Origin of the sequence: uncultured Kocuria sp. (genome assembly GCF_947500125.1) — a bacterium.
In the GTDB taxonomy this organism is placed as follows: domain Bacteria; phylum Actinomycetota; class Actinomycetes; order Actinomycetales; family Micrococcaceae; genus Kocuria.
Genome location: NZ_CANMRA010000006.1, coordinates 1 through 113,581 on the forward strand (window position 1 = coordinate 1; position 113,581 = coordinate 113,581).

A 113,581-nucleotide genomic window follows, 5' to 3' on the forward strand; every position below is an offset into this window, starting at 1 on the left:
ATCATCGCCGGCTGGTCCGCCTACACGAGGCAGCTGGACTTCACCGCGTTCCGCGCGATCGCCGACGAGGTCGGGGCCTACCTCATGGTGGACATGGCCCACTTCGCCGGCCTGGTCGCCGCCGGGCTGCACCCCAATCCGGTGCCGCACGCGCACGTGGTCACCTCCACGACCCACAAGACCCTCGGCGGGCCCCGCGGCGGCGTCATCCTGTGCCGGCAGGAGCTGGCGAAGAAGATCAACTCCGCCGTCTTCCCGGGCCAGCAGGGCGGTCCGCTCGAGCACGTGGTCGCGGCCAAGGCCGTGGCCTTCAAGCACGCGGCCGGCGAGGAGTTCGCCGACCGGCAGCGCCGGACCCTCGAGGGCGCCCGGATCCTGGCCCGGCGGCTGCTCTCCCCCGATGTCATGGCCGCCGGGATCAGCCTGGTCAGCGGCGGCACCGACGTGCACCTGGTGCTCGTGGACCTGCGGCACTCCCAGCTCGACGGCCGGCAGGCCGAGGACCGCCTGCACCGCGTGGGCATCACGGTCAACCGCAACGCCGTCCCCTTCGATCCGCGTCCGCCCATGGTCTCCTCCGGTCTGCGCATCGGCACCCCGGCCCTCGCCACCCGCGGCTTCGGCGCCGCCGAGTTCACGGAGGTGGCGGACGTCATCGCCACGGCCCTGACCCTCGAGCTCACCGAGGAGCTCGCCGAGCAGTTGCGCGACCGGGTGACCGCCCTGGCCGAACGCTTCCCGCTCTACCCGAACCTCTCCGCCCCCGTCCTGAACGGAGCCCTCTGATGGCCGACCTGCTGCCGGAGCACCCGGACTTCCTGTGGCGCAACCCGGACCCGAAGTCCTCCTACGACGCCGTGATCGTCGGCGGCGGCGGTCACGGGCTCGCGACCGCCTATTACCTGGCCAAGAACCACGGCATGACCAACATCGCCGTGCTGGAGCGGGGCTGGCTGGCCGGTGGGAACATGGCCCGGAACACCACGATCATCCGCTCCAACTACCTGTGGGACGAGTCCGCGGCGATGTACGAGCACTCCCTGAAGCTCTGGGAGATCCTGCCCGAGGAGCTGGAGTACGACTTCCTCTTCTCCCAGCGCGGGGTGATGAACCTGGCGCACACCCTGGGCGACGTCCGGGAGTCCGTGCGCCGGGTCAACGCGAACAAGCTCAACGGCATCGACGCGGAGTGGATCAGCCCGGAGCAGGTCAAGGAGCTGTGCCCGATCATCAACATCGGGGACGACATCCGCTACCCGGTGATGGGGGCGACCTACCAGCCGCGCGCCGGCATCGCCAAGCACGACCACGTGGCGTGGGCCTTCGCCCGCAAGTGCGACGAGATGGGCGTGGACATCATCCAGAACTGCGAGGTCAACGGCTTCGTCATGGACGGCGACCGGGTGGTGGGCGTGGAGACCTCCCGCGGGAGGATCAACGCCGGCAAGGTCGGCCTCTGCGGGGCCGGGCACAGCTCCGTCCTGGCGGAGCTCGCCGGGTTCCGGCTGCCGATCCAGTCCCACCCGCTGCAGGCCCTGGTCTCGGAGCTGCACGAGCCCGTGCACCCGACCGTGGTGATGTCCAACCACGTGCACGTCTACGTCTCCCAGGCCCACAAGGGCGAGCTGGTCATGGGCGCCGGCGTGGACGCCTACAACGGCTACGGCCAGCGGGGCGCCTTCCACGTCATCGAGGACCAGATGGCGGCCGCGGTGGAGCTCTTTCCGATCTTCGCCCGCGCCCACGTCCTGCGCACCTGGGGCGGGATCGTGGACGTCACCCTGGACGCCTCGCCGATCGTCTCCAAGACGCCCGTGGACCAGATGTACGTCAACTGCGGCTGGGGCACCGGCGGCTTCAAGGGAACTCCCGGAGCCGGCTACGCCTTCGCCCACACCATCGCCAACGACGAACCCCACCCCCTCAACGAGCCCTTCGCCCTGGAGCGCTTCGAGACCGGGGTCCTCATCGACGAGCACGGCGCCGCCGCCGTGGCCCACTAGGAGGCCGGAACACCATGCTGCTGATCGAGTGCCCCCACTGCGGGCCGCGCGACGAGACCGAGTACCAGTACGGCGGGGAGGCCCACGTGGCCTATCCCGAGGACCCCTCCCAGCTCTCCGACAAGGAGTGGGCGGAGTACCTCTTCTACCGCAACAACCCCAAGGGCCTGATCGCGGAGCGGTGGGCCCACGCCGTCGGCTGCCGCCGCTGGTTCAACGTCGTCCGCGACACAGTGACCTATGAGATCAAGGCCGTCTACAGGATCGGCGAGCCCAAGCCCGAGATCGGAGGCGTCAAGTGAGCGCTCAGTCCCACCGCCTGCCGGCGCAGCAGAGCGCGACCGGCAGCATCGACCGCACCTCGACGGTGCGCTTCACCGTGGACGGAGAGGAGTTCACCGGGTACGCCGGTGACACCCTGGCCTCGGCCCTGCTGGCCGCGGGACGCATCCGCTGCGGCGACTCGATGTACCTGGACCGTCCGCGCGGGATCATGTCCGCCGGCGTGGAGGAGCCCAACGCGCTGGTCAAGGTCGCCGCGCGCACCGAGGCCGACGTGGCCGAGTCCATGCTCCCGGCCACCACGGTGGAGCTGACCGACGGGCTGGAGGCGTCTTACCTGCGCGGGCTCGGGCAGCTCGACCCGGCCAAGGACGATGCCGTCTACGACCACAAGCACGTGCACACCGACGTCCTCGTCGTCGGCGCCGGGCCCGCGGGCCTCGCCGCGGCCCGGGAGGCCGCGAAGTCGGGGGCCCGGGTCATCCTCGTGGACGAGCAGCCGGAGGCCGGAGGATCCCTGCTGTCCGGCCGCGACGAGACCGTCGACGGCATGCCCGCCCGTGACTGGGTGGCCGAGAGCCTCGCCACCCTCCGGGAGGCCCCCGAGACCACGGTCCTGCACCGCACCACTGCCTTCGGCAACTACGACAGCAACTACGTCGTCGCCGTCCAGCGGCGCACCGACCACCTGGGCACCGCCCCCGGCGCCGGGGTCTCGCGGGAGCGGATCTGGCACGTGCGGGCGGACCAGGTGGTGCTCGCCACCGGCGCGCACGAGCGGCCGATCGTGTTCACCGACAACGATCGCCCCGGCGTCATGCTCGCCGGAGCGGTGCGCACCTACCTCAACCGCTACGCCGTGGCCGCCGGCACGCGGGTCGTGGCGGCCACCACCAACGACTCCGTCTATGCCGTGGTGGCCGACCTGGTCGCCGCCGGCGTGGACGTCGCGGGCGTGGTCGACGCGCGCCCCGAGCTCACCGCTGCGGCCGAGCGCACTGCCGCCCGCACGGGAGTGCAGGTGTGGACCGGCAGCGCCGTGGTGGAGACCGCCGGCGACGGCGCGGACGGGCGCGTCAGCGCCGTCACGCTCAGCGGGATCGACGAGGACGGCCGGCTGACCGGTCCCACCACGACCGTGGACGCCGACCTGCTGGCGGTCTCCGGCGGATGGACCCCGGTGGTGCACCTGCACAGCCAGCGGCAGGGAAAGCTGACCTGGAACGACGAACTCGCCGCCTTCGTCCCCGCCCTGCCGGTGCGCGACCAGCAGACCGCCGGGTCCGTCAACGGCGTGCTGGACTTGGCCGGATGCCTCGGCCAGGGCGCCCGCGCCGGCGCCGAGGCGGCCTGCCGCGCCGGGTTCGACACCTCGGCCCAGGAGCCGGCCGCCGCTGCGGAGGCCTTCGCCCCGGTCCGGCCGCTGTGGCTGGTTCCCGGGCCCGACGGGGAGCCGTCGGACTGGAGCCGCCACTTCGTGGACTTCCAGCGCGACCAGACGGTCGCCGAGGTGCTGCGCTCGACCGGCGCCGGCATGCGGTCGGTGGAGCACGTCAAGCGCTACACCTCCATCTCCACCGCCAATGACCAGGGCAAGACCTCCGGGGTCAACGCCATCGGGGTCATCGCGGCCGCGCTGAACAGCACCGATGTCGGCGGCATCGGCACCACCACCTACCGCGCCCCGTACACCCCGGTGGCCTTCACGGCTCTGGCGGGGCGGCGGCGGGGCGAGCTCTTCGACCCGGCGCGGCTGACGTCGGTCCACCCCTGGCACGTGGCGCACGGGGCCCTCTTCGAGGACGTCGGGCAGTGGAAGCGGCCCTGGTACTACCCCCAGGCCGGGGAGGACATGGACGCGGCCGTGCTGCGCGAGTGCGCGGCCGTCCGCGAATCGGTGGGGTTCATGGACGCCACCACGCTGGGCAAGATCGAGATCCGGGGCAAGGACGCCGGGGAGTTCCTCAACCGCGTCTACACCAACGCCTTCAAGAAGCTCAAGCCCGGCATGGGCCGCTACGGGGTCATATGCACCCCGGACGGGATGGTCTTCGACGACGGCGTGACCCTGCGCCTGGACGAGGACCGGTACTTCATGACCACCACCACCGGTGGTGCCGCCAAGGTCCTGGAGTGGCTCGAGGAGTGGTCCCAGACCGAGTGGCCGGAGCTCGACGTCACCTTCACCTCGGTGACGGAGCAGTACACCACCGTCGCCGTCGTCGGCCCGAAGTCCCGGGCCGTCATCGCGAAGCTCGCCCCGGAGCTGGACGTGTCCAACGAGGCGTTCCCGTTCATGGCCTTCCGCGAGACCGTCCTGGCCTCCGGGGTGCCCGCACGGATCTGCCGGATCTCGTTCTCCGGAGAGCTGGCGTTCGAGATCAACGTCTCCTCCTGGTACGGGCTCTCCGTCTGGGAGTCCGTCGCGGAGGCCGGTGCCGAGTTCGGCATCACCCCGTACGGCACCGAGACCATGCACGTGCTGCGCGCGGAGAAGGCCTTCCCGATCGTGGGCCAGGACACCGACGGCACGGTCACCCCGCAGGACCTGGGGATGGAGTGGGTGGTGTCCAAGACCAAGGACTTCATCGGCAAGCGCTCCTACGACCGCCCGTCCGCCACCAGCCCGGACCGCAAGCAGCTGGTCGCGGTCCTGCCGGTGGACCGGACGTTCCGGCTCCCGGAGGGCGCCCAGCTGGTCGACCACGGCACCCCCATCACCCCGGAGCAGGGGCCGGTGCCGATGGTCGGGCACGTCACCTCCAGCTACCGCAGCGCCGCCCTGGACCGGACGTTCGGGCTCGCCCTGGTCGAGAACGGCCGCCACCGCATCGGTGAGACGCTCCAGGCCCCGCTCGACGGGCAGCTCGTGGACGTCGTCATCGCAGAACCCGTGCTCTACGACCCCGAAGGGAACCGCCGTGATGGCTGAGCAGCTCCTGACCGACACCACCGCCCTGCGCCGCAGCCCCCTCGCCCACCTCGCGCAGCAGATGCACGAGCAGACCGTGACGGGTGAGCGGGGCGTGGCCCTGCGCGAGATCCCGTTCCTGACCATGGTCGGGATCCGGGTGGCGCCCGGCACTCCGGCCGCCGATGCGGTCGCCGCCGCGGCCGGGATGCCCCTGCCGACCGGCCACGGCCGGGTCACCGGCACCGCCGGGGCCACGGCGATCCTGTGGATCGGGCCCGACGAGTTCCTGCTCGTCGGCCCCGAGGGCGTGGGGCCCGCGGAGATCGGCCCTGCGGGGAGCGACCTCCGGGCGGCGGGCAGCGACGACGCCGGCACCGCCGCCGGACTGGCCCGGGCCCTGGGCACCGAGCCCGGACAGGCCGTGGACCTGTCCGCCAACCGCACCACGCTCGAGCTGTCCGGCCCCTCGGCCCGCGCCGTGCTCGAGAAGAGCTGCCACCTGGACCTGCACCCGCGGGCCTTCGCGGTCGGCACCGCTGTGGCCACGACCCTGGGCCCGGTGCAGGTGCTGCTGTGGCGCACGGAGGAGCTGACGTGGCGGATCATGCCGCGGGCCTCCTTCGCCGAGTACACCGCCCGGTGGCTGCTGGACGGCATGACGGAGTTCGCCTCTCCCGAGGTGCCCTGATGGCGCTGTCCGCCCTGGACCTGTTCTCCGTCGGCATCGGCCCCTCCTCGTCCCACACGGTGGGCCCCATGCGGGCCGCCCGGCTGTTCGCGGACGGGCTGGCCGGGGCCGGTCTCCTCGAGGGAGTCGCCAGGGTCCGGGCCGAGCTGTTCGGCTCGCTCGGCGCCACCGGTCACGGGCACGGCTCGGACAAGGCCGTGATCCTGGGGCTGCAGGGCGAGGACCCGGAGACCGTGGACACCGACACGGCGGACGACCAGGTGCGGACGAGCACGGAGCGCGGGCAGCTGTGCCTGGCGGGGGTCCGGCCGATCCCCTTCGACCGCGCCGAGGACGTCGTCATGCACCGGCGCAGGTCGCTGCCCGCGCACCCCAACGGCATGACGTTCGCAGCCTTCGGGGCGGACGGCGAGCTGGTGCGGGAGCGGACCTACTACTCGGTGGGCGGCGGGTTCGTGGTGGACGGGGACGTGTCCGGGGCGGACCGCATCGTCCAGGACACCACGGAGGTGCCGTACCCGTTCACCACCGGCCGGCAGCTCCTGGAGCACTGCCGGCGGGAGGGGACCTCGATCGCCGGGATCATGCTCGCCAACGAACTGTCCTGGCGCAGCGAGGAGCAGCTCCGCTCAAGCCTGCTGCGCCTCTGGGCCGTCATGCAGGAGTGCGTGGAGAACGGGTGCACGCGCACGGAGGCCCGGCTGCCCGGCGGGCTGAAGGTCCGCCGCCGGGCGCCGGCCCTGCGGGCGCGGCTGCGCGAGGCCGAGGTGGCCGCCGACGCGTGTGCTGTCCGGCCGGCGTCCGATCCGCTGCAGGCCATGGAGTGGATCAACCTCTACGCCCTGGCGGTCAACGAGGAGAACGCCTCCGGCGGGCGGATCGTCACCGCCCCGACCAACGGGGCGGCGGGCATCATCCCCGCCGTGCTGCACTACTACGACCGGTTCGTCGCCGGGGCGGACGAGGACGGCGTGGTGGAGTTCCTGCTGACGGCGGCGGCCGTCGGCATCCTCATCAAGGAGAACGCCTCCATCTCCGGCGCGGAGATGGGCTGCCAGGGCGAGGTGGGCTCGGCCTGCTCCATGGCCGCCGCAGGCCTGTGCGCGGTCCTGGGCGGCACCCCGGAGCAGGTCGAGAACGCCGCCGAGGTGGGCATGGAGCACAACCTCGGGCTGACCTGCGACCCCGTGGGCGGGCTCGTGCAGATCCCGTGCATCGAGCGCAACGCGATCGCCTCGGTCAAGGCCATCAACGCCGCACGCCTGGCCCTCCAGGGCGACGGCGAGCACACGGTCTCGCTCGACCAGGTCATCAAGACCATGCGCGAGACCGGCAACGACATGAAGATCAAGTACAAGGAGACCTCCCGTGGTGGACTGGCCGTCAACGTCATCGAATGCTGAGCAGCGCCTGCAGCCGCAGGCCGTCACGACCGCACCGCCCACGACGGAGCTGGTGCTGACCCTCGACTGCCCGGAGAGACCGGGGATCGTGCACGCCGTCAGCGGTGTGCTCCTGGAGCACGGGTGCAACATCGTGGAGCTCACCCAGTTCGACGACCGGCGGCTGGGCCACTTCTTCATGCGCGTGCACGTCGCCTCGGCCACGGAGGATGGCCTCGACCCCGAGGCCCTCCGGGCGGACCTGGCCCCGGTGGCCGAGCGGTTCGACATGCGCTGGGAGCTCAGCGAGCACGGGGCGAAGCGGAGGGTGCTGGTGATGGTCTCCAAGTTCGGCCACTGCCTCAACGACCTGCTCTTCCGCGCTCGGACCGGGGACCTGCCCGTGGACATCGTCGCGGTGGTCTCCAACCACCGCGACCACCAGCGCCTCGTCGAGTGGCACGGCATCCCGTTCTTCCACGTGCCCGTCACCCGGGACACCAAGCCCGATGCCGAGGCCCGGCTGCTGGAGCTCGTGGACCGCTTCGAGGTGGACCTCGTGGTCCTGGCCCGCTACATGCAGGTGCTCAGCGACTCGCTGGCCACCCGGATGGAGGGACGGGTGATCAACATCCACCACTCGTTCCTGCCGTCCTTCAAGGGCGCCAAACCGTACCACCAGGCCTACGAGCGCGGGGTGAAGACCGTGGGCGCCACGGCGCACTACGTCAACGCCGAGCTGGACGAAGGCCCGATCATCGCGCAGCAGCTCGTGGACGTGGACCACACCTACGGCCCGGAGGACCTCGTGGCCGCGGGGCGGGACACCGAGTGCAAGGCCCTGTCCAACGCGGTGAAGTGGCACTGCGAGGGGCGGGTCATCCTGCACGGCAACCGGACGGTCGTCCTGCGCTGAGCCGCGCCCGCGGGCAGAGCCGCGGCCGGGGCGGTGTGCGCCCCGGCCGCGACGGCAGGAGCCTCAGCCGCGGAGGCGCTCCATGCCGGGGTCCACGAGCGGCTCGGCACTGACCGTGGCCGGGACGCGCACGCCGAAGTACTCGATCTCGACGCCGTCTCCCTCGGAGAGCTCCGGGGGGAGCCAGGCGTAGGCGACCGGGCGGCCCACGGTGTGGCCGAAGACGGCGCTGGTGACGTAGCCGGCGGCGGCGCCGTCCACGTACACGGGCTCCTTGCCCATGACCACGGAGCGCCCGTCGTCGACCGTCAGGCAGCGCAGCCGGCGCCGGAGGTGGCCGTCGGAGGTCACGGCCGCCGACCCCACGAACTCGCCCTTGTCCTTCTTCACGGCGAAGTCCAGTCCCGCCTCCAGCGGGGTGTGCTCGGTGGTCATGTCGGTGCCCCAGGACCGGTAGCCCTTCTCCACGCGCAGGCTGTTGAACGCCGCGCGCCCCGCGGGGACGATGCCGAACTCCCGGCCCGCCTCGTGCAGCAGGTCCCACAGCCGCAGTCCCTGGTCGGCGGTGGTGTACAGCTCCCAGCCGAGCTCGCCCACGTAGGAGAGGCGCATCGCGGTGACCCGCAGGCCGCCCACCCGGATCTGCTGGGTGCGGAAGTACTTCAGGCCGTCGTCGGACAGGTCGTCGCGGGAGACCTTCGCCATGACCTCCCGGGCCTTCGGTCCCCACAGCCCGATGCAGCACGTCTCGGCGGTGGTGTCCCGGACCAGGACCCAGGCGGCCGGGTCCGCGGCGGTCTGCCGGGCAGCCTCGGCGGACATGTACGCCACGTCCACGCTGCTGTTGACGCCGGCCTGGAACAGGTTCTCGCCGAGCCGGGCCACGGTGATGTCGCTGCGGATCCCGGCCTTCCCGTCCAGCAGGAGGCAGTACGTCACGGCGCCCGGCCTGCGCAGGACGTTGCCGGTGCTGAGCCGCTGCAGCAGGGCGCCGGCCCCCGGTCCCTCGACCGTCACGCGCTGGAGCGGGGTCATGTCGTACATCGCCACGGCGGTGCGGGTCCTCCAGGCCTCGACCGCCGCTAGCGGCGAGTGGAACCGGGCCGCCCACGGCTCCCGCTCCGGCTCACGCCACTCCTCGGGCAGCTGCTCGAGGAGCGCGGCGTTGGACTCGTACCAGTGCGGACGCTCCCAGCCGCGGCTCTCCAGGAAGAACGCGCCGAGCTCCACCTGCCGGGGGTGGAACGGGCTCACCCGCAGGTTGCGCGGGGACTCCCGGGGCTGGAGGGGGTGGATGACGTCGTAGATCTCCACGAAGTTCTGCCGGCCCGTCTCCTCGACGTACTCCGGCGAGAGCTGCACGTCCTCGAACCTGGTGGCCTCGCAGCCGTGCAGGTCCGTCTCGGAGTGGCCCTCCACCAGCAGCTCGGCCACGGACTTCGCCACGCCCGAGGAGTGGGTGACCCACACCGCCTCCGCCACCCAGAAGCCGGCGAGGTCCGGGGACTCGCCGATGAGCGGACCCCCGTCCGGGGTGAAGGAGAAGATCCCGTTGAAGCCCTCGGCCACCTGGCTGCCGCGCAGGCCGGGGAGGAAGCGCCGGCTCTCGGCCCACTGCTCGGTGAAGTCCTCGGGCGTGAAGTCCAGGCGGGAGGGCATCCGGTCGGGCGCGATGTCCCGGGGCGCGTAGTGCGGCAGGTCGTCGAGGTCCACCGGGATCGGGCGGTGGGCGTAGGAGCCGATGCCGATCCGGTCGCCCCACTCCCGGTAGTAGAGGTCCGCGTCCTGGTGCCGGAGGATCGGCAGGCTCGCGCCGTTCGGGGCGTCGTGCTTGCCCACGAGCTCCGGGACCGCGGAGGTGAAGACGTACTGGTGGGCCAGCGGCTGGAGGGGGCAGGGCATCCCGGCCATCTCGCCGATCGCCGGTCCCCAGAATCCGGCGCAGGAGACGACGACGTCGGCCGGCACGGTCCCGTCGGAGGTGGTCACGCCGGTCACGCGGCCGTTCGACCGCTCGATGCCAGTGACGGCCGTCTCCGCGCAGTAGGTCACGCCGGCGCGGGAGGTGCGGTCGATGAGCACCTGCACCGCCCGGGCCGCCAGGGCGAGGCCGTCCGTGGGCACGTGGTAGCCGCCCAGCACCATCTCGGGGTTGACCAGCGGGTGCTGCTGCAGCACCTCCTCCGGGGTGAGCAGCCGGCCCTCGAGGCCCCAGGACGCCGCGTAGCCCACCTTGCGCCGGAGCTCCTCCAACCGCTCCGGGGTCGTGGCCACCTCGAGACCCCCGACCTGGTTGAAGCAGCCCAGGGACACGAGCTTCTCCACCGTGTACTGCGCGAAGCGGGTCAGCGTCCGTGACGGGTTCGTCTGGTAGACGAGTCCGGGCGCGTGCGACGTCGAGCCTCCGGGGAGGGGCAGGGGGCCCTGCTCGAGGACGGTGACGTCCGTCCAGCCCCGCTGGACGAGCTCGTCGGCGAGGTTCGTGCCGACGATGCCGGCGCCGATGATGACGACGCGAGGGGTGGGGCTCATGGGGCGGTTCTCCTGACCTGCGGATGTCGTGCGGGGTGCGGCCGGGGTTCAGCCCGACCGGGACTCGTGGCCGTGGGCGGTGAGCCCGGGCGGCAGGTTCGGCGCCTCGGTCGACTCCCGGACCATGATGTCGCCGTCCACGACGACCACCTCGTGGACCCGGACCGGCAGCTTGGCCGGCGGCGCGTCCACCGCTCCGGTGCGCAGGTCGAACCTGGACGCGTGCAGCGGGCACTCGACCTCGCAGCCCTCCACCCAGCCGTCGGCGAGCGAGGCGTCCTGGTGGGTGCAGGTGTCGTCGACGGCGAACAGCTCACCCTCCTCCGTGCGGAACACGGCAATGGGCGGGGCGGTGTCGAGGCGCAGGGCGTCACCGGGTGCGAGGTCCTTGAGAGGACAGGCCTTGTGCATCGGAACGGATCCTTTCCTGCGGAGGGCGGGCCTGCTGTGCCGAGCGGGATCACCCCGCCCGAACCGGCTCACGATGAGCAACACGCGTTGCATCGTGCAACATCCTGGGGACGCGCGCCGGGCACTGTCAAGGGACGGGCCGCGCGGAGGCCGGGGTCCGGCTCACGGTTCGACGCAAAGTAAATTCCGCGGATCGAATAGCGCACACCTCTTGACGGACCCCCGGACACGCCCCACGCTTGCTCTCACATTGCGAACCGCGTTGCACCAGATGCGGAAGTGATCGGGCGGCGGGAGGTCCCCGCCGTCGCTCCGGATCGCCCGGAACCAGCCCCCCGAAAGGGGTCCTCCATGGAGTCCCTCGTCATCGTCGGAGCGTCCCTCGCCGGCCTCTCCGCCGCCCGGGCCGCCCGAGATCTCGGCTTCGACGGTCGTCTCGTGATCATCGGGGACGAACCCCGGCGACCATACGATCGCCCGCCGCTGTCCAAGGACTACCTCGCCGGCCGGCTCGAGCTCGCCGACCTGGCGCTGGAGGCGGACACCGACGCCCTGGACGCGGAGTGGGTGCTCGGGGCACGGGCCGTCTCCTTCGACGCCGCCACCCGCACCGTCCGGCTCGAGGACGGGCGCCGGGTGCACGCCGACGGTCTCGTCGTGGCCACCGGGGCCTCGCCCCGGTCGCTGCCGCAGATCGCGGGTCTGGACAACGTGGTGAGCCTGCGCACCGTCGCCGACGCGCAGAGGCTGCGGGCCCTGCTGGCCCGCGGGCGACGACTGGTCGTCGTCGGCGCCGGGTTCATCGGCGCCGAGGTCGCCTCCACGGCCCACGCCCTCGGGCTGCAGGTGACGGTGCTGGAGAAGTCCCCGACCCCGCTGTGCGCACCGCTGGGCGCCCAGCTGGGCGCTGCGGTGGCGGCGCTGCACGAGCGGGCCGGGGTCGAGCTGATCTGCGGTGCCGACATCGAGGAGTTCGAGGTCACGGGCGCGGCGGTGACCGGGGTGCGGTTGGCCGGCGGGCGGGCGCTGCCCACCGACGTCGTGGTCGTGGGGATCGGTGCGCAGCCCAACACCGACTGGCTCGAGGGCTCCGGAGTGGAGCTGGGCAACGGAGTGCTCTGCGACGCCGCCGGGCGCACCAGCGTGCCCGGAGTCGTCGCCGTCGGCGACTGTGCCGCGTGGCAGCTGCCGGGCACCGGCCGGCACCACCGCGTGGAGCACTGGACCGGTGCGGCCGAGCGGCCGGCAGTGGCCGTGGGCGCGCTGCTGGGCGCCGACCCGGCCACCCTGCCGGCGGTCAAGCCGCCGTACTTCTGGTCCGACCAGTACGGCACCCGGCTGCAGTTCACCGGCGACGCCTCCCGCGGCGACCGCGTCGTCTACGAGCAGGGCGGTCCCGACGAGGACACCCTGCTGGCCGTCTACTACTCCGGGGAGGAGCCGGTCGCCGTGCTCGCCTGGAACCAGACGAGGCTCTTCTGCCGCTGGCGCAAGACCCTCGAGAAGCTCGCCGCCGCCGCGGCGCAGCCGGCCACCGTCTGAGCCGCCGGCGCCCTCTTCCCACCACCGTGCCCTCCGCACCGCCCGACCGAGGAGTTCGAGTTGTCGATCAACGTTGTTCCGGAGAGTCTGATCTCCACCCTGCCCGGCTCCAGCTATGTCGACGAGGCCGTGTTCCGCGCCGAGCAGGAGCGCGTCTTCGAGCAGATGTGGTTCTGCGCGGTGCGCGCCGGCGACCTCGACCGGCCCGGCGCCTTCCGCACGGTGCAGATCGGCCGGGAGAGCATCATCGTCACCCGCAACCGCAAGCACGGCATCCGGGCGTTCTACAACGTCTGCCGGCACCGCGGCGTGAAGCTGTGCATGGAGCACACCGGTCAGGCCGGCCGTTCCTTCCAGTGCCCCTACCACGCCTGGACCTACGACTTCGACGGCAAGCTCATCGCCGCCCCCAACCTGACGAAGATGCCCGACATCGACCGCCAGGAGTACGGCCTGGTGACCGTGCCGGTGCGCGAGCACCTCGGCTACGTGTGGGTGTGCCTGGCCGACGAGCCGCCGTCCTTCGAGGAGGACGTCATGGGCGCCATCGAGGAGCGCCTCGGGGACGCCCGGGCCATCGAGGGCTACGACGTCGCCCACCTCTCCCTCGGTCACCGGATCACCTACGACGTGAAGGCCAACTGGAAGCTCATCATCGAGAACTTCATGGAGTGCTACCACTGCGCCACGATCCACCCCGAGCTCACCGAGGTGCTGCCCGAGTTCGCCGACGGCCTGGCGGCCCAGTACTACGTGGGTCACGGCGCGGAGTTCGGCGCGGAGGTCGCGGGCTTCACCGTGGACGGCTCCGCGGGGCTCGACAGGATCCCGGGCGTGGCCGAGGACCGGGACCGGCGCTACTACGCCATCACCATCAAGCCCACGGTGTTCGTCAATCTCGTGCCCGACCACGTCATCGTCCACCGGATGTTCCCCCTGGCCGCGGACCGCACCGTCGTGGAGTGCGACTGGCTCTACCTGCCCTCGGTCGTGGAGTCCGGCAAGGACGTCTCCGCCTCGGTGGAGCTCTTCCACCGGGTGAACCAGCAGGACTTCGACGCCTGCGAGCGCTGCCAGCCCGCCATGGGCTCCAGGGTCTACGCCGCAGGCGGTGTCCTGGTGCCCAGCGAGCACCACATCGGCGCCTTCCACGACTGGGTCACCGCCCGGGTCGGCGACGTCATGGCCGGCCGGGAAGGTCCGCAGGGACACCGGGCCGCCCGATGAGCAGCGACGGCCGCCACGGCCCCCTCCTCGGCGCGGAGCCGGGCCGGGGACGACGGTGACGGATGACTACCATGGGGTCATGTCCCCACACGGCCCGAGACCCCTGATCACTCCCGACGCCGCCAAGGACCAGACCGGCTCCGAGGGGGTGCCCCCGGGCGGTGTCCAATCGGTCGACCGGGCGATCACGGTGCTCGAGGTCCTCGCCCGGACCGGTGGTTCGACGGTGACCGAGGTGGCCGCAGAGCTGGGGGTGCACAAGTCCACCGCCTCGCGGCTGCTCGGCGCCCTGGAGACCCGGGGCCTGGTGCACCATCCGAGCGACGGCAGCCGGTACCAGCTCGGTTTCGGCATCCTGCGTCTGGCGCACGCGATCCCCGGCCGGTTGAGCGTGGTGGCCGAGGCGCGCGACGAGGTCCGGGGCCTGGCACGGACCCACTCCGAGACGGTCAACCTGGCGGTCCTCCGGGAGGGCCACGCCGTCAACGTGGACCAGGAGATGGGGCCCTCCTCGGTCGCGACCCACGACTGGATCGGCAGCCTGACCCCGCTGCACGCCACGTCGAGCGGAAAGGTGCTGCTGGCCGGGCTTCCGTCCGACGAGAGAGCCCGGATCCTCCGCGCGCAGGGCCTGCCGGCGCTCACCGCGCGCACGATCACGTCGAGAGCGCAGCTGGAGCGCCAGCTGATCGATGTGGCGGCCCGGGACTACGCCACCGTGTGCGAGGAGTTCGAGATCGGGCTGAACTCCGTGGCCACGCCCGTGCGCGACCACCTCGGCACGGTCATCGCCGCCATCAGCGTCTCGGGGCCGGCCTTCAGGTTCACGGAGCGGCACATGGCCGACCTCGTCGAGGACCTCAAGGAGGCAGGCCTGCGGGTCAGCCGTCGCATGGGGTACGCCCCCCTCGACGCTGTCGAGTAAGTCGTACCGCGCCGCGTCACCCTGGCTCCGAGTAGTCTGCGTCACGTACATTGACGAGCGTTGGTTAACACCGATTAACCGAGCTGGGAGAACGCCCGTGGAACTGCCGAACGCCGACCTGTCCTACGACGCCGGGGAGACCGAGCCGCCGCTGCTGCGGCAGACGATTCCCCAGAACCTCGCGGAGACCGTCGCGCGCTTCCCCGAGCAGGAGGCGCTGGTGGACGTGAGCGCCGGCCGGCGCTGGACCTACGCGCAGTTCCACCACGACGTCCGCGCCCTGGCCACCGGGCTGCACCGCTTCGGCGTGCGGACCGGGGACCGGGTCGGGATCTGGGGGCCGAACACGTGGCAGTGGACGCTCGTGCAGTACGCCACCGCCGAGTTGGGGGCGATCCTCGTCAACATCAACCCGGCCTACCGCTCCCACGAGCTGGCCTACGTGCTGCGGCAGTCCGGGGTCAGCACCGTGGTGGCGCACCCCCGGTTCAGGAGCTCGGACTACCCGGCGATGCTGGACGAGGTGCACGACGAGTGCCCCGACCTGCGCCGGGTCGTGGTCATGGGCACCGCCGGGTGGGACGAGCTGGCCTCCGCCGGGGTCGACGAGGCCCTGCTGTCCGGGGTCGCCGCCGGACTGGACCCCGAGGACCCGATCAACATCCAGTACACCTCCGGCACCACGGGCTTCCCCAAGGGTGCGACGCTGAGCCACCGCAACATCCTCAACAACGGGTACTTCATCGGTGAGCTGCTGGGCTACACCGAGGCCGACCGGGTGTGCGTCCCGGTGCCCCTGTACCACTGCTTCGGGATGGTCATCGGCAACCTCGCGTGCACCACCCACGGCTCCTGCGCGGTGCTCCCCGCGCCGGCGTTCACCCCGGAGTCGGCGCTGCGCGCGGTCGAGCAGGAGTCCTGCTCGAGCCTCTACGGCGTGCCCACGATGTTCATCGCCGAGCTCGGCCTGGAGACCCTCGACGCGTTCGACCTCTCGAGTCTGCGCACCGGCGTCATGGCGGGCTCCACCTGCCCGGCCCCGACGATGCGCGCGGTGATCGAGCGGATGAACATGCGGGAGGTGAGCATCTGCTACGGCATGACGGAGACCTCGCCCGTGTCCACCCAGACCCGGCGGGACGACTCCTTCGAGCGCCGCACCTCCACGGTGGGGCGGGTGGGGCCGCACCTGGAGGTCAAGGTCATCGACCCCCTGACCGGTGAGACCGTCCCGCACGGGACCGCCGGGGAGTTCTGCACCCGCGGCTACAGCGTGATGAAGGGCTACTGGAACGAGCCGGAGAAGACCGCGGAGGTCATCGACCACGACGGGTGGATGCACACCGGGGACCTCGGCGCCATGGACGAGGACGGGTACGTGCAGGTGACGGGTCGGATCAAGGACATGGTCATCCGCGGCGGGGAGAACATCTACCCGCGCGAGGTCGAGGAGTTCCTCCTCACCCACCCGGACGTCGTCGACGCCCAGGTCATCGGCGTGCCGGACCCCGTGTACGGCGAGGAGGTCATGGCGTGGCTGCGGCTGCGCGACGACGCCGAGCCCCTCACCGCGGAGTCGCTGCGGGCGTTCTGCGACGGCCGGATCGCCCGCTACAAGATCCCGCGCTACGTCCACGTGGCCGACGAGTTCCCCATGACCGTCACGGGCAAGGTCCGCAAGGTGGAGATGCGGGAGGAGTCCGTGCGGATGCTGGACCTCCGGGCCTGACCCCACCCCGGCCGTCGCACCCTCCCACGCGCCCCTCCCCTCCCCGCACCCGCGCCCTCCTCCGGGCCGCCCACCCTCTCCCGCGAACTCACCGGTCTCCCCCGAGCTGCCGGCATGTGTGCCGCGGTCTCGGGGAAAACTGGTGAGTTCGGACTCTTCGTGAGCTCCGGGGTCTCAGCGAGTTCGGGGCCTCAGGCGCGGAAGGAGGCGATCATCGCCTCGACCTGCCGGTGCTGCTCCGACCGGGCGTACTCCCGGGCGGCCTCGAGCGTGGGGAAGTCGTGGACCGAGCTGAAGATCACCGTCCGGTAGGTGATGCCGTTGGGGGCGACCACCCCGGTCTCGACCAGTCCCAGGCCGTACAGGACGTGCGGCAGCATCGCGGTGGGCACGGGTTCGTCCGCGTCGGTCAGCGAGGTCACGGGCCGCACGGCGTCCGGCCAGCCGTACGCGTTGCGCAGTTCGGGCGCGGACGTCAGGTCCATGGCCACGGAGCGCACCAGGAACTCCCCGCTGCTGGACAGCGGTACACCTCCCGGGACGTCCCCGAGGTGGGCCACCGGCGGCATCGAGCAGTCGGGGCCGCACTCGGCGCCCCAGGCGATGAGGACCGAGAGGTGGCCGACGGGGGCGCCGTCCGCCCCCAGCACCGTCACCGTGCCGCCGACGTCCGAGAACTCCCCGTCCACCCGCCACGTCGCGGGCAGCTCGAAGGCGAAGGCCGCGTCGGCGGCCGTGCCCGAGTACGTCACGAGCTCCGCAGGGGCCCCGGTCGGACTCGCTGTCGGACTCGCTGTCGGACTCGCGGTCGGCGTGCCGGTCGGGGCCCCCGTCGGACCGGCCGTCGGGCTCTCGGCGGGACCGGAGGTCGGGCTCTCGGCGGTCGGCGACGGGCTCTCCGTGGCCGGTTCCGTGGCTGGTTCCGTGGCTGGTTCCGTGGCCGTCGGGGACTCCGCCGTCGTGGCGGCCGGGGACGCGGCGGGACTCGTGCCCTCCCCGGCGGGGTCCTCGCCGGACGGGGTGCCGCAGGAGGCCAGGAACAGCAGGGCCGCGGCGGCCGCACCCAGGGCCCGGGTGGCTCGCGGTGTGGTCGGTGACATGTGCGTGGACCCCCGATCGCGGAGCACCAGCGCCGCGGGCGTCCGCCCGGCCCGGCCCCGAGGACTGCAATCTACGCCGACCGGTTCGCACCCGGCAACGGTGGAGGGCGGGCGGCGGAGGATCGTTGTGGAACTGCACACCGCTGGGCGCTGTCGGAGAGCCTGGGTACGCTCGGAGCACGGCCCCGTTCCGGAGCCGCACCGGGGACAGGAGTGGTGTCATGGAGCTGAACGGCGCGAAGATCCTCGTGGTGGGGGCGACCGGTGTCCTCGGACAGCGGCTGTGCGAACGGCTGAGCGAGCGCACCACCGACATCGTGGTGACCGGCCGCTCCGCCTCGGGCGCCGAGGAGCTGCGGCGCCGGCTCGGTCTGCGCGCGGCCCACGCCCTGGACCTCGTGGACCACGACGAGACCGCGGCGGTCGTGCACCGGGCGGCCGAGGAGCTCGGCGGGCTCGACGCCGTGGTGATCGCCACCGGGGTCGCCGCGTTCGGCCCGGCGGCCGACGAGGACGAGGCCGTCGTGGAGGAGCTGTTCGAGGTCAACGCCCTCGGGCCCATGGCGGTGATCCGGGCGGCCCTGCCCCACGTCGCGGACGGTGGCGCGATCGCGGTCCTCACCGGTGTGGTCGCGGAGCTGCCGCTGGCCGGGATGGCCGGCTACGCCGCCAGCAAGGCCGCCATGGCCTCGTGGCTGGGGTCGCTGCGGCGGGAGCTGCGCCGTCGTCGGATCGCCGTGATGGACGCCCGGCTGCCGCACATGGACACCGGGCTCGTGGACCGGGCCCTGACCGGCCTGCCGCCCCGCCTGCCGCCGGGGCACAACGTGGACGACGTCATCGCCGCGGTCGAGCGCGGCCTCGAGCGCGGGGTCCACGAGCTCCGGATCGACTGAGCCCGCTGAGCCGCACACGCGGGTCTCTCGACCGCGGCGCAGGACTCACCCGGGCATGCGGATGACGGGCTTGACCACGTCGCCGGACTTGCTGTCGGTGAGGGCCTGCTCGATCTCGTCGAGCTCGTAGAAGCGCACCAGCTCGTCGAAGGGGAACCGCCCCTGCCGGTGGAGGTCGATCAGGGCGGGGATGAACTTCCCGCTGCGGCTGCCGCCGCCCAGCACCCCGACGATCCGCTTGCCCCACAGGGCGTGCATGTGGTCGAGGCTGAAGCGCGCCTGGGCGGGTGCGCCGCCGATGAGCACGAGCGTCCCCAGCATGCCCACGCAGTCCGCGGCCTGCTCCACGACGGGGACCACCCCGGTGCACTCGAAGGCGTAGTCGGCGGAGCCGCCCGTGATCCGGGCGACCTCCGCGACCACGTCCGTGTCCCGGGAGTTGATGACGTGGGTGGCCCCGTAGCGGGTGGCCAGCTCGAGCCGGGAGTCGTGCAGGTCCACGGCGACGACCGTGGTGGCTGCGGTGCAGCGGGCGGCCATGATCGCGGCCAGCCCCACGGCCCCGACCCCGAAGACCACCAAGGACGAGCCCGGCTCCGGGCGGGCCTCGTTGAGCACCGCTCCCGCGCCGGTGCCCAGCCCGCAGGCCAGGGGTCCGAGCAGCTCGAGCGGCACGTCGTCGGGAGCCTTCACGAGGGCGTCGGCGAGGACGATCGAGTGGGTCGCGAAGGAGGACTGGCCGAAGAAGTGGCCGGAGATTTCCGAGCCGTTCGCCCGGGTGTAAGCCGTGGTCCCGGCACCCTCGCCCCGGAAGCGGCGGCCCGAGACGAGGGCCTCCCCGGTCCGGGCGCAGTACCGCGGCTGCCCGTCCAGGCAGTTGCGGCAGGCGCCGCACGAGGGCCAGCCGATGACGACCCGGTCGCCGGGCGCGACGCCCGTGACGCCCTCGCCGATCCGCTCCACGATCCCCGCACCCTCGTGGCCCAGGATCCCCGGAAGCGGCAGCGGCATGTCGCCCGCACGGGTGATGGCGTCGGTGTGACAGACCCCGGTCGCGACGATGCGGACCAGGGCCTCCCCACGGCCCGGCTCGGCGAGCTCGACGTCCTCCAGCTCGAACGGGGCACCGATCCCCTCGACAACGGCGGCGCGGATTCTCATGGCGTCCTCCTCGACACTCGCGGGGCGGTGACGCGGCTCACGCGCCCTCCCCTCCGCAGTCTAGGGCGGGCGCGGCCTCGGGCGACGTCAGATCCGTCCGGGCAGGATGAAGTGCCAGTACAGGAACGGCAGCACGTAGCGCTTGAGCAGCCACATGTCCCGGCGTTCGTGCGTGGTGTCGATGAAGGGGATGCTCGGGGCCGGCTGCATGGAGTAGTCGAACTCGGCCAGCAGCATCTTGTTCCGCGCCGTGACCAGTGGGCAGGACCCGTAGCCGTCGTAGCGTGCCGTGCCCGGCCGGCCGTCCATGACCGCCAGCAGGTTCTCGACCAGCACCGGGGCCTGCTTGCGGATCGCGGCCCCGGTCTTGGAGTTCGGCGTCGAGCCCGCGTCGCCGAGCGCGAAGACGTCGGGGTAGCGGGTGTGCTGCAGGGTGTGCTTGTCCACCTCGACGTATCCGCCGGGATTCTCCGGGTCGGCCAGGGACGTCGCCTTGAGCCAGTCCGGGGCCGACTGCGGCGGAGCGGTGTGCAGCATGTCGTAGTGCAGCGTCTCCTGCGTCCCGGCCGCGTGGTCGGTGATGACCACCTCCTGGGCGACAGGGTCCACCTCGGTCATCTCGCTGCTCTTGCGGACCTCGATCCCGTACCGGGCGACGACCCGCTCCAGCTCCTCGGCGAAGACCTGCACCCCGAACATGCCCGGGGTCGGCAGCACCAGCACCACGCGGATGTCGCCCAGCACGCCCTGCTGCCGCCAGTGGTCGGCGGCGAGGTAGGCGATCTTCTGCGGAGCCCCGGCGCACTTGATCGGCCCGGAGGGCATGGTGAACACGGCGGTGCCCGAGCGCATCCCCCGGATCAGCTCCCACGTCTTCGGCGCCAGGTCGTAGCGGTAGTTGCTGGAGGCCGCCGGGGACTCGACCGCCTCGGCCATGCCGGGGACCTTCTGCCAGTCCAGCTGGATCCCGGGGCTGACGACGAGGTAGTCGTAGCCGATCCGCGCCCCGGAAGCCGTGGTGACCAGATGCGCCTCCGGGTCGATGTCGGCGGCCGCGTCACGGATCCAGGCCACGCCCTGGGGCATGACCGAGGACTGTTCCCGCACCGACTCCTTCTGCGGGGCCCGCCCGCCACCGACCAGGCTCCACAGGGGCTGGTAGTAGTGCTTGTCGCTGGGCTCGAGCACGCCGATGTCGCCCTGGCCGGCGCGGCGCAGTCGAGCGGCCACGCTCAGCCCGGCGTTGCCGCCGCCGATGATCAGGATCTTGTGGTGGATGCCCATGGTGGTGGTGCCTTTCTTCGCGGTACGTACGGATGGTGGACGATCTGGGGCGGTCAGGTGCCTGCGGCCGGCCTCGGCGCGCCCTCCGGACGGGAGATGCGCTCGGTCAGCGGTGGCCCAGGTCTCTCATCTGTTCGGGGGTGAGCCGGCCCCCGTTGGCCGCGGCCGCCTCGAACGCCGGCAGGTGGCTCTCCTGGGAGGCGCTGCGCAGGTTGCTGAAGACGCGGGTCAGGGCCTGGTCCCCGCCGACCTCGTCCAGCAGCCTGTCGTAGAGCGCGACGTTGTCGACCTCCCAGGCCGCCCACGCGGTGGCAGCCGCCTCGAGGTCGGCGGGGGCGGGGATCGTCCCGGCGTAAGGGTTCGGCGGGACGGTGACACCGCGCCGTTCCAGCTGACGGGTCAGGGCATCGATGTGCCGCTCCTCGGCGGCCTGGATGCTGACGTACGGCTCGACCGGTCCGAACTCGGCGATGACCGCCTGGTACTGCGCCGAGGCGGCGTACTCGCCCTCCGGAGACATCAGGGCCTCCCACGCCGCCGCGGCCAGGGGGTCGGCCGGAGCCGGCGGCGTCGACACCGACGGGACGGCCCCGGCAGCGCCGGGTGCGGGGGCCGTCCCGGGCTGCGGCGCCGGGCTCGCCGTCGCGGAGGGCATGGCCGAGGGCGTCGCCGTGACCGTGGCCGAGGGCGTCGTGGAGGCGGTGCCGTCCCCGGTCGTCACGGGAGACGGCGGGGCGCAGGCGCTGACGGCGATCGCGAGGACCGCCGCAGCGGCCGGGACGATCAGTTTCTTGCGCATGATCAGTTCTCCATCGTGTGAGCAGCAGCTCGGCGGGGTCGCTCGGACCGCCGGCCTGCGGTGATGTCGAACACAATATACCCCGGGGGGTATTTGTGATCAAGGGCACGACGACGCCGGGGGCCTCCGTGAGGCAGACCGGCGGCCCTCCCCTCGCCCTCGGTGTGCCCCCGGTTCCCGGCCGAGCCTCCTCGTGCCCGGGCAGCACACCCATGGCCACGGCCTCGGCGGGGAGCGGCGCCCCGGGGCGTGGGCCTCCCCGCGGTCCCGCGCGACGCTCCGGGGCCGGCTCCCCGCCCCGGAGCGCCGCGCGGCACCGGTCCGTCACAGGCTCAGCCGCGGCCAGCCCTTCGTGTCCCGCAGGAGCTGCCGGTCGTGGGTGGTCAGCACCACGGCCGCGGCCGTCGCGGCGAGGGCCTCCGTGAGCTCGTCCACGAGGGTGATCGAGAGGTGGTTGGTCGGCTCGTCCAGCAGCAGCACGTGCGGTCGGGACGCCAGCACCACGGCGAGCTCGAGGCGCCGCCGCTGCCCGGCGGAGAGCTCGGCCAGGGGCCGCCCACGGTCCCGCGCCGTCAGCAGGCCCAGTGCCGCCAACGGCACCACGTCGTGCTCGGCCAGCCGGCCCGCGAGGACCAGCCGGACGAGCTCCTGCTCGTAGACCGTCTGGGCGGGGCGCGCACCGTGGCGGGCCCCGTCCTGCGGGAGGTGGCCGATCCGCACCCCGGGCGCGGAGGTGCGCCGCCCCGTGCCGGGGGCCGACGCACCGGCGAGCACCTGCAGCAGGGTGGACTTGCCCGCCCCGTTGGGGCCTCCGACCACCAGCCGGTCCCCGGACTCCAGCAGCACGTCGACAGGCCGGAGCAGCCGGCCCTGCACCGTGACACCCTCGGCGCGCACCAGCTCGACGCCGGGCAGCACCGGCAGCTCCGGCACCGCCAGCACCAGCGGAGGCTCGGGGACGTCCACGCGGTGCCGATCGAGGTCCTCCTGCCGGCGGTGCACCGACCGGACGAGCCCCGGCGCGCGGGTGGCCCGGGTGTGCTTTCCAGTGCCCTTCTCCGGCCGCCATCCGTCGACCAGGCGGGAGCGTGCGCGCTCGAGGTCGCCGGCGAGCCGGGCGTGCTCGGCCTGCTGCTCCCGGTGGTCGTGGATCCACCGGGAGCGCTCGGCGGTCCGGCCGGCGCGCCAGCCCGCCACCCCGCCGCCGTACCACCGCGGGCGGCCGTCCCGGCTGGGATCCAGGTCCAGGACGGTGTCGACGACCTGGCCCAGCAGCCGCCGGTCGTGGCTGACCAGGACCACGCCGCCGCGAAACTCGCGCAGCGCCGCGCCCAGGTGGGCCAGCCCCGCGGCGTCGAGGTGGTTGGTGGGCTCGTCCAGCAGGAGCAGGTCGTGGACGGTCCCGAGCAGGCAGGCCAGGCGCACCCGGTAGCGCTGTCCCACCGAGAGCGTCGCGAGCACCCGGGAGCGGTCGCTCACCGCGTGCAGGGCCTGCAGGGCCAGGTCCACGCGCCGGTCGGCGTCCCAGGCGTCGAGCGCCTGCGCGACCGTCAGCGCCTGCGCGTACTCCTCCGCCGCGCCGGGCGCGTCCGCGGCGAGGGCGCGGGCGGCGGCCTCGACCTGCGCCACCGCGGTGTGCTCGGCGGTGAGCTCGAGATCCAGGAGGTCCCCCACCGTGCCCTCGGGAGGCACGGGGAGCTCCTGGTCGACCACGGCGAGCGTACCGGTGCGGCGCACGGTGCCGGCGTCCGGGGGGAGGGCACCCGAGAGCACCTCCAGCAACGAGGTCTTGCCGCGGCCGTTCTCCCCCACCACCCCGAGCCGGGTGGTGGGGGTGATCGTGAGGTCGAGCCCGTCGAGGACGGTGCGGGAGCCGCGGACCAGGCGGATCCCGGTGGCGGTCAGCTGGGTGTGCTCGCCCGCGGGCACGGCGGGACGGTGGACGGGAACGGTGGACATGCTTCCTCCGGGGTGCGGAGCGGCGCGCGGCCGACGGCCGGGACTCCTGGCGAGGGGACGGGTGGGCAGAAGGACGACCCGCCGCGGCGGATGTGCTGCGCGGCGGGATCCGGAACCCGTCAGAGGAAGAAGTGGTGGAACATGATGGCTCCAGGATAGCCCCGGAGCGCCGGCTCCGCCGAGCCCCCACGTCCGCGCGGCTCACTCCGTCCAGCCCCCACGCCGGCGCCCCGGGCGCACCGGGAGTGGGGTCTCAGCACCCCCGGACGGACCGGGGATGGGGACTCGACGCCCCGGACTGGCCGGGGTCCGTGTTCACGGTGCCGGGCGCTCCCGCAGCACGCCCGCCATCAGGGCCGCGACGAGTGCGAAGACGGGGACCACGACCAGCGCCGCCCGAAGCCCCACGGCGTCGGAGAGCACCCCGATGGCCGGGGACAGGCCGAGGAAGCTGATCCGCATCAGCCAGCTGACCAGGGCCAGGCCCGTCCCGGCCCGCAGCCCGGGGATGTCGTCGGCGGCGTGGAAGGCCGCGGGCACGAGCGTGGCGCAGCCGAACCCGGCCAGCGCGAAGCCTGCGACGGCCGCGACCGGCACCGGGGCCAGGACCACCAGCAGCATCCCGGCGGCGCTCAGGGCGGCGCCGGCGCGGGCCACCGCGGCGCGCCCCCAGCGGTCGGTCATGGGGTCGCCGAGCATCCGGCCCACGAACTGCGCCGCCATGAGCGCCACGAGCCCGAGCCCCGCGGCGGCCAGCGGAGCGCCGAGCTCGGTGTTCAGGTACACCGCCGACCAGTTCTGCCCGGCGTCCTCGACCATGACCCCGGCCATCGCGATCACGGCCACCGGGAGGAGGCTGACGACGACGATGCGCCCCGCCGACCGCCGCCCCGTCCCGCCGCGCCCGGAGTCCGGGTCCGGCCGGGAGCCGGCGGTGCCGGGGTCCGTCGGTGTATCGTCCGTCGGCGTGGTGCCGTCCGGCAGCGGAGCGTCCGGGCCGACCGTGCGCAGCCCCCGGCCCTCCGCCGGGCTCAGCGCGGAGCGCAGCGCCACGAGGGCGACCGCGCTCCACACGAGCCCGCTCGCCGGCAGGTGCCATCCGAGGGGCACGCCGAGGGCGAGGGCCGCCGTGCCCATGAGTCCGCCGGCCACGGCGCCCAGGCTCCACAGGGCGTGCAGGGAGTTGATGACGGAGCGGCCGCGGGCGCGCTGGACCTCCATCCCCTGGGCGTTCTGGGCGGTGTCCACGTGGGCGTCCAGCGCGCCGCCCAGGAACATCGCCGCGAGGAACACCTCCACGCCCAGCACCGTGCCGGCACCCAGGCCGGCCCCGGCTCCGGCGGCCGCGAGGCACACGGAGAGCAGGACGGTGCCCAGCGCCGCCACCCGGCCGGAGCCGAAGCGGCGGATCGCCCGGGCGGGCAGGGCGCCCACGAGGATCGCCCCGAGCGGGAACGCCACGACCACCAGGCCGTAGAGGGTGTTGGAGAGCCCGAACGCCTCCTTGACCTCCGGCAGGCGCGGCAGCAGGTTGGCGTAGAGGGCGCCGTTGGTGAGGAAGAACGCGGACACCGCGATCCGGGCGCGCCGGACCCGCGCGGGGTCGAGGAGGGTGGTCTGGACGGTCACGCCCACGACTCTAGACCGTGGTTCCCGCGGTCTCCGCGCCCCTCTCCCCCGCTGGGTGGAGGGGCCGGCGGTGGCGGCGGGGAACCCGGGCACGGCCCCGTCCCCCCAGCAGTCGGGGCGTCCTCGGCGCCGGCGCCGACAGGTCCCGCCGTCCACGTCCCCCTGCGGTCACCGTGTCGCCCGGCTGCGCTCTACCGTTGACCCATGAGCACCCCACCCATCATCAGCGCCCGCGGGCTGAGCAAGAGCTTCCGCGGGCCCGGCGGCCGGACCGTCGAGGCGGTGGCCGACCTGACCATGGACGTGGCGCCGGGCACGCTGACCGCGTTCCTCGGACCCAACGGCGCGGGCAAGTCGACCTCGTTGCGCATGCTCACCACGCTGCTGCGGCCCACGGGCGGCACCGCCACCGTGTGCGGGTTCGACGTCGCCCGGCAGCCGGCCGAGGTGCGCGCCCGGATCGGCTACATCGGGCAGAAGAACGGGGCCGGGCAGTACCAGCGGGTCCGCGACGAGCTGCTCAGCCAGGGCGCGCTGTACGGGCTGGGCCGCGCGGAGACCCGGCGCCGCGTGGACGAGCTCGTGGAAGCCCTCGGTCTCGGCGACCTCGTCCGCCGGCCCACGATGAAGCTCTCCGGCGGTCAGCGCCGCCGCGTCGACATCGCCCTCGGGCTGATCCCCGGCCCCCAGCTGCTCTTCCTCGACGAGCCCACGACCGGGCTGGACCCGCAGTCCCGAGCGAACCTCTGGGAGCACATCCTCGAGCTGCGCCGGCGCTACGGGACCACGCTGTTCCTCACCACCCACTACCTCGACGAGGCCGACCAGTTCGCCGAGCGGGTCATGGTCGTGGACCGGGGACGGATCATCGCCGACGACACCGCGTCCCGGCTCAAGACCGACCTGGCCGGCGACCGGATCGTCCTCGCCCTGGATACCGACCCGGCTTCCGCCGTGGCGGCCGTCCGGCGCGCGGCCGCCGCCGCGGGGGCCGGCGGCGCCGAGCCGGAGGCGGCCCCCGCCGGGGAGGACGCCCACGTCGTCGTCGCGGTCGACCACGGCGAACGCGTGCTGCCCGCCCTGCTGCGCGAGCTCGAGCGGGACGGCCACACGGTGCGGACCGCCGAGCTCGACCGCCCGACCCTCGACGACGTCTTCCTCCGGCTCACCGGCCGGAGCCTGCGCGAGGAGCGCACGGACGCGGCCGAGACCGACCCGTCCGCCGAGGCCACGAGCGGGAGAGCAGCCCGATGACCACCGTTCCGACCGCCCGCGAGTCGCCCGACGGGAGCACCGGCGGCGCCGAGCGGGCCCGCCCGGCCGGGATCCTCCACGACTCCGTCAGTGTCTTCGTCCGCGAACTGCGGCCGGTGATCCGGGACCCCTTCAGTCTGGTGTTCTCGCTCATGCAGCCCCTGATGTTCCTCGCCTTCTTCGGCCCGCTCCTGGGCGGGATGACCGGGCTGCCCCTCGACCAGGCGTTCCAGTGGTTCGTGCCGGGCATCGTGGTGATGATCGCGCTGTTCGGCACCGCCATGACGGGGTCGAACCTGCTGTTCGAGATCCAGTCCGGGGCGCACGAGCGGATGCTCGTGGCGCCGGTGTCCCGCTCGGCGCTCATGGTGGGGCGCGCGTGCAAGGAGATGGTGCCGCTGGTCCTGCAGGCACTGGTGATCTCCGGGGTCGCCGCGTTCTTCGGCTTCCGCCCGTCCCTGGCCGGCATGGCAGTGGGCCTGGCGATCCTCGCGGTCTTCGGGGTGGGGCTGGGGGCGCTGAGCTACGCCCTGGCCATCGTCTCCCGGAACCGGGACTGGATGTTCTGGACCGTGCAGCAGGGGCTGCTGTTCCCGCTCATGCTGCTGTCCGGGATGCTCCTGCCGCTCGAGGCGGGTCCGCGGTGGATGCAGGTGCTCTCGCGGTTCAACCCGCTCACCTACATGGTCGACGCGGAGCGGGCCCTGTTCAACGGCCAGTTCGGCGACCCGGCCGTGGCGGCCGGCGCCGTCGCGGCGGTCGTGCTGGCCGCCCTGGGCCTGACCGTGGGGATCCGCGCGATGCGCAACAGCATCTGAGGGCTCCGCTCAGAGCCACCGCTTCCACTTGAACACCCCGTAGAGGGCCACCCCCATGCCCAGCATGGCCAGCAGCGCGAGCGGGTAGCCCAGCGGCCACGCGAGCTCGGGCATGTGCTCGAAGTTCATCCCGTACACCGTGCCCACCAGGGTCGGGGCGAAGAGGATCGCGGCCCAGGAGGAGATCCGCTTGACCTCCTCGCTCTGCGCCAGGGCCGACTCGGTGAGCCGCTGCATCTCGTCGTTCTGCCGCTGCCCCACCAGGGTCGCGTGCACGGTGAGGGCGTTCTGCAGGAGCACGCGGAACGCGTCGGCGCGCTCCCCCACCCGGATGGCGTGGTCCTGCACGTCCCGCAGCCGCTGCTGCAGCTCGAGGCCGAGCCCGTACTTCTCCGCCCCGAGCTGCAGGGCCTCCAGCATGGCCACCAGCGGGTGCACGGCGCGCTGGAACTCGATGACCTCCCGGGAGAGCTCGTAGACGCGGCGGGAGACGTCCCGGTCCGCCCCGAAGATCTCGTCCTCGATCTCGTCGATGTCGTTCTCCAGCCCCGCCACCACGGGGGCGTAGCCGTCGACCACCTCGTCGAGGATCCCGTACAGCACCGCCTGCGGGCCCGCGCCCAGCAGCTCCGGCGCGGCCTCCAGCCGGCGCCGGACCGCGGCCAGGTCGGGGGACTCGGCGTGGCGGACCGTCACCACGAAGTCGCGGCCCACGAACACGTGCAGCTCCCCGAACTCGACCTTCTCGACGTCGTCCAGGTAGCGGGCCGGGCGCAGCACCACGAAGAGGGTGTCCCCGAAGCGCTCCAGCTTGGCGCGCTGGTGGCCCTTCAGGGCGTCCTCCACCGCGAGTTCGTGCAGCCGGAACTCCGCCGCCACGGACTGCACCTCGGGCGGCTCGGGACGGTAGAGACCGATCCAGGCCATTCCGCCGCGCCCGCGCATCACCGCGTAGGTCTCGTCGAGGTCCTCCGGGGTCGACGCGCGCCGCCCCTCCACGTACACCACGTTGTCCACCAGGGTCATCGTGCACCGCCTCCCGTTCCGTCCGTCGCCCGTCCCGCCCCATCATGGCAGGCCCTGCTCCCCGCCCGGCCCCTTCCGGCGCACGCTCCCCTCCCGCGCGAGCTCCCGTCCTCGTGAACTCACCTCCCACGCGAACTCACCGGTTCCGCCCGAGACCGGAGCACTTGTGCTCCGGTCTCGGGCGGAACCGGTGAGTTCGGCGCAGACGATCAGACGGCGCAGGCGGGCGGCGCAGGCGGGCGGTCAGCCCTTCACGGCGCCGCCGGTGAGCCCGGAGACGATGAAGCGCTGGAGGAACAGGAACATCGCGACGACCGGGATGGCGGCCAGGATCGCCCCGGCGGTGAACACGCCCCAGTTCTCGCCGAACTGCACAGCGACGAACTGGTAGAGCCCCACGGCGAGCGTGTACTGCTCCGGGTCCTGGAGCACGATCTGGGCCAGCAGGAAGTCCGAGAAGGACGTGATGAAGGACAGCATCCCGACCACCACGAGGATCGGCGTGACCAGCGGCAGGATCATGGTCCAGTAGATCTGGGCGTGCGAGGCGCCGTCGATGCTCGCTGCCTCGTCGAGGTCCTTGGGGATGGTGTTGAAGAAGCCGTACATCAGGAACGTGTTGGCGCCCAGCGCCCCGCCCAGGTACACGGCCACCAGGCCGAGCCGGGAGTTCAGCCCCATGAACGGGTAGACCTCGGAGATCGCGAAGAGCAGCAGGAAGATCGCCACGAAGGCCAGCAGCTGCGGGAACATCTGGATCACGAGCAGGGCCAGCAGTCCGCCCTTGCGGGAGCGGAAGCGGAACCGGGAGAACGCGTAGGCGGCCGCCGCCCCCATGAGCACGGTGCCCACCGCCGTGGTGACGGACACGAACATGGAGTTCCCGAACCAGGTGAGGTACGGGTTCTGCGGGTCGGTCAGCAGGTTGGTGTAGTTGGCGCCCGTCACGTCCGAGAACAGCTGGTTGGACCCCAGGAGGGACCCGGAGGCCGAGAGGGACGCCGAGAGGGCGTAGACCAGCGGGAAGAGGGCGAAGACGCACGCCGCGATCGCGGCGAGGTGCTTCCATCCGCCGCGGGCGGAGCGACGACGCCTGCGGGGCCGGGGACTCCCGGTCGCGGCGCCCGGGGGCCGCAGCGTGTCGGTCGGCTGCAGGGTGTTCGACGTTCCGGCGGACGGTGCGCCCGCGGCGGCGGCCCAGGGGGCGCGGTCCGTGCCGCTGCTGCGGTCGTCGCCGGGGCGGTCGCCCGGCGTGGGTGTGGTGGGTGTGGACATGTCAGCTGATCTCCTCGAGAGCCTTGCTGCGGCGGAACGTCAGCGCGGAGATGACGGCCACCATGATGAAGATGAGGATGGACAGGGCGGAGGCCAGACCGTAGTCGTTGTTCCCGCCGGCGAACGCGATCTTGTAGACGAACGAGATGAGGATGTCCGTGCCGCCGACGCCGGTCGTGGACTCCAGGTCCTGGGGTCCGCCGCCGGTCAGCAGGTAGATCACGTTGAAGTTGTTGAAGTTCATCGCGAAGGACGCGATGAGCATCGGTCCCACCGCGACCAGCAGCATCGGCAGCGTGATCGCCCGGAACTGGCGCACCGGCCCGGCGCCGTCCATCTCCGCGGACTCGTAGAGCTCTCCCGGGATGGCCTGGAGGGCGCCGGTGGTCACGAGGAACATGTACGGGAAGCCGAGCCAGAGATTGACCAGCACAACGGAGAGCTTGGCCATCCAGGCGTTGTCGAGCCACGGCACCGCGGTGCCCCCCAGCAGGATCTCGTTGACGAAGCCGAAGTCCGTGTTGAGCAGGCCCGCCCAGATGAGGATGGACAGGAAGCCCGGGAACGCGTACGGCAGGAAGATGATGGCGCGGTAGAGGTTGCGGAACCTCAGCTTCTCGTCGTTGAACAGGATCGCCAGCAGCAGGCCCAGGAAGAAGGTCAGTGCCACGGAGAGGATCGCGAAGGCGAAGGTCCACAGGGTCACGGCGACGAACGGTCCGCCGAGGACCTCCGGGTCGAAGATCGCCCCGAAGTTGTCCAGGCCCACGAAGACCCGCCAGCCCGGTCGCAGGGCCTCGCCGTCGGGACCCACGAAGGCGCCCTCGCCGTTGTTCGCGTACACGGTGCCGTCGTCGGCGACCATGGCGTCGGCCGCCTCGTCGTGGACGAGCGTGGGCTCGTAGGCGTAGGCGGTCCGGCCGTCGTCGGTGCGCAGCACGCCCTCGGCCTCCTGCTCGCCCACGGGCACGCGGAGGTCGCTCAGCTCGCCGGCGACCGCCACGACGCCCCCGTAGTCGAGGACCTCGTAGCCGGGGGCCTCGGCGATCCGGCCATCGGCGGCGGTCGCGCCGTCCAGCGGGGTCAGCGGCTGGTCCGCCGTCCCCACGAGCACCTGGCCGTCGCGCACGGTGGCCAGGGCCAGCCCGTCCTCGCCCTCGAGCACCGTGACGGGGTACGCGTCGGTGCCCTCGATCCGCTGCTCGTAGGTGGTGGTGAGCTGCGTGATGGCCGCGTCCTTGGACGCGTTGTGGCCGTCGCCGTAGTTCGTGAACGCCGTGGCCGCCGTGTAGATCACCACGAAGATCTGGAAGACGAGCAGGAAGATCAGGCCGGGGAAGAGGTACTTGGCGGGCAGCAGCCTCCGGGTGGGCAGGAAGTAGACGAGATCGGCCACGACGAGGGCGAGCACGAGGAACGCCAGGATTCCCCAGCTGCCCGCCGCCCAGGCCGCCAGGATGCCGTAGAGGCCGAAGGCGTTGATGAGGGCCATCAGGATCAGCTTGACCACGAAGCCGAGACCGAACCCTCGGGAGTGCGATCGGCGAAGGTCGAGGGGCTCGCCGAGTCCGTCGCCGTCCCGCGTCTGTCCGGGGGCGGCGGTCCCACCCGGTGCGGTGGTGCTCGTGCTCATGAGATCTGTCCTTCGATGTTGTCGATCATGCGGTCCCACAGCTCCACGGGGTCCCCGCGGCCGTCCACGATGGCGTTCTCCGTGGTGCCCCAGAAGCTCCACACCGCGCCCATCTCGGGGATGGCCGGCATGGGCAGGCCGGTCTCGGCGATCTGCGCGTAGGCGGAGCGCAGCGGGTCTCCCTCCATCCGGTCGACCGCCACCGTGCTGGCCGGGGGCCGGCCCGTGCTCTCGTACAGGGCGGACTGGGTCTCGGGGCGGGTGAGGTAGTTGGCGGCGAAGTCCTGGGCCGCGACCGGGTTCTGCGCGTTGGCGTTGACGAAGAACGCCTGGACGCCCACGAACGGGCGGGCCTCCTCGTTCCCGGCCGGCGGCACGGGCAGGACGCTCACGTCCATGCCGGCGGCCTCGATGTCGGCCAGCTCCCACGGCCCGCCCAGGTGGAACGCGGACTGGCCGTTGAGGAAGGACTCCTTGGCGATGTCCGGGGTCATGGACGTGCGCAGGTCCGCGGTCCACCCGAGTTCGGCGAGATAGCGCGCGAACCGGTGACCCTCTTCGCCGCCCATCGTGAGGTTGCTCGTGTACTCGCCCTCCTCGGTGCGCTCGAACACCTCCGCTCCGAAGGAGGTCTGCAGGGCGTACAGGTGGTACGGGTCGCCGGTCTCCGGCGACTGGCTGACCGTGAACGGGTACTCGATGCCGCGCTCCTCCATGATCCGGTGCCCCTCGGCCCGCAGCTCGTCGAAGGTCGCCGGTTCGGCGGTGGTGAGCTCGTTGTTGCGCAGCAGGGCCACGTTCTCGATCGCGAATGGCACGCCGTAGCTCACGCCGTTGTAGACGACGGCCGCCCGGGCGTTCTCGGTGAAGTCCTCCGCCCGCTCCCCCAACTCGACGGGGACGACGACGCCGTTGGCGGCGAGCTGGCCGAGGTTGTCGTGCGGCGAGACGAGGATGTCCGGGGCCTGCCCCGTGGGGGACTGCGAGATGAAGTTGGAGAGCGTCTGCGCGTTGACCTCGCGCTGGACGAACTCCACCTCCACCCCGGTGTCGGCGGTGAAGTCCTCCGCGACCTCCTGCAGCACCGGGATCTCGCCGGTGCCGGCCTGGATCTTGATGCTGCCCGACCCGCCGGCCAGGCCGGCGACCCCGGCCGTGGGCGTCGACGAGCACCCGGCGAGCAGGAGCACGGCACCGACGGCGCAGGCCGCCCGGTGGATGTGTTTCATGGTGTCATTCCTCTGTGTTGTCCTCGGTCACGTGGGAGGTGCTGCGAGCCGGGCGGTTCAGTCGGGGAGGCGGTTGCCGGTGGCGGTGTCGAAGAGGTGGACGTGGGCCAGGTCCGGGGCGACCCAGATGGTGGTCCCGGCCCGCGGCGGGGTGCGGCCCTCGGCGCGGACGATGATCTCGTGGGCGCCGGCGACGTCCTCCTCCACGGTCCCGGTCGGGTCCACCGTCACGACCGTGTTCGCGGCGGTGACCGGGGCGAGGTGGCCGTAGACGAAGGCGTCGGCCCCGAGCTCCTCGACCACGTCGGCCTCGATCGGCAGCCCCTGGCCGTCAGCGGCCGGGTGCAGGTCCTCGGGCCGGATCCCGACGGTCACGTGGGTCCCGGTCAGTCCCTGCTGCTGCTCACGGGTGAGCTCCAGGGACATCGTGCCGAACGTGGCCGCCCCGTGCGTGACGGGCACCCGGAAGAGGTTCATCGCCGGGGACCCGATGAACCCGGCCACGAACTCGGTGGCGGGCCGGTCGTAAAGCGCCCGCGGGGTGTCGACCTGCATCAGCAGCCCGTCCTTGAGCACCGCGACCCTATCGCCCATGGTCATCGCCTCGACCTGGTCGTGGGTCACGTACACCGTGGTGACGCCGAGCCGGCGGGTCAGCGACGCGATCTGGGTGCGGGTCTGCACCCGCAGCTTGGCGTCCAGGTTGGACAGCGGCTCGTCCATCAGGAACACCTGCGGGGAGCGCACGATGGCCCGGCCCATGGCCACCCGCTGGCGCTGGCCACCGGAGAGGGCCTTGGGCTTGCGGTCGAGGTAGTCGGTGAGGTCCAGGATCTTCGCCGCCTCCTCCACCCTGCTCCGGCGTTCCTCGGCGGAGATCTTGGCGATCTTCAGGGCGAAGCCCATGTTCTCCGACACGGTCATGTGCGGGTAGAGGGCGTAGTTCTGGAAAACCATCGCGATGTCGCGGTCCCGGGAGGGGACGTCGGTGACGTCGCGGTCCCCGATGTAGATGTTGCCCCCGGTGACCTCTTCGAGGCCGGCGAGCATCCGCAGAGTGGTGGACTTCCCGCACCCGGAGGGTCCCACGAGGACGAGGAACTCCCCGTCGGCGATGTCCAGGTTCAGGTCGGTGACGGAGGGGCGCTCGGCCCCGGGGTACTGGCAGGTCACGTCGGCGTAGCGCACGGAGGACATGGTGGGTGGTTCCTTTCAGGATCCCGCGGACGTCCCCGCGCCGGCGGAGCTCGGAGAGGGAGGACGCGGCAGGAGCTCGGGACGGTCCGGCCGGGAGGGCTGCCCACCCGAAGGTGAGTTGGCTCACTACTGTAAGCGCTACCACAATGGGTGTCCAGACCCCTGGCGAAGTTCAGTTCTGCGGTCAAAGGAATGTGATAGCGCTTCCAGTTCGCCGTGATCGGCCGTACGATGGAGCGCATGTCGACGACCTACGGTGCGCTGCAGTCACTGCGCCTCACTCCCGTCCACGACCGCGACCAGGAACCGAAGTGGTGGCGGTCCTCGGTGATCTACCAGGTGTATCCCCGCTCGTTCCGGGACCTCGACGGGGACGGCGTCGGCGACCTCGCCGGCATCACCGCCGAGCTGGGACAGCTGGCGGAGCTGGAGATAGACGCGCTCTGGCTCTCCCCCTTCTATCCGTCCCCGCAGCTCGACGGCGGCTACGACGTGAGCGACTACTGCGACGTCGACCCCGCCCTCGGCACCCTGGCGGACTTCGACGCGCTCGTGGCGGCCGCGGAGGCGCTGTCCGTGCGGGTGATCATCGACCTGGTGCCCAACCACTGCTCGCAGGAGCACGCCCTGTTCCGGCAGGCCCTCGCGGCGGGTCCCGGCGCCCCGGCGCGCGAGCTGTTCGTCTTCCGGGACGGCCGGGGCCAGTCCGGGCAGCTTCCCCCCAACAACTGGCAGTCCCACTTCGGCGGCCCGGCCTGGACCCGGGTGACCGAGCCCGACGGTCAGCCCGGCCAGTGGTACCTGCACCTTTTCGACTCCTCGCAGCCCGACTTCAACTGGGACCACGAGCTCGTCCGGCAGGAGTTCGATCGGGTGCTGCGCTTCTGGCTGGACCGCGGCGTCGCCGGCTTCCGGGTGGACGTGGCGCACGCCCTCGTCAAGGCGGAGGGCCTCCCCGACTGGGACGGACGGGCCGACGGGGGCAGCATCCCCGGCTATCCCTTCACGGACGCCCCGATGTTCGGGCAGCCGCAGATCCACGACATCTTCCGCCGCTGGCGCGAGGTCCTCGCGGAGTACCCCGGCGAGCGGATCCTCTGCGCCGAGGCGAGCGTGGACCCGCTCGACCGCCTGGCCGACTGGGTGCGCCCCGACCAGATGCACCAGACCTTCAACTTCTCCTACCTGGCGGCCCCCTGGGACGCGACGGAGCTGCGCCGGATCATCACCTCCTCCCTCGAGGCGTTCGACGCGGTCGGGGCCCCCACCACGTGGGTGCTGTCCAACCACGACGTCGTGCGGCACACGACCCGCCTCGCGCTGACCGCGGACTCCCCGCGCCCGGGCGACGGCCGCGGGCCCGAGGACGAGCAGCCGGACCACGTGCTGGGCACGCGGCGGGCGCGCGCCGCGTCCCTGCTCATGCTCGGCCTGCCGGGCGGCGTGTACCTGTACCAGGGGGAGGAGCTGGGACTGCCCGACCACACGACCCTCCCCCACGACGTCCGCCAGGACCCGACCTACCACCGCACCGGCGGGGACCGGCTCGGCCGCGACGGCTGCCGGGTGCCGCTGCCCTGGACCAGCACCGGGGCGTCCCTGGGCTACAGCGCCACGGGCGAGGCCTGGCTCCCGCAGCCCCCGGGCTGGGCGGAGCTCTCGCGCGAGGCGCAGCGCCACGACCCGGCGTCCACGCTGTCCCTCTACCGCTCCGCGCTGGCGCTGCGGCGGGAGCACGGGCTCGGATCGGGGTCCCTCGCCTGGGCGGAGGACCTCACGGGCCCGGACTGTCTCGGGCTCGTGAACAACGGCGTCCTGGTGCTGCTGAACACGGGGGCCGCCCCGGTCGAGCTGCCGGACCTGCCGATCCTGCTCCGCAGCGGGCCCCGGACGTCCACGCCGCATATCCTGAACCCGGAGGAGTGCATATGGCTGCGAACGGAGGACCCCGGGGTGACACAGAGGTGAATCCACCCCGGCTCCAGGACGTCGCCGCGCGGGCGGGCGTGTCCACCGCGACCGTCTCCCGGGCGCTCAGCGGCAAGGGGCACGTGTCGCCCCGCGCCCGGGCCCGGGTCCGGCAGGCCGCGCAGGAGCTGGGGTTCGTCGTGTCCTACCACGCCTCGAGCCTGGCGAGCGGCCGGAGCCGCAACATCGGGGTGGTCCTCCCCCACGTCGACCGGTGGTACTTCTCCACCGTCCTCGAGGGAGTGGCCGGCGCGCTCATGGAGGCCGGGTACGACCTGACCCTCTACAACTTCGAGGGGGACCGCTACCGGGAGACCGTGCTGACCGACTTCCTGCTGCGCAAGCGGCTGGACGCGGCCGTGGCGGTCTCCCTGCACCTGGACCCGGCGGAGACGGAGCAGCTGTTCTCCGCCGGCATCCCCCTCGTCGGGGTCGGGGGCCCGCTGGTGGGCGCGCCCACCATCAGCATCGACGACCTCGACGTCGGGCGCCGCGCGACACAGCACCTGATCGGGCTGGGCCACCGTCGGATCGCGCATCTCGGCGGGGCCGAGGAGGGCAGGCGCTACTTCCCCATGTCCAGCAACCGCCGGGACGGCTGGGAACAGGCGATGGCGGACGCCGGGCTGCCCGTACAGCCCGCGTGGTCGCTCATCGCGGACTACACGTTCACCGACGCGTACCAGCAGGCCAAGAACCTCCTGGCGGACCCCGCCGACCGTCCGACCGCCCTCTTCGCCTCGTCCGACGAGATGGCGGCCGGAACGATCCTGGCGGCGCGGGACCTCGGCCTCACCGTGCCCGGGGACCTGTCCGTCATCGGCGTCGACGCCCATCCCATCGGGGAGGCCTTCGGTCTGACGACCCTGGACCAGCACGCGCGGCAGCAGGGCACCCGCGCTGTCGAGCGGCTCCTCGAGCACCTGGCCGGAGGCTCCGGCGAGCCGTCGAACGAGCTCTTCCCGGCCCACTTCGTCGTCCGCTCCTCCACCGGCCCGGTCCCGGCCTGAGCTGCTCCGGCGGCCGTCACGGCCGCCCGTTCCCCGGCCCGGCGCCGGCCGCTGCGCCCCGTCCACCGCCCCCACCCCTCACACCTCGAGACCCCAGGAGAGTGCACGGATGACCACCGGACGGCCGACCACCAGGACGAGGACCGACTGCGGAAGAGCCATGACGAGCCGGCTCTGGGACCAGCCCCATCACGACGGGTCGGCGATGTACGTGTCGAACCCCTTTCCGGAGCTGGGCGAGACCGTCACGATGTTCCTGCGCGTCCCCCGGGCCAGCGGAGTCACCCAGGCCCTCCTGCGGGTGTGCATCGACGGGGAACAGGCCCTGATCGGGACAAGAACGGACCGCCAGGACGACCACGAGTTCTGGTTGCGGGCAGACGTCCGGGTGGAGAACCCGGTGGTGAACTACCGCTGGCTGCTCGACGGGGGCCCTGGCGCCTACCAGTGGCTCAACGGAACAGGTCTGCACACCCGTGACGTCACCGATGCTTCCGACTTCCGCATCACCACACACGCCCCGCCCCCAGGGTGGGCCGGTGACGCGGTCCTGTACCAGATCTTTCCCGACCGGTTCGCGAAGTCCACCGACCGGCCGGCGCCCGAGTGGGCTGTCGCCGAGGAGTGGGACAGCGAGGTCATCGGCCGCGGGCCGGAGACGCCCTACCAGTACTACGGCGGAGACCTCGACGGGATCGTCGCCCATCTGGACCACATCGCCTCGCTCGGTGCGAACACGATCTATCTCACTCCCACGTTCCCTGCGCGGTCCAACCACCGCTATGACGCGTCCAGCTTCGACCACGTGGATCCGCTGCTCGGCGGGGACGCCGCCCTGAGCCGCCTGTCGGACGCCGTGCACGCCCGGAGCATGCATCTGCTCGGGGACCTCACGACGAACCACTGCGGCGATGCCCACGAATGGTTCAGAACCGCGGTCGAGGACCCGCACAGCCCGGAAGCCGGCTTCTTCCTCTTCACCGAACATCCCGACGAGTACGTGTGCTGGTTCGGGCACACGTCGCTTCCCAAGTTCGACCACAGCAACCCCGAACTGCGGCGACGCCTCTACGAGGGCCCGGACTCCGTGGTGGCCCGCTGGCTGGGACCGCACGCCCTGGACGGATGGCGCATCGACGTCGCCAACATGACGGGACGGCACGGCGCCACCGACCTCAATCACCCGGTCTCGACCACGCTGCGCAGGACGATGGCCGAGGCCGATCCGGAGTCCCTGCTGCTGGCCGAGCACAGCCATGACGCATCCCAGGACCTGCAGGTCGATGGCTGGCACGGCGTCATGAACTACGCCGGATTCACCCGCCCCGTGTGGCAGTGGTTGAAGCCGGCCTCCCCCGTGTCGTTCGAGCCGGGACCTTTCACGGCCGTTCCGCGACTTCCGGGAGCGGACGTGGTCGGCTCGATGCGGGATTTCGCGGCTGCCGCCCCGTGGCGGGCCACCGCACACGCCCTCAACCTGGTCGGCTCCCACGACACCATGCGGATCAGCACCATGCTCGGCGACCGGCGGCTGGTGACCGTGGCGTTCGGCCTGCTGGCCACCATGCCCGGCATCCCCATGCTCTGGGCAGGGGACGAGATCGGCCAGGAGGGCGTGAACGGTGAGGACGGTCGCCGCCCCTTCCCCTGGGGCGACACCAGCGGATGGGACCACGAGCGGCTCGCCACCACACGAGCTCTTCTCGGCGCACGCCACCGGTCCGTGGCCCTCCGCCACGGTGGGCTGCGATGGCTCACCGTCGGGGAGGACGCCTTCACCTTTCTGCGGGAGTCCCCCGGTGAGACCGTGCTCGTCCACGCCGCACGCGCCGGCCACGCCCCTGTCCGGTTGCCCGCACGGACCGTCGGCACCCACCTCACCGGCCTCGCCGGCACCCCGGACCTGCACGCGGACACCGATGCCATGATCACCCTGCCCGGCGCTGGACCGGCGTTCTCCGTGTGGCTCTGCGCCCCGCTCGACTGATCCCCACGGTCCCCGGCCCGCGCCGGGGGCGGGACGTGCCTCCGGCGCGGGGCGCCCCCGCGGCTTCGATCGGGCGGGTCCATCGGCCCGCAGAGGCGCGGCACCGCGGTGGCACGCCACGGATCAGGCCACGGTGAACGTCCGCTCGTGCCACCCGGAGGCGCCGTTCGGGGCGGGCGGCGCCTGCTCGGCGGTCTGGACGGTCCCGTCCCGGTCGACGGCCCGCACCCGCGCGGTGTGCTGACCGCTGGACAGCTCCGGGCGCAGCACCCACTGCCGCCACGTGTCGTCGGAGGGCACCTCGCCCAGGTCGGCCTCCTGCCACGGACCCCCGTCCACGCTGACCTGCACCGCCGCGATCCCGGTGTCCTGGGCCCACGCGGTGCCCGCGAGCACGACCGCCCCGGCGTCCACGCGGCCCCCGGCGCGCGGGACCTCGATCCGGGACGCGGTCTTGATCGGCCCGAGCGCCGACCACCCGCGCGGGGTCCAGTAGCCCTCGTCGCGGTCGAACCGGGTGACCTCCAGGTCCACCAGCCACTTGGTGGCGGAGACGTAGCCGTAGAGCCCGGACACCACCATGCGCACCGGATAGCCGTGCTCGAACGGCAGCGGCTCCCCGTTCATGGTCACCGCCACCAGGGAGTCGCGGCCCGGGTCCAGCAGCGCGTCGAGGGGGGTGCCGGCGGTGAACCCGTCCTCGGAGGTCGAGAGCACCATGTCCGCGTCCGCCTGCACCCCGGCCTCGGCGAGCAGCTCCCGGACGGGCACCCCCGTCCACACCGCGTTGCCCACGAGGTCCCCGCCCACGGTGTTGGACACGCAGGCCAGCGTCACCACGTGCTCGGCGAGCGGGCGCGCGACGAGCTCCTCGAAGCCGAGCTCGATCTCGCGGTCCACCATGCCGTGGATCCGCAGCCGCCAGTCCGCGACGTCGATGCGGGGGACGCTCAGCGCCGTGTCGATGCGGTAGAAGTCGTCGGCGGGCGTGAGCCAGGGCTCCACGCCCTCGATGCCGAGATCGGCGCCCGCGGGGATCGGGTCGCGCACCGCGGGCGGGGGGATCCGGAGCAGGTCGCGCGCCGCGGGGACCCGCGCGGCCGCGGCGGAGGCCCAGCGTCCCGCGACGCCGGCGGCGGCGCCCAGCACGGCGACGGCCGCGGAGGCCCGGACGAAGCCGCGGCGGTCGAGCTCCGGCGCGGACCGCGGGGAGGGACCGGTCCGGCGGGTGAGCACCGTCAGGAACAGCGCCCCGGCCGCCGTGCCGACGACGACGGGGACCGTGTCCGCCACGGTCGGCCCCGCCCGCGTGAGCACCGCCAGCAGCCCGAGGAGCCCCAGCACGCCGAGCAGCACCGTGCCCATCGGAGGGTTGGCGCGCTGCGCCGCCCCGATGCCCGCACCGACCGCCACGAGCCCGGCGGCCATGACGAGCAGGAGCACCAGCTTGTCCGCGGTGCCGAAGAGGGCGATCGCCGCGTCCTTGACCGGGGCGGGGACGGCGTCCACGATCACCCCGCCCACCGCCGTGAGGGGCGCGCCGACCGGCCCGGTCACCCAGGCCAGCAGCTCGGCCAGGCCCACGGCGAGAGCGGTCGCGGCGACGCCCGCGAGGATCCAGGGGCCGAGGTCGGCGGGGGCCCGTCGTCGTCGCCCGGTGTCCGGACGGTCCGCGGTGGAGGTCATGCGCGTCAGCGTGTCACGTGGCCCTGAGATCCGCCTGGGCGAGCGCGTCCCCGAACCGCTCGAGCGCCTCCTGCCCCACGACGTCCCCCGGCAGCAGCGGGACCTGCAGCAGCGGGACGTCCGGGAGGGCGCCGCGCAGGGTGGCGACGTGCACCTCCTCCAGCGCGCGGCGCTCGGCGAGGAAGTCCCCGGCGTCCGCCGGGGAGCGCTTGTTGATCACGAGGGCCCCCACGTGCACGCCGGCGCGGACCAGCTGCTCGTGCAGCTCGACGGTCTCGAGCACGGGCAGCCGTTCGGCCGCGAGGACGATGACGAAGCTGCAGCGCTCGGCGTCCACCAGCACCTCGCGCAGCGCCTCGAAGCGCTCGCGGCGGCGCAGCAGGATCCGCCGGATCTCGAGGTCCCGCTCCTCGCGGGGGTCCCGGGGCCGGCCGGTGCCCACGATGCTCTCGCTCGCGGCGTCCCGGTCCTCGAGGCCCCGCAGGGCGGCGCCGAACTTCTCCGCCCTGCCGCGGCGGCGCAGCAGCCCCTCCGTCCAGGCGGACATGATCTCGGGCAGGGCCATGAGCCGGGCGGTGTGCCCGGACGGCGCGGTGTCGAAGACGATGAGGTCGTAGTCGTCCAGGCCCGTGTCCACGAGCTCGGCGATGCGCTCCAGCACCGCCGACTCGTGGGTGCCCGGCGAGTCGCGGGCGAGCTCCATGTGCTTGTCGACCTCGGCGGCGAGGTGCTCGGGCATGAGCCGGCGGATCGTGGCGCCCACGGCGGCGAGGTGGGCGTCGGTCGTGGCGACCGGGTCCACCTCGATGCCGTCGAGGAGACCGGGTCCGCCCAGGTCGCGGGCGAGCGGGGTGATCCGGTCCCCCACCGGGCGCTCCCACAGGTGCCCGAGGTTGTGGGCGGGGTCGGTGGAGACGACCAGCACCCGGCGGCCGGCGCGGGCCTGGGCGAGGGCGGTGGCGGAGGCGACGGCGGTCTTGCCGACGCCGCCCTTGCCGCCGACGAACAGGACCCGGCGGGCGGCGGCGAGCTCTAGCAGCATGAGATGTGCTCCAGGGGGGAGCGCTCCATGCCCATCCGCCGGTGCCAGTCGTGGAACCGGTCGTAGACCACGGGCAGCAGCTCCACGGTGTAGTAGCTGGCGGGGTTGGGCACCCCCAGGGCCTCGGAGAGGACCAGCATCATGAACAGGTCCTCCTCGTCGCGCTGGGCGCGGGCGAAGGTGCGCCGGTAGGGCGCCACGTAGAACTCGTGCAGGCCCGCGCCGAGGCGGGCCTGCACGGTGCGCAACCGGCTCAGGACGCTCACGGGATCACAGCCCGCGGACCTCCCCGGCCGAGGTGCTCACGGGCTCCTCGTCGAGCTCGGGCGGGTTCTTCTTCGCGTGCGACATCGCGATCGCGGACTCGAAGATCACCCACACCGCGGCGATGAGGATGATGACGTCGAGCACGAGCAGCAGCCAGTTCTCTGCGGCGAAGAACTGCCCCATCTGGACGATGAGGGCGTAAACCGACATCACCAGCAGGAACACGAGCGGGACCAGCACGGGCAGCACGGGGCGGCCCTTGCGGAGCAGGATCACCGCGATCATCGACAGGGTGAGGCCGGCCAGCAGCTGGTTGGTGGTGCCGAACAGCGGCCAGATCAGCATGCCGCCCGAGCCGTCCGCGCCGGCGCCGAAGGTGAGTCCCATGGCCACGGCGAGGACGATGACGGTGGCCAGCGCCTTGTTGAGGCTGAACCCCATGATGTGCGCCGCCTCCTGCACCACGAACCGCTGCAGGCGGATGCCGGTGTCCATGGTGGTGGCCGCGAACAGGACGGCCATGGTGGCCAGGATGGTCGCGCTGAGCCCGGCGGGGATGCCCAGGCCCTGGTTGACGATGGCGCCGCCGCCCTGGACGAACGCGGCCACGCCGCCCTGGCCGAACGCGGTGTAGACGGCCTCCCAGTCGGCGATGGTCCGGAACCCGGCGGTGGTCGCGATGATCGCACCCAGCGCGAGGAGCCCCTCGCCGACCGCGCCGAAGTAGCCGACGAAGCGGGCGTCCGGCTCCTTGTCCAGCTGCTTGGAGGAGGTGCCCGAGGCCACGATCCCGTGGAACCCGGAGATCGCGCCGCAGGCGATGGTCACGAACAGCAGCGGCACCAGACTGGGCGTGCCCTCGGGCACGGAGTTGTTGAACGCCGGCGCCACGACGGTCGGAGCGGAGATCAGGACCGCGCCGTAGAGGATGCCCAGGGCGATGAACAGCTGGAGACCGTTGATGTAGTCGCGGGGCTGCAGCAGCATCCACACGGGCAGCACCGAGGCCACGCCGGCGTAGAGGAACAGGACCACGATCCAGAACGCGCCGGCCGACAGACCGAGGATCGTCTCCGGGAGCACCACCGGGAACCGGTCGCCGATGAGGATCAGGGAGTAGAGGGCCACGACGCCGACGACGGACACCAGCGCAAGGTTCCACTTGAACCGGTAGATGGCCTGGCCGATCAGCAGTGCGACGACGATGGCGCCCCACGTGGGGATCACCGCCGTGGGCGTGCCGACCAGCAGCCCGGAGATGACCACGGCGAACGCGGCGTTGACCATGAGCAGCACGAGGAAGATCACGACCAGGAACAGGTTGCGGCCGCGGTGGCCGATGTACTGCCCGGACAGGGACCCGATGGACTTGCCCTTGTGCCGGTTGGAGGCCCACAGGGCGCCGAGGTCGTGGATGCCGGCGAAGAAGACGGTGCCGATGGTCACCCACAGGAAGGCGGGCACCCAGCCCCAGATGACCGCGATCGCGGGCCCCACGATGGGCGCCGCGCCGGCCACGGAGGTGAAGTGGTGGCCCCACAGCACGTACTTGTTGGTGGGCACGTAGTCCACACCGTCCCCCAGCTCGTGGGCGGGGGTGACGAAGGAGTCCTGGAGCTTGTAGATCCGGCGGGCCAGGAACCTCGAGTACAGGACGTACCCGAGGATCATCATGGCAACGCCAACCACGGCGAGGACGATGGAGTTCATGTCGCTCCGATCTCTGGGGAAGTGGCGGTGGTGTTCGCTGGGTCACCATGCTACCGCCGGGTGAGCCCTGTCACGGCCCGCCTCCCTGCTCCGGTTCGCGCCGCCGGGAGAGGGCGGGCTACATGCCCGCGGGCGTCATGATCGCGAAGGACTCCCGGTCCGGACCGGCCACGACCGCCAGCCGCCCGTACTCGAAGTCGAAAGGGTCCTCCATGACCGACCCGCCGGCGTCGCGCACGCGCTGGACGGCGGCGTCGACGTCGTCGACCTGGAAGCAGACCGACCAGATCGCCGGTGCGTTCTCCGCCCCGGGGTCGGTCCCGCCGATGCCGCCGGCCGGGCGCCCTCCGTGCGGCACCGTGAACGTGGCGTAGGGGACGCCCTCCTCGCCGATGTCCTCGTAGTGGTAGCCGAAGACCTGGGCGTAGAAGTCCCGGGCGGCGTGGTGGTCGGGGGTCGTGAGGTCGCACCACGCCACGCTCCCCGGCACGTCGACCGCCGCGAACCCGATGTGCTCCCCGGCCTGCCACATCCCGAAGGACGCCCCGGTGGGGTCCTGCCAGACGCCCATCCAGCCGAACCGGCCCACCTCCACGGGCTCCATCAGCTGCGTGCCGCCGGCGGCGAGGACCCGCTCGGAGCAGAGGTCGATCCGGGCCGTGGCCAGGTACACCTGCCACACGTGCGGGACGCCCGTCAGGTCCGGGGCCGCCGGGGAGAGCCCCGCGACGGGTGCGCCGTCGACCAGGGCGTTGCGGTAGCCGCCGCGCTCGGGGTCCGGGGCGCTGTACTCCCACCCGAGCACCCGGTGGTAGAACTCCTGCGTGCGGCCGGGATCGGACGCGGTCAGATCGGCCCAGCAGGGCGTTCCGGCGGGCCACGCTTCGTTGCGCTGTGTCATGACGGGCTCCTTCCGACACGGCCAGGGTACGCCGCGCCCCCACGAGCCACAGGACCGGCCCGGGGGATCGTTACCCACCTGCGCCCGCTTCCTCCCCGTTTCCGTTGCTTCCCCTGCGCGAGGTCGCGGCTGCCGGCCACAGCCAGCGGCGGCGTGGCCGTCGTCCGCGACCTCGGCACGGCCGGGGCGGCGTCAGCGGGGCGGGGCCCCGGAGACCCACTCGCCCCGCCGCATCACGGCGTCCAGTTCGAGGCTCTCCCCCACGACGAGGAGGTCCGCGAGCGCCCCCGTCGTCAGGCTCCCGGCCTCCCCGGTCAGGCCGAGGACACGGGCCGGGACCACGGTGGCCGAGCGCAGCGCGTCCCCGAGAGGGACGCCCGCCGCGACCGTCCGGCGCAGCACCTCCAGCATCGTGGCCGTGCCGCCGGCGATCGATCCGTTGGAGACCAGCGAGGCCACGCCGTCCTGCACCCGCACCTGCGCCGCGCCCAGTGCGTAGGTGCCGTCCGAGAGCCCGGTCGCGGCCATTCCGTCGGTGACCAGCGCGATGTTGTCCGCCCCCGCCAGCTCGAAGGCCCAGGCCACGATGCAGGGATCCAGGTGGGTGCCGTCCGCGATGAGCTCGACGACGGCTCGGCCCTGCGCCGCGGCGCGCAGGCAGGCCGGCACCGGCCCGGGCGACCGGTGGTGGATGGCGGGCATGGCGTTGAACAGGTGGGTCACTGTGGGCGACCGGGGCACGCCGTCCACCGCGGCGTCGCGGAGCAGCGCCTGCAGCCGGCGCAGCGCGGTGTCGACCGTCGTGGTGTCCGCGTCGGTGTGCCCCAGCGAGGGGACCACGCCGTGGGCGACGAGCAGTTCGGCCAGCTCCTGCGAGCCGGGCAGCTCCGGCGCGAAGGTCATGGTCCGGAGCGTCCCCGCCGCGGCCTCGATGAGCTCGGACGCCAGCCCGAGGTCCGGGTCCCGCATCCATGCGGGATCCTGGGCCCCGCACCGGGCCGTGGACAGGAACGGGCCCTCGAGGTGGATCCCGGCGACCAGACCCTCCTCGGTGAGCGCCGCCAGGAGCGGCTCGGCGGCCAGCAGGTCCTCCCGCGAGGCGGTGACCAGGCTGGCCACGAGCGTCGTCGTGCCCTGACGGTGGAAGGCGGCGAGGGTGGCGCGGACCGGCCCCTCCTCCGAGGAGGAGAAGTCCGCGCCGAAGCCACCGTGGCAGTGCACGTCCACGAGCCCCGGCAGGACCATCTGCCCGGGGGCCAGGACGTGGTGCTCCCCCGGGTCGCCGCCGCGATAGCCGGACCGCGGTCCGGCGTGGAGGACGCGATCGCCCTCGACGACCACCAGACCGTCCCGGTGCTCGGCGTACCCGGTGTGCACGCGGCCGGAGAGGACCGTCCTGCGCGGGGAGTCCTCGGAGACCACGGGCCTCACCTCCTTCTGGTCGTGCGGGGCGTCGGACCGGTCCGGGGCTACCGGACCAGCCCGTTCGGGGACCGGGGGATCTCGAGGTCGGCGACGATCGGCAGGTGGTCCGACGCGGACGTGCGCACCACGTGCGCGGCCTGCGGCCGCACGCCCTCGGACACCAGCACGTAGTCGATGCGCAGACTCGCGTCCAGGACCGGGGCGCCGTCCGGGGCGAAGGTGTAGGCGTCGTCCTGGTCCAGGGCCGCGAAGGCGTCCGTGAACACCGAGAAGAGACCCTGCAGCTCGGCAGCGCCGGGTTCGGCGTTGAGGTCCCCGACGACCACCGCCGGGCGCCGGCTCTCGCCGGTGATCTCCACGATCTCCCGGGCCTGCAGCTCGCGCTGCTCGGCGCGCTGGTGGTCGAGGTGGGTGCTGTAGAACCCGACGTGGTGACCCTTCACGTTGATCACCGCCTCCAGCAGACCGCGCTGCTCGGTGGGCATCTCCGGGTACTCGATGCTGGTCAGCAGGTGGTTCTCGGAGTCGATGATCGGGTATTCGCTGAGGATGGCGTTGCCGTACTGGCTGTTCCCGGCTCCGCCGTCGGAACGGGCAAGGTCCAGGTTCGCGCCGTACACGTAGTGCATGTCGAGAAGTTCGGCGAGACGGGCCGCCTGGTCCTCGAAGTCGCTGCGTGCGGACCAGGCGTTGTCGACCTCCTGCAGGCCGATCACCTCCGCGCCCGAGGCCTCGATCACGGCGGCGGTGCGCTCGAGGTCCAGATCGTCGGCGCCGTCCGCGCCGTGGTGGATGTTGAAGGACATGACGCGCAGGTCGGTGGTGCGCTCCGGGGCGGCCGCGGCCGGGGCCGCGGCGAGCACACCGGTGGTCACGAGCAGGGCGGCCGCGGAGCCCGCGGCCATCAGCTTCTTCATCATGAGGTGCTCCTTGTGCAGGGGTTGGGGGTGGGGATGGGTGGTCGGTCGTGGACGGGGAACAGGCGGCCTTCCGTCAGCAGGTCCGTCAACGGCACCGGGCTCGCGATCTCGCCGACGAAGCGTCCGTCCACGCTGTTCTGGAAGCCGAACACGACCCACTGGCCGTCGCGCTTGCGGAACAGCTGGGCGGCGTAGACACCGGGCACGAAGAAGCTGGAGCTCCGCTCGAGCTCCCACGGCCCGAGCCGACCGGCGCCGGGGGCGATCCAGGTGCCGGTGCTGGCTTCCGAGAAGGGGATGCCGGGGGCCAGCCGCGGGAGGCAGGAGAAGATCAGCACCCCGGTGCCGTCCACGATCTGCGCCTGGACGACCTCCATCTCCCCGAAGCCGGCGGGCGCGGTCAGCGGGGGCCGGACGGTCCAGTGCTCCAGGTCGTCGCTCACGGCGTGGCCGACCACGCCGCGGGCGTCCGGGTCCCCGGTGGCGGCGCGTGCGGTGACGAGCATCTGCCACTGCCGGGAGTCGTCGTCGTAGAAGACGAAGGGGTCGCGCCACGCCTCGTCCGGCCAAGTCCCCTCCCCCAGCTTCTCGTACCAGCGGGGATCCGCCTCGAGCGGGCCCGCGCCCGTGCGCTCCCACGTGGTCAGGTCGTCCGAGACGGCCGAGCCGATGCGCTGCCGCAGACCGTCCTCGGCGCGGCCGATGCCGGTGTAGAAGAGGTGCCACCGGCCGTCGTGGCCCCGCACGGTGCTGCCTGTCCAGGTCGCCATGTCGTCCCAGGACGGTTCGTCGCCGGCCACGAGCGCGTCCGGCAGCAGGGTCCAGCTCTCGAGGTCGGACGAGACGGCGTGCCCGATCGACGCCCGGCGGTGGCGCTTGTCGGGGTCCCGCAGCGCGCGGCTGGCCCGCAGGAAGAACAGGTGGTAGTCCTGTCCGTCGTCGGCCAGCCAGCTGTCCCAGACCCAGTGGTCTGCGAGGCGGAACGTCATCTCTCCTCCTGGCGCAGCCGGTGCTTGGCCTCGGCCACGAACCGGTAGTAGTCGGTCAGGGCCAGCTGCCCCGCCGCCGCCTCGTCCACCACGACGGTGACCGCCCGGTGGAACTGCAGGACGGACGCCGGGCACATCGCGGACACTGGCCCCTCCACGGCCGCGGCCACGGCTGCGGCCTTGCGCTCGCCCTGGGCGACCAGGAGCACCCGGCGGGCGTCGAGGATCGTGCCCAGCCCCTGGGTGATGCAGTGGGTGGGGACGTCGTCGGGGGCCTTGAAGAACCGCGCGTTGTCGGCACGGGTCCGCGCGGACAGCGCCTTGACCCGGGTGCGGGAGGACAGCGAGGACCCGGGCTCGTTGAAGCCGATGTGGCCGTTGGCGCCGATTCCGAGGATCTGGAGGTCGACGCCGCCGGCGAGGCCGACGGCCTCCTCGTAGTCGCGGCAGGCCGCCTCGAGATCCTCCCGGGAGCCGTCCGGCACCCGCATCCTGGCGGGCGGCAGACCGATGGGCCGGACGAGCTCGCGCTCCAGGACCGCCGCGTAGCCGGAGGGGTGCCCCGCGGGGAGCCCCACGTACTCGTCGAGGGCGAAGCAGGTGAGCCGGGTGAGGTCCAGCAGACCGTGGGCCTGCCGGCGGGCGAGCTCACGGTAGGCCCCCAGGGGGGAGGATCCCGTGGCCACCCCCAGCACCGTGTCCGGCCGGCGCGAGACCTGCTCGGCCACGATGTCGGCCGCGCGCACGTCGACGTCGTCGGCCGTGGGCAGGACGAGCACTTCCATGGAGGTTCCTTCCGGACGACGGGCGGGGCGGGGGCGGGCAGGGACGGGACGGGACGGGCCGGCTCAGCCCTTGACGGCCGAGCTCGCCACGCCCTCGATGAACCAGCGCTGGAAGACGAGGAACACGACGACCACGGGGACGACCAGCAGCACCCCGAAGGCCATGACCTCGCCCCACGCCGGGGGGAGCTGGCCGGCGAAGACGCTGATCTGGAGGGGCAGGGGGCGCAGGTTCGGCTCGGAGATCATCAGGACCGGCCACAGGAACGCGCCCCACTGTGTCAGGAAGGTCAGCACCGCCACCGACGCGTAGGCGGGTTTGCTCATGGGCGCGATGATCTGCCAGAACACCCGCAGCGGTCCGGCGCCGTCCATCCGGGCGGCCTCGTCGATGCTGCGGGGGATGCCGGAGAAGAACGAGTAGAAGAGGAAGATCGACAGGGCGTTGCCGATGAAGGGGGCGATCTGGATCCACAGCGTGTTCCGGGCGTCGTTGTAGAGGTAGAACATGGGCACGGCCACGGCCTCGAACGGGACGATGAGCAGCAGCAGGATCCCCAGGAGCACCAGGTTCCTGCCCCGCCAGCTCAGCCGCGACAGGGCGAAGGCCGCCATCGAGTTCACGACCAGTCCGAGCCCCACCACGGAGACCGTGACGGTGAAGGACACGAAGAAGAACCGCCACAGGTGGCCGGTGCTGTCCGAGGACAGGCTCGAGGCCACCCCGGTGTAGTTGTGCAGGCCCCACTCGCGCGGGTCGAAGACCTCGAAGCCGGCGAGCGTGCGCGAGGCGGGGGCTAGGGACGCGGCCGCCATGTAGGCGACCGGGGCGAAGAACAGGATGCTCGTGACGACGAGCACCGCGTAGCGGGGCACGTGCGCCCTGCGCCGACGGCGGTCGGCGGGGGCGGCGGAACCGGTCTGCGTCATGTCAGTCCTCCCGTTCGCGGGTGGCTCGGCGCTGGACGAGGGACAGGACCACCACGATCACGAAGAACACCACGGAGATGGCGCTCGCGCGCCCGATGTTGTTCTCGTCGAAGGCGGAGGTCACGGCCTCGAACATCACGGTGCGGGTGGCGTCCTCGTTGAGCCCCCCGCCGGAGCGCGCCAGCACGTAGATCTGGTCGAACACGCGCAGCGACAGGATCATCGTGTACAGGGCCACGAAGACGAGGGTGGTGTTGATCCCGGGCAGGGTGACGTGCACGAAGCGCTGCCACGCGTTGGCCCGGTCCAGGCGGGCCGCCTCGTAGAGGTCGGCGGGCACTTGCTGCAGGGCCGCCAGCAGGATGACCATCTGGAAGCCGACGCCCTGCCAGATCGACAGGACGATGACCGAGGCCAGCGCCGTGAGCTCGGAGCCCAGCCAGTCCTGGCCCCCGAAGGCCCCTCCCGAGAAGAAGCCGAGCAGGGCGTTGAGGAGTCCGTCGTCCCCGCGGGCGAGGATCAGCCGCCAGATGAGGGCCACCAGGGCGATGGGGAAGACGACGGGGAGGAAGTAGACGGACCGGAAGATCCCGATCCCCGGGATACTCTTCTGCACCAGCATGGCCAGTGCGAGCGCGAGGGCGGTCTGCACCGGGACCACCACGGCCGCGAAGACCAGGTTGTGGAGCAGGGCGCTGAGGAAGCGGCTCGACACGTCGGGGTCGGTGAAGATCCGGGCGTACTGGGTCAGTCCCATGAAGGTGGGATCGCGCGGGTCGCCGAGCCGGACGTTGTAGAAGGAGAAGCCGACGGCCGCGAAGAACGGGACCGCGACGAACAGGACGAGCAGCAGCACGGCGGGACCCGCCATGAGGGGGCCCGCGAGGCCGTCCCGCCGGAGTCCTCTCCGGGGCGGGGCCACGGGCACGTCCTCCGGGGCGGACGCTGGGGCCGCGAGGCCCGGTGTGGTGGTCATGGTGCACTCCTCGCCGGTGCGCGGCGGGACCGCAGGGCGGTCCCGCCGCGACGGTCACTCGTCCTGGTAGCCGTTGTTGTCCTCGAAGTCGGCGTCGATGGCCCGCGCGGCGCTGTCGAGCTCCGCCTGCGGGTCCGCTCCGCCCCAGATCGCCGCCAGGGCGCTGCCGTAGGAGCTCGTGACGGTGGGGTAGCCCGGCGTGATGGGTCTCGCCACCGCGATGCACTCCTGCGTGACCTCCTCGGAGCTGCAGGCGGAGGCCAGGTTGGTCGCGAACAGCTCCAGCGGGCCCCCCTCGCCGTAGAGCTCGCTGCCCTCGAGGGCGCTCGTGGTGCCGGGCACCGCCGCGTTGGCCTCGACCATCCTGGCGATGCTCTCGTCGGAGTGCAGGAAGTCGAGGAAGGCGCCGGCCGCGGCCTCGTCCCCTCCGGCCGCCGGCGTCACGCCCCACTGCCACGAGCCGTGGCCCGCCTTGGTGCCGTTGCCGAGATCGGGCAGGGGCATGAGCACCAGGTCCTCGCCGAGGGCCTCGCTGAACGTGGGGTACATCCAGTTGCCGGTCCAGGTCAGGGCGATGTCCCCGTCGGGGAAGGCGGTGCCGCTGGTGTTCGGGTCCGTGTGCTCCTTCCACGAGGCCCACTCCTCCAGGGCCTCGACGTTCTCGGCGCTGTTGAGCACCCCTTCCGCCGAGCCGTCCCGGATGAGCGTGCCGCCGTTGGACCACAGGACCGGGGTGGTGGTGAAGGTGCCCCACTCGGCGGCGAAGCCGTTGGCCTCGCCCAGGTCGATCGCGTTGCCCGACGGGCTGACCTCCGCCAGCTTCTGCAGGTTCTGCCCGAACTCCTCCGCCGTCCACGCCTCGTCGGCAGTGGTCGGGGCGTCCACGCCCGCGGCGTCGAGGAGCTGCTGGTTGCCCCAGAGTCCGAGACCCACGTCGAACATGCCGACGGCGTAGGTCTGGTCCTGGTACGTGCCGCTCTCCCGCACGCCCTCGATCCGGTTGTCGAGGGTCTCCTGCGACACCACGTCGTCGAGGGGCACGAGCTTGCGGTCGTAGACGAAGGAGGCCATCGTCGGGGCGTCCATCTCCATCACGTCGGGCAGGTCCTCCGCGGAGGTCGCCTGGACGGTGCTGGTGTAGTCGGACTCGGGGATGAGGGTCAGCTCGACGCTGACGTCCTCCTGCGAGTCGTTGTACTCGGCGACGAGGGCCTCGAGCGCCTCTGCCTCTGCCTCCTGGCCGCTGTGGGCCCAGACCTCTACGACGCCGTCGCCCTCCGCGCTGCCGCTCGCGCTCTCCCCGCCGCCGCAGGCGGACAGCGCCACGGCCATCGACAGGCCGGTCCCCAGCACCACGGCCCGGGACGGGCGCCTCGTTCGTGCACTCATGAGCAGTTCCCCTTCTCTCCGCCGCAGTGTTCGCGATCGTCACGGCTCTCGTCGTCCCCAGCTTGGACTAGACCAATTTTTGTGTCAATGGTCACAGGCGGACGAACGGGGCCCGGCGCCCCGGGCGGCGCGGCCGATATGCTGGGCGGATGAGCGCGGAGCCGCGGAACGTCCCGAAGTACTACCTGCTCAAGGAGCAGATCCGGGCGTTCGTGCGGGACGCGGCCCCCGGCACGCTCATTCCCACGGAGCGTGCGCTCGCCGATGAGTACTCCACCTCCCGGACCACGGTCCGCCAGGCCATCGGCGAGCTCGTGGCGGAAGGGGTGCTGGGACGGGCCCAGGGCCGGGGCACCTTCGTGGCCCCGCCGCGGTTCACCTACGTCCGCCAGCTCACCTCGTTCAGCGACGACGCGGCCGCCCAGGGCCTCGTGAGCTCCTCCACGGTGCTCGACGTGAGCCGCACGACCGCTGACGAGGACACCGCGGCCCGGCTGCGCGTGCCCGCCGGCGCCGAGCTCGCGCGGGTGGAGCGGATCCGGCACATCAACGGCGAGCCGCTGGCCCACGAGGTCGCCCTGCTCGCCGGACCGCTGCCCGATCTGGCGGAGCACCTGGACCGGACCGGGTCCCTGTACACAGCGCTGCGGGACGACTACGGCATCGACATCGTCGCGGCGGAGGACACCGTGGAGACCCGGCTCGCCGGCCCGGAGGACGTCCGGCTCCTGGGCATCGAGATGGGGGCACCTCTGCTGCTGATCCACCGGCTCGGACTCACGGCGGACGACTCGCCCGTGGAGTGGACCCGGTCGGTGTTCCGCGGGGACCGGTTCCGCTTCCTGGCCCGCATGGAGGGCCCGCAGCACTGACCCGCGAGATTGCGGCTGCCGGCCGCCGCGCGCGGTGGCCGGCATCCGCGAGCTCGGCGCCCTCGCGGGCGCTCCCGCGGGCGGGGCGACGGGCGGCAGAATGGGAGCAGACCGCCAGTCCTCGACCGCCCCGGAGGCTTCCATGACCACGCTGCACGACTTCACCGCCACGACCCTCGACGGGCGCGAGCAGCCGCTGTCCGAGTACGCCGGGAAGGTGGTGCTCGTGGTCAACACCGCGAGCGAGTGCGGGTTCACCCCGCAGTACGAGGGCCTGGAGCAGCTGTGGCGTGACTTCAAGCAGGACGGCCTCGTGGTCCTGGGCTTCCCCTGCAACCAGTTCGGGCACCAGGAGCCGGGCAGCGAGGAGGAGATCGCCGACTTCTGCAGCCGCAACTACGGGGTCACGTTCCCGATGTTCGAGAAGGTCGACGTCAACGGCCCCGACGCCCACCCGCTCTGGTCGTGGCTGCGCGAGGAGAGGGGCGGGATCATGGGCGACGCCATCAAGTGGAACTTCACCAAGTTCCTCGTGGGCCGGGACGGGCAGGTGATCCGCCGCTTCGCCCCGAAGACCTCCCCGGCGCAGCTCGCCGGCAGCATCGAGTCGGCGCTGGCCCACGGGGAGGAGCCCGCCGGGGCGAACTGAGCCGGGGCCGCGGCGGACCAGGAGCAGGCCGGCGGTGGATCAGCAGCGGATCAGCGGTGGGCCATCTCCCGCAGCACGTCCCCGAGGGCGGCCAGTCCCCGCTCCAGCTCCCGGTCGGTGATCACCAGCGGCGGGCTCAGCCGGATGGTGGAGCCGTGGGTGTCCTTGGCGAGGATCCCGTGCGCCGCCAGCCGCTCGCAGCACTGCCGGCCGGTGCCGAGCCGCGGATCGATGTCGATCCCGGCCCACAGTCCGCGCCCGCGCAACTCGGTCAGGCCCAGCGGCGCCAGCTCCGCGAGGCCGGCGTGCAGCTTCTCCCCCATGACCCGCGCCCGTTCCTGGGGCTCCCCGGTGGCGAGGAGGGCGACGACGGCGCGGCCGACGGCGCCGGCCAGCGGGTTGCCGCCGAACGTGCTGCCGTGCTGTCCGGGCCGCAGCACCGAGAGGACGTCCGCCCGGCCCACGACCGCGGACACGGGCAGGACGCCCCCGCCCAGGGCCTTGCCCAGCAGGTAGAGGTCGGCCTCGACGCCCTCGTGCTCGCACGCCAGCGTCCGGCCGGTGCGGCCCAGCCCGGACTGGATCTCGTCCGCGACGAGCAGGACGCCGTGCTCGGCCGTGCACCGCCGCACGCCCTGCAGGTAGCCCGGGGGCGGCACGATCACGCCGGCCTCGCCCTGGATGGGCTCGAGCAGCACCGCCACGGTGTCCTCGGTGACGGCCGCCTCGAGGGCGGCGAGGTCCCCGAACGGGACGGTCACGAAGCCCGGCGTGTAGGGGCCGTAGTTGCGGTGCGCCTCGTCGTCGTCGGAGAAGCTGATGACCGTGGTGGTGCGGCCGTGGAAGTTCCCCGCCGCCACGACGATCTGCGCCCGGCCCGGTGCCACCCCCTTGCGCTCGTAGCCCCACTTCCGGGCGACCTTGATCGCCGACTCCACGGCCTCGGCGCCGGTGTTCATCGGCAGCATCATGTCCTGGCCGAGCAGGGTGCACAGGTCCCGGGCGAAGGGACCGAGCTGGTCGTTGTGGACCGCGCGGCTGGTCAGCGTCACACGCTCCAGCTGGGTCCGTGCCGCCTCGAGGACCGCCGGGTGGCCGTGGCCGAAGTTCAGCGCCGAGTAGCCGGCGAGGAAGTCGAGGTACTCCCGGCCCTCCACGTCCGTGACGGTCGTGCCCTGGGCCCGGGCCACCACCACGTCCAGCGGGGAGTACGTGCGCGCGGTGTACCGTTCGGCGGTCTCCACGAGCTCCCGCGAGCTCATGTCGTGACCGGCCGTGGCCGCGGGGTCGACGAACTGCGTCGGGGCGTGGTTCATGGGGTTTCTCCCGGTTCCTCGCTGGTGTTGTCTGGAGCGTGTGCGGTCCAGCCCATCACGTACAACGCCGCGGGCCCCGCATTCCAGTCCCGGCCCGCGCCGCGCGGCCCGTCCCGACCCGCAGGAGGACCCGTGTTCCCCGACTTCACCGCCCACGACGTCCCCGTGGCCGACGGCACGATCCACGCCCGCACGGGCGGCGACGGCCCGCCCGTGCTGCTGCTGCACGGCTTCCCGCAGACCCACGCCATGTGGCACGCCCTCGCCCCGGTGCTGGCGGAGGAGTTCACGGTGGTCGCCGCCGACCTGCGCGGCTACGGCCGCTCCCGCACAAGCAGCGAGGACTACACCTTCCGGGCGATGGCCGACGACCAGGTGCAGCTCATGCGGGCGCTGGGCCACGACCGGTTCTCCGTCGTCGGGCACGACCGCGGCGCCCGGACCGCCCACCGGATGGCGCTCGACGCCCCGGCCGCGGTGGCGTCCGTGGCGCTGCTCGACATCCTGCCCACCCTGGAGGTGTGGCGGTCGATGGACGCGTGGCTGGTCCTGCAGTACTACCACTGGGCCTTTCTCGCCCAGGGGGAGGGGCTGCCGCAGGCGCTGATCGGCCACGACCCCGCGGACTTCGTGCGCCGCACGCTCCAGGGTCTCAGCGGCACGCAGGTGCCCTTCGACCCGGCCGCGCTCGCCGCCTACGAGGACGCGGCCCGGGACCCCGCCGTGGTCGACGCCTGGTGCCGGGACTACCGCGCGGCCGCCGGCCCGGACCGGGAGATCGACGAGGCGGACGAGCACGAGCGGCGGGACCTCCCCGCCCTCGTGCTGTGGGGCGCCCGGGGCCGGGTCGGCGCCCGGGAGGACCCGCTCGCGCTGTGGCGCCGGCACTTCCCCCGGGCCACGGGCCGGCCCGTGGACGCGGGCCACTTCCTCGCCGAGGAGCGGCCCGAGGAGGTCGGCGCGGCCGTCCTGGCGCACCTGCGGGCGGTGTCCGCGGGACCGGACGCGCCGGCCCCCGCCTAGGATGGTGCCACCGGGCGGCTCCTGGACGCCGCCCGGGTCCACCGCCACCTCTGGAGACGGGCGCCGAGCATGACCTCCGACGCGCAGCAGCTGTTCCCGGGCAAGCAGTTCATCAGCACCGTCCTCGCGGCGCTGGAGACCAAGACCACCATGTCCGGCGAGCTGGCGCGGCGGTACCTGCAGCGGGCGGGGATGGCCGGGATGATCATCGGCGTCCTGTTCGCCGCGAACTTCGCCGTCGTCGCCGCGTTCGACGCCGTGCCGGCCGGGGACTCGACGCTGCGCCCGCTGGGGCGCCTGGTGGGCGCCGTGACCTTCGGCTGGGCGCTGGTCTTCATCTACTACTCGAAGTCCGAGCTCCTGACGTCCAACATGATGATCGTCTCCATCGGGGCCTACTACCGCCGTACCTCGTGGCTCAAGGCGGTGCGCCTGCTCGGGCTGTGCTACCTGGGCAATGCCCTGGGCGGACTCTTCGTGGCCGTGGCGCTGCGCTTCAGCACGATCACGGACGGCCCCGCGCAGGCGGAGATGGAGGCCGCCGTGGCGCACAAGCTCGAGTTCATCACCAGCGGCGCCACCGGGTGGACGGACCTGTTCTTCCGCGCGGTGCTGTGCAACTTCCTCATCAACCTGGCGATGCTGCTGGTCTACAACGGCCTGGTGAAGGACGACCTCATGAAGAGCCTGATCATGATCGTGGCCGTCTTCCTCTTCGCGTTCCTGGGCCTCGAGCACTCGGTGGCCAACACGGTGCTGTTCACCGTCGTGGGGCTGCAGGAGGGCCTCGACGTGGGGCCGGCGAGCGCCAACGTGGGCATCGCCCTGCTGGGCAACTTCCTGGGCGGCGGGGTCCTGATCGGCTTCTACTACGCCTACGTCAACGACGACGCCCGGTACCGCCCACGCGCCCGCTGACGCGGGGGCGCCGTCGGCGTGCTCGCTCTCGGCCGAACAGTGTTCAGCCCACTTACCTTTTGCGGGAACAGCCCGTAGCGTGGACCGGGCACGTCATCCAGGCAGCACCCCACAGAAGGAGCACCAGCATGCGAAGGATCCTGTTCATGGTCGGCACCGCGGTCTTCGGCCGCGTCATGGCGAAGCGGCGCGAAAAGAAGGCCGGCGGCCGCTAGCACTCGAAGCGCCACTCGGTGCGGGACCGGTAGGTCCCGTCCGGGCGCAGCACCGGGTCGGAGAGCTCCGGCCGGTTCGGCGAGTCCGGGTGGCACTGGGGCTCCAGGGCGAGACCCGCACCCCGCCGGTAGGCCCGGCCGCCGGTCCCGGTGATGGCGCCGTCCAGCGCGTTGCCGGTGTACACCTGCAGTGCGGGCCGGTCGGTCCACAGCTCCACGGAGCGCCCGCTCGCCGGGTGCTCCACCCGGGCGGCGGCGCGCAGTCCGGTGCCGCGCAGGTGGAAGGAGTGGTCGATCCCGCCCACGGCCGCGAGGTGCGGGTGCTCCGCCCGGATCCGCTCCCCCAGCCTCGCGGGGGCGGTGAGATCCAGGGGGGTGCCCGCCACCGGGACCAGGCCGCCGGTGGGCAGCCCGTCCCGGTCCACGGGCAGGTAGTGGTCGGCGGCGACCGTGAGCCGGTGGTCCTCGATCGTCCCCGCCCCCTCACCGGCGAGGTTGAGGTAGACGTGACTGGCCGGGTTGACCACGGTGGGGGCGTCGGTGCGGGCCTCCAGGTCCAGGGCCACGGAGTCGCCGGTCACGGTGTAGGCGGCGCGCACGGTGAGCTCCCCGGGAAAGCCCTGGTCCCCGTCCGGGCTGGCCAGCTCCAGGACCAGCCGGTCCGGGCCGGCGTCCACCACCTGCCAGGTGCGGCGGTGGAACCCGTCAGGCCCTCCGTGCAGGGAGTTGCCGCCCTCGTTGGGCTCCAGGTCCACGGTGCGCCCGTCGAGGTCGAAGCGGGCGCCGGCGATCCGGTTGGCGTGCCGGCCGACCACCGCCCCCAGGAAGGCCTCCGGGGGCGCCGCGCAGCCGGCGGCGTCCGGGTGGCCCAGCACCACGTTGGTGCCGGGGCCTCCGGCCCGGTCGGGCAGGTGCAGGGCCTGGACCGTGGCGCCGAGGTCCAGGATTCGCAGCACCGGCCCGCCCGGGGAGGTCAGCGTGTGCACGGTGACCTCCCGCCCGTCGGGCAGCGTCCCGAAGGACCGCGGGGCGGGCACCGTCATTTGAGGGCGTTCGAGGCGCGGCGCTTGTTGAACACGTCGAACCCGACCGCGAGCAGCAGCACCATGCCCTTGATGAACTGCTGGAAGTCGATCCCCACGCCCATGAGGGACATGCCGTTGTTGAGCACGCCCATGATCAGGCCGCCGGTGATGGCGCCGATGATCGTGCCCACGCCGCCGGTCACCGCCGCGCCGCCGATGAAGGCCGCGGCGATCGCGTCCAGCTCGAACAGGTTCCCGGCGCCCGGCCCCGCGGAGTTCAGACGCCCGGTGAACACCAGGCCGGCCAGCGCGGCCAGCACGCCCATGTTGACGAACAGCAGGAAGTCGACGCGCTTGGTGTTCACGCCGGACAGCTGGGCGGCCTGGAGGTTGCCGCCGCGGGCGTAGACGTGGCGGCCGAACACCGTGCGGTTCATGACGGCGCTGTAGGCCACCACCAGGACGCCGAGGACCACCAGCACGATCGGCGTCCCGCCGCGGGAGCTGGCCAGCAGCAGCGTGAGCGCGAGGATGACGACGACGCCGAAGACCAGGCGCGTGAGGAACCAGGCGCGCGGCTCGTCCTCCAGGTCGAGCTTCGCGCGGTTGGCCCGGCCGCGCAGCTGGCTCACGACGAGCAGTGCCATGGCGATCAGGCCCAGGCCCACCGTGGTCCAGTCCAGGATGTTGGTCGCCGGCGGGAACAGCCCGGGGAAGAGGGAGCCGCCGCCGAGCTGGCGGTACTCCGGCGGGAACCCGGTGATCCGCTGGTTCTCGAGCACGATCTGCGTCAGCCCGCGGAAGACGAGCATGCCGGCGAGCGTCACGATGAAGGCGGGGATCCCGATGTAGGCCACCCAGAACCCCTGCCAGGCCCCGACGAGCGCGCCGACCGCGAGGGAGGCCACGAGGGCCACCCACCACGGCAGGCTCCAGTCCCGGATCATGATCCCGGACATGGCGCCCACGAACGCGGCCACGGAGCCGACCGAGAGGTCGATGTGCCCGGCCACGATGATCATGACCATGCCGATCGCCAGCAGCAGGATGTAGCTGTTCTGGACGATGATGTTGTAGACGTTGTCCGGCTGGAGCAGTGCGCCGCCCGTCAGGGCCTGGAACAGCGTCACGATCACCAGCAGGGCCAGGAAGATGCCGATCTGGCGGAGCCTGCTCATGAGGAACCGGCCGGCGTCGGCCACGGCGGCGCCCTTCTGGGGGCTCCTGCTGTCGAGGGCCCGGTCCTCGTCGACGAGGGTGGAAACCATGGGTCAGTCCTTTTCCTTGGTCATGTGCTGCATGAGTCGTTCGGGGGTGGCCTCGGCGATGGGCACCTCGGCGGTGATCCGGCCCTCGGCGAGCGTGTAGATCCGGTCGCAGATCCCCAGCAGCTCCGGCAGCTCGGAGGAGATGACCAGCACCGCTTTGCCCTGGGCGGCCAGCTCGTTGATGATCGTGTAGATCTCGTACTTCGCGCCCACGTCGATGCCGCGGGTCGGCTCGTCGAGGATGAGCACGTCGGGATCGGCGAACATCCACTTGGACAGGACGACCTTCTGCTGGTTGCCGCCGGAGAGCTTCCCGGTGATCGAGGACACCGAGGGCGCCTTGATGTTCATGCTCGTCCGGTACTCCTGCGCCACCAGCGTCTCGCGCCCGCCGTTCACCCAGCCCGCGGACGTGAGCTTGCCCAGGGCCGCCGAGGAGATGTTCCGCTTGATGTCGTCGATGAGGTTGAGCCCGTAGCGCTTGCGGTCCTCGGTTGCGTAGGCGATGCCGTGCCGGATCGCCTCGCTGACGGTCCGCGCCGTAATCTCCTGGCCGTTCTTGTACATCCGCCCACTGATGTCGGCCCCGTAGCTGCGCCCGAAGATGCTCATGGCCAGCTCGGTCCGCCCGGCGCCCATGAGCCCGGCGATCCCGACGATCTCCCCGGCCCGCACGTTCAGGTGCGCGTGGTCCACGACCACCCGCGAGTGCTCCTGCGGGTGGTGCACGGTCCAGTCCTCCACCCGGAGCACCTCCGCGCCGATGGCCGGGGTGCGCTCGGGGTACCGGCTCGTGAGCTCCCGGCCCACCATGCCCTTGATGATCCGGTCCTCGGTGACCGACCCGTCGTGCAGGCTGAGGGTCTCGATGGTCTGCCCGTCGCGCAGGATCGTCACGGAGTCGGCGATCGCCCGGATCTCGTTGAGCTTGTGGCTGATGATGATGCAGGTGATCCCGTCCTCGCGCAGACCGCGGACGAGGCCGAGCAGGTGCGCGGAGTCCTCGTCGTTGAGCGCGGCGGTGGGCTCGTCGAGGATCAGCAGCTTCACGTCCTTGGACAGGGCCTTGGCGATCTCCACGAGCTGCTGCTTGCCCACCCCGATGTCCATGGCGCGGACGTTGGGGTTCACGTCGAGCCCCACGCGCCGGAGCAGCTCGACGGCCCTGGCGTTGGTCTCGTTCCAGTCGATGAACCCGCCGGTGGCGCGCTCGTTGCCGAGGAAGATGTTCTCGGCCACGGACAGGAACGGGGACAGCGCCAGCTCCTGGTGGATGATCACGACGCCGCTGCGCTCGCTGTCCTTGATGTCCCGGAAGGAGACCGTGTCGCCCTCCAGGACGATGTCCCCCTCGTACGTGCCGTGCGGGTACACCCCGGACAGCACCTTCATGAGGGTGGACTTGCCGGCGCCGTTCTCCCCGCAGATCGCGTGGACCTCGCCCCGGGCGACGGCCAGGGTGACGTCCTGCAGCGCCTTGACGCCGGGGAATGACTTGCTGATCCGGCGCATCTGAAGAACGTGCTCGCTCATGCGGGCCTCCTCGTCTCGAGCTGGATGGTGGGTGGTGGAGCGGACCGGCCGGGCGGCACGGGCCGCCCGGCCGGCCGTGCTCACTCGAGCTCGGACGCCTCGTAGTAGCCGCTGTCCACGAGGACCTCCTCGTAGTTGTCCTTGGTGACGATCTGCGACTCGAGCAGGTAGGCGGGGACGACCTTCACGCCGTTGTCGTAGGTCTCCTCGTCGTTGACCTCGGGCTCCTCGCCCTGCATCAGGGAGTCGACCATGAGCACGGCGCGCTCGCCGAGCTCACGGACGTCCTTGAAGATCGTGGAGTACTGCTCGTCGTTGATGATCGACCGGACGGATCCGACCTCGGCGTCCTGGCCGGTCACCACGGGCAGCTCCTCCTTGGAGTAGCCGCCGGAGCGCAGCGCGGAGATGATGCCGATCGAGAGGCCGTCGTACGGGGAGAGCACGCCGTCGAGCTGGTCGCCGCCGCCGACCGTGATGAGGTCCTCCATCCGGTCCTGGGCGGTGTCCGGCAGCCAGCGGAGGATGGCGGCCTGCTCGAACTCCGTCTGGCCGCTCGGCACGTTCAGGGTGCCGTCGTCCAGGTAGGGCTGGAGCGTGTCCATCGCGCCGTTCCAGAAGAAGGTCGCGTTGTTGTCGTCGGGGCTGCCGGCGAAGAGCTCCACGTTGAACGGGCCCTTCTCCCCGGTCGGCTCGCCGTTCTCGTCGAGGACCCCGAGGCCGGTGAGCAGCGAGGTGCCCTGCTGCACGCCCACCTCGTAGTTGTCGAAGGTCGTGTAGTAGTCCACGGTGTCCGACTCGTTGATGAGACGGTCGTAGGCGATCACGGGGATCTCCTGGGTCTCCGCCGTGTCGAGGACACTGGTCAGCGTGGTGCCGTCGATCGAGGCGATCACCAGGGCCTCGGCCCCGCCGTTGATCATGTTCTCGATCTGGGAGATCTGGGTGGGGATGTCGTCGTTGGCGTACTGGAGGTCCACCTCGTAGCCGAGCTCCTCGAGCTGGGCCTTGACGTTCTCGCCGTCGGCGATCCAGCGCTCGGACTGCTGCGTGGGCATCGCCACGCCGATCCGGGCGCCCTCGTTCGAGCCGTCGTCCGCGCCGGCGCCGCGGCTGCCGCCGCAGGCCGTGAGGCCCAGGGCCAGGGTCAGGGCGGTCACCCCGGTGAGGGTCTTCTTCAGTGTCATGGTCGTGCCTTTCGTCGGTCCGGGCCGCACTGCCCGGGAGGTCGTGGTGCTCGGAGTGGTCGTGGTCTTCGTGGTCAGAGTCTCTGGGCGAGCCGGTGGTACGCCGCGTTCCACCGCACCTCGCGCCGGAACTCCCGCAGGGTGGTGGAGCCGTCGATGAGGAGCAGCTCGGTCCGGGTCATGTCGGCGAAGTCCTCGATCACGTCGGCGCCCACCGCGGTGGTGAGCACCGTGTGGTGGGCGGCCCCGGCGGTGAGCCAGGCCGCGGCCGAGGTCGCGAGGTCGGGGTGCGGCCGCCAGACGGCCCGGGCCACCGGCAGGTGCGGGAGCGGGGCGTCCGGGGGCACCACGTCCACGGTGTTGGCGGTGAGCCGGAAGCGGTCCCGCAGGTCGGCCATCGCCACGACCACGCCGGGGCCGGGATCGGTGTCGAACACCAGGCGCACGGGGTCCTCCCGCCCGCCGATGCCCAGAGGGTGCACCTCGAGCGACGGCCGCGCCGTGGTGAGGGTCGGGCAGATCTCCAGCATGTGGGCGCCGAGGATCTTCTCCTCGCCCGGGACCAGGTGGTAGGTGTAGTCCTCCATGAGGGACGCGCCCCCGGGCAGTCCGGCGCCCATCACCTTGGCCGCCCGCACCAGCAGGGCCGTCTTCCAGTCGCCCTCCGCCCCGAACCCGTAGCCGCGGGCCATGAGCCGCTGAACGGCGAGGCCCGGCAGCTGGCGCAGCCCGCCGAGGTCCTCGAAGTTCGTGGTGAAGGCACCGAAGCCGCCCTCCTCCAGGAACTCGAGCATCCCGAGCTCCTGCCGGGCCCCGTAGCGCAGGGACTCGTGGCGGGCACCGCCGCGGCGCAGCTCGGGGGCCACGTCGTAGAGCTCCTCGTACTCGGCGACGAGCTCGTCGACCCGGTCCTCGGACTGGGCGTCCACCACGGCCACGAGGTCGTTGACCCCCCAGGTGTTTACGGAGACCCCGAACTGCAGCTCGGCCTCCGTCTTGTCGCCCTCGGTCACGGCGACGTTGCGCATGTTGTCGCCGAACCGGGCCACCTTGAGCCCCTGGACCGCCGCGCGGCCGGCGCACGCGCGCTGCCAGGAGGCGATCTGCGCGGTGACGCCGGGGGTCGAGACGTGGCCCACCACGGTCTTGCGCGGGACGTCGAGCCGGGTCTGGATGTAGCCGAACTCGCGGTCGCCGTGCGCGGCCTGGTTGAGGTTCATGAAGTCGAAGTCGATCTCGGCCCACGGCAGCGCGACGTTGATCTGGGTGTGCAGGTGGAGCAGCGGCTTGCGCAGCGCGTCGAGGCCCGTGATCCACATCTTGGCCGGGCTGAAGGTGTGCATCCAGGCGATCGCCCCGATCACGCCGTCGGCGGCGTTGAGCTCGAGGGCCGTGCGGCGGATCGAGTCCGCGTCCTTCAGCGTGGGCTTCCAGACGACCTCCACGGGCAGACCGGCCTCGCCGAGCATCCGGACGATCTCGCGGGACTGCTCGGCCACCTGGCGCAGCGTGTCCTCGCCGTAGAGGTCCTGGCTGCCGGTGAGGAACCAGACCTCGTAGTGGTCAAGAGCGGTGGGTAGAGGGCTCAAGGGAGTGTGCTCCTGGGGTGGTGGGGACGGCGGCGGGCTGCTGGCCGTAGACGTTCTGGTAGCGGTCGAAGAGGGAGTCGACGTGCCCCGGCTCGATGGGCCGCGGCTCGCCCAGCTGGCGGGAGAGGTGCACGGTGCGGGCCACGTCCTCGAGCATGGCCGCCGCCTTGACGGCGTCCCGGGCGTCCTTGCCGACCGTGAAGGGCCCGTGGTTGAGCATCAGGACCGCGCGGGAGCGGTGGCCCGAGAGGGTCTCCACGATGCCGCGCCCGATCGAGTCGTCGCCGATGACGGCGAAGGGCCCCACGGGGATCTCCCCGCCGAACTCGTCCGCCATGGCGGTCAGGACGCAGGGGATCGCCTCGCCCCGGGCCGCCCAGGCGGTGGCGTAGGGCGAGTGGGTGTGGACCACTCCCCCGATCTCCGGCATGTGCCGGTAGACGTAGGCGTGGGCGGCGGTGTCGCTGGACGGCGAGCGCTCCGCGCCGGGGGTCCCGGGGACCACCCGGCCGTCCAGGTCGCACAGGATCTGGTTCTCGGGACCGAGCTCGTCGTAGCTCACGCCGCTGGGCTTGATCACGAAGAGGTCGGCGCCCGGCACCCGCCCGGACACGTTGCCGGCCGTCCAGACCACCAGCCCGTAGCGGACCAGCTCGGCGTGCAGGTCCGCGACCTCGCGCCGGACGCGGGCCACGCGCTCCTCGAGCTCGGGCGTCAGGGTGCTCATGCGGAGACCTCCTGGGTGGAGTGGGCGTTGCGCCGGAGCGCCTTGAGCCGGCGCATGACATCGCTGCCGCCGCGGCCGAAGTGGTCGTGCAGCGCGGTGTAGTCCTCGTAGAGCACGGAGTAGGCCTCGGTGCGCGCCGGGTCCGGGGTGTAGGCGCCGCGCTCGAGCCGGCCCATCGCCTCGGCCGCCGTCCGGACGTCCGGATAGGCGCCGGCGGCCACGGCCGCGTGGATGGCGGAGCCCAGGGCCGGGCCCTGGTCGCTGCCGATCACCGAGATCGGCATGCCGAGCACGTCCGCGTAGATCTGCATGAGGAACGAGTTCTTGATCAGCCCGCCGGCCGCCACGAACTCGGTGACGGGGATCCCGGAGGCGGCGAATGCCTCGACGATCGTGCGGGTCCCGAAGGCGGTGGCCTCCAGCAGGGCGCGGTACACCTCGTGCGGGCGGGTGGCCAGGGTGAGGCCCACGAGCAGCCCGGAGAGCTCGTGGTCCACGAGCACGGACCGGTTGCCGGACTGCCAGTCCAGGGCCAGGAGCCCGTGGGCGCCCACGGGTTCGCGGCTCGCCTGCTCGGTGAGCAGCTCGTGCACACTGAGCCCGCGCTCGGCGGCCTCCTCCTGGAGCTGCCCCGGCACGAAGTGGGCCGCGAACCAGCCGAAGATGTCGCCCACCCCGGACTGCCCGGCCTCGTAGCCGTAGAGCCCGTCGATGATCCCGCCGTCCACCACGCCGCACATCCCCGGGACCTCGCGCAGGGTGTCGGAGCTCATCACGTGGCAGGTGGAGGTGCCCATGATCGCCACCATCTGCCCCGGCGCGGTGGCCCGGGCGGCGGGGGCGCTCACGTGCGCGTCGACGTTGCCCACCGCCACGGCGATCCCGGCGGGCAGGCCCGTCCACTCCGCGGCCTGCGCGCTGAGCGTGCCCGCCGCCGCGCCGAGGGCGCCGATCGGGTGGTCGACCTTGTCCTGCGCGAACCCGGCGAAGTCGGGGGCGAGGGCGCCCAGGAACTCGCGGTCGGGGTACTCGCCGTCCTGCAGGATGCCCTTGTACCCGGCGGAGCAGGCGTTGCGCACGTAGTTGCCCGTCAGCTGCCACACGATCCAGTCGGCGGCCTCCACCCAGTGGTCCATCAGGTGGTAGAGCTCGGGGTCCTCCTCGAGCAGCTGCAGGCCCTTGGCGAACTCCCACTCGCTCGAGATCAGACCGCCGTAGCGGGCCAGCCACCGCTCCCCGCGCCGGGCCGCGAGCTCGTTGATCCGGTCGGCCTGCCCCTGCGCGGCGTGGTGGCGCCACAGCTTCACGTAGGCGTGCGGGCGGCCCGCCAGGCCGGGCAGCTCGTTGAGGGGCGTGCCGTCGGCCCGGACGGGGACCATGGTGCACGCGGTGAAGTCGGTGCCCACGCCCACCACGGCGCGCGGGTCCACGCCGGCGGCGCGCACCGCGGCGGGCACCGCCTGGCGCAGCACCTCCACGTAGTCCGCGGGGACCTGGAGCGCCCACTCGGGCGGCAGCGCCTCCCCCGTGGCGGCGAGCTCGGTGTCCATCACGCCGTGCCGGTACTCGTGCACCGCGGAGCCCATCTCGGCGCCGTCCTGCACCCGGACGACGACGGCCCGCCCCGACAGGGTGCCGTAGTCGACGCCGATGACGTACGTGGGATCTGGGCTGGTCTGGCTCACGGAGGACCTCGTTGTCGTTCGAGCCGCACGCTCCGGCGGAGAGGCCCTCGGCCCCGCCCCACCCGGAATGTGAACGGTCACATTTGATGTTCGGGCCAACCTACCGCAGGGCGGAACCACGTGTCCCACATCACTTGATAACGGTTTGGTAACGGCGTTCTCCGTCGCCTATCGGCCCCGGCCGGAGCCGGACGCGGGCGCCGCCGTGGAGCCGCGCACCACGAGCACCGGCTCCACGTCCCCCGGCCGCACCGGCTGCTCCCCCCGCAGCTCGGCGAGCAGGACGGCGATGCACCGCCGGCCCAGCTCGGGGAAGTCCTGGCGCACCGTGGTCAGCGGCGGCAGGAAGTGGGCGGCCTCCGGGACGTCGTCGAAGCCCACGACGCTGACGTCCCCGGGCACGTCCAGCCCGGCCTCGGCGAAGGCGTGCACGAGGCCGAGCGCGATGTGGTCGTTGCCGGAGAAGACCGCGCTGAACTCGCGGGTCCCGCGCAGCCCGAGCCCCGCGCGGTAGCCGGAGTCCGCCGTCCACGCACCGGCGGGGACCACCACGGGCTCGAGCCCCCAGGCGGTCATCTCCTCGCGGTAGCCCTGGCGCCGGGCGTCCGTCTCGACCCAGCCCTCGGGGCCGGGGACGTGGACCACGCGGCGGTGCCCCAGCTCCAGGAGGTGACGGGTGGCCAGCCGGGCGCCGGCCAGCTGGTCGACCGACATCCGGTGGTCCTCGCTGTGCAGGGAGTGCACGGTGACGAACGGGATCCGGATGGACAGCTGCTCGATCACCTCCAGCGTGCGCGACTGCGGCGCGAGGATCACCAGCCCCTCCACGGCGTGGCCGACCATGCGGTCCAGGGCGGCCTCGATGGAGGCGCGGTCCGCGTGGTCGATGTGGGCGGTCTCCACGACGTAGCCGGCCTCGTCGGCGGCCGTCTCGACCGCCCGGAGGCTGGCCGACGGACCGTACTCGGCGCCCGAGGAGACCAGGGCGCCGATGGTCCGGGACTCGCTCGTGACCAGGGCGCGGGCCGCCCGGTTGGGCCGGAAGCGCAGCTCCTCCATGGCCTGCAGCACCCGCTGGCGGGTCGAGTCCCGCAGCGCGGGGTGCCCGTTGATCACCCGGGAGACGGTCTGGTGGGAGACCCCGGCCGCCCGGGCCACGTCCCGGATGTTCGGGGCGCGCGGGGGCCGTGCGGAACTCCCCCCACCCTCGACGGTCATGGCCAGAACGGTACTGCACGGCACCGGGCGGACCCAGGAAGGGGTGCCCCGAGCCCCCGGCCCCTCCTCCGGTGCTTGCGCGGTGGACACGTCACACCGCATGGTGGTCCCCGGCACCCCCGGATCTCCGGGCCGCCGTCCCCCGGGCCCCCGGGAGACCCTCCACCGATCGCGGAACGGGATTCGACGCATGGAACAACGCACACTCGGCAGGACCGGACGGAAGGTCTCCACCGTGGGCCTGGGCACGTGGCAGCTGGGCGCGGACTGGGGGGACGTCGACCCCGCCGAGGCCACCGCCGTGCTGGAGGCCGCGGTGGAGTCGGGGGTGACCTTCTTCGACACGGCCGACGTCTACGGCGACGGCCGCAGCGAGCAGACCATCGGCGCGTTCCTCCGCGAGCGCCCCGACCTGGACATCACCGTGGCCACGAAGATGGGCCGCCGCGTGGACCAGGTCCCCGAGAACTACACGCTCGCCAACTTCCGGCAGTGGGTGGACCGCTCGCGCCGGAACCTGGGCACCGACACCCTCGACCTGGTCCAGCTGCACTGCCCGCCCACGCCGGTCTACAGCGACCAGGAGGTCTACGACGCCCTGGACACCCTGGTCGAGGAGGGCGCCGTCCGCCACTACGGCGTCAGCGTGGAGCGCACCGACGAGGCGCTCGCGGCCATCGCCCGCGGCAGCACCGCCACCGTCCAGATCATCCTCAACGCCTTCCGACTCAAGCCGCTGGACGCCGTGCTGCCGGCGGCGAAGGAGGCCGGGGTGGGGATCATCGCCCGGGTGCCGCTGGCCTCCGGGCTGCTGTCCGGGAAGTACACGCGGGACACCCGGTTCGCGGCGGACGACCACCGCAACTACAACCGCGGCGGCGACGCCTTCGACGTCGGGGAGACCTTCTCCGGGGTGGACTTCGAGCGCGGCCTCGAGGCCGTCCGCGAGTTCGCCGGGCTGCTCCCGGACGGGGTGACCACGGCGCAGGCCGCGATCGCGTGGATCATCGCCCAGGACGGCGTCAGCACCGTGATCCCCGGGGCGCGCAGCGTGGAGCAGGTCCGCGGCAACGCCTCGGCGGCGGACACCGGGGACCTGGGCCGCGAGATCGACGCCGGGGTCCACCGGATCTACGACGCCTACTTCCGGGAGGACGTCCACCCCCGCTGGTGACCAATGCGCCCCGTCACGGGCCCGTCCGGGCCGGCCCCAGCTCGTAGGATGGTCCGGATCCACCCGTGAAAGCGAGCCACCCGATGACCTCCAGCCCCACCGCGGACCGCCCCGAGCCCGCGCCCGACGACGTCGACCGGCTGGCGGGGGTCGACCTGGCCGCGGAGCCGATCTTCCTCATGGCCCGGGCGGCGGCACTGGGCTCCTCGATGGCCAACCGGGGACTCGCACCGCTCGGCCTGAAGGTCCGCAGCTACTCCATCCTGGCGGTGGCCTGCAGCGGGACGGGGCCAACGCAGCGGGAGCTCGGCGACCTGCTGCGGATGAGACCCAGCCAGACCGTGGCCATCCTCGACGAGCTGGAGCAGCGCGGCCTGGTGGAGCGCCGGACGGACCCCCGCGACCGCCGCTCCAAGACCGTGGTCCCGACCGGTCCGGGGCGGGAGCTCTACGCGAGCGCCAAGGCGGCGGTGGACCGCGCCGCCGAGACGTCGCTGGGAGCCCTCTCGCCCCGGGACCGGGAGGACCTGGCGCGGCTGCTGCGGCTGCTCGCCTTCTGACAGCGGGCCGGGCCGGGATCCGGACGGATCCCGCCCCGGCCCCGTGGTGCGACCAGGAGATCGGTGCCGCCAGGAGATCGATGCGGTCAGGAGATCGGTGCGGTCAGGAGATCTGCAGGCCGCCGTTGATGTCGTAGGTCGCCGCGGTGATGAAGCCGGCGTCCTGGCCGACGAGGAACGCAAGGAGGGCGGCCATGTCCCGCACGGTGCCCACCCGGCCGACGAGGATGTCCTTGGACATGTCCGCCTTGCGGTCGTCGCTCAGGGTGCCGCCCATGATGTCGGTGTCCACGGGACCGGGGGCGATGCAGTTCACGGTGATCCCGTGCTCGCCCATCTCGCGCGCCACCGCCCGGGTGAAGCCGATGATCGCGGCCTTGGACGCGCTGTAGGCCACCTTCGAGTAGGTTCCGCCGCCGCGCTGGGCGGAGATCGAGGAGACGCTGACCACGCGGCCCACCTTGCGCTCGATCATCCCGGCCAGCACGCGCTGGGTCACCATGAACGTGCCGGTCATGTTGATGGCGAAGACCCGGTCCCAGGCCTCCCGGGTCTCCTGCATGAACTCCGTGGGCGAACTGATGCCGGCGAGGTTGACCAGGGCCACGATCGGCGGGAGCTCCGCCTCGACCCGTGCTACGGACTCGTTCACGGAGTCCTGGTCGGACACGTCCGTGCGCAGCCCGAGGGCCTGCACCCCGTGCCGGGCGGCGATGTCCTGCGCGGCCTCGGCCGCGGCGTCGCCGTCGACGTCGAGGACGGCGACGTGCCAGCCCTGGCTCGCGAGCAGGTCGGCGGTGGCGCGGCCGATGCCGCGCTCGGAGGCGGCGCCGGTGAGCACGGCGGTGCGCTCGGCGGGGAAAACGGTGGTCTCGGTCATGTCAGTCATCTCCTGTGCTGTTGAGGGCGGGTCCGGGTGCAGGGCGGGGTGCTCGGTCCTGCACCGGGTCGGAGCCGCCGGAGGCGGTCCCGTGGCCGATGTAGTGCTCGTAGTCGGCGTAGGTCTGGTCGATGTGGGCCTCCATGGCCCGGCGGGCCGTCTCGGGGTCCCGGGTGCCGATGGCCGCCAGGACCAGCCGGTGGTGCTCGATGGCGTGCCGCTGGACCTCGGGGAACGCGGAGGTCGCCCGGCGCTCGGCGTAGAGCAGCTGGGAGAGCTGGGCCAGCAGCACGGGGACGAACGGATTGCCCGAGGCCCGCAGCACGGCGTCGTGGAAGGCCATGTCGGCGCGGGTGACCTCGTCCAGGTCCTCCGCCTCGTGCGCGCGCTCGAGGTCCTGGATGGACTCCTCCATCGCGGCGAGGTCCTCCGGGGTGACGTGCACGGCGGCCAGCGCCGCGGAGCCGGTCTCCACCATGCGCCGCACCTCCAGCAGCCGCAGCGCCACCTGGTGGGAGGTCGTGCCCCGGGAGGCCGCCTTCAGGATCGCCTCGAGGCCGGTCCACGCGTCGGGCGGGTTCACGTAGGTCCCGAGCCCGCGCCGCACGTAGACGATGTTCTGTGCCTGGAGGGCCTTGAGCGCCTCGCGCACGGTGAGCCGGCTGACGTCGGACTCCCGGGCGATCTCGGCCTCGGGAGGCAGCGCCTCGTGCGGGCCCACCTCACCCCGGAGGATGCGCTCGAGCAGCGCCTCGGCGACCGCCTCGACCAGCGACTTCCTAGCCACGGTCGCGACCTCGCACGGCGGCCCTCGCGGGTCGATCGGGTCGCACGGCGAGATCTGGGCCCACGGCGCACCCCTTCCTCTTGTCAGATGTCATATGTGTGACTAGCCTCACATGGAGCATCGTTCTCGTCAATTCCCTCGTCCGGGCACCACCGCCCGGCCTTCCCACGTCCCCGAGGAGCCCATCACCGTGGATCTGCAACTACTCCTGGCACTCGTGCTGGGCATCGCCACCATCATCGTCCTGGTGCTCCGCACCCGTCTGGACGCCTTCGTGGCGCTGCTCATCGCCGCCCTCGTCACCGGCGTGGTCGCGGGCCAGCCGGTGCTCGACATCGTCTCGGCCATCACCACCGGCTTCGGCAACACCCTCGCCTCGATCGGCATCGTGATCGGTCTCGGCGTGGGGATCGGCAAGATCCTCGAGGTGTCCGGGGCCGCCAACGCCCTCGCGCTCGCCTTCCTCCGCGTCTTCGGCCACGGCCGCGAACCGTGGGCGATGGGCAGCGTGGGCGCCCTGGTCTCCATTCCGGTGTTCTGCGACTCGGGCTACGTGATCATGAACCCCCTGGCCCGCTCCATCGCCCGGGTGAAGCAGGCCGGCTACGTGACCCTCGCCCTGGCGCTGGGCTGCGGCATGACCCTCACCCACCACCTCGTGCCGCCCACCCCGGGGCCGCTGGCCGTGGCCGGCATCCTCGGGGCCGACCTCGGGGCCGTGATCCTCGTCGGCCTGGCCTTCACCGTGCTGCTGCTGCCCGTCGTGGTCCTCTACGCGCGCTGGATCGGCCCCCAGCTGGAGTCCAAGGTCGAGGAGCACGTGCGCGAGGCCGTCTACGGGACGGTCGCCCCGGCCGGCGTCGGGGGCGGCGGCGCCCACGCCTCGGGCACGGACCTCGAGGAGGGCCCGCGGGACGGGCTCGACGACGAGGCGCGGCAGGGCCCCACCGCGGACCCCGTCGTCGACCTCGGCGAGCCGCCGGCCGGCGCCAAGCCGCACAAGGTCGGCGCGTTCGTCGCGTCCCTGCCGCTGCTCATCCCCCTGCTGCTGATCATCCTCAACACCGTCACCGGCGCGATCGACCAGAACGCCCAGGGCGTCATCGGCGGCGACGAGTACGAGCCCTCCGCCTGGGTGGTCCCGTTCGCCTTCATCGGCAACCCGGTGGTGGCCCTGGTCATCGGCATGGTGCTGGCCCTCTACGTCCTCCTGCCCCGGTGGACGCCCCGCAACAAGGCGCACGGCTGGTTCGCCGAGGCCGCCGCCTCGGCCGGTCTGATCCTGCTCATCACCGGCGCCGGCGGCGCCCTGGGCCAGGTGCTCCGCAGCTCCGGCGTGGGCGACGCCCTGGCCGAGGCCATCGCCTCCACCCCGCTGCCCGCGTTCCTCGTGCCGTTCCTGATCGCCACCCTCGTGCGCATCGCCCAGGGCTCCGGCACGGTCGCCATGATCACCGCGGCCTCCGTCTCTGCCCCGCTGGTGACCACGCTGGGCATCGACCCCGTCGTCGCCGCCCTCGCGTGCACCGCGGGGTCGATGGTGTTCAGCTACTTCAACGACTCCTACTTCTGGGTGGTCACGCGCTTCACGGGCCTGCAGGGCACCGACGCACTGAAGGGCTGGTCCGGCATCACCACCGCGGTCTGGGCGGGGTCCATCCCGCTGCTGTTCGTCCTCAACCTCATCCTCGGCTGAGCCGAACAGGGGCCCTGCAGCAGCACTGAGGGGCAGACGAGGACGGGGCGGCGCGCCGAGGGCGCGCCGCCCCGTCTACGCTGTCCGGAGATCCTCCGTCCCGCCTCTCGGAAAGGGTGTGCCGTGCTCACCAACGCGTCATCGGCCACGGGCCGGCGGGCCCGCCTCGGCTTCGGCTTCCTCGGCGTGGTGCTGATCGCCGTCAACCTGCGGGTCGGCTTCGTGACCGTGGGTCCGCTGCTCGAGGAGATCAGCCGTGACCTCGGCATCTCGGCGGGCCAGGCCGGGCTGCTGACCGGGCTGCCGCTGGCCATGTTCGCCCTGTTCTCCCCCGTGGCCCCGGCGGTGGCGGCCCGGACGGGCCTGGACCGGGCCCTGTGGCTGTCGCTGCTGCTGCTCGCGGCCGGCATCGGCGGCCGCTCCGCGCCGGTCGAGGGCGCCGTGTGGGTGGGCACCGCGGTGATCGGCATCGGCATCGCCTTCCTCAACGTGCTGCTGCCCTCGCTGGTGAAGCGGGAGTTCCCGCTGCGGGTGAGCCAGGTGACCGGCGTGTACACCTCGATCCAGGGCGCGGTGGCCGCGGCCGGCTCCGCCCTGGTGGTCCCGATCGCCCATGCCGGTCCGGCCGGCTGGCGCCTGGCCCTGGGGGTGTGGGCGGTGCTCGCCGTCGCGGCCCTGGTGGTGCTGTCCCCAGGTCTGCGGGCCGATCCCCCCGGGACCGGCGCCCCCGTGGCGGAGGCGGGCCCCTACCGGTCCCCGTGGCGGTCGGCGCTGGGCTGGCAGGTCACCCTGTTCATGGGCCTGCAGTCGGTGGCGTTCTACGTGCTGATGGCCTGGCTGCCGAGCATCGAGCGCAGCCACGGCGTCCCGGCGACCGCCGCCGGCGCGCACATGGCGCTGTTCCTGCTGATCGGGATGGGCTCCAGCCTGGGCACGGGGGCGCTGATGCACCGGCTCGGCGACCAGCGGCCGGTGGCCTTCGCGGGCGGCGCCCTGGCCCTGGCCACCTTCGGGGGGCTGGCCGCCGCGCCGGAGCTGACGCTGCTGTGGATCGTGCTCGGGTCGATCGGCTGCGGCAGCCTCATCGTCGTCGCCCTGTCCCTGTTCAGCCTCCGCTCCGCCGACCACCGCCAGGCGGCGGCGCTGTCCGGGATGGCCCAGTCCGTGGGCTACGCGCTGGCCGCGATCGCCCCCGCCGTCTTCGGCGCCCTCTACGACGCCGGAGGGCGGTGGGAACCGCCGCTGCTGCTCATGGCGGGTCTCATGGTGCTGCTGTGCGTCGTCGCCCTCTTCGCCGGGCGCGACCGCGTCATCGGGCAGGGCGCCTGAACGAGCCGACTCCCCGGCACGGTAGAACGCCGCCGGCCACGAGGGCCGGACGGCGTTCCGGTGGGCACTGCCGAGCGCCCCGAGGGCGCCGGGACGGGTCAGGCCATGCGGGGCGGGGCGAACCAGTGCTTGACCGGGGCCTTGAACGCGGTGACGAGCCACAGCACGTTGACCACGACCAGCAGCAGCCCGAGGACCGCCCCGATGATCCCCATGCCGCTGAGGCCGACCATGGCGGTCGTCAACAGCCCGAGGAGCACTCCGAGCGTGCTGAGGATCGCCAGGACGATGCCCAGCACGCGCGCCCAGTTCTTGCCCTTCTTCAGGAACACGTGGACCAGGGCGTAGAGGGCCAGGGCGACCACGATGACGCCCACGGAGAAGATCACCCCCACGCTCTGGGTCTGGGCGATCTGTTCCGGGGTCAGACCCGACTGCTCGTACGTGGCGGACATGTCCGCGCTCGAGGTCGAGATCAGCCCCAGCACCTGGTTGACCAGGTAGATCGCGGCCGAGACGAGGGTCAGGGTCAGGAGCCGCTTGACCTCGGGCGGGGCGGCACCGGGGCGCCCGCCGCCGTACTGACCGGCGCCGTACTGGTCGCCGGACGCCTGGTACTGCGGCGGGCCGCCGGGGGCGCCCTCGGGCTGCTGGGGATAGGGGTTGCTCATGAGGGTCTCCTTCAGAATACGAATACGGAACGGGAACGGCACAGGAAGCGCCCTCCCATCCTCCCCCGCGGTGTGCGATCGCACCTCCGTCTGCAGGACGAGGCGTGTCCCCGCCGTGCCCCCGCGAGTTCGCAGGTGTCGGCGATGCCGGCGCCCGCGGTCGCCGACAGGTGCGATCTCGCGGACGGGGGAGGAAGGAGAAAGGAGGAAGGGTCAGGCGGCGAGCGTCGCGTAGACCACGTAGTTGTCGTCGAACAGGCCGGTGGCGGGGTCGTAGCCGTCGCACGTGATCAGGCGCAGCTCCGCTCCCGCGGTGTTGCCGTAGACCGCCCTCGTGGGGAAGGCGTTCTTGGCGTACTGCTCCCCGCGGTCGACGACGAACACCGCCGTGCTGCCGTCCTCCCGCCCGATCTCCACCGTGTCGCCGGGGGCGAGGCCGCGCAGCCCCGCGAAGACGCCGGGCCCGCCGTCGGTGGCGTTGACGTGGCCGAGCAGCACGGCCGGTCCTCGCTCCCCCGGCGTGGGCGAGGCGGTGTACCAGGAGGCCGGGGCCCCGGGATGGGTCGGCGGCACCTCCAGGGAGCCGTCCGGGCGCAGGCCCAGGTGCAGCAGCTCGGAGGAGGCGCCCACCGCGGGGATGCGCACCGACACGGGCGCGGACTTCGCGAGCACCGGCGGCAGGGCGTCCGGCGCCGGGGCGGCGGACGGCCCGGGGGCCGTCGCGGTGGGAGCGGGCGTCGGAGCGGGCGCCGGCGTCTGCGTCGGTGAGGCGGCCACCGGTGAAGAGGACGCCGACGAGGACGACGACGACGGGGCCGCGGGCTGCGCGGGGGACTCCCCCGCGCAGCCGCTGAGCAGCAGGAGGGCGACCGCCGCAGGGACCAGGCGGACCCTGCGGCGGTCGGCGGTCGGATCCCTCACGAGGACCGGATCCTCCGCCCTACGCCCGGTGGGCACGGCGCCGGCGCACCGCCACCGCGGCGCCGCCGGCGACCAGGACCAGGCCGCCCGCGAGGGCGGGACCGCTCGCACCGGAGCCGACGTCCACGGCGGCACCGGTGTCGGCGCCGCCCACGGGGACCTCGCCGACCTGGGTGTACGGGTCCGCCCCGGGCACCTCGCCGGGCTGGGCGTCGGGCCCGGGGCCGGCCCCGGGGATCCAGTCGATGATCGTGTGGCTGTAGCCCCCCGACTCGTTCTCCACGGGGATGCGGGTGGGGTCGTAGCTCCACTCGGCGCTCTCGCACACGATTCCGTCCCCGTCGTCGTCGACGAGACTCGTGCTGTAGCTGACCGAGCCGACAGGGATGTTGTAGACGCCGTACTGGTGGGCGGTGGCGCAGTCGGTGAAGACCATCGGATCACCCGGCGCGGCGGCCGCCGGTGCCGCCGTCAGGGCGGCGAGCCCGATCGCCGCCGCCGTCGCCACGCCCGCTGCACTGCTCTTCATGGTGTTCCCTCGATTCTGGGAGGACTGATTTGCAAGCGCATCGTAGGTCGGGCACGGCTGCGCCGTCAGTGGCCGAATCGTGATGTTCGCCCGGGCGGACCACCACGGTCCGGTCTTCCGCCGGAAATCCGGCCTCCCGGGGCCGATCGGCGGCATCGTGACGCCTCCTGCCCGTTTCATGACGCGGCCGAGGGGTCCCCCGGCGCGGCCCCATCCCCCCGGTCCGGGACAGGCCGGTGGTAGTGCGGGAGGGTCAGCCCACTCGCGGCGGCCTCGTCGAGGGCGAAACACGTGAGGTGGGCCGGCTCGAGCGCCCCCTCCGTCCGCCGCCGGGCCAGTTCGCGGTAGATCCCCACCGGTGAGGACCCGGTGGCGACCCCCAGCACGGTGCGGGGCTCCCCCGCGATCCGGGCGGCGACGATGTCCGCCGCGGACGTGCCGACGTCCGCGGCGGTCGGCACGACGATCACGTCCATCGAGCACCCCTCCTGTGCGCCGAGATGTCCATTCTGCGCGGGCCGGTGGGCAGGGATCCAGGGGGCTCAGGCGTCCGGGACCAGCTGGGACACCGCGTGCCGGACCACGGCACCGAAGTCCGGGCCGGCCCCGGGGTCCGCCACCAGCGCCGCCACGTAGAGGGCGGCCCAGGCGGCGGCTCGGCGCCACACGTCGTCGTCGTACCGGCCGGTGCTGTCGACGACCGCGCGGAAGGCAGCCCGCTGGTCCGGGTCGAGGGCCAGCCAGGCGCCGGCGAGGTCGGACGCGGGATCCCCGGCGCAGACGTCCCCGAAGTCGACGAGACCGGCCAGCCGACCGTCCCGGTGCACGAGGTTCCACGGGTGGGGGTCGCCGTGCAGCCAGACCGCCGGCCGGGACCACGGGGCGGCGCGCAGACCGTCGTCGACGACGCCGCGGAGCCGCTCGGCGCGCGACGACCCGAGGACCGCGGCCGTGGCCGGCCAGGACGGGGGCGCCGTCCGGAGCCGCTCGGCGAGCGGGACTCCGCGGTGGGAATGGCGCGGGGCGGCCGCCGGCGCCGGCCGGTGCACCGCGGTCAGGGCGTGCGCCAGGTCCTCCGCGAGCCGCCCGCGGCGGGCGAGCGGCAGGGTCGCCACGGCCTCGCCCTCGATCCACCGGACCACCGCCCAGGGCCACGGATACCCGGCCCCGGGCCGGCCCCGGAACACCGGCCGGGGCACGGCGATCCCCAGCGCGGCCAGCGGCGCGCCCGCCTCGGCCGTCCACCGGACCTCGCGGAGGAGGCACGGGACGGCGGCGCGGCGCACCGGCAGGCGCACCGCGTGGACGGAGCCGAGCCGGAACAGCGCGTTGTCCCAGCCCTGCGCCACCGGCGTCAGCGGCCGGTCCAGGAGCCCGCGGTGCTCGTGCGGGAGCTGCGCCTCCAGCAGCCGGCGCACCTGGGCCGCCGTCGGCTGCACCTCGACCTCGGGCATCGTCCACCCCTCCTCCTGGCTGCGTCGGCTCGAGGGCACCCTACCGCTCGCTGCCCGAAGCGGGGGACGGCGCAGGAGCTGGGCAGAAAAAGACATCGCCACCCGGCCGGAGCCGGGTGGCGATGTCAGATCGGCGGCGGAGCGTTCAGCTCCGTGCCGGTGATCTCACGAGGAGATCAGAGCGTGATCACGCAAGCACGGTGATGTTCGCGGCCTGGGGGCCCTTGGGGCCGTCCTGGGTCTCGAACTCGACGCGCTGGTTCTCCTCGAGGGAGCGGAAGCCGCCGGAGTTGATCGCGGAGAAGTGCGCGAACACGTCCTTGGAGCCGTCCTCGGGGGTGATGAAGCCGAAGCCCTTGTCGGCGTTGAACCACTTCACGGTGCCAGTAGTCATGGGGAACCTGTCTTTCTGGGAAACGGAGCGTCCCCGGCGATCGGGGTGCTCGGGCGTTGCGATGCCTGCCAAAACGTCTTCTCAGAAAAACTGCTGCGCCCGGAGTCGGGCGAACTGCTTGAACTGCAAGAACGAAACTTCAACAACTGGTGATGACTCTACAGGTGTTCGGGGAAAAGCACAGTGACGGGCCCCACGTGCCCGGGATCGCCCGAAGATCGCCCGGGGGATCACCCCGAGGCCGTTCCCACGGGGGCGTCGCGTCCATAGGCTGTGACCATGGCCACACCAGAGACCCGCACCCGGCCCACCGTCAACTCGGACATGGGGGAGGGGATCGGCCTGCACCGCTTCGGCAATGACCCGGAGCTGCTGCAGGTCGTGGACCTCGCCAACGTCGCCTGCGGCTTCCACGCCGGGGACCCGGACATCATGTCCGCGACCGTGGCGGCCGCCGTGGCCCACGACGTCGCGATCGGCGCCCACCCCTCCCTGCCCGACCAGTGGGGCTTCGGCCGCCGCGCCATGGTGCTCACGCCGGAGGAGGTCGAGTCCCTGGTCCGCTACCAGGTGGGCGCCCTCACCGGCTTCCTGCTCCAGCACGGGGCGGACCTGCACCACCTCAAACCGCACGGCTCGCTCTACGGGATGGTCGCCAAGGACCCGGCGCTGATGGAGCCGGTGGCGGCGGTGGCCGCCGACTACGGCGTCAGCGTGCTCGGGATGGCCGGCACCGCGCACGAGTCCGTGTGCGCCGAGCGCGGCGTGCCGTTCGTGGCCGAGCTGTACGTGGACCTGGACTACAACGCCGAGGGCGGGCTGATCATCCAGCGCACACCCCACGCCACCGACCCGCGAGCCGCCGCCGACCGGGTGGCGCAGGCCCTGGCCGAGGGGGTCGTGCGCGCCGAGGACGGCACGGAGCTGCCGATGCGCTTCGACTCCGTCTGCGTGCACTCGGACGCCCCGGGGGCGCCCGCGGTGGCCCGCGCCGTCCGCGAGGCGATCGACGCCCACTCGGCGACGGGCACCTGACCCGCCCGTCCGCCGTCGTCGTCCGGCCCGCAGCTCTCCGGACCGACGTGCCCCGACCCCTCGTCTCCCGACCCGACCGAAAGGACCCGCACCATGGCCGAGATCCAGTCCCCGCTCCCCGGTGTCTTCTACCGCCGTCCCTCCCCCGACAAGGACCCGTTCGTGCGGGACGGCGACCCGGTGGAGACCGACCAGGTCATCGGTCTCATCGAGGTGATGAAGCAGTTCTCGGAGGTCCGCTCGGACGCCGCCGGCACGCTCCAGGCCTTCGAGGTGGAGGACGGCGACATGGTGAACCCGGGGGACGTCATCGCCGTCGTCGCGGAGGGCTGAGCCGTGCCGATCTCCACGCTCCTGGTGGCCAACCGGGGGGAGATCGCGGTCCGGATCCTGCGCTCGGCGCGGGAGATGGGCCTGCGCACCGTCCTGACAGTGAGCGAGGTGGACCGGGAGTCCCTGGCGGCGGAGCTCGCCGACGCCGTCGCCGTGGTCGGGCCCGCCCCGGCGCAGAAGTCCTACCTCAACGCCGAGGCGCTCGTGGCCGCGGGCGTGGAGCACGGCTGCGACGCGGTGCACCCCGGCTACGGGTTCCTCTCGGAGAACGCCGCGTTCGCCCGGCGCGTGCAGGAGGCGGGGCTGACGTGGGTGGGCCCCTCCCCCGACGTCATCGACCTCATGGGCCACAAGACCCGGGCGCTGGAGGCCGCGGTCGCGGCCGGGGTGCCCGTCCTCGCCGGGTCGAACGGGCCCCTGGAGGGTGACGACGACGCCGTCCTGGCGCTGGCCCGGGAGGTCGGCTACCCGCTCGTCATCAAGGCCTCGGCCGGCGGCGGCGGGCGCGGCATCCGCCTGGTCCGCGCCGAGGAGGACCTGCTGCGGACCGTCGACACCGCCCGGTCCGAGGCCGGCGCGAGCTTCGGGGACCCCACGGTCTACCTGGAGCGGTTCGTGGAGCGCGCCCGGCACGTGGAGGTCCAGGTCCTCGGCGACGGGCAGACCTTCCTGCACCTGGGCGACCGCGACTGCTCCCTGCAGCGCCGCTCCCAGAAGATCGTGGAGGAGGCCCCCGCCCCGGACCTGCCGGACGAAGTCCGCGAGCGCATCCGGGACTCCGCCGTGAACCTCGCCCGGCTCTGCTCCTACACGGGGGTGGGCACGGTCGAGTACCTCTACGACCCCGTCCGGCACGAGGCGGCGTTCATCGAGATGAACACCCGCCTGCAGGTGGAGCACCCGGTCACGGAGTTCGTCACGGGCGTGGACCTGGTCGCCGAGCAGCTCACGATCGCCTCGACCGGGCGCACGGAGCTGCGGCAGGAGGACATCCGCTTCGACGGGCACTCCGTGGAGTGCCGGATCAACGCCGAGGACCCGGAGCAGGGCTTCATGCCGAGCCCGGGCACGATCAGCCGCCTCGACTGGCCGGAGGGGTCCGAGTACCGCGTGGACACCGGCGTGCGCAGCGGAGACGTCGTGGCCCCGTACTACGACTCGCTGCTGGCCAAGCTGATCGTGCACGCCGAGGACCGGGAGACGGCCGTGCAGCGGATGGGCGCGGCCCTGGCCGCCACGCACGTGGAGGGGATCCGGACCACGGTGCCGCTGCTGCGGCGGCTCGTGCTGGACCCGGCGTTCGCGGCCGTGGCGCACCACACCACCTGGATCGAGACCGAGCTGCTCAGCGACAGAGCCCGTGACAACCCCAGTGGCACACCCAGTGACAGAGCTCCTGACGAACCCGGTGACACATCCGGCGAGACGCCCAGCGAGGGGAACGCACCATGACCGAGACCCTGTACCTGCCCACCGCCCGGTACACCTGGGGCGGTGACGAGTTCCTGTTCGTGGAGTTCGACGAGGCCATGAACCTCACCGCCAACTACCTCGCCACCACCGTGGCGCAGGGACTCACCGCGCTGGACCTGGACGGCGTCGTGGACGTCTGCCCCGCCAACGCGTCCCTGCTGGTGCGCTTCGACCCGGACGTCATTAAAGCCGAGGACCTCAAGCGCCGCACCCAGGAGCTCGAGGGACAGGCCCGCGAGTCCACGCAGTACACCGCCGAGACCCGGATCATCGAGGTCCCGGTCTGGTACCAGGACCCCTACACCGCCGAGGTCGTGGCCCGCTTCCGCGAGGGCTACCACCAGGACCCCTCCGGCACCGACCTCGACTACGCCGCGAAGGTCAACGGCCTCGCGGACGCCGCCGAGTTCATCCGCCGCCACCACGAGTCCCCGTGGCTGGTGTCCATGGTGGGGTTCGTGGCCGGACTGCCGTTCATGTACCAGCTCGTGCCCCGCGACCGGCAGCTCGAGGTGCCCAAGTACCTCAGCCCCCGCACCGACACGCCCCCGCTGACCGTGGGCCACGGCGGGTGCTTCGCGTGCATCTACTCGGTGCGCGGCGCGGGCGGCTACCAGATGTTCGGCATCGCCGCCGCCCCCATCTACGACCCCGAGCAGCACCTGCACGACTTCCGGGACTTCCTGATCCTGTTCCGGCCCGGGGACCTCGTGAAGTTCCGGCCCGTCGACGAGGCCGAGTACCGCTCCATCCAGCAGCAGGTCGAGGAGGGCACCTGGCGGTACAAGCAGGCGCCGGTGACCCTCGACGTCGAAGCCGCGCTCGCCGATCCCGACAGCTACAACCGCACCCTTCTGGAGGCCCTCGATGGCGCTGACGATTGAGCAGCCCGGACTGCTGACCACCGTCCAGGACCAGGGACGGATCGGGTACTACCACGTGGGCATCCCGCAGGGCGGGGCCATGGACCAGGAGTCCGCCCAGGCGGCGAACAAGCTGGTCGGCAATACCGCCGCCGAGGCCGTGCTCGAGTGCACCTACACCGGGCCCGTCCTCACCGTGGACGCCCCGACGACGATCGCGGTGACCGGCGCGGACGTCCCCGTGCTGGTCAACGGCGAGGAGCACCCGGCGTGGCGGCGGCTCGAGCTGGCCGCGGGGGACACCCTGAAGTTCGGCGTACTCCGGGGCGGTGCCCGGTTCTACCTCGCGGTCCGCGGCGGCATCGCCGTGCCGGAGGTGCTCGGCTCGCGCTCCACCTACGCGATCGGGCGGCTGGGCGGTCTGGACGGCCGGAAGCTGGAGGCCGGGGACGTGGTGCCCGTGGGCGAGCCCACGGGTCTGCTGCCCGAGGTCGAGGAGATCCCGGAGCGCCTGCGCCCGGCGTTCAGCAGGTCGCTGGAGCTGCGGATCATGTGGGGGCTCTACGACCACCTGCTCACCGACGAGGGCCGGCGCCGGCTGGTCGAGGAGGAGTGGAAGCTCACCCCCGTGGCCGACCGCATGGGGCTGCGCTTCGAGGGCCCCGGCGTGGAGTGGATCCAGCGCCGGCAGCCGTTCGGGGCCGGCTCGGACCCCTCCAACATCGTGGACGCCGGCTACGCCGTGGGCTCCATCCAGGTCCCCGGCGGCACCCAGCCGATCGTGCTGCACCGGGACGCGGTCTCCGGCGGGGGCTACGCCATGGTGGGCACCGTGATCTCCGCGGACATGGACCTGCTGGCCCGGGCCGCCCCGGGCACGGTGACCCGGTTCCGCGCGGTGTCCATGGACGAGGCGCTGCAGGCGCGCCGGGAGCGGACCGAGCGGCTGGAGGAGATCTGGGCGCTGTGACCAGCTGACGGTCCCGGACGAGACGGGTCGGTGCCGCTGCGGCACCGACCCGGCGCCTCCCACCGGCGCGGAGACGGGGCCGGGCGGTCCTCGCCCGGCCCCGTCTTCGCGCCGTGCTCCTAGGAGAGCTCCAGCTCCCAGTCCTTGACGTCGGCCAGGGGCGCGAGCAGGCTCCCGTCGAGCTCGGCCAGCGGCTGGCCGCGGCGCACCCGCTGCGGCCAGTCCCGGTTGGCCAGCGCCGCCTTCCCCAGGGCGACCACGTCGGCCGTGCCGTCCGCCAGCATGGACACGGCCGTCTCCGGATCGTCCAGGTGTCCGTTGGCGATCACCGGCAGGCCGGAGTGCTGCTTGGCCAGCGCCGCGAGCGACGGTCCCTCGTCCCCTAAGGCCGGGGCGGTCGCCCGGTACTCGGTGGTGTGGACGAAATCGATCCCGGTGGCGCCCAGGGTCGAGAAGATCACCTCCGCCTCGTCGGGCCCGCCGCTCCACCGGTGGTCGTGGTCGCTGACCTTGGCCTGGGAGACGCGGATGCCCACCGTCAGGTCCGGCCCCACGGCGTCGCGCACGGCCCGGCAGACCTCGGCGGCGAACCGCACCCGGTTCTCCGGCGATCCTCCGTACTCGTCGGTCCGGCGATTGAGGTAGTCGGTGAGGAACTGGTCGAGCAGGTACCCGTTGGCGCCGTGGATCTCGACGCCGTCGAACCCGGCGTCACGGGCGCGCAGCGCGGCGTCCACGAACGCCTGACGGACCTCCGCCATCTGCTCCGCCGTGATCTCCGCGGGCACGGGGTACGGTCCTTCACCGCGGTAGAAGCCCAGCTGCTCACCCTTGGGGGCCACCGCCGAGGGACCGATCGTGGAGTCGACGAACCGGTTGCCCTGGGCCTGGGAGCCCGCGTGCATGAGCTGGGCGAAGATCGTCGCGCCGGCCGCGTGGACGGCGCCGACCACCTCGGCCCATGCCCGGGCCTGGTCGTCGGTGGCGATCCCGGGCTGGAACAGGTAGCCCTGCCCGTGGGCGGCGTCGGGATAGATCCCCTCGGTGATCAGCAGCCCGAAGCCTCCGCGGGCGAAGGCCTCGTAGTAGGAGACCATGCGCTCGGTGGCGTGGCCCTCCTCCGTGGCGCTGATCCGGGTCATCGGAGCCAGCGCAACGCGGTTCTCCAGATGGGTGGAACCGATCTGCAGGGGGGACCAGAGCGGGGCGAGATCCGTCATGAGCATCTCCTTCAAGAGTCGTTCAGGGGTCGTGGGGTCGATCTCCGGAGCGGCCTCCTGAGAAGCGCCCCGAGGGGGTCGTGGGCCGGCGCGGTCAGCGCGGGCCCACGACAGGGTCACACGGTGTCGGCGCTGAGGAGCAGCCCCCGCACGAACCGCCCCGCGTCGATGGGCGCGGCGCTGTGGTGGGTGCCGTCGTCGAGGATCCGCTCGAACTCCGCGCCGCCGTCGTCCGGCAGGACGCGCCGGTCGACGAGGTGCTGATCGACGAGGGCGTCGGCCAGCGTTTCGACGTCGGGGAAGACCTTCTGCACCCCTGTCCGGGAAGCCAGCACCCACTGGTCCCCGAGCACGGTGATCCTCGCGCGGCCCCCCACGCTGCGCCGCAGCTCCGCGAGGACGGCGGGCTTCATCCCGTGGAGGTTGATGTAGGCCGTCAGCTTCGAGACCGCACGCCCGCCGGGGCATCCTGCGCACATCGTGACCGTCTCCTCTCGTGCCGGCTACGGCATCACGTCGCCGCTGTTGGGACCCAGCGTCTGGCCGGTGTAGAGGTCACCGCCGGGCGAGGAGGCCAGCAGCAGCGCGGTGGGCGCCACCTCGTGGGCCTGGCCGAAGCGGCCGATGGGAAGCTCTGCCTGCTTGGCGGCCTTCCAGTCCTCGGAGAGCCCCTCGATCAGCGGTGTCACGACGGGTCCGGGCGCGATCGAGTTGACGAGGATGTGGTGCTCGGCGAGCTCCAGCGCCATGGCCTTCGTCATGCCGATCACCCCGGCCTTGGCCGCCACGTAGTGCGTCAGGCCGGTGCCGCCCTTGATGCCCAGCTGGGAGGCGATGTTGATGATCCGCCCGCCGCCGCGCTCCACCATGTGGGGCGCGGCCCAGCGCGCGGCCAGGAAGACACCCTTGAGATCCACGGCGAGGACCCTGTCGAACGTCGCCTCGGTCATCTCCAGCAGCGGCGTCTCGTCGAGGATGCCGGCGGCGCTGACGAGGACGTCGATCCCGCCGAGCTCCTCGACGATCCTTCCCATCGCCTGCTGCACCGCCTCGCCGTCGGTGACGTCCACGGCGAGTGCCATGGTGCGCCCGCCGAAGCTGCCGCTCTCCTGCGCGACGGCCGTCGCGTGCTGCTCGTCGCGGTCCAGCACGGCGACGTCCGCGCCCTCCTGGGCGAAGAGCAGGGCGATCGCCGCGCCGATGCCGCTGCCGCCGCCGGTGACGACGGCGACCTTTCCGGTCAGTTGCTGTTCCATGTCTGCCTTTCCTGGTGGGCTCAGCTCGGCCAGCGGACGGTGAGCCCGCCGTCGACGATCAGCTGCTGCCCCGTGACGTAGGCCGAGTCGTCGCCGGTGAGGAAGCGGATGGTGCGCGCGGCCTCGTCGACGTTGCCCACGCGGCCCCACGGGATGATCGAGCCCGCGGCGTCGAGGCCCTCGCGGCCCAGCGAGTTCACCGGGTCCAGGGACTGGGGGCTCTCGATCAGCCCCGGGATGACGGCGTTGACCCGGATCTTCCGGGGGGCGAGCTCCACGGCCAGCGAGCGGCACAGACCGATGAGCCCGGACTTCGCCGCCGCGTAGTGGCTGTGCTCCTCCCACCCGTAGACGCCACCGGCGATCGACGACGTCGCGACCATGGCTCCGCCGTCGGTCATCCGCGTGCTGCAGGAGCGGAAGACGCGCATCACCCCGGAGAGGTCGACGGCCATCATGTCGTCCCACGCCTGGTCGGTCATCTCCGCGAGTGCGGCACGGCGCAGGATGCCGGCCGCGGCCACCGAGATGTCCAGCCGACCGAACTCGTCGAGCGCGGTCTGGGCGAGCTTCTCGGTGTCGTCGAAGCTGCGCACGTCCATGGGGACGGCCGTGCAGCGTCCGCCCGCGGCCTCCACGGCGCGGACGGTGTCCGTGGCGTCGTGGGGGTCCGAGGGGAGGTAGCCGATGACGCTGTGGGCACCGGCCCGGGCGTAGGCGACCGCCAGTGCCCGGCCGATCCCGCTGCCGCCCCCGGAGATGACGGCGACCTTTCCCTCGAGTCCGTCGTCGCGGATCATGCGATCACCGTGGTCTTCAGGTGGGCGTCCTTCAGGGTGCGGGTCCCGGCCATGCACAGCGCCGAGAGGATCAGCCCGCCGGAGCCGGTGATGATCGCCGCCGTGGCCGTGTCCACCCCTGCGGTCAGCAGGATGGTGAGCAGTCCGGAGCCGGCGATGCCGCCGAGCGGCGCCATCACGTGGGCCACGTTCGCTCCCATGCCGCGCACCTGGGGCGGGAAGGACTCGCCCATGTAGAACAGCAGCGCCGCGTACGGGCCGGTGAGGAAGAACAGTGTCATGGCGTACAGCGGGATGATGTATCCGGAGGTGCCCGGGCCCAGCAGCATCACCAGGCTCACCACGCCGCCGGCGACCCAGCCGAGGACCACGGTCGGCTTGCGGCCGATCTTGTCGCCCAGCCAGCCGTGGAACACGTAGCCCACGAAGCCCACCGCGTTGGAGAGCACCAGGATGATGAGGGCGTTGTCGAAGGAGACGCCCTTGGCCTCGACCAGGATGGTGGTGCCCAGGACGGAGAACACCTGGATCGCGAACCAGTTGAAGAACCACGCCAGGGACAGGCAGGTCGTGTGCCGGCGCAGCTGCGGGGTGAACACGTCCTTCACACCTGTGGCATGGTGGGCCGCCTCCTCGAGGTCGTGCTCGGCGGCGAGCGAGTGGGCCCCGGCCGTGTCACCGGCGGCCCGGCGCCGCCGGACCTCCTTCATCGCGGCGAAGGTCGGGGACTCCGGCAGGCGCAGGGCCAGGCCGACGACGACCAGGGACAGCACCGCGGCGACGACGAAGCTCCAGCGCCAGCCGATGAGCGGGAGCGTCAGCGCCGACAGCCCCGCGGAGACCAGCGCGCCGACCGGCCAGCCGCCCTGGACGAGCGAGTACATGAGGCCGCGGCTCTTGGCCTCCTTGTAGATCTCGTTGAGGTAGACCGCGTTGACGACCTCCTCGGACATGGAGAAGCCGGAGAAGGAGCGGATGATGACCAGGCTCGCGGCGCCGATGGCGGCGCCGGTGAGACCGGACGCCACGGCGCCGCCGAGCATGAGCACGATGAGCGCCTTCTTGCGGCCCATCTTGTCGATGATCGTGCCCACGGCCAGGGCCACGATGAACACGCCGATCGTGGCGTAGGTGTTGATCGCGGTGGACTCGGCCACCGACCAGCCGAAGTCCTCGGCGATCACGGGGAGCAGCGTGCCGAAGAGGGTGAAGTCGTAGACGGAGGCCACCCAGGCGATGAAGCAGACGATCGAGACCTGCTTGACCACCTTCGGGGTGATGGGCACGTTCCAGGGCTCGACGCCGGCGGGCGTCGGGTTCGAGCGCAGAGCGGACATGGCGATGTTCCTTCGTGCCGGTGGGATCAGGCGGAGGTGCGGGGACTGCGGGCGGCGAAGTCGCGGGCGACGTCCTCCATGAACGCGAACTCCACGCCGTCGTGACCCTGGATGTGGTCGAAGAGGCGCTCGAGCATCAGCAGGTTCTGCGGGCGGCCGCAGACGTCGGGGTGGATCGTGAGGGGGAAGACGGCGTAGTCCATCTCCCGGTAGACCCAGTCGAACTGGTCCTTCCACAGCTGCTCGATGTCCCGCGGGGACACGAAGCCGTGGCTGTTCGGGCTGGACTTGATGAACATCATCGGCGGGAGGTCGTCCAGGTACCACGAGGCGGGGATCTCGATGAGGTCGGTCTCCTCGCCGCGCACCAGCGGCTTCATCCACTCCTTGGCCGAGGCCGCCTCGTAGTCGATCTTGGTCCAGGTGTCCCCGACGCGCACGTAGTACGGGGTGTGGTCGTCGTGCATGAGCGAGTGGTCGTAGAGAAAGCCGCGATCGAGCAGGATCTCGTTGGTCACCCCGGAGAACTCCCACCAGGGCGCCACGTAGCCGACGGGCTTCTTCCCGGAGCGCCGCTCGATGAGGTCGGTGCAGTAGTCGAGGATCTCGGTCTCCTGCTCGCGGGTCATCGCGATGGGGTTCTCGTGGCTGTAGCCGTGGACGCCGATCTCGTGACCGGCGGCGACGACCGCGTCGAACTCCTTCGGGAACGTCTCGACGGAGTGCCCGGGCCAGAACCAGGTGACGGGCATCTCGCGGCGCTGGGCGAGCTGGAGCAGCCGCGGCACGCCGACCTCGCCGGCGAAGAGGCCGCGGGAGATGTCGCCCGGGGAGTCCTCGCCGCCGTAGGAGCCGAGCCAGCCGCCGACGGCGTCGACGTCGATGCCGACGGACACGTAGATCTTCTTGGACATGATGTCTCCTCTGGTGGTGGGTGTTCTAGAGGTGGGCGGTGAAGGCCCTGGGGAACTCGGCGGCCGAGGTCCCCAGGGAGAGCAGGAGGGCGGCGAGGATGCGCGCCTGGAGCGGGTTGAGGTCCCCGGAGGGGACGGCCCCGGCCGCCACGAGGTCGGTGCCCCCGCCGTTGCCGTAGAGCGGGACGACGGGTCCCCACGGGGCACGCGTGCTGAGCACCACCGCGCAGCCGGTCCCGACCGCACGGGCCACCGACTCCGCGAAGCCGGGGCCCGCGTTGCCGACGCCCGATCCGGCGAGGACCACGGCCTGCGCACCGGAGCGCACGGCGAAGTCGAAGAGGTCCGGGGTGGCGCCGGTGTGGGCCGTGATGATCTCGACCCTGGTGCTGTCGAAGGCCGCCGGCGGCAGCGGCAGCGGCTCCCGGCGGACCGGCCTGGCCGTGACGACGAGCCCGGACCCGGCCATGTGCGCCACCTCGGCGCCGCCCTGGAAGGGGCTGCTCGCGGTGGTGTGCGCCTTCCGGGCGCCGCGGGCGGAGCGGACCGTCCCGTCGAAGGAGATCAGGGCGCCGCTGCCCCGCAGCTCGGGCGAGGCGGCGGCCAGCACCGCCTCCTCGACGTTGCGGGGGCCGTCCGGGGCCGGGCTGTCGGCCGGCTGCTGGGCGCCGGTGAGCACCACGCTCTTCGGGGAGCCGTGCACCAGGTCCAGCAGGAACGCCGTCTCCTCCAGGGTGTCGGTCCCGTGGGTGACCACCACGCCGTCGTTGGCCGGATCGGCCAGCGCGTCCCGGGCCGCCTCGGCGATCGCCCGCAGCTCCCCGAGGGTGAGCCGGTAGCTGCCCGTGGTGAGGATGTCCCGGGCGGAGACGCTGAGCTCGCCGTACTGGTTCCGGGACAGGTCGGCCGCGGTGTCCGTGGCCACGGAGCCAGTGGACCCGCCGCCCCGGGACGCGATGGTGCCCCCCGTGCCGAGCAGCTGGATGTGTGTCACGTGCCGCCTCCCTTCCTCAAGGTCGTCCCGCTCCTCCGGAGCGCCAACGGTCTATGCAAACGAATGCCGCAATCGATTGCGTACGATGTTGGGATCGACCATAGAGCGCACCTAGAGTGATGCGCAACACATTCACGAGAATTTAACGTCCGTTACTGTGTGGAAACAGGCGCGAGGAGGTGGACATGGGCGCACGACCGGCGGTCACCCTGAAGGCCCTGGCGGCCGAGCTGGGCCTCAACCCCTCCACGGTCTCCCGGGTGCTCAACGACCCCAAGGGCCTCGGCTCCAAGTGGGCCGCGCCGGACACCACGGAGCGGATCTTCGCGCTCGCGGAGGAGCGCGGCTACCGCAAGAACCCCTACGCCGCGTCGCTGCGCACGGCCAAGTCGCACATGATCGGGGTCGTCGTGCCCCGCCTGCAGGACTACGTCCTGGCCACGATGTACGAGGGCATCGACGAGGCCGCCTCCGAGCACGGCTACTTCACCGTGGTCTCCAACTCCCTGGACGACCCCGCCGCCCACCGCGCCAAGGCGGAGAAGCTGCTGGACCGCCGTGCCGACGGCCTGATCTTCGGCGACGCCCTGTTCGAGGACCCCTTCCTGGACGAGCTCGCCGACCGCGGCGTGGCCTTCACGCTGGTGAGCCGGCGGTCCCCGGGGCACCGGTCCGTGACCTGCGACGACTACGCCGGGGGACACATGGTCGCGGAGCACCTCGTCGCGTCCGGCCGGAGGACCTTCGGGCTCATCGCGGGCAATCCGCGGGCCTCGACCTCGATCGACCGTTGCGCCGGCTTCCTGGACGCGCTCGCCGGGCACGGCCTCGGGGTGGATCCGGCGCGGGTGGTCCCCGGCGGCTTCGACGCCCCGGCCGGCAGCGTGGCCGCCGCCCGGATCCTGGCCGCCGGACCGCTGCCCGAGGCGGTGTTCGCGGTCAACGACTTCGCGGCGATCGGCGCGCTCGGCGTGTTCGCCCGGGAGGGGGTCACGGTCCCGGAGGACCTGGCCCTCGTCGGGTTCAACGACACTCCGCTGGCCGGCAGCGTGGGGCTCACCACCGTGCGCTCCCCCATGCACAGCATCGGCCGGCAGGGCTTCGAGATGCTGATGGACGTTCTCGACGGCCGGGACGTGGAGAGCGTCCGGCTCCCCCCGGAGCTCGTCGTGCGCACGAGCGCCTGAGCACCGGACGCCCCCACCGCAGGGCCGGAGGACCAGCACGCCGTCGGGTGCGGGGCGGAGCTCCGGGGCAAGTCGGCGCAACTGTGGACAGAATGCGAATCGATCAGGTAATAGGCCAGTGCTAGTGTTGATGCATCACGCAGGTGATCAGCCGGGGGGCTGAGCCGCCGCGTGAGGATCTCGTCGGAACGACCGGCCGCAAGGCCGCCGGCACGACGACGATCATGATGCCGCCGTCCTGGTGGCAGCGGGCCTCGGACCATCTGGTCAGTCGTCGGGGGGCGACTCCCCTGCCACCGGGACGCGCAGGCCCCCTTCCGCCCGCAGCAGCCGCTCCGCGGTGCGAACGCGGAGCCCGCCGGCCAGGCAGCCCGCCGGTCAGGCGAAGGCGAAGACCAGCGGGAAGACCACCACCACGATCGCGGCCCACACGCCGTAGACCGGCAGGTAGCGCGTCTGCCAGCGCTCGAGCACGGCGAACGGACGCCGCCCCCGCAGGCACCCGGCGCTCAGCCAGCCGGTCCGGACCAGGTGCACCAGCAGCAGCAGGTTCAGCCCGAGCGCGGCGATCTTGTTGGGGCTGGAGCCGAACTCGGCGATCCGGGTCAGCATCGCGGTCAGCATCACCGCGTCCACCGCCAGCGCCGCGACGACGAGCACCAGCTGCAGGCCGTCGAAGAGACCGGGCGGCTCGAGCGGGTCCCGGGCGGAGATCGAGTACAGCAGCAGGGCCAGGACGAGCACGAGGATCGCGTCCATCAGGATCAGCAGCCCGCGGTCGACGTCGACGAGCCCGCCGGCCGCCGTGAGCACCGCCAGGAGGGCCAGCAGCATGAGGATCGTCAGGGGCGTGAACACCCGTGTGAGGACGGGGGCGATGTTCTCGACGACGTTCTGCTTGGCCTCGACCAGCCACGCGGCCACGACGAGCGCCCCGGGCACCGCGAACGGCAGGATCCAGTCCTCCATCACCGGCTCCAGGTCGATGCCGACGACCTGCAGGGCCCCGAACGTGAGCCCCACCAGCACCGCCCCGCCCAGGGCCAGGAGCGTGTAGTAGATCACGAGCTCGCCGGTGAACCGGACGAAGTCCATGCGCCGGCCGTCGGAGCGCCACCTCCCGCCGACATAGGCGACCCCGGCCAGCAGCCACAGGACCACCGGCGCGTGCAGGACGGCGAGCAGCTCGGTGGACCCGCCGGGGACGAACGGATAGACGTTGAGCACCACCGCCAGCAGCGCGAACGGGACGAGCAGCCCCGCCACCACGCGCGCGGTGAGCCGGCGCTTCCACGCGAAGTAGCCGGCGAGGAAGGGCAGCACGAGCAGGCCGAGATTGCGCGCCAGCACCGCCTCGTCGCCGAGCCAGGCGGTGCCGGCCTTGACCGCCAGCCCGGCCCCGACCGCGAGCGCCAGGACGACGCCCAGCTCCCGCCACGGCGGCGCGCCGGCGTCCTCGGCGTCCTCCGGGAGGAGCACGAGCTGCTTCCACAGCCGCTCGGAGTGCTCGCGGGCGAACTCGTGCGAGACGGCGTCGAGGTTGCCCATGCGCTTGATCGCGACCAGGAAGGCCTCGTCGTCGTCGAGCCCGGTGGCCCGCAGGTCCGCGACCTGTTCGCGCAGGTGGTCCTCGAGCTCGTCCACGTCGGCCGGGGAGATCGCCTGGCGGCGCTGGACCCAGCCGCGCCACCGCCCGATCTGGGCCTCCTGCTCCGCGTGCAGCTCCATCACGCCCACCGCTCGGTCGTGGCGGGCGGCTGCTGCGCGGCCTGCCACACCTGCCGCAGCGCGTCCGCCACCACCGTCCACTGCTCCTGCCGGTCGGCGAGCGCCGCCTGGCCCGCCGGCGTGATCGCGTAGTGCTTGCGCCGGCGCCCGGCCTCGGACGTGCCCCACGAGGAGGACACGTAGCCGAGCCGCTCGAGCCGGTGCAGCAGCGGGTAGAGCATGCCGTCGGTCCACTGCATGGAGCCGCCGGAGAGCTCGCTGACGCGCTTGAGGATCGCGTAGCCGTACAGGTCGCCGTCCGCCAGGATCCCCAGCACGAGCGGGGTGGCCGAGGCGGCGACCAGGTCCTTGTCGATGCGCACCGCGCCTCCTATACCTAGTTCTGTTAGGTATTGAACCCTAGCAGTGCTAGGTATGGCAAGGGGACGCCGGGAACGACGCCGCGGAGGGCGCGGACTGGGCACCGAGCCCTCCTGCCCCTACAGTCGAGAGCACGTTGCGAATGAAAACACATGCGGAAGGTGGTGGCCCGTGAGCACGCAGCCCCCTGAGCCCGGCCTGGCCGGACTGCCGCTCAACACGCCGTTGGAGGCCGAGGTCTACCGCTCCCGCGGCGTCTACTCCTGGTGGCTGGACACCCCCCGGTCCCCCACCCCGGAGGCGGCGGGGCTGCAGCTGCCCGAGGTGCCGCGGCTCCGCCACACCTCGGGGACGGCCGAACTGCTGTATGTGGGCCGCGCCCGGCGCGACCTCCACCGCCGGATCACCGGCCAGCACCTGCGGCGCACCCGCTCCTCGGCACTGCGGCGCACGCTGCTGGCCGCGCTCCTGCCCGGCGACCCGTCCTGGCGGGACGGCGCCGCCGTGGACGGGCGGGGCCGGGTGGTCCTCGACGAGGAGCACGAGCAGCGGCTCACCGCCTGGATGCAGGAGCACCTGCTCCTCGGCTGGGCGCGGTGCGAGACGAAGGACGACGTCGACGCCCTCGAGCAGCGGTGGATCCGCGAGCACCAGCCGGTGCTCAACACCGAGGCCACCGGGCACGGGCCGGAGCTGACCGAGCTCAAGCGGGTCTTCCGCGAGGGCCTGCCCGTGCGCTCCTGAGCCCTCGGGCCGCGGCGGCCGCCGCGGTAGAATGGGTGCCCAGCACGCACGTGGTCGTCGGGGGCCGACATGAAGAACACCGGGAGCAGCAGCGGAGCCACCGTCTGGGTGGTCCTGATCGCCGTGGTGGTCGCCGTCGTCCTGTTCCGGTTCTTGATCCTCGGCGGCGTGGCCCTCCTCGGGCTGGCCCTGCTCGGCCTGCTGGTCTGGCTCAGCGCCGCCGTCATCACGAGCCGGACCCGCGCCATCGGCGAGTCCGCGCCCACTGACGACGACGAGCAGCCGCCCGCCGCCCGGTGGGCCGGGCAGCCCTCCGCGGAGGAGGCCCGGGCGGCAGGGGCGTCCAACATGCGCACCGCCTGGATCTCGTGGCACCTCCGCTCCCTGCCCCCGCCGGAGGACAGCCGGGATCCCCGGCTCCTCACCGGGACGCTGTCCGTGGTCCCCCAGGCGGACTGGGACGTGGACCGGCTCCGGCAGCACGGCCGGGCGCTGTGGTCCCTGCGCAGCCACGCGCGGCGGCACGAGCTCCTCGATCAGCTGGACGCCCGCCTGGACCGGGTGGTCGCGATGCTCTCCGATGCGACCGACGACGAGTTCGACACCAGCCTCGGCCAGGTCAACGACCAGTACCTGTACCACCCGGACCGGCAGGTCCGCACCGCCTACCTGGAGGGCGGGGCGCTGGGCGTGGACCTCATCATGGACGCCGTCACCGCCGCCCGGGCCCAGGCCCGCGAGGACGCCGCCACGAGAGCCGCCGCGGAGGCCCTGGCCCAGCAGCGCACCGCCGCGCTCCGCGCCCTGCGGGAGACCCACCACCCCACCGAGGGCCGGGACGCCCACGCCGCCTGGGACGAGGAGGCCCGGAAGCTCGAGGAGTGACCCGGCCGGCGCTCGGGTGTCCTGGCGCGGGGCTGCGGTGTCGCTGGACGCTGGCAGACTCGTCTCATGGACGAAGCCGCGCTGCCGTTGTGGATGGAGGTCGTCCGTGCGCTCGGCGCCGGCCTGGGCCCTCTTCTGTTGTTCCTCTCGGCGGTCATCGCCGCAGTCATCGCCTGGAAGGCCTACCGGCAGCGCAAGGCGGCGGACGAGCTGTCATACCGACAACGCAAGCAGGCCGACGACCGCGCCGAATGGTGGCGCCGAACCCAGTGGGCCATCGACTACGCCTCCGACCGTGACGACGAGCGAACGCGGATCGGCATCCGTGCCCTGGACTACCTCATGGTTTCCGAACTGGCGACGGAGGAGGACATTGCGCTCGTCCGGGGGATCCTCGATGCGGTCATCGAAGGGAGCCGGGCCCGCGACTACAATGGATCCACAGGACAGGGAGAACCCACAGCATTCGACCCATGGTGGTGTCCCTGGAAACGCAGAGGCGAGTGACTCCTATGGACAAGAAGACGCCCCGGTACAAGGTGGGCCTCACCCATGCTTTCGACGAACTGGTGACGCCGAATTCCGATGGGACCTATAGCATCCGCATTCCCAGCGAAGGGGACCGCGTCATCGTGGTGCCCTCGAAGTCCAAAGCCGAGATCATCGCCGAGGCCGAAGCGTTGCGGATCAAGCTTTCTGCCGCCTGACAGAGCCCGGCGACTCATGACGGGGCGCCGGAACGGATCGACCGTTCCGGCGCCCCGTCATCGCGCCCGGGCCGGGGTCACCGGGGGTGGTGGGACTCCTCGAGTTCGAAGACCGGAGTGGGGAGACCCTCCATCCGGGCCTTGAGCTGCAGCGCGAGGTACTTGGAGTAGTGCCTGCTCTGGTGCAGGTTCCCGCCGTGGATCCAGAGGTTCTCCACGTTGGTGGGCTTCCACATGTTGCGCAGCTCGCCCTCCCAGGGGCCCGGGTCTCGGGTGGTGTCGGAGCCGTAGCCCCAGCACTTGCCCACGCGGTCGGCGACCTCCGGGGAGATGAGGTCCGCGAGCCACTGGTTCATGGACCCGTACCCGGTGGCGTAGACGACCAGGTCCGCCGGCAGCTCGGTCCCGTCGTCGAGCACCACCGCGTCCTCCGTGAGCCGGTCGACCTGGCCGGTGGCCAGCTGGACCCGCCCGTCGATGATCAGCTGCGAGGCGCCCACGTCGATGTAGTACCCGGAGCCACGGCGCAGGTACTTCAGGAACAGCCCGGAGCCGTCCTCCCCGAAGTCGAGGTCGAAGCCGGCCGCCTCGAGCGCGTCGTAGAACTCCCGGTCCCGCTCGGCCATCGCCTCGAACGCGGGCCGCTGGACGTCCGGCAGGACCCGGTACGGCCACGACGCGAACAGCATGTCCGCCTTCTCCGTGGTGATGCCGGACTCCAGCGCCTCCTCCGAGTAGAGCGGCTTGAGGACCAGGTCCATGAGCGACTCACTGCGGGAGATGTGGGTGGAGGAGCGCTGGACCATGGTGACCTCGGCCCCGTGCTCCCAGAGGTCCGCGCAGATGTCGTGGGCGGAGTTGTTGGAGCCGATGACCACGGCCTGCTTGCCGGCCCAGTCGTCTCCGCCGGCGTGGGAGGAGGAGTGGTGCTGCGCGCCCCGGAAGACGTCGGCGCCGGGGAACCGGGGGATGCTCGGGTACCCGGAGACGCCCAGCGCGAAGACCAGCTGCGTGGGATGCAGCGTGATCTCCTCGCCGTCACGGTCCACGACGACGGTCCAGGTCCCGGACTGCTCGTCCCACTCGGCCGACCGGCACTCGGTCCTCGCCCAGTAGTTGAGCTCCATGATGTCGGCGTAGTGCATGAGCCAGTCGGCGATCTTGTCCTTGGCGGGGAACACCGGCCAGTCGTCCGGGAACGGCAGGTAGGGCATGTGGTCGTACCAGACCGGATCGTGCAAGTGCAGGGACTTGTAGCGGTTGCGCCAGGCGTCGCCGGCCTTCTCGTGCTTGTCCACCACGATCGTGGGGATGCCGAGGCGTTCCAGCCGCGCGGCCAGGCCGATCCCGCCCTGCCCGCCGCCGACGACGAGGCAGTAGGGCTGCTCCGTCCGGCCGAGGGCCTCCTCCCGCGCCCGGCGCCGCTCCAGCCAGGTGGTGCGCTCCCGAGTGATCTCGTGGACGACCCCGCGGTCCCGGCGCGGGCCCTTCTGCTCCTCGAAGCCTCTCAGGTCCTGCAGCGTGGTCAGCAGGGTCCACGCCTTCCCGTCGCGCAGCCGGAGGCAGCCCCACCCGGAGCCGGCGGAGGTCTCGAAGCGCACCCAGCACTCCGTGACCCCGTCCGTCGTCGTCGGTTCGCCCTCGATCTCCCACCCGGAGGGCCGGACGTGCGGCAGGGTCTGCGCGAGCATTCGGCAGATCCGGTCACGGCCCTCCAGGGTCTTCAGGTTCCAGGTGAACGCCAGGAAGTCGCGCCAGTAGCCGTCCTCCTCGAACAGCTCCGCCGCCGCCTCCGCGCTGCCCTGGGCGAGCGCGTCCTCCAGGGCGCGCAGCCAGGAGCGGGCGGTGTCCGCGCCGGCCTCCACGCCGGTGTCGATGGTGGTCATGGTTCCTCCTCGATGTACGCCGGACGCCCGGTGACATAGGCTCCGATGTGATGCGTGTCACCACTGTGGGGCCGCGGGGGTTTCCGCGGCGTTGCATCACGACGGGCGCAGCGGCATCGGGGCTGTCCCCGTGACACCGGGACGGCCGCGGAGGACGCCGCGGAGGACGGAGGAGCGCGCTGTGGACAGCTGCAGATCGAAGAGGGCACCGGAACGGGTGCGTTCCGCCTGGGAGCGGTGCGCCGCCCGGGGTCTGTCCCGCGACCTGGACGGCCCGCGCGAGGTGCTCCCGGACCACGAGGTGGAGCACCAGCGCGCACTCTCACCGCTGGGGGCGCACGTCGATCTCGTCGCCGACCTCCTGGGCGTCGTCCGCGACGCGACCGAGGCCCGGGTCGCCGTCCTCACGGGACCCGACGGCACGGTGCTGTGGCGGCGCGGGGGACGCTCGCCGCTGGGGCGCGCCGACGGGCTCGGCTTCGTCGAGGGCGCCGGGTGGGACGAGCACGGCGTGGGCACCAACGCGATCGCCCAGGCGTTGCGCAGCGGGGGCGCGGAGGAGCTGCGGGGCACGGAGCACTTCGCCCTGTCCCACAGCGCCTGGGACTGCACGTCCGCCCCGGTGCACCACCCGGGCAGCGGAGAGGTGCTCGGCGTCATTGACCTGTCCGGGCCCCGGGGCACCGCCACCCCGGACACCAGGGGCCTGGTCCGCTCGGCCGCGCGCGTGGTCGAGACGCTGCTCGCCGTCCAGACGTCCCCGCGGTCCGACGGCGCCGGCGCGACCGGCACTCCGTCCCTGGAAGTGCGCCTGCTCGCGGAGCCGGCCATGGCCCGCGTGGGCGGCGGGGACTGGTTCGTCCTGCCGACGCGGTCGGCGGAGATCCTCGCGCTGCTCAGTCTGCGCGAGCGCGGGTGGAGCGCCGAGGAGATGGCCTACGAGCTCTACGGCGAGCACGGCACCCCGGGCACGGTCCGCACGGAGATCCACCGGGTGCGCCGCCGGCTCGGCGCGGTGATCACCACCGGGCCCTACCGCTTCGCCGATCCGGCCGCTGTCACCAGCGATGTCCTGCGGCTCCGGACCGCTCTCGAACAAGGCGAGGTGGCCCGGGCCCTGAACATCTACCGGCAGCCGCTGCTGCGGTCCTCGGACCTGCTCACCATCGAGGAGTGGCGCTCCGAGCTGGACCAGGAGACCGCGGAGGCCGTGCGGCGCAGCGGCGACTCCCGGATCCAGGCCCGCTGGTCCCACACCGAGATGGGGCACGCCTACCAGCGAGGGTGAGCCCACTCGTGCGTCGCCGCCCGGGCGGACGACCGGACGCCGGCGCTCCCCCACGCCGCGCAGGACCCTGTGAGTGTCGGTGAATCCGGTGAATCTTGTGAATCTCGCTCCCGGTACAGGGCTGGCTCCTCAGCCCTGCGGCAGCTGGGCGTCGGGGTACTTCGCCCGGACCGCGTCCCAGTCCCCGGCCAGCGCGAGCGGGTCCATCCACGCGATGTTCCACCGGTGGCCGTCCGGGTCGGCGAACTTCCGGTAGCACGTGTAGCCGTAGTCCTCGCGGCCCCCCGCGGTCGCGCCGGCGGCCACCGCCCGGTCGACCAGGACGTCGACCTCCTCGGGGATGTCGACGACCAGGGCGTAGCTGCCGCTCACGGTGCGGCCGGGGTCCGCGAGCTCCTGGTCCGCGCCGACGACCTGCTGCATGAACTGCCGCTCGACGAGCGTCACCCCGAAGTTCTCAGCGAGATCCAGGATCGTACTGTGCTCCGCCTCCATGCCGGGGGCCGTCCGCCAGCCCAGGGCCTGGTAGAAGGACCGCGAGCGCTCCAGGTCGGCGACGGGGATGTGGGGAAAGAACTTGTACGCCACGGGAACTCCTGGAGCATCGACGGGCCGGGGTCCTCATGCTCCTCCCGCCCCGCGGGCGGCACAACGGATGACCGCTGTGTTGCGGCCCCAGGGGCCTCCGCACGACGGCGGAGGCCCCGCGCGGCTCACTCGGGCCAGGCGTTCTCCTGGATGATCCGCACGAAGTCCTCCCGGTGGAAGTCGGGGTCGAAGTGGGCGAGCACGTCGTCGTTCATGGTGCCGAAGGTGGTCTCGGGCCGGTCGACCATGCCGTCGTGGAACGCGCGGAGAATCTTGTTCTTGAAGTCCGGCCGGGGGTGCGCGGCGACGACCTCGGCGCGGTGCTCCTCGGCGATCTCGTCCAGGTCGAGGCCCAGAACGTCGGTCTCGACGCCCAGCGTGACCACGGCGACCTCAGGCGCCAGGCGCAGGGGGATCTCAGGCGTGGTGTGCAGGGCGATCGCCAGCCACACGTTGCGCGCCTCCTCCGCCGAGCGGCCGTGGTCGCGCAGGAACGCCTGGGCCGCCTCGGCGCCGTCGATCTCGAAGCGCTGGTGCTTGGTGCGGTGCTCCTGCGTGAGGCCGAGATCGTGGAACATGGCCCCGACGTAGGCGAGCTCGGGGTCCACCTCGGTCCCGCGCGCGGCGGACTTGAGCATCCCGAAGAGGAAGACCCGGCGGGAGTGGTGGAACAGGCTCTCGTCGGCGGCCCGCTGGACCAGCTCGGTGGTCTCGCGGACGAGGGCGGAGTCCGGGACGGTGATCCCGGCGATGGTCTCGGGCATGGTGTCTCCTCTGCTCGGGTGAATGGTGTCGTGCGGGACCGGCACGTGACCGGTCCGCCTCCACCCTCTCAGGAAGCGCACTCAGGCGGGCGAGCAGCGGGAGCGCAGGATCGACAGGCCCTCCCCCGTCAGGTCGTCGCAGTAGGGTTCCCGGCCGGCCATCGCCATGACGATCGCCAGCGTGGTCCCGCTGACCAGGGGACCGGAGCCGTACTCGAAGGGGCCGTCGGTCGCCACCAGGTGGAGGCCCTGGGCCGCGCTGCGGCTGGGCACCGCGAAGTCCTTGCCCACGTGGAACCGCGCCACCGCGGTCACAGTCTCGACCGGCGGCGTGCGCGGCAGCCCCAGCGGGCGGCGGATGTCCTGGCCGTGGACGACGACCTCCCCCAGCCACGCCGCGGTGTCCTTGGAGGGCGCCACGGTGTTCCCGACCACCGCCCGGAACCGCTGGAGCGTCTCGGCCGGGGTGGCGCCCCGGTGCTCCTCGAGGCGGCGCTGGTTGTGCCGGTCGAAGTCGAAGCGGGCGCCCAGCACGCTCCGGAGCCAGCGGAGCCGGCCGATGCTCGCGGCCGCGGTGAGGTGGGCGACGACGTCCTCGACGGTCCACCGCCCGCACAGGGACGGTTCCGCCCACTGCGCGTCGTCCAGGCAGGCCAGGTCCTCGGCCAGGCGCGCGCGCTCGGCGTGGACGGCCGCCCACAGGTCTCCCGGGCTGGTCGGCTCCATGAGTCCACTCAAGCACACGCCGGCGGATGCCGCCCCCCCCCCTCTGCAACCTCGCCACCGCTACCCCCGCGAACTCACCACATCCACCCCACCCGGGCGCACCAACACCGGCATCTCGGGTAGCACCGGTGAGTTCGGCGAGAGGGGTGGGCGGTGCCGGACAGGAGGGCGGCACGGTGTGCCGAGGCCTTCGGTGTCCGCCGATCCCGATAGCGTGGCACTGGACCCACCCCCTGGGAGAGCACCCCCCGACCGCACGAGGAGCCTCGATGACGAGCATCCGATTCCTCCACACGAGCGACTGGCAGCTGGGCATGACCCGGCACTATCTCGAGGGCGAGGCCCAGTCCCGCTACACGGGCGACCGGGTCGAGACGATCCGCCGCATCGGGGAGCTGGCCCGCGCCCGGGGATGCGCGTTCGTGGTGGTGGCCGGCGACGTCTTCGAGCACGCCAACCTGAGCCGGCGGGACGTGGGGCGGGCCCTGGACGCGATGTCGGCCGTGGGGCTGCCGGTGTACCTGCTGCCCGGCAACCACGACCCGCTCGGCCCAGGATCCATCTACGCCCAGGACGCCTTCCGGCACCTGAAGCCGGACAACGTCGTCCTTCTGGACGAGGTGGGCCCGTGGCCCGTGACCGCGGGCGTCGAGCTGGTGGCCGCGCCCTGGCGCAGCAAGCGCCCCGACGCGGACCCGGTCGCCCCCGCCCTCGAGGGTCTGGACGCCGACGGCACCCTGCGCGTCGTGGTGGGCCACGGCATGCTCGACGAGCTGGACCCCGACCGCGCGTCCCAGGTCACCGTCCGCCGCGCGCCCCTGGACGAGGCCCTGGCCCGCGGGGCGATCCACTATGTGGCCCTGGGCGACCGCCACATCCGCTGGCCCGAGGACGACCGCGGCGCGATCCACTACTCCGGGACCCACGAGTCCACGGGCTTCCGCGAGCCCGGCCGCGGCCACGTCCTGGAGGTGGCGCTGGACGGCGGCACCGTGGAGGTGACCTCGCACGAGGTGGGGCAGTGGGAGCACCGCGTCCTCGAACGGCAGCTCGACGGCGCCGACGACGTCGGGACGCTGCGGGCCGAGCTCGCCGCCCTCACTCCGAAGGAGCGGATCATCCTCAAGACCGTCTTCACCGGCACCCTGAACCTCTCGGAGTCCTCGGAGCTGGACGGTCTGCTGGAGCAGCAGGCCGAGGTCTTCGCGAGCCTCAACGCGTGGGAGCGGCACACCGATCTCGTGGTCGTCCCGGACGAGCACGAGTTCGAGGACCTCGACGTCGGCGGATACGCCGCCGACGCCGTGACCGAGCTGCGCGAGCTGGCCGGCTCGGAGTCCGAGGATGCGCCCGCCGCCGGGGACGCGCTCCGGCTCCTGTACCGCCTCGTGGGAGGAGCGACCCGATGAAGCTGCACCGTCTCAAGCTGGAGAACTTCCGCGGCGTGACCGCCCGCGAGATCGTCTTCCCCGACGCCGGGGTGGTGGTGCTGACCGGCCGCAACGAGATCGGCAAGACCTCGATGATCGACGCCCTGGACGCGCTGATCGAGCTCCCGGACAACAGCAAGCACAAGAAGATCACCGCAGCGAAGCCCGCCGGCCGGGACGTGCCCGTCCTGGTGGAGGCGGAGTTCTCGATCGGGACCACCCGCGCGATCTACACCAAGCAGTGGCTGAAACGGCCGTCCACGACCCTGGAGTACATCTCGGGCCCCCGGAGCGGCCACAAGCTCACCAGCCGTGAGGCCCACGACGCCGCCGAGCAGCTGTGGGGCGGGGCCGACACCGCGCTGTGGAAGGCCCTGCGCTTCATGCAGGCCGGCGGGCTGACCCAGAACGCGCTGACCGACAGCGCGGCCCTGCGCCGAGCCCTGGAGTGCCACGCCGGCCAGGCCCAGGGCGACGACCGCGAGGTCGCCTCCCTCCTGGAGCGCGTGCGCGCCGAGGGCGACAAGTACTGGACCTCGACGCGGAAGAAGAACGCCAAATATCTCCAGGCCGAGACGGACTGCCGTGCGGCCGAGGCCGCGGCCGCGGAGGCCGCCGAGGAGCTGCGGGGCATCGCGGTGGTCGAGGAGGAGCTCGCCGAGCTCACGGAGGAGATCACCGCCACCGGCCGGAAGCTCGGGACCGCCCGCGCGGAGAAGACGGAGCTGGACCGTGCCGCCGCGGAGATCGAGGCCGTCCAGCGGCAGCGCCAGGAGGCCCAGCGCCGGAAGGACGCCGCCCAGGGCGAGCTCGACCGCGCCCGGGAGCGCACTGCCCGACGTGCGGAGCTCGTGGCCGCGCTGACCGCCGACGAGGAGCGCAGCGCGGCGCTGGCCGAAGAGCTCCAGGCGTGCGAGACCGAGCTGACCCCGGTGCGTGAGCACGCCGCGGAGGCCGAGGAACGCCGGACCGCGGCCCAGGCCGCCGTGCAGGAGGCCCGGGCGGCCCACCGCTCCGCCCGGGAGGACCGGAGGCACCTCGACGACGTCGAGCGCCACCGCCGCGTACTCGAGATCCTGGACTCGCTCGAGGCGGTCCGGGCGCAGCTGGCCGAGCTGCGGTCCCGTCCCGGCACGGAGGTCGACGAGGACGTCCTGGACGAGCTGGAGCGGGCCGAGCGGGCGGCGGAGACGGCCGAGGCGGAGCTGGCCGCCGGCAGCGCCCGGGTGGAGCTGACCGCACTGGGCCGCGCGCGCCCGATCACCCGCGGTGACGCCACCGAGGAGATCGCCCCGGACGAGCCGTGGTCCGTCCCGGTGACGGACGAGGTCGAGGTCGAGATCCCCGGCGAGTGGCGGCTGCGGGTCTTCCCGGAGCAGGGCATCGCGGCCCGCCGGGACGCCGCCCGCACGGCCCGGGAGAGATTCACCGCGCTGCTGGCGCGGCACGGGGTCGGCTCGGTCGCCGAGGCCCGCGCCGAGTGGCGCGCCGCCCAGGAGCTGGCGCAGCAGGTGCGCGAGGCCGTGGCCCAACGCGACCGCCTGCTCGACGGCGAGGACGAGAGCCGCCTGCGCGACGACCGGGACCGCCTCGCCGCCGCCATCGAGCAGTACGGCGACCGGCGGGACCGCGATGCTCCCCTGCCGGAGACCGCCGCCGCCGCCCAGGAGACGGTCGAGGCCACCGAAGCCGCGCTCACCGAGACCGAGGACACCGCGCTCCATGCCGAGGCCGCTGCCCAGGCCGCCCGGTCCGCCCTGGAGTCCGCCCAGACGACGCTGCACTCCCTCCAGGGCGCCGCGCTTGAGCAGGAACGCGCCCTCACCGGCTCCCGGACCCGGCTCGAGGACGCCCGCCGCGAGGTCCCGGACCAGGACCTCAACCGCGCCGCCACCGCGGCGGCCGAGGCGCTCGCCGCGGTCCAGGCGGAGATCGACGGGCACGAGGCGGCCCTCGCCGGCCTCGACGCGGACCGGGTGCTCGCCGATCAGCAACACGTCACGGACGAGATCGAGGGGCTCGAGTCCCTGTTGGGCGAGCGGCGGGGACGCCACCAGTCCCTGGCGGGCCGGCTCGAGGGCATGGGCCGGGACCGGGTGCAGTTGGCCCACGACCAGGCCGAGACGCGGCTCGAGGCGGCCCGGCGCCACCTCGCCGGGATCGAGCGGCGGGCCGAGGCCGCCCTGCTCCTGGAGCGGACGCTGCTGGAGCACCGCGAGCGCGCCCATGCCCAGTACGTCCAGCCGTTCCGCACCGAGGTGGAGCATCTCGGCAGGTCGGTCTACGGTCCGGACTTCGAGGTCCAGGTGAGCGGTTCCCTGGAGGTGGAGCAGCGCAAGCTCGACGGCGACTGGCTGCCGTTCGCCGCCCTCTCCACGGGCGCCAAGGAGCAGCTGGTGATCCTCATCCGGCTCGCCACCGCCCTGCTCGTGGACCCGGAGGACGGGGTGCCGGTGCTGCTCGACGACGCCCTGGGCCACTCCGACCCCCAGCGGCTCCGCCGGCTGGCCTCGGCCATCACCACCGCCGGGGAGCGGACCCAGGTGATCGTGCTGACCTCGAACCCCGAGCGCTTCGCGAACCTGCGGGAGGCCCACCGCATCGAGATGTGAGCGATGCCCGCCCGCGGCTGGACCGGGCGGAGTCACACGCGCACCGGCCGGCCGGGATGGTCCCCCGAGTGACGTGGCGCACATAGACTCGTGCCCACCGAGGTAAGGGGTGGGCATGAGCATCGAGGACGAACGGCGTTCCCGGGCTGCCACCACGGGGACGAACGGGCAGGGGTCGAACCCTCGAGCCCCACATGACCGCGATGCCCGAGAAGCAGGCCTGGAACGGGCCCTGGAGGACATCCAGCAGGTCGGGATCGAGGCGAGCGAGCTGCTGTGCCGGGAGGGCCTGAAGCCGGCCAAGCTCGTGTACGTCCCCCGGGACGCCCGCTCCTATCCCCTGGTCGGCCACGCGTTCTCCCGGGTCTCGTGCGGCTACGGGTGGCACGTCGTCCGCGGCGTGGTCGTCGGCACGGACGGCCGGCTGTGGGCGCGCAAGCGGGACCACGACTCCACCCCGCAGAAGGACCTGGACGCGTGGCGGCTGGACGTGGAGCCACCCGGCGGCCCGGCCGAGCTGCCCCACCCCGTGCAGTACGACGGGACCTCCCTGCACACCGTGCGCCGGCTCTCGGAGCACGAATACCTGAAGGTCGACCTCATCGAGCGCCTCACGGACGGCTACGCCCGGCTGCTCATCCTCCACCACCGCCGGAGATCCTGACGGGGCGCCTCGGACACGACGTGCCAGGGATCCGGCGCGGCTCGGAAGCACCGCGCCGGCGGTGACCGGCACCGAGGCCCAGTCCCGGCACCGCGGTCAGGGACGGACGGCGCGGTCCCCGCGGCCCGACGGCCGGTTCTGGAGGAGGCCGAGGAGCACGAACAGGGCCAGCGCCATGACCAGGCCCGCGTAGCCGACGGCCGTGGGCACCAGACCGACCGCCCCCACCACGGCACCGGCCGCCACGGCAGGAATGCTGTGGGAGAGATAGCTGACCACGTAGATCGCCGAGAGCAGCCCCGCCCGCTCGTGCGGTGCCGCCTGGGGCAGGAGCGAGCGCAGCACCCCGAGGAAGCCGGCGCCGAAGCCGACGCCGGCCAGCACCGTCGCCGCGAGGTACAGGCCCACGGACCCGACGGCGAGCGCCGCGATCGTGGCGGCCATGCCTGCCACCAGGACGCTCATGCCCACGGCGAGCACCCGCCGCGGCGCGGTCGAGCCGAAGAAGAGGATCGCGATCCCGCCGGTGCCCGTCAGGGCCGCGACCACCACACCGGTGAGGACCACGGAGTCCGCCCCGGTCAGCGAGCGGACCAGGCTGGGACCCAGGGAGATGATCAGCCCGCCCAGGGACCAGCACGCGGCCGCGGCGGGCAGCACCCACACCGCCGAGCGCCGCACGGCCGGCGGGAAGGAGACGCGCGGGCGCAGCGAGGCCAGCGCCCCGGGGACCCGCTCCACGGTCTCGGGACCGAGCGCCGTGCCCACGACCTGCAGCACCAGCAGCCCCAGCAGCACGAGGTAGATGGCGTCGATCATTCCCGGGGCGGCCGCGACGATGAGGCTCGAAGCCACGGCCCCGCCGGCCAGCCCCAGGATCGGTCCCGCCCCGGTGATCACGGTGCCCAGCCCCCGGCGGCCCACCGGCTCGAGCTCGATCACGTAGGCGCCGAGAGCGCCGGTCGCCGTGCCGGTCGCCACGCCCTGGACCAGCCGTGCCACCACCAGGGTCGTCTCGCTGTCGGCCAGCACGAACACGACCATCGCGGCGATCTCCAGGACCAGCGCGACCAGCAGCACCGGGCGGCGCCCGACGTGGTCGGACAGCGACCCCACCGTGAGCAGGGCGGTGAGCAGGGCCACCACGTAGGCGGCGAAGATGACGGTCAGCACGACCGGCGGGAAGCCCCACAGGTCCTGGTACAGCGGATACAGCGGACTGGGCGCACTGGAGGCGGCCAGGAGCACCACCAGCACGGACGCCTGCACCCAGAACGCCGCCTTCGCGGACAGCACGGGGCGACGGCGGGGCGCGGCGCCGGAGCGGAGAAACATGCAGGGCCTTTCGGGACGGACCAGGGAACGCGATGTCGTCGCGTCAACCTCACGGTAGCGCCGCCGGTGGATCCCAGGGGACTCACTCCGCCCCGGCGGGATGCCCTCGTCCCGCCCCGGCCCCTCAGAAGGCCCGCCCCCGGCCGATCAGGGGTACAGGCCCCGCGTGCGGTGGGCGTCGGCCACACGCTCCACCGCGGTGACGGTGGCGGCCTCGCGCAGGGTGAGGCCCCGGGCCGAGGCGACGTCGAGCAGGTGGTGCCAGGCGGAGAGCATGCGGTGCTCGAGACGGTGGTCGACCTCCTGGCGGGACCACCAGTAGGCCTGGTTGGACTGCACCCACTCGAAGTAGGAGACGACCACGCCCCCGGCGTTGGCCAGGATGTCCGGCACCACCAGCACCCCGGCCTCGGCGAGGACCCGGTCGGCCTCGGCGGTGGTGGGGCCGTTGGCACCCTCGACGACGACCCGGGCCCGGACCTCGTGGGCGTTGGCGCCGGTGAGCACCCCTTCCACCGCCGCGGGCACCAGGAGGTCCACCTCGAGGGTCAGCAGCTGTTCGCCGGGGATCGTCTCGGCCCCGGGAAAGCCGACGACGGAGCCGATGACGGCCACGTGCTCCTGGAGGGCACGGATGTCCAGGCCGTCGGCCCGGTGGACCGCTCCGTACTGGTCGGAGACGGACACGACCTTCACCCCGGCCTCGGTGAGGAACAGGGCGGCGTCGGCGCCCACCTTCCCGAAGCCCTGCACCGCCGCGGTGGCCCGCGCGGCGGTGATGCCGACGTGCTCGAGGGCGGCCAGCGCGATGTGCACCACCCCGGCCGAGGTCGCCGAGGCCCGGCCCAGGGACCCGCCGAGGCTCACCGGCTTGCCGGTGACCACCCCGGGCACGGTGTAACCCGAGGAGACCGAGAAGGTGTCCATCATCCAGGCCATGGTCTGCTCGTCCGTGCCGATGTCCGGGGCGGGGATGTCCTTGTCCGGGCCGATGATCGGCAGGATCTCGGAGGTGTAGCGGCGGGTCAGCCGTTCGATCTCGGGGCGGGAGTACCGGCGGGGGTCCACGGTGATGCCGCCCTTGGCCCCGCCGTAGGGGACGTCGATCAGGGCGCACTTCCAGGTCATCCACATCGCCAGGGCACGGACCTCGTCGAGGTCGACCTGCGGGCTGTAGCGCACCCCGCCCTTGGCCGGGCCCCGGGAGACGTTGTGCTGGACCCGGTGGCCGGTCAGCACCTCCACCGACCCGTCGTCACGGCGCAGCGGGATGCTCACGGTCATCTCCCGCCGCGGGCTCGCCAGCAGGGCATGCAGACCGGGCTCATAGTCCAGGGTGGCCACGGCGGAGGCCAGCTGCGCCTGGGCATCGACCAGTGGGCCCACGGTGTGGGAGGTGGCACCGATCCCGGGCAGGGACGACACATCGATGGTCATGGCAGCTGGTTCTCCTGAAGGCAGTGAGGGGGAGGTCGCGGCACGAAGGCTCCGCCTTGCGGAGTGTGACGTGCACAACACCAGTGTGCGCCTCCAGAATCGTCAGGAACAGCGATGGATAGTGCACATGAACCATCAGGATCACTTATCGGTTTCCGGTTGGTGCTCGTGGACTCCAGAACGCTCCGACGCGTTCCGCGGTCCGGGAGAGCAACGGCACGCGCGCCGGCGCCTCCCCTACCGATCGCTGCGGCGACGCACGATCTCGGTGATCCACGCGGGGGCGTACGGGGACGTGCAGTTCGGCGGGGTCGGATAGTCCTTGAGCACCTCCAGGCGCTCACCGATCTCGAGAGCCCGGGTTCGGTGCTCCGGGTGCTCGATTCCGATCTGCGCCAGGCAGGTGTTCATCGCCCACTGCAGGCGCTCCGGGGCGTCCTGCATCTGCGCCTCGATGACGTCGAGCAGACCGGCCAGGTCCAAGCCCTCGGGCTTCTTCGCCACGCGCTCGGTGGTCAGCGCCCAGCCGGCGCTCGCGACCGCCGGATCCGGATCGGCGAACCACGCCACGCGCAGCTCCTCGGCGTGCGGGCTCTTCTTCACCACGTAGTTCACGAGCCAGTCCTGGACCTTGGGGGTGCGCGCCTCGCGCACCATGGCGTCCAGCTCGTCCCGCGCGAACGCCTTCGGGCGGCAGATCAGGAGCGCCAGCAGTCTCGCCGCCGTGTCACCGGTCTCCCAGAGCCGGCGCGCGAGGTCCTGCTGCGTTCCCAGGCGCTTCGCGATCGCCCGCAGCTTGGTGAGGTTCACCCCGTGGTTGTCGCCGTGCCGCTCGTTCACCGCGCGCACCCTGGGGTCCTCGAGCGCGGCCAGCTCGGCCATAACCTCGGCCACCGTCGTCTCGGCCACCTCAGCCTCCTGCCCGTCTCGGATGCGATCCAGCCTACGAGGAGAGCGAGGCCGGCGAGCGGACCCGACGTCGTCCGCCGCCTGCGGCGTGGCTCGGGGCCTGCGGGCAGGGAACCCCGCCGACCCCGGCCACCCCTGTTCTCGATCGTGAACAAAGCCGCCATGTGCTCGTCGCGGGGCATTCACGGCGTGCTGGTCCGCTGTTCGACTTCCCCTGTTGGAGTCGGTCCCCGGAAGCACCCCCCGACGCCGTGAGGACACAGACCGAGATGACGACAGCACAGACCCAGGCCATGACCCCGGTAGGACGCCGCGGACTCCTCAAGGCCGGCGGGGCGATGAGCGCCGCCGCCGCCCTGTCCGCGCTGATGGGCAACACCGCGCACGCCGCCCAGGGGCGTGCGCGCGGTGACGACACGATGCAGGCGCCGGACAACGGCGGCTACGGACCGCTGCGGCCGGCACCGGGCGGCGATCTGCTGCTGCCGGCCGGCTTCTCCTACGTGGCCTTCGGCCACACCGGCACCCCCATGAGCGACGGCACGCCGACGCCCGGCAAGCACGACGGCATGGCCGCCTTCCAGGGCGAGAACGGCATGATCAACCTGGTGCGCAACCACGAGCAGGCCGAGGGACCGGCCTTCGGCGCCCGCAGCTACAACCCGAACGCCGCCGGCGGCACCACCAACCTGGTCTTCGACCCCGCCACCATGGCGCTGGTCAGCACCTATCCGTCCCTGACCGGCACCATCCGCAACTGCGCCGGCGGCCCCACCCCGGCCGGGACGTGGCTGACCTGCGAGGAGACCTTCACCGGCCTGGACGTGGCGCACCCCCACGGCTACGTGTTCGAGGTCCCCGCGGACGCGACTGCGCCGGTGGACCCGGTGCCGCTGAAGGCCATGGGCCGGTTCACCCACGAGGCCGTCGCGATCGACCCGAAGACCGGCATCGTCTACGAGACGGAGGACCGCGGCACCTCGGGGTTCTACCGGTTCCTCCCGAACGACCGCGACCGCCTGGCCGCCGGCGGGCGGCTGCAGATGCTGGCCGTGAAGGACCAGCCGCAGTACGACACCCGCTACAGCCAGCGCGTCGGCAAGCCGCTGCCGGTCGAGTGGGTCGACATCGCGGACCCGGACCCGGACAGCACCGACACCCTGGCCGTGTTCAAGCAGGGCCACCAGCAGGGCGGCGCGGTCTTCGCCCGCCTCGAGGGCGCCTGGTACGGCGACGGCTCGATCTACATCAACTCCACCAGCGGCGGCGACGCCGGACTCGGCCAGGTGTGGGAGTACCGCCCCCGCGGGAACTCCGGCGGCCAGCTCGTGCTGGTCTACGAGTCGACCGACCCGGAGGTGCTGCAGGCCCCGGACAACCTCTGCGTGTCCCCGAACACCGGCGGTCTGGTGCTGTGCGAGGACGGCGGCGGCAAGGACCTGCTGCGCGGTGTCACCACCGAGGGCCGGATCTTCGACGTGGCGGAGCTGAACTCCCCGAGCACCAGTGAGCTGGCCGGCGCCACGTTCAGCCCGGACGGCCGGATCCTGTTCTTCAACGTGCAGAGCCCCGGCATCACCTACGCCGTCACCGGCCCGTGGGAGAACGGCGCGCTGTAGCGCAGCCGCCGCGCTGCGGCACCTGAGGCGACCGTGCAGGCGCCGCCCGGAGAGCTCCGGGCGGCGCCTCGCGGTTGAGAGCGGCCGGCCGAGCCGTCAGCCGGGCCCGGCGCTCCGGTCGGAGGCGCGCCACGAGCCGCGCACGGCCGCCGGCGACACACAACCGCTTCCCTGCGTCCGCCCTTGCCTCCGTCCCCTCGGGCGCGCACTGTGAGAGCCACGCACGAGGGCGCACCACCACAGGCCAGACCCTGGAAGCAGGCCGGTGGAGAGCACTCCATGGCCCATCGACCCGATCCGACCCGCCCATCCCGGGGCGGGTCCCCGGCCCGGCGCCGGCCCGTGACGATGTTCCTCCTCCTGGCCCTGGGCCTGGGCTGGGCGGCGCTGACGGCCCCTCTGCTCGCCGGTCTCCCGATGGAGCCGTTCCTGCTGCTCATGACCTACGTCGCCCTACTGGGCTCGGCCCTTCTGGCCACCCGCCTGGCCGACGGGCCGGGCGGCATCCGGCGGCTCCTCGGGCGGGCCTTCGCCTGGCGCTTCGGCGCGGGGCGCTGGGCCGTGGTCCTGCTCGGCATGCCGGTGCTCACCCTGGCCCTGGCGGCGGCGACCGGTTCCCTGCGCGCCCCGCCGGCCGGCTGGGCGGCCGAGGCGGGGTGGTACCTGTTCAACACCCTCGTCTTCGGGGCACTGGTGCTCAATCTGTGGGAGGAGACCGCCTGGGGCGGCTTCCTCCAGTCCCGGCTCACCGCCCGGCACGGCCTGGCATTCGCGGCTGTGCTCACCGCGCTGCCGTTCGCCGCGGTCCACCTGCCGCTGTACCTGGCCGAGGGCTGGAGCGGGGAGACCGCCCGGAACCTCGCGCTGCTCGTCCTGCTCGCGCCCGTCTACCGGTACCTGCTGGGCCTGCACCTGCTCGACACCGGCGGCAGCGTGCTGGCCATCGGCATCCAGCACGCCGCCTGGAACGCCGCGGGCAGCCTCGGGGCGGTGGAGGGCGAGTGGCAGGCCATCGTGGCGGTGGTCCTGCTCACGGTTCTGCTGGCGCTGGAGCGACGCCTCCGGGGCCGCGGCACCCGGCCGCTGGGCCGGGACGCCGAGCGGCGGGCGGCCGCCGCCTGGACGGCCCTGGGTAGCACGGACCTCACGGCCGCCGACGACGGCGCGTGAGAAAGCGGCCGATCCGAAGGAGCCCCCCATGGACATCGGTCCCCGCGTCCTGGTCCTCGGCGCCGGCCCGGCGGGCCTGGCCACCGCCGCCGAGCTGGGCGCCCTGGGCGTGCCGGCCACCGTGCTCGAGCGCGGCCCGCAGCCCGGCGCCGCCTGGACGGGCCGCTACGACGCCCTGCGGTTCAACACCTCCCGGCGCCACTCCGCCTTGCCCGGGGCGCCGTTCCCGCGCGAGTACGGCCAGTTCCCCACCCGCGACCAGTACATCGCCTATCTGCAGCGCTACGCCGCCGGTCGCGGCCTGGCCGTGGAGACCGGGGTGGAGGTCTGCGGGATCCGCCCCGACAGCGGCGGCTGGTGCGTCCGTACCTCGGCCGGCGAGCGGCACGCCGAGCACGTGGTGGTCGCCACCGGCGCCCTCAACCGGCCGAAGCTGCCGGCCTGGGCCGCCGAGGACGCCTTCGACGGCGAGGTCCTGCACGCCTCGGCCTACCGCAATCCCGCGCCCTTCGCGGGGCGCACGGTGCTGGTCGCCGGCGCCGGCACCAGCGGGATGGAGATCGCCCACCAGCTCGCGGCCGGCGGTGCCCGGCGGGTGCTGCTGGCCGTGCGCACCCCGCCCAACATCCTCCTGCGGGAGCTCCACGGCCTGCCCGGCGACCTGCCGGTCCCGCTGCTGCTGCGCCTGCCGGACGCGCTCGTGGACCGGCTGCTCTTCGCCCTCCAGCGCAGGACGGTCGGGGATCTCAGCGCCTACGGCCTGCCCCGCCCCACCGAGGGCGCCATGGCCTCGATCAGGAGCCGCGGCGTCACGCCCGCGATCGTCGACGCGGAAGTCCTCGACGAGATCCGCAGCGGAGCGATCGAGTGCGTTCCCGCGGTGGCCGGGCTCGACGGCGACAGCGTGCTACTGGCCGGCGGCCGGCGCGAGCCCGCCGACGCCGTGATCGCCGCGACGGGCTACCGGACCGGCCTGGAGGACCTCGTCGGCGGCCTCGGGGTGCTCGACGATCGCGGCCTGCCGCGGGACGGCACCGGCAGCGAGGTGGCCCCGGGCCTGCGGTTCGTGGGCTACGTGTTCCGCCCGGGCCTGACCGGGTATGTCGGGACGATCGCGAAGCGGGTGGCGCGGGAGATCGCGGCCACGGCCCCCTGACCGGATCGTCCACCGTGGCGGGCGGACCGGCGCGGAGCTGCTCTCCCGCCATCGTCGCGGAGCGGCCGGCCTAGGTGGGAAGGCGCCCCTGTCCGTCGGTTCTGTCCAGGTACTTCTTGATGCAGTGGACCGCCCCGAGGTTCTCAGCGAACGGGTGGAAATCTCCGAGCATCGTGACCTCAAAGCCGAGGGACTGCCAGACCTCCCGGTTCGCCTCGTCCGTCCTGGCCAGTTCGCTCCATGCGCCGTGCCCATAGGTGGGCAGCCACACACGCTTCGTCCCGTCGCTCCTGATCTGCGTCAGGGCGTTGTTGCCGGTCGCGAAATACCAGGTGCGCAATCTGTCAGCCGGGTCGTCCACATGGGTGAGCGGAAGAGGATTCCTGTGGACGTCGAAGCCCAGGGCGCCCAAGTGGAGTGCGATGTTGTCGAACACTTCCTGCATGGCCCCGGGCCAGAGCGGCACGTCCAGCATCTGCGCCGCCATCCGAGGGTCTCCCACGAGCAACCGGTATCGGCCGTCAGTGCCTCTGCCCGCCAGGGTGATGAACATGTCGATGTGGAAGAGAGGCTGGACCGTTCCGGCCTTGTTGCCGAAGTGGACGATCTCCTGCCATTCCGTCCCATCGACCGTGATCGGCCGGACCGCCTGAGCCGGCACGGGAACAGTGCTCCCCACATAGTGCATCACCCGGGACTTGTCCAAGTACTCCGAGTACAGGCGTCGAACGGTTGCCGGGGGGCTTTCGCCCGGAGCCGGGATGATCGCTTGATACACGTAGCTCAGCGAGTTGGCCGGATAGTCTGCGCCGATCAGGAAGAAGTCGTCGCCGATGAGCAGGTTTCCCCCCTGGAAGTAGAGGGGGGCCTGGGAATGACCCATGTCGGTGTGGTTGCTCACGATGTCCGCGAGGAGTGCGTCCGCATAGCGGGGGAAAGAGAACGGCTCGACGAAGGCAGGGGTTCCCGCGCCCTCGTCCTGCACGATGGCATAGCCGTCCTCAGCCCACACCGAGAAGTGCAGATGATCCGCGACGGTGATGACGTGGACGTCCCCTTGCCGGTCGGCGTCGAACCAGGCGCGCACTTCGGCCTCGACGGATTCGTGGGTGATCACCTCGAGGTCGACCTCCGGGCCGAGCTTGGACACCAGGTCCCGGTAAGCAACTGCCAGCAGGTTCGGGCGGCCGTCGACGTCCGTGACGGCATAGGAGGGGATGGCCAACAACATCCTGCCGATCTCCCCGTGGGTGCTCGACACCAGCCGCGGAATCCTGGGAACCCGTCTGGCGGCCTCTGCTTCCGCGGCCTCCGCCATGACGGTGCGCGCGAGGTAGAGCTGTCGCTGCCCTTCCTCGGGAACATCCCCTTCGGTGCGCGGACGGAGTGCCGCCACTTTCGGGTAGTGCCTTTCCATCTTCTGCTCCGGCATGCCGATCTCCCCACGGACGCGCGCGAACGATGTTCCCTGAAGCATGAGCCGATCTCGAGGGGATGGGAATATCGAAATGCAAGATGAAGAGCCGGGCGGTACCGACGGGGCCAGAGGGTGATTCCGGTGCCGAACGGCGAGAGGCCGCCGTCCACGGGCAAGGAACCCGGCTCGCGTTGATTTGCACTGAAGCTGCGGCAGGAGCACGCCCGACCCGCGACTGACATCCCCGGCGTCGGCCACGCGATCGGACAGTCGGTTGTCGAGCCACACCTGCCTTTCCCCGGCGCCGGCGTCCCGGGGACTGAGGACACCGCCACAGCATCAGCCGTGTGAATGGAAG

General features: G+C 72.5%; 101 protein-coding genes. 42 read left to right on the plus strand and 59 right to left on the minus strand.

Going from position 1 to position 113,581, the window contains the following annotated elements; translation table 11 throughout:
- From Q0817_RS05675 to purU, 7 genes are all read left to right on the plus strand, one after another.
- Positions 1-786: serine hydroxymethyltransferase (locus Q0817_RS05675; RefSeq protein ID WP_298585188.1), on the plus strand; the 786-nt coding region annotated here is incomplete at its 5' end.
- Positions 786-2,003 carry a sarcosine oxidase subunit beta family protein gene (locus Q0817_RS05680; protein ID WP_298585189.1) on the plus strand — a complete coding sequence of 406 codons (1,218 nt, stop codon included), beginning with the start codon at positions 786-788 and terminating at the stop codon, positions 2,001-2,003. The genes Q0817_RS05675 and Q0817_RS05680, both read left to right, overlap by 1 nt.
- A 14-nt stretch (positions 2,004-2,017) precedes the next feature.
- Positions 2,018-2,305, plus strand: coding sequence for a sarcosine oxidase subunit delta (locus Q0817_RS05685; RefSeq protein WP_058873009.1), 288 nt, complete (start codon positions 2,018-2,020; stop codon positions 2,303-2,305).
- Positions 2,302-5,217 carry a sarcosine oxidase subunit alpha family protein gene (locus Q0817_RS05690; RefSeq protein ID WP_298585190.1) on the plus strand — a complete coding sequence of 972 codons (2,916 nt, stop codon included), beginning with the start codon at positions 2,302-2,304 and terminating at the stop codon, positions 5,215-5,217. Before Q0817_RS05685 ends, Q0817_RS05690 begins: the two co-directional genes overlap by 4 nt.
- Entirely contained in the window at positions 5,210-5,887 is a 678-nt protein-coding gene (locus Q0817_RS05695; RefSeq protein ID WP_298585191.1) for a sarcosine oxidase subunit gamma, read from the plus strand. Before Q0817_RS05690 ends, Q0817_RS05695 begins: the two co-directional genes overlap by 8 nt.
- On the plus strand, positions 5,887-7,290 hold the full coding sequence (locus Q0817_RS05700) for an L-serine ammonia-lyase (RefSeq protein ID WP_298585192.1): 1,404 nt from the start codon (positions 5,887-5,889) through the stop codon (positions 7,288-7,290). Before Q0817_RS05695 ends, Q0817_RS05700 begins: the two co-directional genes overlap by 1 nt.
- Before the next feature lie 7 nt (positions 7,291-7,297).
- Entirely contained in the window at positions 7,298-8,185 is an 888-nt protein-coding gene (gene purU / locus Q0817_RS05705; RefSeq protein ID WP_298585336.1) for a formyltetrahydrofolate deformylase, read from the plus strand.
- 63 nt (positions 8,186-8,248) lie between these two features.
- Here purU and Q0817_RS05710 read toward each other — a convergent pair whose 3' ends face one another.
- Positions 8,249-10,717, minus strand: coding sequence for an FAD-dependent oxidoreductase (locus Q0817_RS05710; RefSeq protein WP_298585193.1), 2,469 nt, complete (start codon positions 10,715-10,717; stop codon positions 8,249-8,251).
- Between the two features lie 48 nt (positions 10,718-10,765).
- On the minus strand, positions 10,766-11,128 hold the full coding sequence (locus Q0817_RS05715) for a bifunctional 3-phenylpropionate/cinnamic acid dioxygenase ferredoxin subunit (RefSeq protein ID WP_298585194.1): 363 nt from the start codon (positions 11,126-11,128) through the stop codon (positions 10,766-10,768).
- A 351-nt stretch (positions 11,129-11,479) separates the two neighbouring features.
- On the opposite strand from Q0817_RS05715, the gene Q0817_RS05720 reads away from it, so the two are divergent.
- The 4 genes from Q0817_RS05720 to Q0817_RS05735 all read left to right on the plus strand — a co-directional run bounded on the left by Q0817_RS05720 (position 11,480) and on the right by Q0817_RS05735 (position 16,551).
- Positions 11,480-12,670, plus strand: coding sequence for an NAD(P)/FAD-dependent oxidoreductase (locus tag Q0817_RS05720; RefSeq protein WP_298585195.1), 1,191 nt, complete (start codon positions 11,480-11,482; stop codon positions 12,668-12,670).
- Between the two features lie 60 nt (positions 12,671-12,730).
- Positions 12,731-13,897 (plus strand): aromatic ring-hydroxylating dioxygenase subunit alpha, encoded by a 1,167-nt coding sequence (locus Q0817_RS05725; RefSeq protein ID WP_298585196.1) that lies wholly within the window; start codon positions 12,731-12,733, stop codon positions 13,895-13,897.
- A 79-nt stretch (positions 13,898-13,976) separates the two neighbouring features.
- Positions 13,977-14,822, plus strand: a complete 846-nt coding sequence (locus Q0817_RS05730; RefSeq protein WP_298585197.1) for an IclR family transcriptional regulator — start codon at positions 13,977-13,979, stop codon at positions 14,820-14,822.
- 97 nt (positions 14,823-14,919) lie between these two features.
- On the plus strand, positions 14,920-16,551 hold the full coding sequence (locus Q0817_RS05735) for an AMP-binding protein (RefSeq protein ID WP_298585198.1): 1,632 nt from the start codon (positions 14,920-14,922) through the stop codon (positions 16,549-16,551).
- Between the two features lie 191 nt (positions 16,552-16,742).
- Here Q0817_RS05735 and Q0817_RS05740 read toward each other — a convergent pair whose 3' ends face one another.
- Positions 16,743-17,651 (minus strand): hypothetical protein, encoded by a 909-nt coding sequence (locus Q0817_RS05740; protein ID WP_298585199.1) that lies wholly within the window; start codon positions 17,649-17,651, stop codon positions 16,743-16,745.
- Positions 17,652-17,872: 221 nt separating this feature from the next.
- Between Q0817_RS05740 and Q0817_RS05745 the strand changes: the two genes are divergently transcribed.
- The gene (locus Q0817_RS05745; RefSeq protein WP_298585200.1) at positions 17,873-18,547 is read left to right on the plus strand and encodes an SDR family oxidoreductase; all 675 of its coding nucleotides are present in this window, start codon (positions 17,873-17,875) and stop codon (positions 18,545-18,547) included.
- A gap of 45 nt (positions 18,548-18,592) precedes the next feature.
- Here the strand turns inward: Q0817_RS05745 and Q0817_RS05750 are convergent, their stop codons facing one another.
- The 5 genes from Q0817_RS05750 to Q0817_RS05770 form a co-directional block, all read right to left on the minus strand.
- Positions 18,593-19,708: an NAD(P)-dependent alcohol dehydrogenase gene (locus Q0817_RS05750; RefSeq protein ID WP_298585201.1), complete on the minus strand. Its 1,116-nt coding sequence runs from the start codon at positions 19,706-19,708 to the stop codon at positions 18,593-18,595.
- Between the two features lie 87 nt (positions 19,709-19,795).
- The gene (locus tag Q0817_RS05755; RefSeq protein WP_298585202.1) at positions 19,796-20,992 is read right to left on the minus strand and encodes an FAD/NAD(P)-binding oxidoreductase; all 1,197 of its coding nucleotides are present in this window, start codon (positions 20,990-20,992) and stop codon (positions 19,796-19,798) included.
- A 106-nt stretch (positions 20,993-21,098) separates the two neighbouring features.
- Entirely contained in the window at positions 21,099-21,791 is a 693-nt protein-coding gene (locus Q0817_RS05760; RefSeq protein ID WP_298585203.1) for a hypothetical protein, read from the minus strand.
- A 324-nt stretch (positions 21,792-22,115) separates the two neighbouring features.
- Complete coding sequence (locus Q0817_RS05765; RefSeq protein ID WP_298585204.1) at positions 22,116-23,750, minus strand: ATP-binding cassette domain-containing protein; 1,635 nt, start codon at positions 23,748-23,750, stop codon at positions 22,116-22,118.
- Between the two features lie 315 nt (positions 23,751-24,065).
- The gene (locus Q0817_RS05770; protein WP_366139859.1) at positions 24,066-25,379 is read right to left on the minus strand and encodes an MFS transporter; all 1,314 of its coding nucleotides are present in this window, start codon (positions 25,377-25,379) and stop codon (positions 24,066-24,068) included.
- A gap of 204 nt (positions 25,380-25,583) precedes the next feature.
- Here Q0817_RS05770 and Q0817_RS05775 point away from each other — a divergent pair, with 204 nt between their 5' ends.
- Positions 25,584-26,633, plus strand: a complete 1,050-nt coding sequence (locus tag Q0817_RS05775) for an ABC transporter ATP-binding protein (RefSeq protein ID WP_298585206.1) — start codon at positions 25,584-25,586, stop codon at positions 26,631-26,633.
- Positions 26,630-27,451 (plus strand): ABC transporter permease, encoded by an 822-nt coding sequence (locus Q0817_RS05780; RefSeq protein ID WP_298585207.1) that lies wholly within the window; start codon positions 26,630-26,632, stop codon positions 27,449-27,451. The genes Q0817_RS05775 and Q0817_RS05780 overlap by 4 nt, the downstream gene beginning before the upstream one ends.
- A gap of 9 nt (positions 27,452-27,460) precedes the next feature.
- Here Q0817_RS05780 and Q0817_RS05785 read toward each other — a convergent pair whose 3' ends face one another.
- From Q0817_RS05785 to ugpC, 5 genes are all read right to left on the minus strand, one after another.
- Positions 27,461-28,477, minus strand: a complete 1,017-nt coding sequence (locus tag Q0817_RS05785) for a magnesium and cobalt transport protein CorA (protein ID WP_298585208.1) — start codon at positions 28,475-28,477, stop codon at positions 27,461-27,463.
- A gap of 243 nt (positions 28,478-28,720) precedes the next feature.
- Positions 28,721-29,752: a sugar ABC transporter permease gene (locus tag Q0817_RS05790; RefSeq protein ID WP_298585209.1), complete on the minus strand. Its 1,032-nt coding sequence runs from the start codon at positions 29,750-29,752 to the stop codon at positions 28,721-28,723.
- 1 nt (position 29,753) lies between these two features.
- A complete protein-coding gene (locus Q0817_RS05795) occupies positions 29,754-31,385 on the minus strand; it encodes an ABC transporter permease subunit (protein WP_298585210.1) in 1,632 nt (543 codons plus the stop codon).
- Positions 31,382-32,614 (minus strand): maltose ABC transporter substrate-binding protein, encoded by a 1,233-nt coding sequence (locus tag Q0817_RS05800; protein WP_298585211.1) that lies wholly within the window; start codon positions 32,612-32,614, stop codon positions 31,382-31,384. The genes Q0817_RS05795 and Q0817_RS05800 overlap by 4 nt, the downstream gene beginning before the upstream one ends.
- A 57-nt stretch (positions 32,615-32,671) precedes the next feature.
- Positions 32,672-33,811 (minus strand): ABC transporter ATP-binding protein, encoded by a 1,140-nt coding sequence (gene ugpC / locus Q0817_RS05805; protein ID WP_298585212.1) that lies wholly within the window; start codon positions 33,809-33,811, stop codon positions 32,672-32,674.
- A gap of 240 nt (positions 33,812-34,051) precedes the next feature.
- Here ugpC and Q0817_RS05810 point away from each other — a divergent pair, with 240 nt between their 5' ends.
- The 3 genes from Q0817_RS05810 to Q0817_RS05820 all read left to right on the plus strand — a co-directional run bounded on the left by Q0817_RS05810 (position 34,052) and on the right by Q0817_RS05820 (position 38,776).
- Positions 34,052-35,779 carry an alpha-amylase family glycosyl hydrolase gene (locus Q0817_RS05810; RefSeq protein ID WP_298585213.1) on the plus strand — a complete coding sequence of 576 codons (1,728 nt, stop codon included), beginning with the start codon at positions 34,052-34,054 and terminating at the stop codon, positions 35,777-35,779.
- Complete coding sequence (locus tag Q0817_RS05815) at positions 35,776-36,789, plus strand: LacI family DNA-binding transcriptional regulator (RefSeq protein ID WP_298585214.1); 1,014 nt, start codon at positions 35,776-35,778, stop codon at positions 36,787-36,789. Before Q0817_RS05810 ends, Q0817_RS05815 begins: the two co-directional genes overlap by 4 nt.
- A 160-nt stretch (positions 36,790-36,949) precedes the next feature.
- On the plus strand, positions 36,950-38,776 hold the full coding sequence (locus tag Q0817_RS05820) for a glycoside hydrolase family 13 protein (protein WP_298585215.1): 1,827 nt from the start codon (positions 36,950-36,952) through the stop codon (positions 38,774-38,776).
- A 123-nt stretch (positions 38,777-38,899) separates the two neighbouring features.
- On the opposite strand, the gene Q0817_RS05825 is transcribed toward Q0817_RS05820, so the two are convergent.
- The 12 genes from Q0817_RS05825 to Q0817_RS05880 form a co-directional block, all read right to left on the minus strand.
- The gene (locus Q0817_RS05825) at positions 38,900-40,462 is read right to left on the minus strand and encodes a molybdopterin-dependent oxidoreductase (protein ID WP_298585216.1); all 1,563 of its coding nucleotides are present in this window, start codon (positions 40,460-40,462) and stop codon (positions 38,900-38,902) included.
- Between the two features lie 13 nt (positions 40,463-40,475).
- A complete protein-coding gene (locus Q0817_RS05830) occupies positions 40,476-41,504 on the minus strand; it encodes an ArsA family ATPase (protein ID WP_298585217.1) in 1,029 nt (342 codons plus the stop codon).
- Positions 41,495-41,770, minus strand: coding sequence for a cory-CC-star protein (locus Q0817_RS05835; protein WP_298585218.1), 276 nt, complete (start codon positions 41,768-41,770; stop codon positions 41,495-41,497). The genes Q0817_RS05830 and Q0817_RS05835 overlap by 10 nt, the downstream gene beginning before the upstream one ends.
- 4 nt (positions 41,771-41,774) lie before the next feature.
- Positions 41,775-43,481, minus strand: a complete 1,707-nt coding sequence (locus tag Q0817_RS05840) for a carbon starvation protein A (protein WP_298585219.1) — start codon at positions 43,479-43,481, stop codon at positions 41,775-41,777.
- Positions 43,482-43,599: 118 nt separating this feature from the next.
- The gene (locus Q0817_RS05845) at positions 43,600-44,382 is read right to left on the minus strand and encodes a VOC family protein (protein ID WP_298585220.1); all 783 of its coding nucleotides are present in this window, start codon (positions 44,380-44,382) and stop codon (positions 43,600-43,602) included.
- 192 nt (positions 44,383-44,574) lie between these two features.
- The gene (gene nagA / locus Q0817_RS05850) at positions 44,575-45,804 is read right to left on the minus strand and encodes an N-acetylglucosamine-6-phosphate deacetylase (RefSeq protein ID WP_298585221.1); all 1,230 of its coding nucleotides are present in this window, start codon (positions 45,802-45,804) and stop codon (positions 44,575-44,577) included.
- 47 nt (positions 45,805-45,851) lie between these two features.
- Positions 45,852-46,727: an endonuclease/exonuclease/phosphatase family protein gene (locus Q0817_RS05855; protein WP_298585222.1), complete on the minus strand. Its 876-nt coding sequence runs from the start codon at positions 46,725-46,727 to the stop codon at positions 45,852-45,854.
- A complete protein-coding gene (locus tag Q0817_RS05860; protein ID WP_298585223.1) occupies positions 46,724-47,716 on the minus strand; it encodes a glycosyl hydrolase family 32 in 993 nt (330 codons plus the stop codon). Before Q0817_RS05860 ends, Q0817_RS05855 begins: the two co-directional genes overlap by 4 nt.
- A complete protein-coding gene (nagB, locus tag Q0817_RS05865) occupies positions 47,713-48,501 on the minus strand; it encodes a glucosamine-6-phosphate deaminase (protein ID WP_298585224.1) in 789 nt (262 codons plus the stop codon). Before nagB ends, Q0817_RS05860 begins: the two co-directional genes overlap by 4 nt.
- Before the next feature lie 63 nt (positions 48,502-48,564).
- Entirely contained in the window at positions 48,565-49,431 is an 867-nt protein-coding gene (locus Q0817_RS05870) for a carbohydrate ABC transporter permease (RefSeq protein ID WP_298585225.1), read from the minus strand.
- Between the two features lies 1 nt (position 49,432).
- A complete protein-coding gene (locus Q0817_RS05875; RefSeq protein ID WP_298585226.1) occupies positions 49,433-50,407 on the minus strand; it encodes a carbohydrate ABC transporter permease in 975 nt (324 codons plus the stop codon).
- Positions 50,408-50,461: 54 nt separating this feature from the next.
- Entirely contained in the window at positions 50,462-51,796 is a 1,335-nt protein-coding gene (locus Q0817_RS05880; RefSeq protein WP_298585227.1) for an ABC transporter substrate-binding protein, read from the minus strand.
- A 149-nt stretch (positions 51,797-51,945) separates the two neighbouring features.
- Between Q0817_RS05880 and Q0817_RS05885 the strand changes: the two genes are divergently transcribed.
- Together Q0817_RS05885 and Q0817_RS05890 are read left to right on the plus strand one after the other, a co-directional pair.
- Positions 51,946-52,668: a GntR family transcriptional regulator gene (locus Q0817_RS05885; RefSeq protein ID WP_298585228.1), complete on the plus strand. Its 723-nt coding sequence runs from the start codon at positions 51,946-51,948 to the stop codon at positions 52,666-52,668.
- Positions 52,669-52,810: 142 nt separating this feature from the next.
- The gene (locus Q0817_RS05890; RefSeq protein ID WP_298585229.1) at positions 52,811-53,317 is read left to right on the plus strand and encodes a glutathione peroxidase; all 507 of its coding nucleotides are present in this window, start codon (positions 52,811-52,813) and stop codon (positions 53,315-53,317) included.
- A gap of 50 nt (positions 53,318-53,367) precedes the next feature.
- Here Q0817_RS05890 and rocD read toward each other — a convergent pair whose 3' ends face one another.
- Positions 53,368-54,633 carry an ornithine--oxo-acid transaminase gene (rocD, locus tag Q0817_RS05895; RefSeq protein WP_298585230.1) on the minus strand — a complete coding sequence of 422 codons (1,266 nt, stop codon included), beginning with the start codon at positions 54,631-54,633 and terminating at the stop codon, positions 53,368-53,370.
- A 132-nt stretch (positions 54,634-54,765) separates the two neighbouring features.
- On the opposite strand from rocD, the gene Q0817_RS05900 reads away from it, so the two are divergent.
- Together Q0817_RS05900 and Q0817_RS05905 are read left to right on the plus strand one after the other, a co-directional pair.
- Positions 54,766-55,656, plus strand: coding sequence for an alpha/beta fold hydrolase (locus Q0817_RS05900; RefSeq protein WP_298585231.1), 891 nt, complete (start codon positions 54,766-54,768; stop codon positions 55,654-55,656).
- Positions 55,657-55,725: 69 nt separating this feature from the next.
- Positions 55,726-56,574, plus strand: a complete 849-nt coding sequence (locus Q0817_RS05905) for a formate/nitrite transporter family protein (RefSeq protein WP_298585232.1) — start codon at positions 55,726-55,728, stop codon at positions 56,572-56,574.
- 211 nt (positions 56,575-56,785) lie between these two features.
- Here the strand turns inward: Q0817_RS05905 and Q0817_RS05910 are convergent, their stop codons facing one another.
- The 8 genes from Q0817_RS05910 to Q0817_RS05945 form a co-directional block, all read right to left on the minus strand.
- Positions 56,786-57,832: an aldose epimerase family protein gene (locus tag Q0817_RS05910; protein WP_298585233.1), complete on the minus strand. Its 1,047-nt coding sequence runs from the start codon at positions 57,830-57,832 to the stop codon at positions 56,786-56,788.
- A complete protein-coding gene (gene mmsB / locus Q0817_RS05915; RefSeq protein WP_366139860.1) occupies positions 57,829-58,992 on the minus strand; it encodes a multiple monosaccharide ABC transporter permease in 1,164 nt (387 codons plus the stop codon). The genes Q0817_RS05910 and mmsB overlap by 4 nt, the downstream gene beginning before the upstream one ends.
- 93 nt (positions 58,993-59,085) lie before the next feature.
- A complete protein-coding gene (gene mmsA / locus Q0817_RS05920) occupies positions 59,086-60,615 on the minus strand; it encodes a multiple monosaccharide ABC transporter ATP-binding protein (RefSeq protein WP_298585235.1) in 1,530 nt (509 codons plus the stop codon).
- 80 nt (positions 60,616-60,695) lie between these two features.
- Positions 60,696-61,802, minus strand: a complete 1,107-nt coding sequence (chvE, locus tag Q0817_RS05925; RefSeq protein ID WP_298585236.1) for a multiple monosaccharide ABC transporter substrate-binding protein — start codon at positions 61,800-61,802, stop codon at positions 60,696-60,698.
- A 74-nt stretch (positions 61,803-61,876) separates the two neighbouring features.
- Positions 61,877-63,391 (minus strand): L-arabinose isomerase, encoded by a 1,515-nt coding sequence (gene araA / locus Q0817_RS05930; protein ID WP_298585237.1) that lies wholly within the window; start codon positions 63,389-63,391, stop codon positions 61,877-61,879.
- Complete coding sequence (locus Q0817_RS05935; RefSeq protein ID WP_298585238.1) at positions 63,366-64,118, minus strand: L-ribulose-5-phosphate 4-epimerase; 753 nt, start codon at positions 64,116-64,118, stop codon at positions 63,366-63,368. Before Q0817_RS05935 ends, araA begins: the two co-directional genes overlap by 26 nt.
- Positions 64,115-65,803, minus strand: coding sequence for a ribulokinase (araB, locus tag Q0817_RS05940; RefSeq protein ID WP_298585239.1), 1,689 nt, complete (start codon positions 65,801-65,803; stop codon positions 64,115-64,117). Before araB ends, Q0817_RS05935 begins: the two co-directional genes overlap by 4 nt.
- A 168-nt stretch (positions 65,804-65,971) precedes the next feature.
- Positions 65,972-67,021 (minus strand): LacI family DNA-binding transcriptional regulator, encoded by a 1,050-nt coding sequence (locus Q0817_RS05945; protein WP_298585240.1) that lies wholly within the window; start codon positions 67,019-67,021, stop codon positions 65,972-65,974.
- Between the two features lie 190 nt (positions 67,022-67,211).
- Here Q0817_RS05945 and Q0817_RS05950 point away from each other — a divergent pair, with 190 nt between their 5' ends.
- Together Q0817_RS05950 and Q0817_RS05955 are read left to right on the plus strand one after the other, a co-directional pair.
- Entirely contained in the window at positions 67,212-68,195 is a 984-nt protein-coding gene (locus Q0817_RS05950) for an aldo/keto reductase (RefSeq protein WP_298585241.1), read from the plus strand.
- Between the two features lie 83 nt (positions 68,196-68,278).
- Positions 68,279-68,755 carry a MarR family winged helix-turn-helix transcriptional regulator gene (locus tag Q0817_RS05955; RefSeq protein WP_298585242.1) on the plus strand — a complete coding sequence of 159 codons (477 nt, stop codon included), beginning with the start codon at positions 68,279-68,281 and terminating at the stop codon, positions 68,753-68,755.
- A gap of 103 nt (positions 68,756-68,858) precedes the next feature.
- On the opposite strand, the gene Q0817_RS05960 is transcribed toward Q0817_RS05955, so the two are convergent.
- Positions 68,859-69,635: an SDR family NAD(P)-dependent oxidoreductase gene (locus Q0817_RS05960; protein WP_298585243.1), complete on the minus strand. Its 777-nt coding sequence runs from the start codon at positions 69,633-69,635 to the stop codon at positions 68,859-68,861.
- Position 69,636: 1 nt separating this feature from the next.
- Positions 69,637-70,422: a FadR/GntR family transcriptional regulator gene (locus Q0817_RS05965; protein ID WP_298585244.1), complete on the minus strand. Its 786-nt coding sequence runs from the start codon at positions 70,420-70,422 to the stop codon at positions 69,637-69,639.
- A 190-nt stretch (positions 70,423-70,612) separates the two neighbouring features.
- Between Q0817_RS05965 and Q0817_RS05970 the strand changes: the two genes are divergently transcribed.
- Together Q0817_RS05970 and Q0817_RS05975 are read left to right on the plus strand one after the other, a co-directional pair.
- Positions 70,613-72,118 (plus strand): GntP family permease, encoded by a 1,506-nt coding sequence (locus tag Q0817_RS05970; protein WP_298585245.1) that lies wholly within the window; start codon positions 70,613-70,615, stop codon positions 72,116-72,118.
- Between the two features lie 123 nt (positions 72,119-72,241).
- Complete coding sequence (locus Q0817_RS05975) at positions 72,242-73,447, plus strand: MFS transporter (protein WP_298585246.1); 1,206 nt, start codon at positions 72,242-72,244, stop codon at positions 73,445-73,447.
- 98 nt (positions 73,448-73,545) lie between these two features.
- On the opposite strand, the gene Q0817_RS05980 is transcribed toward Q0817_RS05975, so the two are convergent.
- From Q0817_RS05980 to Q0817_RS06005, 6 genes are all read right to left on the minus strand, one after another.
- Positions 73,546-74,118: a hypothetical protein gene (locus tag Q0817_RS05980; RefSeq protein ID WP_298585247.1), complete on the minus strand. Its 573-nt coding sequence runs from the start codon at positions 74,116-74,118 to the stop codon at positions 73,546-73,548.
- Positions 74,119-74,331: 213 nt separating this feature from the next.
- Positions 74,332-75,039, minus strand: a complete 708-nt coding sequence (locus tag Q0817_RS05985) for a class F sortase (protein ID WP_298585248.1) — start codon at positions 75,037-75,039, stop codon at positions 74,332-74,334.
- Positions 75,040-75,058: 19 nt separating this feature from the next.
- Entirely contained in the window at positions 75,059-75,568 is a 510-nt protein-coding gene (locus tag Q0817_RS05990; RefSeq protein WP_298585249.1) for an excalibur calcium-binding domain-containing protein, read from the minus strand.
- A gap of 176 nt (positions 75,569-75,744) precedes the next feature.
- Positions 75,745-76,044, minus strand: a complete 300-nt coding sequence (locus tag Q0817_RS05995) for a hypothetical protein (protein ID WP_298585250.1) — start codon at positions 76,042-76,044, stop codon at positions 75,745-75,747.
- Between the two features lie 66 nt (positions 76,045-76,110).
- Entirely contained in the window at positions 76,111-77,022 is a 912-nt protein-coding gene (locus Q0817_RS06000) for a phosphotransferase (protein WP_298585251.1), read from the minus strand.
- Positions 77,023-77,209: 187 nt separating this feature from the next.
- Positions 77,210-77,416 carry a cold-shock protein gene (locus Q0817_RS06005; protein ID WP_035923571.1) on the minus strand — a complete coding sequence of 69 codons (207 nt, stop codon included), beginning with the start codon at positions 77,414-77,416 and terminating at the stop codon, positions 77,210-77,212.
- 279 nt (positions 77,417-77,695) lie between these two features.
- Here Q0817_RS06005 and Q0817_RS06010 point away from each other — a divergent pair, with 279 nt between their 5' ends.
- From Q0817_RS06010 to Q0817_RS06030, 5 genes are all read left to right on the plus strand, one after another.
- Positions 77,696-78,451, plus strand: a complete 756-nt coding sequence (locus Q0817_RS06010) for a 5-oxoprolinase subunit PxpA (RefSeq protein WP_298585252.1) — start codon at positions 77,696-77,698, stop codon at positions 78,449-78,451.
- A 93-nt stretch (positions 78,452-78,544) separates the two neighbouring features.
- On the plus strand, positions 78,545-78,784 hold the full coding sequence (locus Q0817_RS06015; protein WP_298585253.1) for an acetyl-CoA carboxylase: 240 nt from the start codon (positions 78,545-78,547) through the stop codon (positions 78,782-78,784).
- A 3-nt stretch (positions 78,785-78,787) separates the two neighbouring features.
- Entirely contained in the window at positions 78,788-80,236 is a 1,449-nt protein-coding gene (locus tag Q0817_RS06020) for an acetyl/propionyl/methylcrotonyl-CoA carboxylase subunit alpha (RefSeq protein ID WP_298585254.1), read from the plus strand.
- A complete protein-coding gene (locus Q0817_RS06025) occupies positions 80,233-81,141 on the plus strand; it encodes an allophanate hydrolase subunit 1 (protein WP_298585255.1) in 909 nt (302 codons plus the stop codon). The genes Q0817_RS06020 and Q0817_RS06025 overlap by 4 nt, the downstream gene beginning before the upstream one ends.
- Positions 81,125-82,090 (plus strand): biotin-dependent carboxyltransferase family protein, encoded by a 966-nt coding sequence (locus tag Q0817_RS06030; RefSeq protein WP_298585256.1) that lies wholly within the window; start codon positions 81,125-81,127, stop codon positions 82,088-82,090. Before Q0817_RS06025 ends, Q0817_RS06030 begins: the two co-directional genes overlap by 17 nt.
- Positions 82,091-82,209: 119 nt before the next feature.
- Here Q0817_RS06030 and Q0817_RS06035 read toward each other — a convergent pair whose 3' ends face one another.
- The 7 genes from Q0817_RS06035 to Q0817_RS06065 all read right to left on the minus strand — a co-directional run bounded on the left by Q0817_RS06035 (position 82,210) and on the right by Q0817_RS06065 (position 88,611).
- On the minus strand, positions 82,210-83,310 hold the full coding sequence (locus tag Q0817_RS06035) for an NADH:flavin oxidoreductase (protein ID WP_298585257.1): 1,101 nt from the start codon (positions 83,308-83,310) through the stop codon (positions 82,210-82,212).
- A gap of 116 nt (positions 83,311-83,426) precedes the next feature.
- Positions 83,427-83,789: a hypothetical protein gene (locus tag Q0817_RS06040; RefSeq protein ID WP_298585258.1), complete on the minus strand. Its 363-nt coding sequence runs from the start codon at positions 83,787-83,789 to the stop codon at positions 83,427-83,429.
- 24 nt (positions 83,790-83,813) lie between these two features.
- Complete coding sequence (locus tag Q0817_RS06045; RefSeq protein ID WP_298585259.1) at positions 83,814-84,566, minus strand: SDR family NAD(P)-dependent oxidoreductase; 753 nt, start codon at positions 84,564-84,566, stop codon at positions 83,814-83,816.
- A gap of 20 nt (positions 84,567-84,586) precedes the next feature.
- Positions 84,587-85,366, minus strand: a complete 780-nt coding sequence (locus Q0817_RS06050; protein ID WP_298585260.1) for an SDR family NAD(P)-dependent oxidoreductase — start codon at positions 85,364-85,366, stop codon at positions 84,587-84,589.
- Complete coding sequence (locus Q0817_RS06055) at positions 85,363-86,703, minus strand: MFS transporter (protein ID WP_298585261.1); 1,341 nt, start codon at positions 86,701-86,703, stop codon at positions 85,363-85,365. The genes Q0817_RS06050 and Q0817_RS06055 overlap by 4 nt, the downstream gene beginning before the upstream one ends.
- Before the next feature lie 26 nt (positions 86,704-86,729).
- Positions 86,730-87,617 carry a polysaccharide deacetylase gene (locus tag Q0817_RS06060; RefSeq protein WP_109268415.1) on the minus strand — a complete coding sequence of 296 codons (888 nt, stop codon included), beginning with the start codon at positions 87,615-87,617 and terminating at the stop codon, positions 86,730-86,732.
- Positions 87,618-87,642: 25 nt separating this feature from the next.
- Complete coding sequence (locus Q0817_RS06065) at positions 87,643-88,611, minus strand: asparaginase (protein ID WP_298585262.1); 969 nt, start codon at positions 88,609-88,611, stop codon at positions 87,643-87,645.
- Positions 88,612-88,796: 185 nt separating this feature from the next.
- On the opposite strand from Q0817_RS06065, the gene Q0817_RS06070 reads away from it, so the two are divergent.
- Complete coding sequence (locus Q0817_RS06070) at positions 88,797-89,798, plus strand: LacI family DNA-binding transcriptional regulator (protein ID WP_298585263.1); 1,002 nt, start codon at positions 88,797-88,799, stop codon at positions 89,796-89,798.
- Between the two features lie 378 nt (positions 89,799-90,176).
- Here the strand turns inward: Q0817_RS06070 and Q0817_RS06075 are convergent, their stop codons facing one another.
- The gene (locus Q0817_RS06075; protein WP_298585264.1) at positions 90,177-91,535 is read right to left on the minus strand and encodes a permease prefix domain 1-containing protein; all 1,359 of its coding nucleotides are present in this window, start codon (positions 91,533-91,535) and stop codon (positions 90,177-90,179) included.
- Complete coding sequence (locus tag Q0817_RS06080) at positions 91,526-91,888, minus strand: PadR family transcriptional regulator (RefSeq protein WP_298585265.1); 363 nt, start codon at positions 91,886-91,888, stop codon at positions 91,526-91,528. Before Q0817_RS06080 ends, Q0817_RS06075 begins: the two co-directional genes overlap by 10 nt.
- A gap of 169 nt (positions 91,889-92,057) precedes the next feature.
- Here Q0817_RS06080 and Q0817_RS06085 point away from each other — a divergent pair, with 169 nt between their 5' ends.
- From Q0817_RS06085 to Q0817_RS06100, 4 genes are all read left to right on the plus strand, one after another.
- Complete coding sequence (locus Q0817_RS06085; RefSeq protein ID WP_298585266.1) at positions 92,058-92,630, plus strand: GIY-YIG nuclease family protein; 573 nt, start codon at positions 92,058-92,060, stop codon at positions 92,628-92,630.
- Positions 92,631-92,699: 69 nt separating this feature from the next.
- A complete protein-coding gene (locus Q0817_RS06090) occupies positions 92,700-93,515 on the plus strand; it encodes a hypothetical protein (RefSeq protein ID WP_298585267.1) in 816 nt (271 codons plus the stop codon).
- A gap of 66 nt (positions 93,516-93,581) precedes the next feature.
- A complete protein-coding gene (locus Q0817_RS06095; protein WP_298585268.1) occupies positions 93,582-94,022 on the plus strand; it encodes a hypothetical protein in 441 nt (146 codons plus the stop codon).
- A 5-nt stretch (positions 94,023-94,027) separates the two neighbouring features.
- Entirely contained in the window at positions 94,028-94,222 is a 195-nt protein-coding gene (locus Q0817_RS06100; protein ID WP_298585269.1) for a hypothetical protein, read from the plus strand.
- 77 nt (positions 94,223-94,299) lie between these two features.
- Here the strand turns inward: Q0817_RS06100 and Q0817_RS06105 are convergent, their stop codons facing one another.
- A complete protein-coding gene (locus Q0817_RS06105; protein WP_298585270.1) occupies positions 94,300-96,108 on the minus strand; it encodes an NAD(P)/FAD-dependent oxidoreductase in 1,809 nt (602 codons plus the stop codon).
- 181 nt (positions 96,109-96,289) lie between these two features.
- Here Q0817_RS06105 and Q0817_RS06110 point away from each other — a divergent pair, with 181 nt between their 5' ends.
- Positions 96,290-97,396: a GAF domain-containing protein gene (locus Q0817_RS06110; protein ID WP_298585271.1), complete on the plus strand. Its 1,107-nt coding sequence runs from the start codon at positions 96,290-96,292 to the stop codon at positions 97,394-97,396.
- Positions 97,397-97,525: 129 nt separating this feature from the next.
- Here the strand turns inward: Q0817_RS06110 and Q0817_RS06115 are convergent, their stop codons facing one another.
- The 3 genes from Q0817_RS06115 to Q0817_RS06125 all read right to left on the minus strand — a co-directional run bounded on the left by Q0817_RS06115 (position 97,526) and on the right by Q0817_RS06125 (position 99,474).
- Positions 97,526-97,984, minus strand: coding sequence for a VOC family protein (locus Q0817_RS06115; protein ID WP_298585272.1), 459 nt, complete (start codon positions 97,982-97,984; stop codon positions 97,526-97,528).
- A 125-nt stretch (positions 97,985-98,109) separates the two neighbouring features.
- The gene (locus Q0817_RS06120) at positions 98,110-98,748 is read right to left on the minus strand and encodes an HD domain-containing protein (RefSeq protein WP_298585273.1); all 639 of its coding nucleotides are present in this window, start codon (positions 98,746-98,748) and stop codon (positions 98,110-98,112) included.
- A gap of 81 nt (positions 98,749-98,829) precedes the next feature.
- Complete coding sequence (locus Q0817_RS06125; protein ID WP_298585274.1) at positions 98,830-99,474, minus strand: maleylpyruvate isomerase family mycothiol-dependent enzyme; 645 nt, start codon at positions 99,472-99,474, stop codon at positions 98,830-98,832.
- A gap of 269 nt (positions 99,475-99,743) precedes the next feature.
- Here Q0817_RS06125 and Q0817_RS06130 point away from each other — a divergent pair, with 269 nt between their 5' ends.
- From Q0817_RS06130 to Q0817_RS06140, 3 genes are all read left to right on the plus strand, one after another.
- Complete coding sequence (locus tag Q0817_RS06130) at positions 99,744-100,883, plus strand: metallophosphoesterase (RefSeq protein ID WP_298585275.1); 1,140 nt, start codon at positions 99,744-99,746, stop codon at positions 100,881-100,883.
- Positions 100,880-103,516: an AAA family ATPase gene (locus Q0817_RS06135; RefSeq protein ID WP_298585276.1), complete on the plus strand. Its 2,637-nt coding sequence runs from the start codon at positions 100,880-100,882 to the stop codon at positions 103,514-103,516. The genes Q0817_RS06130 and Q0817_RS06135 overlap by 4 nt, the downstream gene beginning before the upstream one ends.
- Positions 103,517-103,631: 115 nt before the next feature.
- Positions 103,632-104,180: a hypothetical protein gene (locus Q0817_RS06140; RefSeq protein WP_298585277.1), complete on the plus strand. Its 549-nt coding sequence runs from the start codon at positions 103,632-103,634 to the stop codon at positions 104,178-104,180.
- A 96-nt stretch (positions 104,181-104,276) separates the two neighbouring features.
- Here the strand turns inward: Q0817_RS06140 and Q0817_RS06145 are convergent, their stop codons facing one another.
- From Q0817_RS06145 to Q0817_RS06155, 3 genes are all read right to left on the minus strand, one after another.
- Positions 104,277-105,515 carry an MFS transporter gene (locus tag Q0817_RS06145; RefSeq protein WP_298585278.1) on the minus strand — a complete coding sequence of 413 codons (1,239 nt, stop codon included), beginning with the start codon at positions 105,513-105,515 and terminating at the stop codon, positions 104,277-104,279.
- A 147-nt stretch (positions 105,516-105,662) separates the two neighbouring features.
- Positions 105,663-106,952, minus strand: a complete 1,290-nt coding sequence (locus Q0817_RS06150) for a Glu/Leu/Phe/Val dehydrogenase (RefSeq protein WP_298585279.1) — start codon at positions 106,950-106,952, stop codon at positions 105,663-105,665.
- Between the two features lie 237 nt (positions 106,953-107,189).
- Complete coding sequence (locus Q0817_RS06155; RefSeq protein ID WP_298585337.1) at positions 107,190-107,834, minus strand: DNA alkylation repair protein; 645 nt, start codon at positions 107,832-107,834, stop codon at positions 107,190-107,192.
- 296 nt (positions 107,835-108,130) lie between these two features.
- Between Q0817_RS06155 and Q0817_RS06160 the strand changes: the two genes are divergently transcribed.
- From Q0817_RS06160 to Q0817_RS06170, 3 genes are all read left to right on the plus strand, one after another.
- A complete protein-coding gene (locus tag Q0817_RS06160; RefSeq protein WP_298585280.1) occupies positions 108,131-109,480 on the plus strand; it encodes an alkaline phosphatase PhoX in 1,350 nt (449 codons plus the stop codon).
- Between the two features lie 279 nt (positions 109,481-109,759).
- Positions 109,760-110,650, plus strand: coding sequence for a CPBP family intramembrane glutamic endopeptidase (locus Q0817_RS06165; protein ID WP_298585281.1), 891 nt, complete (start codon positions 109,760-109,762; stop codon positions 110,648-110,650).
- Positions 110,651-110,678: 28 nt separating this feature from the next.
- Positions 110,679-111,806 (plus strand): NAD(P)/FAD-dependent oxidoreductase, encoded by a 1,128-nt coding sequence (locus Q0817_RS06170; RefSeq protein WP_298585282.1) that lies wholly within the window; start codon positions 110,679-110,681, stop codon positions 111,804-111,806.
- 70 nt (positions 111,807-111,876) lie between these two features.
- On the opposite strand, the gene Q0817_RS06175 is transcribed toward Q0817_RS06170, so the two are convergent.
- Positions 111,877-113,238, minus strand: a complete 1,362-nt coding sequence (locus tag Q0817_RS06175) for a hypothetical protein (RefSeq protein WP_298585283.1) — start codon at positions 113,236-113,238, stop codon at positions 111,877-111,879.
- Positions 113,239-113,581: the final 343 nt, after the last annotated feature.

What these genes read in the sequence shown, in the direction of transcription:
- Q0817_RS05680 (WP_298585189.1), top strand. Translation starts at nt 786, where the DNA reads ATGGCCGACCTGCTGCCGGAGCACCCGGACTTCCTGTGGCGCAACCCG.
- Q0817_RS05685 (WP_058873009.1), top strand. Translation starts at nt 2,018, where the DNA reads ATGCTGCTGATCGAGTGCCCCCACTGCGGGCCGCGCGACGAGACCGAG.
- Q0817_RS05695 (WP_298585191.1), top strand. Translation starts at nt 5,210, where the DNA reads ATGGCTGAGCAGCTCCTGACCGACACCACCGCCCTGCGCCGCAGCCCC.
- Q0817_RS05700 (WP_298585192.1), top strand. Translation starts at nt 5,887, where the DNA reads ATGGCGCTGTCCGCCCTGGACCTGTTCTCCGTCGGCATCGGCCCCTCC.
- Q0817_RS05710 (WP_298585193.1), bottom strand. Translation starts at nt 10,717, where the DNA reads ATGAGCCCCACCCCTCGCGTCGTCATCATCGGCGCCGGCATCGTCGGC.
- Q0817_RS05715 (WP_298585194.1), bottom strand. Translation starts at nt 11,128, where the DNA reads ATGCACAAGGCCTGTCCTCTCAAGGACCTCGCACCCGGTGACGCCCTG.
- Q0817_RS05720 (WP_298585195.1), top strand. Translation starts at nt 11,480, where the DNA reads ATGGAGTCCCTCGTCATCGTCGGAGCGTCCCTCGCCGGCCTCTCCGCC.
- Q0817_RS05730 (WP_298585197.1), top strand. Translation starts at nt 13,977, where the DNA reads ATGTCCCCACACGGCCCGAGACCCCTGATCACTCCCGACGCCGCCAAG.
- Q0817_RS05740 (WP_298585199.1), bottom strand. Translation starts at nt 17,651, where the DNA reads ATGTCACCGACCACACCGCGAGCCACCCGGGCCCTGGGTGCGGCCGCC.
- Q0817_RS05745 (WP_298585200.1), top strand. Translation starts at nt 17,873, where the DNA reads ATGGAGCTGAACGGCGCGAAGATCCTCGTGGTGGGGGCGACCGGTGTC.
- Q0817_RS05750 (WP_298585201.1), bottom strand. Translation starts at nt 19,708, where the DNA reads ATGAGAATCCGCGCCGCCGTTGTCGAGGGGATCGGTGCCCCGTTCGAG.
- Q0817_RS05755 (WP_298585202.1), bottom strand. Translation starts at nt 20,992, where the DNA reads ATGGGCATCCACCACAAGATCCTGATCATCGGCGGCGGCAACGCCGGG.
- Q0817_RS05760 (WP_298585203.1), bottom strand. Translation starts at nt 21,791, where the DNA reads ATGCGCAAGAAACTGATCGTCCCGGCCGCTGCGGCGGTCCTCGCGATC.
- Q0817_RS05765 (WP_298585204.1), bottom strand. Translation starts at nt 23,750, where the DNA reads ATGTCCACCGTTCCCGTCCACCGTCCCGCCGTGCCCGCGGGCGAGCAC.
- Q0817_RS05775 (WP_298585206.1), top strand. Translation starts at nt 25,584, where the DNA reads ATGAGCACCCCACCCATCATCAGCGCCCGCGGGCTGAGCAAGAGCTTC.
- Q0817_RS05780 (WP_298585207.1), top strand. Translation starts at nt 26,630, where the DNA reads ATGACCACCGTTCCGACCGCCCGCGAGTCGCCCGACGGGAGCACCGGC.
- Q0817_RS05785 (WP_298585208.1), bottom strand. Translation starts at nt 28,477, where the DNA reads ATGACCCTGGTGGACAACGTGGTGTACGTGGAGGGGCGGCGCGCGTCG.
- Q0817_RS05790 (WP_298585209.1), bottom strand. Translation starts at nt 29,752, where the DNA reads ATGTCCACACCCACCACACCCACGCCGGGCGACCGCCCCGGCGACGAC.
- Q0817_RS05795 (WP_298585210.1), bottom strand. Translation starts at nt 31,385, where the DNA reads ATGAGCACGAGCACCACCGCACCGGGTGGGACCGCCGCCCCCGGACAG.
- Q0817_RS05800 (WP_298585211.1), bottom strand. Translation starts at nt 32,614, where the DNA reads ATGAAACACATCCACCGGGCGGCCTGCGCCGTCGGTGCCGTGCTCCTG.
- ugpC (WP_298585212.1), bottom strand. Translation starts at nt 33,811, where the DNA reads ATGTCCTCCGTGCGCTACGCCGACGTGACCTGCCAGTACCCCGGGGCC.
- Q0817_RS05810 (WP_298585213.1), top strand. Translation starts at nt 34,052, where the DNA reads ATGTCGACGACCTACGGTGCGCTGCAGTCACTGCGCCTCACTCCCGTC.
- Q0817_RS05820 (WP_298585215.1), top strand. Translation starts at nt 36,950, where the DNA reads ATGACGAGCCGGCTCTGGGACCAGCCCCATCACGACGGGTCGGCGATG.
- Q0817_RS05825 (WP_298585216.1), bottom strand. Translation starts at nt 40,462, where the DNA reads ATGACCTCCACCGCGGACCGTCCGGACACCGGGCGACGACGACGGGCC.
- Q0817_RS05830 (WP_298585217.1), bottom strand. Translation starts at nt 41,504, where the DNA reads ATGCTGCTAGAGCTCGCCGCCGCCCGCCGGGTCCTGTTCGTCGGCGGC.
- Q0817_RS05840 (WP_298585219.1), bottom strand. Translation starts at nt 43,481, where the DNA reads ATGAACTCCATCGTCCTCGCCGTGGTTGGCGTTGCCATGATGATCCTC.
- Q0817_RS05845 (WP_298585220.1), bottom strand. Translation starts at nt 44,382, where the DNA reads ATGACACAGCGCAACGAAGCGTGGCCCGCCGGAACGCCCTGCTGGGCC.
- Q0817_RS05855 (WP_298585222.1), bottom strand. Translation starts at nt 46,727, where the DNA reads ATGATGAAGAAGCTGATGGCCGCGGGCTCCGCGGCCGCCCTGCTCGTG.
- Q0817_RS05860 (WP_298585223.1), bottom strand. Translation starts at nt 47,716, where the DNA reads ATGACGTTCCGCCTCGCAGACCACTGGGTCTGGGACAGCTGGCTGGCC.
- nagB (WP_298585224.1), bottom strand. Translation starts at nt 48,501, where the DNA reads ATGGAAGTGCTCGTCCTGCCCACGGCCGACGACGTCGACGTGCGCGCG.
- Q0817_RS05870 (WP_298585225.1), bottom strand. Translation starts at nt 49,431, where the DNA reads ATGACGCAGACCGGTTCCGCCGCCCCCGCCGACCGCCGTCGGCGCAGG.
- Q0817_RS05875 (WP_298585226.1), bottom strand. Translation starts at nt 50,407, where the DNA reads ATGACCACCACACCGGGCCTCGCGGCCCCAGCGTCCGCCCCGGAGGAC.
- Q0817_RS05880 (WP_298585227.1), bottom strand. Translation starts at nt 51,796, where the DNA reads ATGAGTGCACGAACGAGGCGCCCGTCCCGGGCCGTGGTGCTGGGGACC.
- Q0817_RS05885 (WP_298585228.1), top strand. Translation starts at nt 51,946, where the DNA reads ATGAGCGCGGAGCCGCGGAACGTCCCGAAGTACTACCTGCTCAAGGAG.
- Q0817_RS05890 (WP_298585229.1), top strand. Translation starts at nt 52,811, where the DNA reads ATGACCACGCTGCACGACTTCACCGCCACGACCCTCGACGGGCGCGAG.
- rocD (WP_298585230.1), bottom strand. Translation starts at nt 54,633, where the DNA reads ATGAACCACGCCCCGACGCAGTTCGTCGACCCCGCGGCCACGGCCGGT.
- Q0817_RS05905 (WP_298585232.1), top strand. Translation starts at nt 55,726, where the DNA reads ATGACCTCCGACGCGCAGCAGCTGTTCCCGGGCAAGCAGTTCATCAGC.
- Q0817_RS05910 (WP_298585233.1), bottom strand. Translation starts at nt 57,832, where the DNA reads ATGACGGTGCCCGCCCCGCGGTCCTTCGGGACGCTGCCCGACGGGCGG.
- mmsB (WP_366139860.1), bottom strand. Translation starts at nt 58,992, where the DNA reads ATGAGCAGGCTCCGCCAGATCGGCATCTTCCTGGCCCTGCTGGTGATC.
- mmsA (WP_298585235.1), bottom strand. Translation starts at nt 60,615, where the DNA reads ATGAGCGAGCACGTTCTTCAGATGCGCCGGATCAGCAAGTCATTCCCC.
- chvE (WP_298585236.1), bottom strand. Translation starts at nt 61,802, where the DNA reads ATGACACTGAAGAAGACCCTCACCGGGGTGACCGCCCTGACCCTGGCC.
- Q0817_RS05935 (WP_298585238.1), bottom strand. Translation starts at nt 64,118, where the DNA reads ATGAGCACCCTGACGCCCGAGCTCGAGGAGCGCGTGGCCCGCGTCCGG.
- Q0817_RS05945 (WP_298585240.1), bottom strand. Translation starts at nt 67,021, where the DNA reads ATGACCGTCGAGGGTGGGGGGAGTTCCGCACGGCCCCCGCGCGCCCCG.
- Q0817_RS05950 (WP_298585241.1), top strand. Translation starts at nt 67,212, where the DNA reads ATGGAACAACGCACACTCGGCAGGACCGGACGGAAGGTCTCCACCGTG.
- Q0817_RS05955 (WP_298585242.1), top strand. Translation starts at nt 68,279, where the DNA reads ATGACCTCCAGCCCCACCGCGGACCGCCCCGAGCCCGCGCCCGACGAC.
- Q0817_RS05960 (WP_298585243.1), bottom strand. Translation starts at nt 69,635, where the DNA reads ATGACCGAGACCACCGTTTTCCCCGCCGAGCGCACCGCCGTGCTCACC.
- Q0817_RS05980 (WP_298585247.1), bottom strand. Translation starts at nt 74,118, where the DNA reads ATGAGCAACCCCTATCCCCAGCAGCCCGAGGGCGCCCCCGGCGGCCCG.
- Q0817_RS05990 (WP_298585249.1), bottom strand. Translation starts at nt 75,568, where the DNA reads ATGAAGAGCAGTGCAGCGGGCGTGGCGACGGCGGCGGCGATCGGGCTC.
- Q0817_RS05995 (WP_298585250.1), bottom strand. Translation starts at nt 76,044, where the DNA reads ATGGACGTGATCGTCGTGCCGACCGCCGCGGACGTCGGCACGTCCGCG.
- Q0817_RS06000 (WP_298585251.1), bottom strand. Translation starts at nt 77,022, where the DNA reads ATGCCCGAGGTCGAGGTGCAGCCGACGGCGGCCCAGGTGCGCCGGCTG.
- Q0817_RS06005 (WP_035923571.1), bottom strand. Translation starts at nt 77,416, where the DNA reads ATGACTACTGGCACCGTGAAGTGGTTCAACGCCGACAAGGGCTTCGGC.
- Q0817_RS06010 (WP_298585252.1), top strand. Translation starts at nt 77,696, where the DNA reads ATGGCCACACCAGAGACCCGCACCCGGCCCACCGTCAACTCGGACATG.
- Q0817_RS06015 (WP_298585253.1), top strand. Translation starts at nt 78,545, where the DNA reads ATGGCCGAGATCCAGTCCCCGCTCCCCGGTGTCTTCTACCGCCGTCCC.
- Q0817_RS06025 (WP_298585255.1), top strand. Translation starts at nt 80,233, where the DNA reads ATGACCGAGACCCTGTACCTGCCCACCGCCCGGTACACCTGGGGCGGT.
- Q0817_RS06030 (WP_298585256.1), top strand. Translation starts at nt 81,125, where the DNA reads ATGGCGCTGACGATTGAGCAGCCCGGACTGCTGACCACCGTCCAGGAC.
- Q0817_RS06035 (WP_298585257.1), bottom strand. Translation starts at nt 83,310, where the DNA reads ATGACGGATCTCGCCCCGCTCTGGTCCCCCCTGCAGATCGGTTCCACC.
- Q0817_RS06040 (WP_298585258.1), bottom strand. Translation starts at nt 83,789, where the DNA reads ATGTGCGCAGGATGCCCCGGCGGGCGTGCGGTCTCGAAGCTGACGGCC.
- Q0817_RS06045 (WP_298585259.1), bottom strand. Translation starts at nt 84,566, where the DNA reads ATGGAACAGCAACTGACCGGAAAGGTCGCCGTCGTCACCGGCGGCGGC.
- Q0817_RS06050 (WP_298585260.1), bottom strand. Translation starts at nt 85,366, where the DNA reads ATGATCCGCGACGACGGACTCGAGGGAAAGGTCGCCGTCATCTCCGGG.
- Q0817_RS06055 (WP_298585261.1), bottom strand. Translation starts at nt 86,703, where the DNA reads ATGTCCGCTCTGCGCTCGAACCCGACGCCCGCCGGCGTCGAGCCCTGG.
- Q0817_RS06060 (WP_109268415.1), bottom strand. Translation starts at nt 87,617, where the DNA reads ATGTCCAAGAAGATCTACGTGTCCGTCGGCATCGACGTCGACGCCGTC.
- Q0817_RS06070 (WP_298585263.1), top strand. Translation starts at nt 88,797, where the DNA reads ATGGGCGCACGACCGGCGGTCACCCTGAAGGCCCTGGCGGCCGAGCTG.
- Q0817_RS06090 (WP_298585267.1), top strand. Translation starts at nt 92,700, where the DNA reads ATGAAGAACACCGGGAGCAGCAGCGGAGCCACCGTCTGGGTGGTCCTG.
- Q0817_RS06095 (WP_298585268.1), top strand. Translation starts at nt 93,582, where the DNA reads ATGGACGAAGCCGCGCTGCCGTTGTGGATGGAGGTCGTCCGTGCGCTC.
- Q0817_RS06100 (WP_298585269.1), top strand. Translation starts at nt 94,028, where the DNA reads ATGGACAAGAAGACGCCCCGGTACAAGGTGGGCCTCACCCATGCTTTC.
- Q0817_RS06105 (WP_298585270.1), bottom strand. Translation starts at nt 96,108, where the DNA reads ATGACCACCATCGACACCGGCGTGGAGGCCGGCGCGGACACCGCCCGC.
- Q0817_RS06120 (WP_298585273.1), bottom strand. Translation starts at nt 98,748, where the DNA reads ATGCCCGAGACCATCGCCGGGATCACCGTCCCGGACTCCGCCCTCGTC.
- Q0817_RS06125 (WP_298585274.1), bottom strand. Translation starts at nt 99,474, where the DNA reads ATGGAGCCGACCAGCCCGGGAGACCTGTGGGCGGCCGTCCACGCCGAG.
- Q0817_RS06130 (WP_298585275.1), top strand. Translation starts at nt 99,744, where the DNA reads ATGACGAGCATCCGATTCCTCCACACGAGCGACTGGCAGCTGGGCATG.
- Q0817_RS06135 (WP_298585276.1), top strand. Translation starts at nt 100,880, where the DNA reads ATGAAGCTGCACCGTCTCAAGCTGGAGAACTTCCGCGGCGTGACCGCC.
- Q0817_RS06140 (WP_298585277.1), top strand. Translation starts at nt 103,632, where the DNA reads ATGAGCATCGAGGACGAACGGCGTTCCCGGGCTGCCACCACGGGGACG.
- Q0817_RS06145 (WP_298585278.1), bottom strand. Translation starts at nt 105,515, where the DNA reads ATGTTTCTCCGCTCCGGCGCCGCGCCCCGCCGTCGCCCCGTGCTGTCC.
- Q0817_RS06150 (WP_298585279.1), bottom strand. Translation starts at nt 106,952, where the DNA reads ATGACCATCGATGTGTCGTCCCTGCCCGGGATCGGTGCCACCTCCCAC.
- Q0817_RS06155 (WP_298585337.1), bottom strand. Translation starts at nt 107,834, where the DNA reads ATGGCCGAGCTGGCCGCGCTCGAGGACCCCAGGGTGCGCGCGGTGAAC.
- Q0817_RS06160 (WP_298585280.1), top strand. Translation starts at nt 108,131, where the DNA reads ATGACGACAGCACAGACCCAGGCCATGACCCCGGTAGGACGCCGCGGA.
- Q0817_RS06165 (WP_298585281.1), top strand. Translation starts at nt 109,760, where the DNA reads ATGGCCCATCGACCCGATCCGACCCGCCCATCCCGGGGCGGGTCCCCG.
- Q0817_RS06170 (WP_298585282.1), top strand. Translation starts at nt 110,679, where the DNA reads ATGGACATCGGTCCCCGCGTCCTGGTCCTCGGCGCCGGCCCGGCGGGC.
- Q0817_RS06175 (WP_298585283.1), bottom strand. Translation starts at nt 113,238, where the DNA reads ATGCCGGAGCAGAAGATGGAAAGGCACTACCCGAAAGTGGCGGCACTC.